The 113873-nt window shown below is 59.8% G+C and carries 101 protein-coding genes and 1 tRNA gene (2 of these 102 cut by a window edge); 64 read left to right on the top strand and 38 right to left on the bottom strand.

Annotated features, from left to right (window positions below; all coding sequences use genetic code 11):
• From ACOYXE_RS21750 to ACOYXE_RS21730, 5 genes are all read left to right on the top strand, one after another.
• Positions 1-684, top strand: the 3' portion of a protein-coding gene (locus tag ACOYXE_RS21750) for a LysR family transcriptional regulator (protein WP_025113444.1). It extends 234 nt beyond the left edge of the window; the window shows 684 of its 918 coding nt (coding positions 235-918); its start codon lies off the left edge, out of view; the stop codon is at positions 682-684.
• Positions 685-875: 191 nt separating this feature from the next.
• Entirely contained in the window at positions 876-2414 is a 1539-nt protein-coding gene (locus ACOYXE_RS21745; protein WP_160054620.1) for an MFS transporter, read from the top strand.
• Positions 2415-2440: 26 nt separating this feature from the next.
• On the top strand, positions 2441-3511 hold the full coding sequence (locus tag ACOYXE_RS21740; RefSeq protein ID WP_160054622.1) for an HlyD family secretion protein: 1071 nt from the start codon (positions 2441-2443) through the stop codon (positions 3509-3511).
• Entirely contained in the window at positions 3508-5115 is a 1608-nt protein-coding gene (locus tag ACOYXE_RS21735; RefSeq protein ID WP_460926593.1) for an efflux transporter outer membrane subunit, read from the top strand. Before ACOYXE_RS21740 ends, ACOYXE_RS21735 begins: the two co-directional genes overlap by 4 nt.
• Before the next feature lie 55 nt (positions 5116-5170).
• Entirely contained in the window at positions 5171-6751 is a 1581-nt protein-coding gene (locus tag ACOYXE_RS21730) for a glycosyltransferase family 39 protein (RefSeq protein WP_405122551.1), read from the top strand.
• Between the two features lie 5 nt (positions 6752-6756).
• Here ACOYXE_RS21730 and ACOYXE_RS21725 read toward each other — a convergent pair whose 3' ends face one another.
• Positions 6757-7515 (bottom strand): slipin family protein, encoded by a 759-nt coding sequence (locus ACOYXE_RS21725; protein ID WP_007917711.1) that lies wholly within the window; start codon positions 7513-7515, stop codon positions 6757-6759.
• A 2-nt stretch (positions 7516-7517) separates the two neighbouring features.
• The gene (locus ACOYXE_RS21720; protein ID WP_174244424.1) at positions 7518-8048 is read right to left on the bottom strand and encodes an NfeD family protein; all 531 of its coding nucleotides are present in this window, start codon (positions 8046-8048) and stop codon (positions 7518-7520) included.
• Positions 8049-8222: 174 nt separating this feature from the next.
• On the opposite strand from ACOYXE_RS21720, the gene ACOYXE_RS21715 reads away from it, so the two are divergent.
• From ACOYXE_RS21715 to pgaD, 15 genes are all read left to right on the top strand, one after another.
• Positions 8223-8684, top strand: coding sequence for an aminoacyl-tRNA deacylase (locus ACOYXE_RS21715; protein WP_064389062.1), 462 nt, complete (start codon positions 8223-8225; stop codon positions 8682-8684).
• Between the two features lie 128 nt (positions 8685-8812).
• Complete coding sequence (locus tag ACOYXE_RS21710; RefSeq protein ID WP_160054628.1) at positions 8813-9058, top strand: DUF2789 domain-containing protein; 246 nt, start codon at positions 8813-8815, stop codon at positions 9056-9058.
• 94 nt (positions 9059-9152) lie between these two features.
• On the top strand, positions 9153-9398 hold the full coding sequence (locus ACOYXE_RS21705; protein ID WP_095122322.1) for a type II toxin-antitoxin system Phd/YefM family antitoxin: 246 nt from the start codon (positions 9153-9155) through the stop codon (positions 9396-9398).
• Positions 9388-9669: a type II toxin-antitoxin system RelE family toxin gene (locus ACOYXE_RS21700; RefSeq protein WP_095122320.1), complete on the top strand. Its 282-nt coding sequence runs from the start codon at positions 9388-9390 to the stop codon at positions 9667-9669. The genes ACOYXE_RS21705 and ACOYXE_RS21700 overlap by 11 nt, the downstream gene beginning before the upstream one ends.
• A 142-nt stretch (positions 9670-9811) precedes the next feature.
• A complete protein-coding gene (locus ACOYXE_RS21695) occupies positions 9812-10240 on the top strand; it encodes a MarR family winged helix-turn-helix transcriptional regulator (protein WP_038367319.1) in 429 nt (142 codons plus the stop codon).
• Positions 10237-12300: an FUSC family protein gene (locus tag ACOYXE_RS21690; protein WP_460926589.1), complete on the top strand. Its 2064-nt coding sequence runs from the start codon at positions 10237-10239 to the stop codon at positions 12298-12300. The genes ACOYXE_RS21695 and ACOYXE_RS21690 overlap by 4 nt, the downstream gene beginning before the upstream one ends.
• Complete coding sequence (locus ACOYXE_RS21685; protein ID WP_007917703.1) at positions 12297-12506, top strand: DUF1656 domain-containing protein; 210 nt, start codon at positions 12297-12299, stop codon at positions 12504-12506. The genes ACOYXE_RS21690 and ACOYXE_RS21685 overlap by 4 nt, the downstream gene beginning before the upstream one ends.
• Entirely contained in the window at positions 12503-13405 is a 903-nt protein-coding gene (locus ACOYXE_RS21680; RefSeq protein WP_160054632.1) for an efflux RND transporter periplasmic adaptor subunit, read from the top strand. The genes ACOYXE_RS21685 and ACOYXE_RS21680 overlap by 4 nt, the downstream gene beginning before the upstream one ends.
• Positions 13402-14844: an efflux transporter outer membrane subunit gene (locus tag ACOYXE_RS21675; RefSeq protein ID WP_460926588.1), complete on the top strand. Its 1443-nt coding sequence runs from the start codon at positions 13402-13404 to the stop codon at positions 14842-14844. Before ACOYXE_RS21680 ends, ACOYXE_RS21675 begins: the two co-directional genes overlap by 4 nt.
• A gap of 93 nt (positions 14845-14937) precedes the next feature.
• Complete coding sequence (locus tag ACOYXE_RS21670) at positions 14938-15573, top strand: NADH:ubiquinone oxidoreductase subunit N (protein WP_160054636.1); 636 nt, start codon at positions 14938-14940, stop codon at positions 15571-15573.
• A gap of 292 nt (positions 15574-15865) precedes the next feature.
• Positions 15866-17371 carry a YdgA family protein gene (locus ACOYXE_RS21665; protein ID WP_160054638.1) on the top strand — a complete coding sequence of 502 codons (1506 nt, stop codon included), beginning with the start codon at positions 15866-15868 and terminating at the stop codon, positions 17369-17371.
• A 250-nt stretch (positions 17372-17621) separates the two neighbouring features.
• Entirely contained in the window at positions 17622-20102 is a 2481-nt protein-coding gene (gene pgaA, locus ACOYXE_RS21660) for a poly-beta-1,6 N-acetyl-D-glucosamine export porin PgaA (protein WP_460926586.1), read from the top strand.
• Between the two features lie 12 nt (positions 20103-20114).
• The gene (gene pgaB / locus ACOYXE_RS21655) at positions 20115-22112 is read left to right on the top strand and encodes a poly-beta-1,6-N-acetyl-D-glucosamine N-deacetylase PgaB (protein ID WP_460926585.1); all 1998 of its coding nucleotides are present in this window, start codon (positions 20115-20117) and stop codon (positions 22110-22112) included.
• A 1-nt stretch (position 22113) separates the two neighbouring features.
• Positions 22114-23469: a poly-beta-1,6-N-acetyl-D-glucosamine synthase gene (gene pgaC, locus ACOYXE_RS21650; RefSeq protein WP_460926584.1), complete on the top strand. Its 1356-nt coding sequence runs from the start codon at positions 22114-22116 to the stop codon at positions 23467-23469.
• A complete protein-coding gene (gene pgaD / locus ACOYXE_RS21645) occupies positions 23466-23999 on the top strand; it encodes a poly-beta-1,6-N-acetyl-D-glucosamine biosynthesis protein PgaD (protein WP_460926583.1) in 534 nt (177 codons plus the stop codon). Before pgaC ends, pgaD begins: the two co-directional genes overlap by 4 nt.
• A gap of 97 nt (positions 24000-24096) precedes the next feature.
• Here the strand turns inward: pgaD and ACOYXE_RS21640 are convergent, their stop codons facing one another.
• Positions 24097-25620, bottom strand: coding sequence for an FAD-dependent oxidoreductase (locus tag ACOYXE_RS21640; protein ID WP_460926582.1), 1524 nt, complete (start codon positions 25618-25620; stop codon positions 24097-24099).
• 139 nt (positions 25621-25759) lie between these two features.
• Between ACOYXE_RS21640 and ACOYXE_RS21635 the strand changes: the two genes are divergently transcribed.
• The 5 genes from ACOYXE_RS21635 to ACOYXE_RS21615 all read left to right on the top strand — a co-directional run bounded on the left by ACOYXE_RS21635 (position 25760) and on the right by ACOYXE_RS21615 (position 29582).
• The gene (locus ACOYXE_RS21635) at positions 25760-26320 is read left to right on the top strand and encodes a YbhB/YbcL family Raf kinase inhibitor-like protein (protein ID WP_460926581.1); all 561 of its coding nucleotides are present in this window, start codon (positions 25760-25762) and stop codon (positions 26318-26320) included.
• 87 nt (positions 26321-26407) lie between these two features.
• A complete protein-coding gene (locus ACOYXE_RS21630; RefSeq protein ID WP_460926580.1) occupies positions 26408-28087 on the top strand; it encodes a vWA domain-containing protein in 1680 nt (559 codons plus the stop codon).
• Between the two features lie 30 nt (positions 28088-28117).
• Positions 28118-28699, top strand: a complete 582-nt coding sequence (locus ACOYXE_RS21625; protein WP_174244488.1) for an RNA polymerase sigma factor — start codon at positions 28118-28120, stop codon at positions 28697-28699.
• The gene (locus ACOYXE_RS21620) at positions 28696-29292 is read left to right on the top strand and encodes a hypothetical protein (protein ID WP_460926579.1); all 597 of its coding nucleotides are present in this window, start codon (positions 28696-28698) and stop codon (positions 29290-29292) included. The genes ACOYXE_RS21625 and ACOYXE_RS21620 overlap by 4 nt, the downstream gene beginning before the upstream one ends.
• A 20-nt stretch (positions 29293-29312) precedes the next feature.
• A complete protein-coding gene (locus ACOYXE_RS21615) occupies positions 29313-29582 on the top strand; it encodes a hypothetical protein (protein ID WP_405122542.1) in 270 nt (89 codons plus the stop codon).
• Between the two features lie 77 nt (positions 29583-29659).
• Here ACOYXE_RS21615 and ACOYXE_RS21610 read toward each other — a convergent pair.
• Positions 29660-29736, bottom strand: a tRNA-Arg gene (locus tag ACOYXE_RS21610).
• A 442-nt stretch (positions 29737-30178) separates the two neighbouring features.
• Between ACOYXE_RS21610 and gabD the strand changes: the two genes are divergently transcribed.
• The 3 genes from gabD to ACOYXE_RS21595 all read left to right on the top strand — a co-directional run bounded on the left by gabD (position 30179) and on the right by ACOYXE_RS21595 (position 34432).
• Positions 30179-31621 carry an NADP-dependent succinate-semialdehyde dehydrogenase gene (gene gabD / locus ACOYXE_RS21605; RefSeq protein WP_160054658.1) on the top strand — a complete coding sequence of 481 codons (1443 nt, stop codon included), beginning with the start codon at positions 30179-30181 and terminating at the stop codon, positions 31619-31621.
• A 185-nt stretch (positions 31622-31806) separates the two neighbouring features.
• Complete coding sequence (gene gabT / locus ACOYXE_RS21600; protein WP_007917687.1) at positions 31807-33084, top strand: 4-aminobutyrate--2-oxoglutarate transaminase; 1278 nt, start codon at positions 31807-31809, stop codon at positions 33082-33084.
• Positions 33085-33220: 136 nt separating this feature from the next.
• A complete protein-coding gene (locus ACOYXE_RS21595) occupies positions 33221-34432 on the top strand; it encodes an HDOD domain-containing protein (RefSeq protein WP_405122541.1) in 1212 nt (403 codons plus the stop codon).
• Positions 34433-34568: 136 nt separating this feature from the next.
• On the opposite strand, the gene ACOYXE_RS21590 is transcribed toward ACOYXE_RS21595, so the two are convergent.
• Both ACOYXE_RS21590 and desA read right to left on the bottom strand, forming a co-directional pair.
• Entirely contained in the window at positions 34569-35558 is a 990-nt protein-coding gene (locus ACOYXE_RS21590; RefSeq protein WP_160054662.1) for a GGDEF domain-containing protein, read from the bottom strand.
• A gap of 143 nt (positions 35559-35701) precedes the next feature.
• Positions 35702-36886 (bottom strand): delta-9 fatty acid desaturase DesA, encoded by a 1185-nt coding sequence (gene desA, locus ACOYXE_RS21585; RefSeq protein WP_405122540.1) that lies wholly within the window; start codon positions 36884-36886, stop codon positions 35702-35704.
• A 146-nt stretch (positions 36887-37032) separates the two neighbouring features.
• Between desA and dibA the strand changes: the two genes are divergently transcribed.
• The 6 genes from dibA (at position 37033) to ACOYXE_RS21555 (ending at position 43418) form a co-directional block, all read left to right on the top strand.
• On the top strand, positions 37033-38952 hold the full coding sequence (dibA, locus tag ACOYXE_RS21580; protein WP_460926577.1) for a phosphodiesterase DibA: 1920 nt from the start codon (positions 37033-37035) through the stop codon (positions 38950-38952).
• Between the two features lie 238 nt (positions 38953-39190).
• Complete coding sequence (gene oscA, locus ACOYXE_RS21575; RefSeq protein ID WP_007917682.1) at positions 39191-39373, top strand: sulfur starvation response protein OscA; 183 nt, start codon at positions 39191-39193, stop codon at positions 39371-39373.
• A 161-nt stretch (positions 39374-39534) separates the two neighbouring features.
• Positions 39535-40548, top strand: coding sequence for a sulfate ABC transporter substrate-binding protein (locus ACOYXE_RS21570; RefSeq protein ID WP_007917681.1), 1014 nt, complete (start codon positions 39535-39537; stop codon positions 40546-40548).
• Between the two features lie 173 nt (positions 40549-40721).
• Positions 40722-41540, top strand: a complete 819-nt coding sequence (gene cysT / locus ACOYXE_RS21565) for a sulfate ABC transporter permease subunit CysT (protein WP_008080019.1) — start codon at positions 40722-40724, stop codon at positions 41538-41540.
• A gap of 12 nt (positions 41541-41552) precedes the next feature.
• On the top strand, positions 41553-42425 hold the full coding sequence (gene cysW, locus ACOYXE_RS21560; protein WP_038367233.1) for a sulfate ABC transporter permease subunit CysW: 873 nt from the start codon (positions 41553-41555) through the stop codon (positions 42423-42425).
• A gap of 3 nt (positions 42426-42428) precedes the next feature.
• On the top strand, positions 42429-43418 hold the full coding sequence (locus ACOYXE_RS21555) for a sulfate/molybdate ABC transporter ATP-binding protein (protein ID WP_003220514.1): 990 nt from the start codon (positions 42429-42431) through the stop codon (positions 43416-43418).
• Between the two features lie 114 nt (positions 43419-43532).
• On the opposite strand, the gene ACOYXE_RS21550 is transcribed toward ACOYXE_RS21555, so the two are convergent.
• Positions 43533-44060: an Mpo1 family 2-hydroxy fatty acid dioxygenase gene (locus ACOYXE_RS21550; RefSeq protein ID WP_160054668.1), complete on the bottom strand. Its 528-nt coding sequence runs from the start codon at positions 44058-44060 to the stop codon at positions 43533-43535.
• 84 nt (positions 44061-44144) lie between these two features.
• Here ACOYXE_RS21550 and ACOYXE_RS21545 point away from each other — a divergent pair, with 84 nt between their 5' ends.
• Entirely contained in the window at positions 44145-44822 is a 678-nt protein-coding gene (locus tag ACOYXE_RS21545) for a Crp/Fnr family transcriptional regulator (RefSeq protein WP_405122538.1), read from the top strand.
• 127 nt (positions 44823-44949) lie between these two features.
• On the opposite strand, the gene uraH is transcribed toward ACOYXE_RS21545, so the two are convergent.
• A complete protein-coding gene (gene uraH / locus ACOYXE_RS21540; RefSeq protein ID WP_460926576.1) occupies positions 44950-45360 on the bottom strand; it encodes a hydroxyisourate hydrolase in 411 nt (136 codons plus the stop codon).
• Positions 45361-45372: 12 nt separating this feature from the next.
• On the bottom strand, positions 45373-45858 hold the full coding sequence (locus ACOYXE_RS21535) for a GlcG/HbpS family heme-binding protein (RefSeq protein ID WP_460926575.1): 486 nt from the start codon (positions 45856-45858) through the stop codon (positions 45373-45375).
• A 135-nt stretch (positions 45859-45993) separates the two neighbouring features.
• Here ACOYXE_RS21535 and ACOYXE_RS21530 point away from each other — a divergent pair, with 135 nt between their 5' ends.
• The 4 genes from ACOYXE_RS21530 (at position 45994) to ACOYXE_RS21515 (ending at position 49627) form a co-directional block, all read left to right on the top strand.
• On the top strand, positions 45994-46674 hold the full coding sequence (locus tag ACOYXE_RS21530) for a heavy metal response regulator transcription factor (RefSeq protein WP_016987597.1): 681 nt from the start codon (positions 45994-45996) through the stop codon (positions 46672-46674).
• Positions 46664-48052 carry a heavy metal sensor histidine kinase gene (locus tag ACOYXE_RS21525; RefSeq protein ID WP_460926574.1) on the top strand — a complete coding sequence of 463 codons (1389 nt, stop codon included), beginning with the start codon at positions 46664-46666 and terminating at the stop codon, positions 48050-48052. Before ACOYXE_RS21530 ends, ACOYXE_RS21525 begins: the two co-directional genes overlap by 11 nt.
• Before the next feature lie 110 nt (positions 48053-48162).
• Positions 48163-48411, top strand: coding sequence for a helix-turn-helix domain-containing protein (locus ACOYXE_RS21520; protein WP_160054676.1), 249 nt, complete (start codon positions 48163-48165; stop codon positions 48409-48411).
• Complete coding sequence (locus tag ACOYXE_RS21515) at positions 48404-49627, top strand: type II toxin-antitoxin system HipA family toxin (protein WP_160054678.1); 1224 nt, start codon at positions 48404-48406, stop codon at positions 49625-49627. The genes ACOYXE_RS21520 and ACOYXE_RS21515 overlap by 8 nt, the downstream gene beginning before the upstream one ends.
• Positions 49628-49630: 3 nt before the next feature.
• On the opposite strand, the gene ACOYXE_RS21510 is transcribed toward ACOYXE_RS21515, so the two are convergent.
• Positions 49631-50635 carry an AraC family transcriptional regulator gene (locus tag ACOYXE_RS21510; protein ID WP_405122535.1) on the bottom strand — a complete coding sequence of 335 codons (1005 nt, stop codon included), beginning with the start codon at positions 50633-50635 and terminating at the stop codon, positions 49631-49633.
• 100 nt (positions 50636-50735) lie between these two features.
• Between ACOYXE_RS21510 and ACOYXE_RS21505 the strand changes: the two genes are divergently transcribed.
• Positions 50736-51806, top strand: coding sequence for a fatty acid desaturase (locus ACOYXE_RS21505; RefSeq protein WP_460926572.1), 1071 nt, complete (start codon positions 50736-50738; stop codon positions 51804-51806).
• A gap of 199 nt (positions 51807-52005) precedes the next feature.
• Here ACOYXE_RS21505 and ACOYXE_RS21500 read toward each other — a convergent pair whose 3' ends face one another.
• The 3 genes from ACOYXE_RS21500 to ACOYXE_RS21490 are packed head-to-tail and all read right to left on the bottom strand — an operon-like array spanning position 52006 to position 56041.
• Positions 52006-53616 carry an arylsulfatase gene (locus ACOYXE_RS21500; RefSeq protein WP_160054684.1) on the bottom strand — a complete coding sequence of 537 codons (1611 nt, stop codon included), beginning with the start codon at positions 53614-53616 and terminating at the stop codon, positions 52006-52008.
• A gap of 14 nt (positions 53617-53630) precedes the next feature.
• Positions 53631-54446 (bottom strand): ABC transporter ATP-binding protein, encoded by an 816-nt coding sequence (locus tag ACOYXE_RS21495; RefSeq protein ID WP_160054686.1) that lies wholly within the window; start codon positions 54444-54446, stop codon positions 53631-53633.
• On the bottom strand, positions 54443-56041 hold the full coding sequence (locus ACOYXE_RS21490; RefSeq protein WP_160054688.1) for an ABC transporter permease: 1599 nt from the start codon (positions 56039-56041) through the stop codon (positions 54443-54445). The genes ACOYXE_RS21495 and ACOYXE_RS21490 overlap by 4 nt, the downstream gene beginning before the upstream one ends.
• A gap of 396 nt (positions 56042-56437) precedes the next feature.
• Between ACOYXE_RS21490 and ACOYXE_RS21485 the strand changes: the two genes are divergently transcribed.
• Positions 56438-57466, top strand: a complete 1029-nt coding sequence (locus tag ACOYXE_RS21485; protein WP_460926571.1) for an ABC transporter substrate-binding protein — start codon at positions 56438-56440, stop codon at positions 57464-57466.
• A gap of 80 nt (positions 57467-57546) precedes the next feature.
• On the opposite strand, the gene ACOYXE_RS21480 is transcribed toward ACOYXE_RS21485, so the two are convergent.
• The gene (locus ACOYXE_RS21480) at positions 57547-58467 is read right to left on the bottom strand and encodes a LysR family transcriptional regulator (protein ID WP_093440454.1); all 921 of its coding nucleotides are present in this window, start codon (positions 58465-58467) and stop codon (positions 57547-57549) included.
• A gap of 181 nt (positions 58468-58648) precedes the next feature.
• On the opposite strand from ACOYXE_RS21480, the gene ACOYXE_RS21475 reads away from it, so the two are divergent.
• Positions 58649-59557 carry a TauD/TfdA dioxygenase family protein gene (locus ACOYXE_RS21475; RefSeq protein WP_095122264.1) on the top strand — a complete coding sequence of 303 codons (909 nt, stop codon included), beginning with the start codon at positions 58649-58651 and terminating at the stop codon, positions 59555-59557.
• Positions 59558-59755: 198 nt separating this feature from the next.
• Here ACOYXE_RS21475 and ACOYXE_RS21470 read toward each other — a convergent pair whose 3' ends face one another.
• Both ACOYXE_RS21470 and ACOYXE_RS21465 read right to left on the bottom strand, forming a co-directional pair.
• Positions 59756-61372, bottom strand: coding sequence for an alkaline phosphatase family protein (locus tag ACOYXE_RS21470; protein WP_460926570.1), 1617 nt, complete (start codon positions 61370-61372; stop codon positions 59756-59758).
• Between the two features lie 123 nt (positions 61373-61495).
• Positions 61496-62440, bottom strand: a complete 945-nt coding sequence (locus ACOYXE_RS21465) for a LysR family transcriptional regulator (RefSeq protein WP_160054694.1) — start codon at positions 62438-62440, stop codon at positions 61496-61498.
• A 165-nt stretch (positions 62441-62605) separates the two neighbouring features.
• Between ACOYXE_RS21465 and ACOYXE_RS21460 the strand changes: the two genes are divergently transcribed.
• The 13 genes from ACOYXE_RS21460 (at position 62606) to ACOYXE_RS21400 (ending at position 76010) form a co-directional block, all read left to right on the top strand.
• On the top strand, positions 62606-64966 hold the full coding sequence (locus ACOYXE_RS21460) for a TonB-dependent receptor (RefSeq protein WP_460926569.1): 2361 nt from the start codon (positions 62606-62608) through the stop codon (positions 64964-64966).
• A 23-nt stretch (positions 64967-64989) separates the two neighbouring features.
• The gene (locus tag ACOYXE_RS21455) at positions 64990-66333 is read left to right on the top strand and encodes an aryl-sulfate sulfotransferase (protein ID WP_460926568.1); all 1344 of its coding nucleotides are present in this window, start codon (positions 64990-64992) and stop codon (positions 66331-66333) included.
• Positions 66334-66522: 189 nt separating this feature from the next.
• A complete protein-coding gene (locus ACOYXE_RS21450; protein WP_160054700.1) occupies positions 66523-66849 on the top strand; it encodes a hypothetical protein in 327 nt (108 codons plus the stop codon).
• A gap of 379 nt (positions 66850-67228) precedes the next feature.
• A complete protein-coding gene (locus ACOYXE_RS21445) occupies positions 67229-68038 on the top strand; it encodes an energy transducer TonB (RefSeq protein ID WP_160054702.1) in 810 nt (269 codons plus the stop codon).
• A gap of 45 nt (positions 68039-68083) precedes the next feature.
• Positions 68084-68809 (top strand): MotA/TolQ/ExbB proton channel family protein, encoded by a 726-nt coding sequence (locus ACOYXE_RS21440; protein ID WP_460926567.1) that lies wholly within the window; start codon positions 68084-68086, stop codon positions 68807-68809.
• A 1-nt stretch (position 68810) separates the two neighbouring features.
• On the top strand, positions 68811-69212 hold the full coding sequence (locus ACOYXE_RS21435) for an ExbD/TolR family protein (RefSeq protein WP_003220570.1): 402 nt from the start codon (positions 68811-68813) through the stop codon (positions 69210-69212).
• Between the two features lie 382 nt (positions 69213-69594).
• Entirely contained in the window at positions 69595-70176 is a 582-nt protein-coding gene (locus tag ACOYXE_RS21430) for an alpha/beta hydrolase (RefSeq protein WP_095047070.1), read from the top strand.
• Between the two features lie 53 nt (positions 70177-70229).
• The gene (locus ACOYXE_RS21425; protein WP_405122527.1) at positions 70230-71162 is read left to right on the top strand and encodes a sigma 54-interacting transcriptional regulator; all 933 of its coding nucleotides are present in this window, start codon (positions 70230-70232) and stop codon (positions 71160-71162) included.
• A gap of 166 nt (positions 71163-71328) precedes the next feature.
• Complete coding sequence (locus ACOYXE_RS21420; protein ID WP_160054708.1) at positions 71329-72126, top strand: MetQ/NlpA family ABC transporter substrate-binding protein; 798 nt, start codon at positions 71329-71331, stop codon at positions 72124-72126.
• A 930-nt stretch (positions 72127-73056) separates the two neighbouring features.
• A complete protein-coding gene (locus ACOYXE_RS21415) occupies positions 73057-73722 on the top strand; it encodes an amino acid ABC transporter permease (protein ID WP_122597731.1) in 666 nt (221 codons plus the stop codon).
• Entirely contained in the window at positions 73703-74362 is a 660-nt protein-coding gene (locus tag ACOYXE_RS21410; RefSeq protein ID WP_160054710.1) for an amino acid ABC transporter permease, read from the top strand. The genes ACOYXE_RS21415 and ACOYXE_RS21410 overlap by 20 nt, the downstream gene beginning before the upstream one ends.
• Positions 74359-75141 carry an amino acid ABC transporter ATP-binding protein gene (locus tag ACOYXE_RS21405; RefSeq protein ID WP_077570160.1) on the top strand — a complete coding sequence of 261 codons (783 nt, stop codon included), beginning with the start codon at positions 74359-74361 and terminating at the stop codon, positions 75139-75141. Before ACOYXE_RS21410 ends, ACOYXE_RS21405 begins: the two co-directional genes overlap by 4 nt.
• Positions 75138-76010, top strand: a complete 873-nt coding sequence (locus ACOYXE_RS21400) for a transporter substrate-binding domain-containing protein (RefSeq protein ID WP_460926566.1) — start codon at positions 75138-75140, stop codon at positions 76008-76010. Before ACOYXE_RS21405 ends, ACOYXE_RS21400 begins: the two co-directional genes overlap by 4 nt.
• 262 nt (positions 76011-76272) lie before the next feature.
• Here the strand turns inward: ACOYXE_RS21400 and ACOYXE_RS21395 are convergent, their stop codons facing one another.
• The gene (locus ACOYXE_RS21395) at positions 76273-77469 is read right to left on the bottom strand and encodes an AAA family ATPase (RefSeq protein WP_160054712.1); all 1197 of its coding nucleotides are present in this window, start codon (positions 77467-77469) and stop codon (positions 76273-76275) included.
• Between the two features lie 201 nt (positions 77470-77670).
• On the opposite strand from ACOYXE_RS21395, the gene ACOYXE_RS21390 reads away from it, so the two are divergent.
• From ACOYXE_RS21390 to ACOYXE_RS21375, 4 genes are all read left to right on the top strand, one after another.
• Positions 77671-78774, top strand: coding sequence for an efflux RND transporter periplasmic adaptor subunit (locus ACOYXE_RS21390; protein WP_460926565.1), 1104 nt, complete (start codon positions 77671-77673; stop codon positions 78772-78774).
• Positions 78771-79835: an efflux RND transporter periplasmic adaptor subunit gene (locus ACOYXE_RS21385; RefSeq protein ID WP_093440529.1), complete on the top strand. Its 1065-nt coding sequence runs from the start codon at positions 78771-78773 to the stop codon at positions 79833-79835. Before ACOYXE_RS21390 ends, ACOYXE_RS21385 begins: the two co-directional genes overlap by 4 nt.
• A complete protein-coding gene (locus tag ACOYXE_RS21380) occupies positions 79832-82897 on the top strand; it encodes an efflux RND transporter permease subunit (RefSeq protein ID WP_460926564.1) in 3066 nt (1021 codons plus the stop codon). Before ACOYXE_RS21385 ends, ACOYXE_RS21380 begins: the two co-directional genes overlap by 4 nt.
• A gap of 90 nt (positions 82898-82987) precedes the next feature.
• Positions 82988-85240 carry a glycoside hydrolase gene (locus ACOYXE_RS21375; RefSeq protein WP_460926563.1) on the top strand — a complete coding sequence of 751 codons (2253 nt, stop codon included), beginning with the start codon at positions 82988-82990 and terminating at the stop codon, positions 85238-85240.
• A gap of 1 nt (position 85241) precedes the next feature.
• On the opposite strand, the gene ACOYXE_RS21370 is transcribed toward ACOYXE_RS21375, so the two are convergent.
• From ACOYXE_RS21370 to ACOYXE_RS21315, 12 genes are all read right to left on the bottom strand, one after another.
• Positions 85242-85868: a class I SAM-dependent methyltransferase gene (locus ACOYXE_RS21370; protein ID WP_460926562.1), complete on the bottom strand. Its 627-nt coding sequence runs from the start codon at positions 85866-85868 to the stop codon at positions 85242-85244.
• Positions 85869-86036: 168 nt separating this feature from the next.
• Entirely contained in the window at positions 86037-86681 is a 645-nt protein-coding gene (locus ACOYXE_RS21365; RefSeq protein ID WP_034151854.1) for a methionine ABC transporter permease, read from the bottom strand.
• Positions 86671-87792 (bottom strand): methionine ABC transporter ATP-binding protein, encoded by a 1122-nt coding sequence (locus tag ACOYXE_RS21360; RefSeq protein WP_460926561.1) that lies wholly within the window; start codon positions 87790-87792, stop codon positions 86671-86673. Before ACOYXE_RS21360 ends, ACOYXE_RS21365 begins: the two co-directional genes overlap by 11 nt.
• A 2-nt stretch (positions 87793-87794) precedes the next feature.
• On the bottom strand, positions 87795-88604 hold the full coding sequence (locus ACOYXE_RS21355; RefSeq protein ID WP_160054728.1) for a MetQ/NlpA family ABC transporter substrate-binding protein: 810 nt from the start codon (positions 88602-88604) through the stop codon (positions 87795-87797).
• Between the two features lie 118 nt (positions 88605-88722).
• The gene (locus tag ACOYXE_RS21350; RefSeq protein ID WP_405122520.1) at positions 88723-90081 is read right to left on the bottom strand and encodes an LLM class flavin-dependent oxidoreductase; all 1359 of its coding nucleotides are present in this window, start codon (positions 90079-90081) and stop codon (positions 88723-88725) included.
• Positions 90081-91274: an SfnB family sulfur acquisition oxidoreductase gene (locus ACOYXE_RS21345; RefSeq protein ID WP_460926560.1), complete on the bottom strand. Its 1194-nt coding sequence runs from the start codon at positions 91272-91274 to the stop codon at positions 90081-90083. The genes ACOYXE_RS21350 and ACOYXE_RS21345 overlap by 1 nt, the downstream gene beginning before the upstream one ends.
• A gap of 25 nt (positions 91275-91299) precedes the next feature.
• The gene (locus tag ACOYXE_RS21340) at positions 91300-92541 is read right to left on the bottom strand and encodes an SfnB family sulfur acquisition oxidoreductase (RefSeq protein WP_160054733.1); all 1242 of its coding nucleotides are present in this window, start codon (positions 92539-92541) and stop codon (positions 91300-91302) included.
• Positions 92542-92809: 268 nt separating this feature from the next.
• Positions 92810-93574: a hypothetical protein gene (locus tag ACOYXE_RS21335; protein WP_160054735.1), complete on the bottom strand. Its 765-nt coding sequence runs from the start codon at positions 93572-93574 to the stop codon at positions 92810-92812.
• Positions 93575-94047: 473 nt separating this feature from the next.
• Positions 94048-94797, bottom strand: a complete 750-nt coding sequence (tcyN, locus tag ACOYXE_RS21330) for an L-cystine ABC transporter ATP-binding protein TcyN (RefSeq protein WP_077570187.1) — start codon at positions 94795-94797, stop codon at positions 94048-94050.
• 2 nt (positions 94798-94799) lie between these two features.
• Complete coding sequence (gene tcyL, locus ACOYXE_RS21325; protein ID WP_008083614.1) at positions 94800-95516, bottom strand: cystine ABC transporter permease; 717 nt, start codon at positions 95514-95516, stop codon at positions 94800-94802.
• The gene (gene tcyJ / locus ACOYXE_RS21320; protein WP_077570189.1) at positions 95516-96316 is read right to left on the bottom strand and encodes a cystine ABC transporter substrate-binding protein; all 801 of its coding nucleotides are present in this window, start codon (positions 96314-96316) and stop codon (positions 95516-95518) included. Before tcyJ ends, tcyL begins: the two co-directional genes overlap by 1 nt.
• 282 nt (positions 96317-96598) lie before the next feature.
• Entirely contained in the window at positions 96599-97591 is a 993-nt protein-coding gene (locus tag ACOYXE_RS21315; protein WP_160054737.1) for a D-cysteine desulfhydrase, read from the bottom strand.
• Between the two features lie 190 nt (positions 97592-97781).
• Here ACOYXE_RS21315 and epsC point away from each other — a divergent pair, with 190 nt between their 5' ends.
• Both epsC and betT read left to right on the top strand, forming a co-directional pair.
• A complete protein-coding gene (epsC, locus tag ACOYXE_RS21310) occupies positions 97782-98708 on the top strand; it encodes a serine O-acetyltransferase EpsC (RefSeq protein WP_160054739.1) in 927 nt (308 codons plus the stop codon).
• Between the two features lie 367 nt (positions 98709-99075).
• Positions 99076-101037: a choline transporter BetT gene (gene betT, locus ACOYXE_RS21305; protein ID WP_171057266.1), complete on the top strand. Its 1962-nt coding sequence runs from the start codon at positions 99076-99078 to the stop codon at positions 101035-101037.
• A gap of 23 nt (positions 101038-101060) precedes the next feature.
• On the opposite strand, the gene ACOYXE_RS21300 is transcribed toward betT, so the two are convergent.
• Complete coding sequence (locus tag ACOYXE_RS21300; protein ID WP_160054741.1) at positions 101061-101321, bottom strand: hypothetical protein; 261 nt, start codon at positions 101319-101321, stop codon at positions 101061-101063.
• Between the two features lie 189 nt (positions 101322-101510).
• The gene (locus ACOYXE_RS21295) at positions 101511-102548 is read right to left on the bottom strand and encodes a LacI family DNA-binding transcriptional regulator (RefSeq protein WP_160054743.1); all 1038 of its coding nucleotides are present in this window, start codon (positions 102546-102548) and stop codon (positions 101511-101513) included.
• A gap of 205 nt (positions 102549-102753) precedes the next feature.
• Between ACOYXE_RS21295 and ACOYXE_RS21290 the strand changes: the two genes are divergently transcribed.
• The 3 genes from ACOYXE_RS21290 (at position 102754) to mgrA (ending at position 107448) form a co-directional block, all read left to right on the top strand.
• Positions 102754-104979 carry a TonB-dependent receptor gene (locus ACOYXE_RS21290; protein ID WP_460926559.1) on the top strand — a complete coding sequence of 742 codons (2226 nt, stop codon included), beginning with the start codon at positions 102754-102756 and terminating at the stop codon, positions 104977-104979.
• A gap of 1 nt (position 104980) precedes the next feature.
• The gene (locus ACOYXE_RS21285) at positions 104981-106300 is read left to right on the top strand and encodes an LLM class flavin-dependent oxidoreductase (protein ID WP_460926558.1); all 1320 of its coding nucleotides are present in this window, start codon (positions 104981-104983) and stop codon (positions 106298-106300) included.
• Positions 106301-106410: 110 nt separating this feature from the next.
• The gene (gene mgrA, locus ACOYXE_RS21280; RefSeq protein WP_460926557.1) at positions 106411-107448 is read left to right on the top strand and encodes an L-glyceraldehyde 3-phosphate reductase; all 1038 of its coding nucleotides are present in this window, start codon (positions 106411-106413) and stop codon (positions 107446-107448) included.
• Positions 107449-107674: 226 nt separating this feature from the next.
• On the opposite strand, the gene tauD is transcribed toward mgrA, so the two are convergent.
• From tauD to ACOYXE_RS21245, 7 genes are all read right to left on the bottom strand, one after another.
• Positions 107675-108517 (bottom strand): taurine dioxygenase, encoded by an 843-nt coding sequence (gene tauD, locus ACOYXE_RS21275; RefSeq protein ID WP_460926555.1) that lies wholly within the window; start codon positions 108515-108517, stop codon positions 107675-107677.
• A 142-nt stretch (positions 108518-108659) separates the two neighbouring features.
• Entirely contained in the window at positions 108660-109499 is an 840-nt protein-coding gene (gene tauC / locus ACOYXE_RS21270) for a taurine ABC transporter permease TauC (RefSeq protein ID WP_102899603.1), read from the bottom strand.
• Positions 109496-110290: a taurine ABC transporter ATP-binding subunit gene (gene tauB, locus ACOYXE_RS21265; RefSeq protein WP_007917917.1), complete on the bottom strand. Its 795-nt coding sequence runs from the start codon at positions 110288-110290 to the stop codon at positions 109496-109498. The genes tauC and tauB overlap by 4 nt, the downstream gene beginning before the upstream one ends.
• A gap of 16 nt (positions 110291-110306) precedes the next feature.
• Positions 110307-111284 carry a taurine ABC transporter substrate-binding protein gene (gene tauA, locus ACOYXE_RS21260; RefSeq protein ID WP_122594035.1) on the bottom strand — a complete coding sequence of 326 codons (978 nt, stop codon included), beginning with the start codon at positions 111282-111284 and terminating at the stop codon, positions 110307-110309.
• A gap of 327 nt (positions 111285-111611) precedes the next feature.
• Positions 111612-113195, bottom strand: coding sequence for a glutamate--cysteine ligase (gshA, locus tag ACOYXE_RS21255; RefSeq protein WP_405122513.1), 1584 nt, complete (start codon positions 113193-113195; stop codon positions 111612-111614).
• A 269-nt stretch (positions 113196-113464) separates the two neighbouring features.
• A complete protein-coding gene (locus ACOYXE_RS21250) occupies positions 113465-113848 on the bottom strand; it encodes a PaaI family thioesterase (RefSeq protein ID WP_160054749.1) in 384 nt (127 codons plus the stop codon).
• A protein-coding gene (locus ACOYXE_RS21245; RefSeq protein WP_460926554.1) for a Tex family protein crosses the window boundary here: on the bottom strand, positions 113848-113873 show its end. Its footprint extends 2299 nt past the window's final position; 26 of the gene's 2325 nt are visible here — the last part of the coding sequence; the start codon falls outside the window, past its right edge — the gene reads right to left on this strand; it ends in the stop codon at positions 113848-113850. Before ACOYXE_RS21245 ends, ACOYXE_RS21250 begins: the two co-directional genes overlap by 1 nt.

Raw genomic sequence — 113873 nt, 5'->3', positions numbered from 1 at the left:
GCGCTGTTGTTCCGTTCCGCCGACACCGTAGAGTTGGGCACACTGCGCCGGCGCTTCAGCATTCGCGCCAATGACTTCTTCATCGGTGTCTATGGCGGCAAGCTGTTTGACACCCTCGATCAACTCGCGCCGCACTGCGAACTGCGCTTCGTCCCAGAGGGCGACGGCGATGATGAAGCCCTGCGTGAAGGGCGCATCGATCTGAGCGTCAGCAACACCCGGCCCGTCACCCCTGAAGTCAAAGTGCAAAACCTGTTTTCTACACACTTTGTCGGATTGGTGCGCGAAGATCATCCATTGCTCGACGGCGAAATCACCGCCGAGCGCTACGCCGGGTTTTCCCATATCAGCATGTCGCGACGCGGCATCGCGCGCGGCCCGATCGATACGGCGCTGAATGCGCTAGGCCTGGAGCGGCGCGTGGCGGTGATCGCGCCGAGTTTCCATGCGGCGATGTTTGCGCTGCCGGATTCCGACCTGATCTTGCCGGTGCCCAAAGAGGCGTTGCTCAGCGTGCGTCGCCTGGGTTTGAAGCTGCGCTCATTCGACCTGCCGATCCCGTTGCCGACGCTGATGCTGACCCAGGCCTGGCACCCGCGTTTCGACAAGGATCCCGCGCACCGCTGGCTGCGCGAAACCCTCAAGGCCTGTTGCGACGAAACGTGGCTGGCTGCCCAGCCTTGAAGATCAAAAGATCGCAGCCTTCGGCAGCTCTTACACTGGAATGCATATCCCTATAGGAGCTGCCGAAGGCTGCGATCTTTTGCTTTTAACAATTGCGTCTGACGCACTTATAAGCTGCCAATAAGTCAATTTTCGTCATTGCCAAGCCCGACTAAGATGCTCCGGTATTTTTCCCTCCGGAGTGAGTATTCATGACATCCCTGACGGCGGCAGCGCCCATCGCTGCGGCCAGCCCGGCGAAGGCGGCGACGCCACCGGTGTTCGGGGCGCGGATCATCATTGGCCTGGTCGGCGTGCTGCTGGCGGTGCTGGTGTCGGGCCTCAACGAGATGGTCACCAAGGTGGCCCTGGCCGACATCCGCGGCGCGCTGCACATCGGTTACGACGAAGGCACTTGGCTGGTGGCTAGTTACACCGCCACCTCAGTCGCGGCCATGGCCTTCGCACCGTGGTGTTCGGTGACCTTCTCGCTACGCCGCTTCACCCTCTGCGCGATCGGTCTGTTCACTCTGCTCGGCGTGCTGTGCCCGTTCGCACCCAATTACGAAAGTCTGCTGCTGATGCGCATCCTGCAAGGTCTGGCCGGCGGCGCATTGCCGCCGATGTTGATGACCGTCGCCCTGCGCTTTTTGCCAGCGAACATCAAACTCTATGGCCTGGCCGGCTACGCACTGACGGCGACATTCGGCCCCGGCCTCGGCACGCCGCTGGCCGGATTGTGGACCGAATACGTCGGCTGGCAGTGGACGTTCTGGCAAATCATCGTGCCTTGCCTGATCGCCATGGCGATGGTCGCGTGGGGCATTCCGCAGGACCCGCTGCGTTTGGAACGCCTCAAATCGTTCAACTGGAAAGGTCTGCTGCTGGGCTTTCCGGCGATCTGCATGTTGGTGATCGGTTTGCTGCAAGGCAATCGACTGGACTGGTTCGAGTCGAGCCTGATCTGTGGATTGCTCGGTGCCGGCTCGCTGCTGTTGGTGGCGTTTCTGATCAACGAATGGTCGCAGCCGATTCCGTTTTTCAAATTGCAGATGCTCGGTATCCGCAACCTTTCGTTCGCACTGATGACCCTGGCCGGCGTTTTGGTGGTGTTGTTGGCGGTAGTGCTGATTCCGTCGAGTTATCTGGCGCAGGTGCAGGGTTATCGTCCGGTGCAGACCGCGCCGATCATGCTGATCGCCGCGCTGCCGCAGTTGATCGCGCTGCCACTGGTGGCGGCGCTATGCAACCTGCGTTGGGTCGATTGCCGCTGGGTGCTCGGCATCGGTCTGAGCATGTTGGCACTGTCCTGTCTGGGTGGATCGCAGCTGACCTCGCAGTGGATTCGCGACGACTTCTACGTCCTGCAATGGCTGCAGATTTTCGGTCAGCCGATGGCGGTGCTGCCGCTGTTGATGCTTTCGACCGGCAGCATCACACCGCTGGACGGTCCCTTCGCATCGGCATGGTTCAACACCGTGAAAGGCCTGTCGGCCGTGGTCGCCACCGGGGTGATCGAGGCACTGACCACGTCGCGTCTGCATTTCCATTCGAGCATGTTGGTCGACAGCCTCGGCAATTCGCCGCTGGCCGATCGCAGCGATCCGGGCCTCGCCCATCGCCTGCACGAACAAGCCGTGGTGCTGACTTCTTCCGATCTCTACGTGTGCATGGCCGGCGTCGCGGTGGCGCTGATCCTGCTGATTTTCTGGCTGCCGACGCGGATCTATCCGCCGCGCGCGCCGACCTGATCGCTGTACTGAAACAGAAGGTTTTTATGACGACTCAAGCAAAGCAAAAACTCGCGGTGGCCATCGCCGCCGCACTGGCGGTCGGCGTGCTGGTTTACCTGGCGCTGCCCGGCGTGTTTGGCAAACGTACCCAGCAAAACACCAATGACGCTTTTGTCTCCGCCGACTACACGCTCGTTGTGCCGCGCGTGGCCGGGTTTATCAAGGAAGTCTTGGTGGAGGACAACCAGCAAGTGAAGGCCGGACAGTTGCTGGCGCTGATCGATGATCGCGATCTGCGCGCTTCAGCTGAGGCAGCGGACGCGCAAACCCTGGTGGCACGAGCGCAGTTGCAGAATGCCAAAGCGACGCTGGAACGCCAGACTTCGGTGATCGCCCAGGCGCAGGCCTCGGTGGTGTCGGCCAAGGCGGAAATGGCTTTCGCTCAGCAGGAGTTGAATCGCTACAACCACTTGGCGGGCGTTGGCGCCGGCACGGTGCAAAACGCGCAACAGGCGCGCACGCGCATCGATCAGGCCACTGCGCATCTCGACACCGCCACGGCGAAACTGGCGGCAGAGCGCAAGCAGGTCGACATTCTCACGGCTCAGCGGGATGCCGCCGAAGGCAGTCTGAAACACGCGCAAGCGGCGTTGGAAATCGCCAGTTTCGAACTCTCCTACACGCGTATCACGGCGCCGCAGGACGGCATGATCGGCGAGCGTGCGGTGCGCGTAGGTGCGTATGTGACGCCGGGCAGCAAACTGCTGGCGGTGGTGCCGTTGCAGCAGGCGTATGTAGTGGCGAATTTTCAGGAGACGCAACTGACCGATGTGCAGCCGGGGCAGGAGGTGCAGGTGCGTGTCGACAGCCTTGGCGGCGAAGCGTTGAGCGGTCGGGTCGAGAGTATTGCCCCGGCGACGGGCGTGACCTTTGCGGCGGTGAAACCGGATAACGCCACGGGCAACTTCACCAAGGTGGTGCAGCGGATTCCGGTGAAGATCATGCTGGAACCGGGTCAGCCATTGGCCGAGCGCTTGCGCGTGGGGATGTCGGTGGAGGCGAGTATTGATACCGCCAGCTCGGCGACGTTGGTGCGTGAGGTGACTCAGCGATGAGCCATGTTGATCGAACCGACGCCTTCGCGAGCAGGCTCGCTCCCACAGGGGCTGCGCATTCCAGAATGTGGGAGCGAGCCTGCTCGCGAAGAGGCCAGTGGCAGCAAATCACTCTGAGTGCCTTGCTCACAATGAGTCTCACCGCCTGCACCGTAGGCCCAGACTTCCAGAAGCCCGAAGCCCCACAAATCGCCGACTGGGCCAAACCCGCCAAGTCCGCCCCCAGCCAAGCCGTCAGCGAACCCCTCAACGAACGCTGGTGGGAAGTCTTCCACGACGCGCAACTCTCTGCACTCACTCAACGTGCGGTGAAGAGCAACCTCGACCTGCAACTGGCCAGCAGCCGCCTGCAACAAAGCCGCGCCGCTCGCCAGGTGATCACCGCTGACCGTTATCCTAGCACCGCCGCCACGGGCAGTTACGCGCGCAAGCGCAACAGCGGCGAAGGCCTGAACGATCCGTCCGGACACAACGGCGATTCCGCGTTCAACCTTTGGGACGCCGGTTTCTCCGCGTCATGGGAACTGGACTTCTGGGGCCGCGTGCGCCGCGAAACCGAAGCGGCCGACGCTAACCTTGAAGTCGCTGAGAACGACCGTCGCGGGGTGCTGTTGGCGGTGCTTGCCGACACCGCACAAAACTACATTCAACTGCGCGGCGTGCAGAACACCCGCGCCGTCACCGAGCAGAACCTCGATGTCGCGCGGCACAGCCTGAAACTCTCGCAACTGCGTCTGGCCGACGGCGTGGCGACCGATCTCGACGTCGCCGAAGCCGCCGCGCAAGTCGCGGCCATCGAATCGCGCTTGCCGGCGCTGGAACAACGTCAATCGCAGTTGATCAACGCGATAAGCCTGCTGATGGGCGAACCGCCACAGGCATTGGCCAAGGAGTTATCCACAGACGCCGCCGTGCCGCAGTCGCCGCTGCAAGTCGCCATCGGCCTGCCGTCGCAACTGGCCGAACGCCGCCCGGACATCCGCCAGGCCGAAGCGCGTCTGCACGCCGCCACTGCCAACATCGGCGTGGTCAAGGGCGATTTCTATCCGCGCATCACCTTGTCCGGCAACCTCGGCTCGCAAGCCATGCAACTCAGCGACTTTGGCTCGTGGGGCTCACGCGCGTTCGGCATCGGCCCGCAATTCAGCCTGCCGTTGTTCGACGGCGGACGTCTGCGTGGCGTGCTGCAATTGCGTGAAGCGCAGCAGCAGGAAGCGGCCATCGCCTACCAGCAGACGGTGTTGCGCGCCTGGCATGAAATCGACGATCAGTTGACCGCTTACAACGCCAGTCAGCGCCGCCGCGACAGCCTCGCCGAAGCCGTACGTCAGAATCAGATCGCCCTGCGTACTGCGCAACAGCAATACGTCGAAGGCGTGGTTGATTTCGTCAACGTCCTTACCGTGCAAAGTGCGTTGCTGGCGACGCAGGAGCAGTGGGTGGAAAGCTCCACTGGCGTGTCGCTGGCGATGGTCGGGTTGTACAAGGCATTGGGCGGCGGTTGGCAATCGGTGTATCCAGAGGCGAAAGTCGCCGTCGGGTTGCCGGGTGTCGTGAAAGCGCCAACCGGCATCGACGGTTCCGCCGTGGCTGACCTAAAGTGATGGGCAGGTTGGCGCGTCATACTCTCGTGGCGCTGCGGCGCGGCAAGAGGAAGCGATGGCGGTCAACAGAGTCACGCCAATGGGCGACACGCAAGATCCGTTTGCCGTGCCCGGTTCCTGGTTCGGCAGCCTGCGTTGGGTGCGCTGGGTAAAAAATCACTGGCTGTGGCCAATTCTCGCGCTGGCCGCGTTCGTGCGTTTTTATGATCTGACAGCGGCAGCGATCTGGGGCGATGAAGGTTCCAGTCTGCTGCTGGCGCGCTACTCACTGAGTGAAATCTGGCAGCACGCGGCATTCGATGTGCATCCGCCGCTGTATTTCATGCTGCTGCATGGCTGGGTCGAATTGTTCGGGGACGGCATTCTCGCGGTCCGCGCTCTCAGTGCGCTGGCCGGCATTACGGCGGTCGGGCTGGGCGTGTGGCTGGTGGATCGCCTGGCCACTCGCCGCGCCGCGTTCATCGCCGGATTGTTACTCGCACTGCTACCGACGGCGGTGCGCTACAGCCAGGAAGTGCGCATGTACGCGCTGCTCGGTGCGCTGCTGATTGCCGCAAGCCTGGCGCTGGTCTACTGGATCCGGCGCCCGCAACGCCAGCGCTATCTGGTGTATTACCTGCTGCTGATGAGCGCCGCGCTCTACACCCACTATTTCGCCGTGCTCGCGGCGCTGTGTCACTGGCTTTATCTGATCGCGATCCGCGTACAGCGCGGTTACCGGTTCCGGCATATCCAGCGCGGGAACTGGTGGCTGGCGAACCTGGCCATTGTCGTGCTGTATCTGCCCTGGTTACCCAAACTGCTCGACTTGATGCAGCACATGCAACAACTCGAAGTCGGCGGTGATGTCGGCTGGGAGCCAGCGGTGACGTTGGGGTCGTTGCCGTCGATGATCTGGTCATGGCTGATTCAGGACGATGGTGAGAGTCTGCCGCTGCTGGTCTTTGGCGCGCTGCCGTTGGCACTGCTGGTGCTGGCAGTTGTGGCCGTCATGCGCGATCGCAGTGTGTCGCGCGGCAGCATTCTGCTGGCGCTGTACACCGGTCTGCCGCTGTTGCTGGTGTTCGCGGTGTCGTTCATCACGCCGGTATTCATTGAGCGATATCTGACGGCATTTGCCCTCGGTTTACCGATGCTCGCGGCGTTGGCCATTGATCGTTTGTATAGCCGCGTTCGCATGCTTGCACTGGCGGTGCTGGTAGCGCTGGTCGGCGTGGAACTGGTCGGTGTGAGCAACAACGCCACGGTCGACACTCATGATCAACTCGACACGGTCGTGAAGTACGTCAACCAGCATTTCCTTCCCGGTGACCGCATCGTCACCAGCGACATGCTCTGGTATCTGAGCTACGTCTACTACGATCGCACCGGGGCGCAGGTGCGCCTCTTCACTCCACCGAACGCCGATGGCCAGTCGACGCGGCCAAATGAGTACGGGTTCGGCACGCTGGTAACGAGTGATGTCTATCTGAACAGCCTGACCGAGCTGCCCGCCGGAGGCCGGGTCTGGCTGGTCGGAACCGTCGACGAGCCACAAGAGTTCTCACCGCGACCCGCAACCTGGCGGGCCAGCGCTGAAGTCCATGCGGGCGGGATGCAAGCACGCTTGTTCGTGACCGAACCTGCGGGTGAATAGGCGGGTCATGACTTGCCGGACAAATCCGCCATGCCCTTGAGCAACTCGATCGGCAACGGGAAGACAATCGTCGAACTCTTGTCCCCGGCAATCGAACTCAAGGTTTGCATATAGCGCAACTGCATTGCCCCAGGCTGGCGACCGAGCATTTCCGCTGCCTGCATGAGTTTTTCCGAGGCTTGCAGTTCGCCTTCGGCGTGAATCACCTTGGCCCGACGTTCGCGCTCGGCTTCCGCCTGTTTGGCGATGGCGCGGACCATCGATTCGTTGAGATCGACATGCTTGATCTCGACGTTGGCAACCTTGATCCCCCAGGCGTCGGTCTGCGCATCGAGTACTTGCTGAATGTCGATGTTCAACTGCTCGCGTTCAGCCAGCAGTTCATCCAGTTCGTGTTTGCCGAGCACTGCACGCAAGGTGGTTTGTGCCAGTTGGCTGGTGGCCGACAGATAATCTTCAACCTGAATAATCGCCTTCTGCGGATCGAGCACGCGGAAATACAGCACAGCGTTGACCTTCACCGACACGTTGTCGCGGGTGATCACATCTTGCGGCGGCACATCGAGAACCACCGTGCGCAGGTCGACCCGAACCATTTGCTGGACCACCGGAATCAGCAGGATCAGGCCGGGACCTTTGACTTGCCAGAAGCGGCCAAGCTGAAACACCACGCCGCGCTCGTATTCACGCAAGATGCGAAACGTCGAACCGGCCAAGGCAATGACCAGTAACAGCAGCGCAACAAAACCGATTTGCAGACCCATGATCACTCTCCGAGCGGCGCCGCTTCAGTCGCGGCCACTTGCAGCAACAGTCCCTTGCGCCCGACCACGCGCACCGATTGCCCGGTTTGCAGCGGGGTGGCGCTGAGCACTTGCCAGCGTTCACCTTGCAGTTGCACCCAGCCGTTGCGCGCATCGCCCGGTTGCACCGTGGTGATCGCGGTCACGCTGCCGAGCAGGCCGGCGTCACCACTGACGGCGTGGCGCGGGCGGGTTTTCAGGGCGCGGATCAGCAGCGCGAGCAACAGCAGGGCACTGATAAGACCAAGGCCGATCATCATCGGCGCCGGCAATTCGGCGTTGCTCAGAATCAGCGCGCCGATGACGAACATGATGATTCCGGCCAAGCCGATCACCCCGTAATTGGGCAGCGCCGCTTCGGCGATCAGAAAGACGATGCCCAAGGTAATCAGCCACAAACCGGCCGGACTCATCGGTGGCAACGGGGGGTCGGCGGCGAGGGCTGAGCCACTGATCAGCAGGAGCAAGGCAAACGCACAACATCGGCTGTTCACGTGACCCTCCGCGAGCATCATGTCTGGTTCTTACAGTCTAGTTGAGGGTTGCAGTGGTTGAATTTTGATCAGTGTGAGGATGTGTCCAGTGAGCGGATTTCCCTGCATCGACGGCCCGCCGAACTAGACTCAAAAGCACGGCAACCACCGTTCAGCGCAACACCGAGGTGCATCATGCGTATGGCAAGAAAGGTGCAGAGCAGCCTGAACCGGGCGCACTGCGAATACGACATCGTCGCTCACCGTCACTCGTCCAGCAGCCTGGAAACCGCACGGGTCGCCGGGGTGCCCGCCGAGCGGGTGGCCAAATCGATCATCCTTGACGACCACCACGGTCACTACCTGATGGCCGTGCTGCCGGCCAGCCGTCACCTTGACCTGAGCAAAGTGCGCCTCAGTGGCGAATGGCAACTGACCCGCGAAAGCAATCTGGCGCACATCTTCGACGACTGCGAACGCGGCGCGGTGCCGCCGCTGGGCGACTCCTATGGCCTGGACATGGTTATCGACCCGTTGCTGACGCGGCAGAAGGATATTTATCTGGAGGCGGGCAACCACAACTACCTGCTGCACATGAGCATGCCCGAGTTTCTGAAAATGGTGCCGCATGCCGAGGTGCGGGAGTTGAGTGATTAGGCTTTGTGGCGCCGGCACTGACGCCTTCGCGAGCAGGCTCGCTCCCACAGGTTGATCACATTCCCCTGTGGGAGCGAGCCTGCTCGCGAATAATCTTCCAAACAGCCCATTTTTGAAGGAGTTGATCAATGGAAAGCCCAACGCACAGCTTGCCATCCCTGTTCAAACAACTCGGCCTTCCGGACGATCCGGTCAACATCGACAAATTCATCACCACCCATTCCCCGCTCAAACCCAACCTTCATTTGGCTGATGCGTTTTTCTGGACGAAGAGCCAAGCGGAGTTTTTGCGTGACGAGATTCTGGATGACGCCGACTGGGCGGAGGTAGTGGATCGGTTGGATGTGTTGTTGCGAAAGGGACGGGAAGGCTGACTGGACGCCCACCTCTTGTCATTCAATTGAGTGGAACGGTTGTTGAGGATCAAAAAATAGACCAAAATCACGACCTCAATTGAGGTCCTTTATTATGCAAAGCGTTCTGGCCGATATGGCTGTCAGTGTCTCAGAATTAAAGAAAAACCCTTCCGCAGTGCTGAGCGGTGCACATGGCGGCGCCGTGGCCGTTCTTAACCACAATCGCGTCATGGGCTATATGGTGCCAGCGGATGTGTACGAAGCAATGATGGAGCGACTCGATGATCTGGAGCTTGCTGAAATCGTTCGCGCCCGCAGCCATGAGACGCCAATTTCGGTAAGCCTGGATGACCTATAAGCTCGAATTTTTGCCATCCGCTCACAAAGAGTGGAACAAGTTGGGTCATACACTACGAGAACAATTCAAAAAGAAGCTGGGCGAGAGGTTGAAGCTGCCAAGGGTTTCTGCTGATGCTCTACACGGGATGCCGAACTGCTACAAAATCAAACTCAAGGCTTCCGGCTATCGCTTGGTTTATCAGGTGATCGATGAGCGCGTTGTTGTTTCGGTTGTCGCAGTCGGTAAGCGCGAGCGCAGCAGTGTTTACGAGAATGCAAAAAAGCGCTGAATAAGCTCTCAGCGCCAATTCCTACAGGCAAGCAGGCAATTTGTTTCAAAACTTGACTGAAATTCCCCTCCAATGCGATATTGATAGTTAGCAAACTAACAGTGTGCATTTCCCCGTGCCCGATTCCCTCGACGCTCTCCAAATGAACATCAGCAGTGCCATGGTGGTGGCCGCCAGGCATTGGCGGAAGATCTGCCAGACCACGCTGGTCAACTATGGAATCTCCGAAGCCTGCGCCGTGCCGCTATTGATGATCGGCCGCTTGGGCGAGGGCGTGCGCCAGGTTCAGGTGGCGCAGGCGGCCGGGATGGAGAGTCCGTCGCTGGTGCGTCTGCTCGATCAGTTGTGTCATTCCGGCTACGTCTGCCGCACCGAAGATGCCCAGGATCGCCGCGCCAAATGTCTGAGCCTGACCGACACCGGGCGTGAACTGGTGCAAGCGGTGGAGATCGAACTGGTGCGCTTGCGTCACGAGGTGCTCGAAGGCATCGAGCAAAGCGATCTGGAAGCTACGCTTCGGGTACTCAGAGCTTTTGAGGCGGCCAACCCGCCATGGGTGGTTAATTCTTGAACGGTTTTTTCTCCGGCATTCCGCCGGCCCGTGACTGGTTCTACGGGGTGCGGACTTTTGCAGCGTCGATGATCGCGCTGTACATCGCCTTGCTCATGCAAATGCCGCGTCCGTATTGGGCGATGGCCACGGTGTATATCGTCTCCAGCCCGTTTCTCGGGCCGACCAGTTCCAAGGCGCTGTACCGTGCCATCGGTACCTTTCTCGGTGCCGCTGCGGCGGTTTTTTTCGTGCCGATGTTCGTGCAGAGTCCGTTTGTGCTGGTGGTCGTCATTGCGCTGTGGACGGGCATTTTGTTGTTCCTGTCTCTGCAACTGCGCACGGCCAACAACTACGCATTGATGCTCGCCGGTTACACCCTGCCGCTGATTGCCTTGCCGGTTGTGGATAACCCGCTGGCAGTGTGGGACGTAGCAGAGGCGCGCACCGAAGAGATTTTCCTCGGCATCGCCGTTGCCGCCGTGGTCGGCGCGATGTTCTGGCCGCGTCGTCTGGCGCCCGTATTCAATGACGCGGTGAGCAAGTGGTTCGCCGACGCAACGACCTATAGCCTGAAATTCCTCAGTCGCGATGTGCAGCCCGAAGAAGTCACCGCACTGCGCATGGCCATGGTTGCCAACTTCAACAGCCTCGAATTGATGATCGGCCAGTTGCCCCACGAAGGCGCACTACCGCAAACCGTGCGCAACACCAAAGAACTGCGCGGGCGAATGATTCATCTATTACCGGTGATCGATGCGCTGGAAGATTCGCTCTATGCCCTCGAACGGCGCACGCCGGAACTGGTGGAAAAGTTCGAACCGCTGCTGGCCGCAACCCGCGAATGGCTCGCTCATCAGGACGCCGATCTCGAGCGCTGGCAAGCCCTGAAAGATCAGCTCGAAGCCCTGCAACCGAGTGCCGAAGCACTGCAAGACCGCAAACAACTGCTGTTCTCCAACTCGATTTATCGCCTCGGCGAATTCATCGATTTATGGCAGGACTGCCGCAGTCTGCAGGACGCGATTCTCTGCGAGCGCCAGGACAGCTGGCGCGCGGTCTACCGTCACTGGCGCCTCGGTCGTCTGACGCCGTTCATTGATCGTGGGCTGATGCTCTACTCGGCGGCCTCGACCGTTGTGGCGATCATCACCGCCTCGGTGCTGTGGATTCTGCTCGGCTGGCCGGACGGCGGCAGTGCGGTGATTCTCGCCGCGGTGGCCTGTAGCTTCTTCGCCTCGATGGACGACCCGGCACCGCAGATTTACCGGTTCTTTTTCTGGACCGGCATGTCGGTGCTGTTCGCCAGCCTTTATCTGTTTTTGATTCTGCCCAACCTGCATGACTTCCCGATGCTGGTGCTGGCGTTTTCCGTGCCGTTCATCTGCGTCGGCACCCTTACCGTGCAGCCGCGGTTCTTCCTCGGCATGCTGCTGACGCTGGTTAACACCTCCTCGTTCATCAGTATTCAGGGGGCTTACGACGCGGACTTTTTTGCCTTCGTGAACTCCAACCTGGCGGGTCCGTTAGGGCTGTTGTTCGCGTTTATCTGGACGCTGGTGGCGCGTCCGTTCGGCGCCGAACTGGCGGCCAAACGCCTGACCCGCTTCAGCTGGAAAGACATCGTCCACATGACCGAGCCGGCCAACCTCGCCGAGCACCGGAAACTGGGCGTGCAGTTGCTCGATCGACTGATGCAGCACCTGCCGCGTCTGGCCCTCACCGGCCAGGACACCGGCATCGCCATGCGCGAAGTGCGCGTCGGCCTCAACCTGCTCGATTTGCTCGCCTACACCCCTCGGGTGAGCGGCGCGCCGAACGCGCTGTTGCAGCAAGTGGTCAGTGAAGTCGGCGAGTATTTCCGCGCCTGCCTCAAGGCTGGCGAACGCTTGCCGGCGCCGGCCCCGTTGCTGATGACCCTGGATCGTACCCGCCGCGCGCTCAATGGCCACGGCGACGATGAAACCCGTCTGAACCTTTTGCACGCCTTGAGCGGTTTGCGTCTGGCGCTGTTGCCCGGCGTCGAATTCGTCTCCAGTGCCGACTCCGAAGAACCGCTGCCCGATGGAGCGCCCCTATGATCGGTGATCTGGACATCAGCGGCATTTTCCTGCCGACCCTGCTGGTGTTGATGGGCATCACTTATGTGCTGTTTTTGCTGGTGCATGCCGTGCTTACGCGCGTGCACTTTTACCGTCTGGTCTGGCACCGGGCATTGTTCAACGTGGCCCTCTACGCGGTACTGCTGTACGGCGTGGACTCACTCAGTCGATACCTGATGACATGAAAAAACCGTTTTTGACCATCGGTCGCGTGGTACTGACCCTGCTGATCGTGACTTTTGCCGTTGTCCTCGTCTGGCGCATGGTGATGTATTACATGTTTGCGCCATGGACCCGCGACGGCCACATTCGCGCTGACATCATCCAGATCGCCCCGGACGTGTCCGGGTTGATCCAGCAGGTGGAAGTGAAAGACAACCAGTTGATCAAGCGCGGCCAAGTGCTGTTCAGCATCGACCAGGACCGTTTCAAACTGGCCCTGCGTCAGGCCAAAGCGGCTGTCGCCGATCGCGAAGAAACCCTCGCTCAGGCCCAGCGTGAGGCCAAGCGTAATCGTGGCCTCGGTAACCTCGTGCCGGCCGAGCAACTGGAAGAAAGCCAGTCGAAGGTCGCTCGCGCGCAATCGGCACTGGCCGAAGCCATGGTCACCGTGGACAGCGCTCAGCTCAACCTCGACCGCTCGGTAATCCGCAGCCCGGTCGACGGTTACGTCAACGACCGCGCGCCGCGTCCGCAGGAATTCGTCACCGCCGGGCGTCCGGTGTTGTCGGTGGTCGACAGCAATTCGTTCCACATCGACGGCTATTTCGAAGAGACCAAGCTCGACGGCATTCATGTCGGCCAGTCGGTGGACATCCGTGTGATCGGTGACCGCGCCAAACTGCGTGGGCATGTCGAAAGCATCGTTGCCGGTATCGAAGACCGCGACCGCAGCAGCGGCAGCAACTTGCTGCCGAACGTTAACCCGGCATTCAGCTGGGTGCGGCTGGCGCAGCGGATTCCGGTGCGGATTGCCTTTGATGATGTGCCGGCAGATTTCCGCATGATTGCCGGTCGCACTGCTACGGTCTCGATCATTGAAGACTCAAAGGTCGACGATAAAAAGCAGGAGCCCGGGCAATGAGCAGGGCGCTGATGATCGCCGGGTTGGGCGTGATGCTCTCGGCCTGTCAGATGGTCGGGCCGGACTATCAGGTGCCTGAGGATGCGGCGGTTGAGCGCAAGGATTTTCAGGGCGAACTGGCGGTCGCCGGCAAACCGGTAGTCTCGGCGCCGGTGCCGGCGGATTGGTGGCGTCTTTATAAGGATGCGCGGCTGGATCAACTGGTGCAGCAGGCCATGGCTTCCAACACCGATCTGCGCGTCGCGGCGGCGAACCTGCAACGGGCGCGGGCTCAGGTCGATGAGGCCGAAGCAGCGGGTGGCTGGAGCGCAGGTGTGAAGATGGGCGCGCAGCGTTTGCAAGAGTCTGGTCAGGCATTCTTGCTGCCGGAAAAAGTCCCGGTCGATAACGTCGGCGACATCGGCATCAGCGCTTCTTATCAGTTCGATCTGTGGGGCACCTTGCAGCGTGGCATCGAAGGCGCCAAGGCCAATGCCGACGCGACCCAGGCCGCGGCAGACACGGCGCGGATCACCTTGGTGGCAGACGTCGTGCGCGCCTACACCCAAGTCTGCGCGGCCAATGAAGAACGTGAAATCGCCGAGCATTCCCTCGACCTGCAATCGCAAAGCACCACGCTGATCCAGCGTCTGCGCGACGCCGGTCGCGGTGACGAAACCCAGGTCACTCGCTCGCAAACCCAGTTCAAATCCTTGCGCGCCGAACTGCCCCGCTATGAAGCCGCGCGTCAGGCAGGGCTGTTCCGTCTGTCGATGCTGTTGGCGAAACCGGTCGATCAATTGCCGGCCGGTACCGCTACCTGCGCAGAACTGCCGAAAATCGCCCAACTGGTGCCAGTCGGCGATGGCGCTGCGCTGCTCAAACGTCGCCCGGACATTCGCCAGGCCGAACGTCGTCTGGCCGCTTCGACCGCCGGGATCGGCGTCGCCACTGGCGAGTTGTATCCGGACATCAGTATCGGCGCGACCATCGGCACTGTTGGTCTCATCGATGACTTGGGTGATCCGTCGACCAACCGCTGGGGCTTTGGCCCGTCGCTGAGCTGGAAGGTGCCGACCAACGGCGCCCGCGCGCGAATCCGCGAGGCAGAAGCGGCGACCCAAGGCGCCTTGGCGCACTTCGACGGCGTGGTGCTCAACGCCATTCGCGAAACCCAGACCGGCCTGGCCCAGTACAGCGCATTGCTGCAACGCCGCGACGCACTGGCCGATGCCGAGGAGTCGGCGAAACTGGCCGCCGACCAGACCCACCGCTTCTTCCAGGTCGGCCGCGAGTCATTCCTCGCTGATCTGCAAGCAACGCGCACCTACACCGATGTCACCGCGCAACTGGCCGCCGCCAACACCCAGGTTGCGATGAGCCAGATCGATTTGTTCCTCGCCTTGGGCGGCGGCTGGGAAAGCGGACGAACGCACGCTCCAAGCCCCAGCAAACCCTGAGGCCGTTGCTATGCTTTGAAGTGTTGAAGGGACGCCCCGTGCAAAGCGCCCCTTCAGCGCACATTGCTAGCGCTGGTCTAGGGGAAACCAATAATGAAAAACCCTTACGCTCTCGGCTTCTGGTGCGCCCTCGCAGCGCTGGTGCTGCTCTCGGCCACCTATTTCTACGGCATCATGCTGGCCCACCAGATCGACAAGGCCATGGTTTTCCTCGACAGCGCCGTCGCGCTGATTGCGGTCATGGCTATCGTCGTCGTGGCGTGGGCGTCGCTCCAGGTGCAGCGGGTCAAGAAACGGCAGCTTGAACAGGGCAAGACCCTGGTGCTGATCTGGGATACCAAAGTCGCCCTGCGCCGGGTCGAAACCGTGTTCGACCGGTATTTCTGGGGCAGTTACTGGCAGCCGGGCCGGACATTCGCCGAAGTCATGGGCGAACTCACCGGCACGCCGCTGGAAAAAAGTCTCGAAGCGCTGAAAAAGCAGTGTCTGGAACTCGACAAGCAGATTGATGGCGAGGGCTGGCACTGGCTCAACAATGCCCGGGAATTGTCCGATGTCGCTACAGCCATGGCCCGCGAGCGTTATCAACTTGATTTCTGCGATCCGCGCGCCGACGTCTCGGGCGGAGCGGTGATTGATCGGGACTTTGAAGTGCTGGTGTACACCTGGACCGCGCGGCTGAAAAGCTTTGATCATCAGCTGGATGAGATCGAGGTTCAGTATTCCTGATTCCCGCCGAATCGACCGGCCTCATCGCGAGCAGGCTCACTCCTACATTTGGAATGCGTTCCCCTGTAGGCCTTCGCCTGCTCGCGATGGCGACTTAAAAAACACCGAAACTCTCGCAGCCCGCCCACTGTCCACTCTCCCCATAGACACTCTTTAACCTTTAAACATTGGGCCAGCTCCCGCGCCCGGTGCTAATCTCCACCGCTGAACTCAGCACAGTCGAGCCGCGACCCGGTCACGGGTTCAGGGAAGACGACCACACTCACAGCCACGGAAATCGATCAGGTCATTCATGAATAAATCAGCAGGCGTGCTCCTCGGAATTGTTGTTGCCATCGGCGCGATCAGCGCAGGCGGGGCCTGGTACACCGGGACCAAGATCGAAGGCGTACTCAACAACGCCGTCAGCAATGCCAACCAAGAGCTGCAAACCGCCATGGCCGGCTCCAACGGTACCGCGTCGCTGGAACTGGTGTCGCTGGAGCGCCACACCTTCACCAGCACCGCGCACTACCGCCTCAAAGGCGAAGGCGAGATGTTCGGTGATGCGCCGGTCGAACTGCTGTTCGTAGACCACATCGAACATGGCCCGCTGCCGTTCTCGCGTCTGGTTTCGCTGAAATGGCTGCCGGTCATGGCCACCAGCAACTACGAGCTGGAAAAGAATCCGGCCACCGAGAAGTGGTTCGCTGCGACCAAGGGCGCCGCGCCGCTCAAAGGCGTGACCAGCATCGGCTACGACGAATCCACCACCAGCACCCTCGATCTGCTGCCGTTCGAAACCGCACTGGATGAACAATCGAGTCTGAAGTTTTCCGGCCTGACCATGAACATCTCCGCTAACGCCAAAGCGCAGAAGGTCAAGGCGGACGGCTACATGGACAACCTGAAACTGGTCACCGTCGCTGAAGATCAGGCGCCGGTGCAGGTCGAACTCAACGGTCTGACCCTGGCCAGCAACCTCGCCAAGAGCAGCTACGGCTACTACACCGGGGAAAACACCCTGGTGCTGACCAACAGCAAAACCACTTTCGGCACCAAGCAGTCGGTGCTCGGTGTGAAGAACTTCGAAATGAAGAACCTCACCGAAGAAAACGGCAGCAATGCCTCGGGTCGTGCTGACTACAAGGTTGGCGAAGTCAGCCTCAACGACAAGAAAGTCGGCTCGGCGAACATGGCCATGAGCCTGAAAAATCTCGACATTCCGTCGACCATGTCGCTGATGCAGATTTACCAGACCAAACTGCAGCCTTATGAAAAAGCCGCCGCCGAAGCTGCAGCCCAGGGCTTGCCTGCGCCAGAGCTGAATCTGACCGAAGCGGAAAATGCGCAAGTCAAAGCCGACCTGCAAAAACTGCTGGCTGCCGGCCCACAGTTTGCGTTGGAAAACCTCTCGTTCAACACCGCCAACGGCGAGAGCAAGGCCAATCTGGTGATCGACCTGACCAAGCCGCAATCGATGGATTTGCCGCCGGATCAACTGGGCAAACAACTGATCGCATTGCTGGACCTGAATATCCAGGTGTCCAAGCCGATGCTGGTCGATCTGCTCAGCGTGCAGGCACAACTGGATGGTCAGACCGATGCCAAAGCCATCGTCGATCAATCCAAGGAAGCTGCCGACATGTTTGCGGGCATGGCGGTCGGTTCGCAGTTGGCCGTCGTCGACGGCAGCAACGTCGTGACCAAGCTGCATTACGCCGCCAATCAGGTCGAATTCAACGGCCAGAAGATGACCGTCGAGCAGTTCGTCGGCTTCCTGATGAGCAAGTTCGCCGGCGTCACGCAAGTGCAGTAATCCTGCGTTCTTGATAGCAACGCCCGGCCTCTGTATCGCACAGACGCCGGGCGTTTTGCTGTCTGGCGTTCGGATTTTCGGCTGAACCACCAGCACGATTCTGAACAATTATTGTGTTCTGGATATTGCTCTGCGCTTGCGTGCAAAACTGCCTGACTAAGCTTGGCCGTTGCATGTGCATTGGCGGCCACCGTTACGAAAGGGCAAGGAGGGCATTGCGACCCGGCTGGCCATGTAAGGATGCTGACGAATGCCGCGTATTGATGTTCCTGTATTGCATCGTGGTTTACGCCCTTTGTTTCGAGTCGCGCTGTGCAGCCAATTGCTCTGGCCGGCGCTGGCGTTTGCCGACACACCCTACGATCAGATGGTGCGCGACGCCCGTGCCGGGCAAACCACGCCTGCGCTGACGGTTTTGCGCCAGGTGCCACTTGGGCAGTCGACCACCGGGCAGATCAGCGATCACCTGCAAATCGCCAGTTGGGCTGGCCTCGATGCCGAAGTGGTGCAGGTCTATGAAACCCAGGGCCGCGACCGTGTCCTGCCGGTTCAGGCGCTGACCGCCACCGCCCGCGCTTATCGCAACCTCAAACGTTGGGATCAGGCCACTCAGGTCTACAACAAGGCTTTGGCGTTGGAGCCGGATAATGCCGACCTGCAATTGGGCCTGGCTTTGACTCAGGCGGATGCCGGCAAACCCGACGAAGCGGTGACCCGCGCCAAAGCGTTGGTGGTGGCCAAGCCTGATGATCCTTCCCGTCGTCTGGCGCTGGGCTACGCGTTGACCCGCGCCAGCAAACAGTACGATGCCCTGTTCGAATACGATCAAGCATTCAAGCGCGCCGGCAGCAAACCGGAAGTCGCTCGCGAATACGTGGTTGCTCTGCAAAAGGCGCGTCTGCCGGAGCCGGCGCTGCGTCTGGCCAATCAGCGTCCGGGCCTGATTGATCCGGTAACCCTGCGTCGCCTCGAAGGCGATCTGGCTGCCGAGCGCGTGCGTCTCGCCGAACTCGCCACCCGCAGTGAAAAAGAACGCTACGTCATCGCCGACCGCGCGCTGGCCGACTACGACAAACTGCTCGCCACCTGGACATCGGACGCGACCGCTCACGACGACGTGATTCGCTGGCGCATCGACCGCATGGGCGCGCTCAAGGCCCGGGCGCGCACCGCCGACGTCATCACTGAATACCAAAAGCTGCAAGCCGAAGGCGTGAAGATTCCGACCTACGCACTGCGTTGGGTAGCGGCGTCGTATCTGGATCAGCGTCAGCCAGAAATCGCTACCGACCTCTATCGCCAAGTGCTGGCGGCGCCGGATGCCGATGTCGGCGACCGACTCGTAGACACCACTGCGCTGTACTACTCGCTGCTGGAAAGCGACCGCGCTGATGAGGCGCGCAAAGTCGCCGAGGACGCCGCCAAGTCCCAGCGTCCGCGTGTTGAACTCAAGGGCTTGCCGATCGGCAACCCCAATGATGAATGGATGGACGCCCAGCAACTGGCCGCGCAGGCCGGCACTTACAGCGCTGACTTGCCCCATGGCGAGGAGCGCTTGCAGACGCTGGTCGATCAGGCGCCGGGTAACGTCGGTTTGCGTCTGGCTCAGGCCGATCTGTACCTGGCCCGTAACTGGCCGCGCCGCGCAGAAATGCAGCTCAAGGAAACCGAGAGCATGGTGCCGCGCGCCATGGGCCTGGAAATTGGCCAGGCCCACACCGCGATGGAATTACAGGAATGGCGGCAAATGGATGCGCTGACCGACGACGTCGTCGCCCGCTATCCGGATAACCGCCAGGTACAGCGTCTGGCCCGTGAGCGCGAAGTGCATGACATGTCCGAGCTGCGCGTCGAGGCCTACGGCGGCAAGGCCAACGGTGGCGGCAGCGGCGATGCTGGCGCCGTCAGCGGCAGCCGCGATTTCGGCATCCAGACCACCCTGTACAGCCCGCCGATCAATGAAGATTGGCGCGTGTTCGCCGGCGCCGGGTATGCCACCGGTGACTTCGCCGAAGGCACCGGGCACCACCGCTTTCAGCGTGTTGGCCTGCAGCGGCGCACCCGCGACATGACCCTCGAAGCGGAAGTGTCCAATCACGATTACGGTTTCGGCGACAAACAAGGCGCGCGTCTGGCGATCGCTCGCGACATCAATGACCACTGGCAGTACGGCGGCAGCCTCGAATACCTGTCGGCCGAGACACCATTGCGCGCGCTCAACAGCGACATCAAAGCCAATGGCGGCAGCGGTTTCATTCGCTGGCGCGCCAACGAAAGCCGCGAGTGGCGTCTGTCGGTAAGCCCGTCGCACTTCAGCGACGGCAACAACCGCGTCGAAGCCTTGCTCACCGGCCGCGAGGGCGTCTACAGCGCGCCGAACGTGCAGGTCGATGCAGGACTGGAAGTCGGCACCAGCCACAACTCCAAGTCCGATGACGTGCCGTACTTCAACCCCAAATCCGACTTCAGCGTGATGCCGCTGGTCAACGTCAATCACGTGCTCTACCACCGCTACGAAACGGCCTGGAGCCAACAATTCCAGGCCGGTGCGGGAACGTACAGCCAGCGTGAGCACGGCACCGGCGGCATGGCCCTGCTCGGTTACGGTCAGCGTTATGCCTGGAACGACGTGTTCGAGGTGGGCGGTTTGTTCAGTGTGATCAATCGGCCTTACGACGGTGATCGGGAGACCGATCTGCGTCTGCTCGTCGACCTCACTTTCCGCTTCTAGAAGAGTTTGAAGATGCCTTTGATTTCGCGTTTCATCCTTCTGCTGGGAGCGCTGCTGATCAGCGCCTGCGCCCAGCAAGCTCCGGCCTTCGCGCCGCCGTCCGAGCGTCCGCTGGCGGCCAGCGAAAAACCGTGGCCGAAAAATCACGTGCTCGGCATTGCCTATCACGACGTCGAAGACCTCGATCCTGATCAGGCCGTGGTGGCGGTGCGCACCGAGCGCATGATCGAACAGCTCGCGTGGCTGCGCGAGAATGGCTACAAACCAGTGACGGTCGACCAGATCATGGCCGCACGCAAGGGCGGCCCGGAGCTACCGGCGAAAGCGATCCTGCTCAGCTTCGACGACGGTTATTCGAGTTTCTACACTCGCGTGTTACCGGTGCTTCGCGCCTACAACTGGCATGCGTTGCTGGCACCGGTCGGTAGTTGGATCGACACGCCGCTCAATCAACCGGTGGATTTCGCCGGTGCTCCGCGTGCGCGTTCCGACTTTCTGACCTGGGATCAGATTCGCGAAATCTCACACTCCGGGCTGGTGGAAATCGCTGCTCACACCGACGCCAATCACAAAGGGATTCTGGCCAACCCGCAGGGCAATATGCAGCCGGCGGCGGCGACCCGGCGCTACGATCCAGTGACCAAACGCTATGAATCCGAGGACGATTTCCAGGCGCGGATTCGCACCGACGTGAATAACATCTCGGAAAAAATCCGTAAGGTCACCGGTAAAAAACCACGCGTCTGGGTCTGGCCGTATGGCGCGGCGGACGGCACATCGCTGACCGTGGTCGGCGAGGAGGGCTACGAAATGGCCCTGACCCTCGAAGACGGTCTCGACGCCCTCGACAACCTGATGAGCAGCCCGCGCTTTCTTGTCGCTTCGGATCCTGACGGCGAGCGTTTCGCCAACAGTATCGTCGACGTGCAGTCGGATTTCGTCATGCGCGTTGTGCATGTTGATCTGGACAACGTTTATGACCCGGATCCGGCGCAGCAGGACATCAACCTCGGAAAGCTGGTGCAGCGCATCGCTGACTTGGGCGCCAACACGGTGTTCCTGCAAGCCTTCGCCGATCCAAAGGGCGATGGCCTGGTGCATTCGCTGTACTTCCCCAACCGTCACTTACCGGTGCGTGCGGACATTTTTAACCGCGTCGCCTGGCAACTACGTACCCGCGCTAACGTGAAGGTCTTCGCGTGGATGCCGGTGCTGAGTTTTGGTCTTGACTCGAAACTGCCGCGCGTGACCCATTGGGACCCGAAAACCGGCATCACCTCGGTGGATCCGGATCAGTACCAACGCTTGTCGCCGTTCGATCCTGAAGTGCGACGGATCATCGGTGAAATCTACGAAGACGTCGCGCGCCTGACCTCGGTCAACGGCATTCTTTACCACGACGACGCGGTACTGTCGGATTTCGAAGATGCCGGTCCTGAAGCCTTGAAAGCCTACGCTGCCCACGGTTTGCCGGGTTCGATTGCCGCATTGCGCGACGATCCGGCAGCGATGCAGCGCTGGACGCGTTTCAAGAGCAAATACCTCATCGACTTTACCAACGAGCTGACCGCCAAAGTCCGTGCGATTCGCGGCCCGCAGGTGCTGACCGCGCGCAATATCTTCGCCGAGCCGATGCTCAACCCCGAGAGCGAAGCTTGGTACGCACAGAACCTCGATGACTTCCTCGTGACCTACGACTGGACGGCGCCGATGGCCATGCCGCTGATGGAAAAACAGACCCAGGCAGAGTCCGGTCCGTGGCTGGAAGCGCTGGTGGCCACGGTCAAAAAGCGCCCAGGGGCGCTGGATCGCACGGTGTTCGAATTGCAAGCGCGGGACTGGACGAAAAAGGATCAGGCCGACATCGACGGTGCGCATCTGGCGGACTGGATGGGCCGCCTCAAGCGTCAGGGTGCGACCAGTTTCGGTTACTACCCGGACAACTTCCTCGACAACCTGCCGGACCTGAAAACCGTAAGGCCTGCACTCTCCAACAAATGGAATCCATAACATGCTGGATAGACTGTTAGCCCTGCTTGTTCTGGCGCTCGTTCTCGGCGTGCCGCTGGGCCTGATCTTCCTGGTCACCGGGCAGTTCCTGATGGACTTCGTGTTCTTCTACCCGTTGTTCATGTCCGGGTTGTGGATCGCCGGCGGCCTGTATTTCTGGCTGCACTGGGAGCGCCACTGGCCATGGAAAGACGACACGCTGCCGCCACCGCTGGAAGGCGAGCCGCTGATCTCGATCCTGATCCCTTGCTATAACGAAGGTGACAACGCCGCCGACACCATCCATGCAGCACTGGCCCAGCATTATCCGAACATCGAAGTTATCGCGATCAACGACGGCTCCAAGGACAACACCGCCGAAGTGCTGGATGCGCTGGCCAAGGAAGATCCGCGTCTGCGCGTGCTGCATCTGGCGGAAAACCAGGGCAAAGCCGTTGCTCTGAGGATGGGCGCCATCGCGGCACGCAGTGAGTATCTGGTGTGCATCGACGGTGATGCGCTGCTGGCGCCGAACACCGCAGCCTATCTGGTCGCACCGATGCTGGATAACGCACGCCTGGGGGCGGTGACCGGCAACCCGCGGATTCGCACGCGCTCGACGCTGGTCGGGCGGGTGCAGGTCGGTGAGTTCTCGTCGATCATCGGGCTCATTAAGCGTACGCAACGGGTGTTCGGGCGGATTTTCACCGTCTCCGGCGTGATCGTCGCGTTCCGCCGTACCGCGCTGAACCGCGTCGGTTACTGGAGCCCGGACATGATCACCGAAGACATCGATATCAGTTGGAAGCTGCAACTCGATCACTGGAGCATCTTCTACGAGCCGCGCGCGCTGTGCTGGATTCTGATGCCGGAAACCCTCGGCGGGCTATGGAAGCAACGACTGCGCTGGGCGCAGGGCGGTGCCGAAGTGCTGTTCAAAAACATCCGTGGCATCTGGCAGTACCGTCATCGTTACCTGTGGCCGCTGCTCTTTGAATACTGCCTGTCGACCGGGTGGGCATTCACCTTCCTGTTGTCGGTGATTTTCTGGGCCGTCGGCAAGTTTGTGGTCATGCCGGAAGCCATCGCGGTGGATCACTTGATGCCGCCGGCGTTTACCGGGTTGCTGCTGGCCTTCGTCTGCCTGGTGCAGTTCGCGGTCAGCATCGTCATCGACCGGCGCTATGAGCCGGGATTGGGTCGCACAATGTTCTGGGTGGTCTGGTATCCGTTGGTGTTCTGGCTTATCAGCCTGCTGACCACGTTGGTCAGCTTCCCCAAAGTGCTGTTCGGCCAACATCAGAAACGTGCGCGTTGGGTCAGTCCTGATCGGGGCATAAAACCGATCGGCGACGACGAAGAGGAGGTCATCAAATGAAAATCATCCGGACTCGCCAGCGGCCTTTTCTGGTAGTGATCGATGTCATCCTCACCGTGGTGGCCTGGGTTGGCCTGCTGTTTCTGCTGATCCGTGGCTTGTGGCCGCTGGTCGAAACTCACGCGGGCGGCCCGCTGATCGATAAATCGGCGTTCGACGCGCTGGGTACCCTGCAGATTTATCTGTGGATTGCCTTGGTCAACGCGGTGATTCTGATCGGTTGGGCGCGTTATCAGCAGCGCAAAAGTCGCAGTTTCGCCCAGCGTCGGTTGCCGTCGCCGGTGATTGACGATGAAGGGCTGAGCAAGAGTTTCAAACTCTGCGATGACCGCTTTCAGAAACTGCGCACGCCCGGGGTGATGACCATTCACAACGATCAGGAAGGCGACATCAGCCATGTGGTGACACATTTCTGGCCGGTTCAGCCGCAGGAGTTGCCGCCGCCACTGGCACCGCTGGAGCACCCGCGGGTGATCTTTCTGCATGCTGAAGATGATGACAATCGCGAACCGGTAAACCGGCTTACCTGAGTGGCAAAGTCCCTGTAGGAGCTGCCGAAGGCTGCGATCTCTTGACGTTGAAGATCAAAAGATCGCAGCCTTCGGCAGCTCCTGCACAGGGTTTGTGTCAGTCGCGAGCCAGCGCCCAGGCCTCTTCCATCAGCAGCGGTTGTTTCATATGCTCGGCGAGCATCGCCATGGCGCGTTCTTTTTCGCAGGCGACTGCAGCGACCAGCACACCGTTTCTACCGAACAGACCGATAAAGGGCGGATTTTCCGGTTCGCCAAGAAACTCCACCTCATCCCAGTGCTCCGCGTGGCCAAGGTAGTCGTAATTCTTGCCGAAATGCCAGGTCCAGAAGAACGGCACGTCGAGGTAATGTTCGTCGCCACCGAGCATATTGGTAGCGGCGATACGCGCGTGTTGTTGAGCCAGGCGCCAGTGCTCTATGCGTTGTGGCTGGCCGTTCAACGGGAACGTGGCGATGTCGCCAATGGCCCACAGATTTTCGCTCACACGCATACCGTCATCGACGCGCAATGACTGATCCTTTTCCCTCGGCAGTGACGCGAAAGCTTCGGTGGCCGGGTGCACACCGATCCCGACCAGTACCAGATCCGCAGAAAGCCGCAGGCCATTGTCCAGCAGAACCGCCTCGACCTTGTCGTCGCCAATGATCTCGGTGGCTTCGTGTTCGGTAATGAATTTCACGCCGTTTTCTTCGTGCAACGTGCGGATGGCTTTGCCCACGGCCTCGCCGAATTGCGCGGCGAAAGGAATCGCGTGCCGAGCCAGCACCGTAACGTCGAGGCCGTATTGGCGCAGAGCCGAGGCGCACTCGAGAGCGATGAAACTGTCGCCGATGATCACCGCGCGTTGCTCGGGCTTGGCGGCGTTCATTATTTGGTCTGCCTGGGCTTTTGAGCGCAGGACGAAGACCTGCGGCAGGTCGGCGCCGGGCAATTCCAGCGTATTCGGCTCGCCACCGGTAGCCAGCACCGCCGCGTCATAGCGCAGGATCCGGTCATCGCTCAGGTGCAAAACCTTGCTTGAGGCGTCGAGCGAGGTGATTTCGTTTTCCAGTCGCTCAATACGCTGCTCTTTATAAAAAGCCTCATCTCGCAGAGGAGGGGTTTCCTCGGGGGGCATTTCTCCAGCGAGGACAAATTTGCTCAGCACCGTGCGGTCGTAACCGGCATCTGCCTCGCGATCAATCATCACGATCCGGCCACCAAAGCCCTTTTCCCGCAGCGCCGCCGCACACGCGGTGCCTGCCGCCCCGGCGCCGACAATCACGAACGTGCGTGCATCATCCGCCGGCGGCGTGTGCGGATTCGCTAAAGGCTGATCATCGACCCACACCTCATCACCACGTAGTTCCAGTGGATAACGTTTGAGGCTGTCGAGTGCGGGAGGCTCACACAGCGCGCCATCTTCTGCCCGAAAAGCAGCCTTGTGCCAGGGGCAAATCAGCCGTCCGTGACACACTGCGCCGTCAGCCAAGGGCGCGCCGGCATGCGGGCATTCGCCCTGAAAGGCACGCAACTGATCGCCTGCGCGCAGCAGCACAATCTTGCAGTCGCCGATTTCAACCTGCAGGCCACGGTCTTCAGGGACATCGGCAATACGGGCGACACGGTGCAGGGACATGGTCGGCTTCCTCGCGGGCATTTCTCTTGTGAGTTTGTGCATCGGTGCGAGGTTCAGCCATTTGCCACTGCCACGGCACGAACGGTACAGCTATAGTTTGCAGGCCGACGACGGCCCCACTGCACAAGGTGCTCCCGGAATGACCCGATTGACCTCTCTCAACCCCTGGCTGGCGGCTCTCGCCGTCACCCTTTGCGTGCAGTTTCCGGCGCAGGCCCAGGAGCGTTTCACCCTGAGCATTCCGGGTGTTTCCGATAACCGCCTGTTCACCTCGGCCGCGGCCAGCGATGCGGCCGGCTGCGGTGGCAAGAACCAGTCGCCGGCCCTGAGCTGGAACGCAGGTCCTGCCGGTACCCAAAGTTATGCGATCGTCATGCATGACCCGGACGGCCAGAAAGGCCTGGGCGTCGATCACTGGATTCACTACGGCATCAAGTCCACTACACGGCAGATTGCAGCTGGCGTCGGTGCCAAGTCCGCGTTCGAAGGTGTCGGTGGCACCAACAGCAAGGGCAACACCCACTACATGGGGCCGTGCCCGCCAGTGGGCGACAGCGCGCACCACTACGTCATCCAGATCTACGCGCTGGATCTGGCGCCGGACGCCTTGCCGGCCGGTCTGACCCGCGCCGAGCTGATGGAAAAAATCAAAGGCCACGTACTGCGTAACAGCAGTGCGGTGCGGCGTTATCACCGCTGAAAAATTTTTTAGCGGCGTTTAACCCGAACTGAAAGGGCTGCCCGTCTCAGTGGATGAATGATCAATTTCATCCCGAGGTCAGCCCCCATGTCTCATCCTCTCTTGCGTCCTGTTGCGGTTGCTGTGTTACTGGCGCTTGCCGGTTGCGGTGCTTCGTCCACACCCGATTCCGCTGCTGTGCCAGCGCCGGCGCAGCCCGAAGTTCTAGTACAGCAGGAAGCGGTCATGGCCGGTGGGGCGATGGCCAAGCGCATGGCTCATCCTGCGCCAATCGCCAGTTTCGCAGCGATGCCAAGCGCAGACAGTTATCCACAGCGCTACCGTGACGAGCCGCGCGAGCAATATCAAAAACTGGCCGATAACCCGATCCATAGCGTCGTCGAAACCCCGGTTTCAACGTTCAGCGCTGACGTTGACACCGGCGCTTATGCCAACGTCCGCCGCTTGCTCAATCAAGGCCGACTGCCACCGGAAGGCACGGTGAGGCTGGAGGAAATGGTCAATTACTTCCCTTATGACTACGCGCTGCCCGGCGACGGATCGCCGTTTGGCGTGACTACTGAACTGGCCACCTCACCGTGGAACCCGCACACCCGCCTGCTGCGCATCGGCATCAAGGCGTCCGACCGGGCGGTGGCGGAAATCGCCCCGGCCAATCTGGTGTTTCTGGTCGATGTGTCCGGCTCGATGGATCGCCGCGAGGGCTTGCCGATGGTCAAAAGCACGCTGAAATTGCTGGTCGATCAATTGCGCGATCAGGATCGCGTGTCACTGGTGGTGTATGCCGGCGAATCCAGAGTGGTGCTTGAACCGACTTCCGGGCGCGAGAAAGCGAAAATTCGTACAGCCATTGAGCAATTGACTGCCGGCGGTTCGACCGCTGGTGCCTCCGGTATCGAACTGGCCTACCAAATGGCGCAGCAGGCCTTCATCCCAAAAGGTATCAACCGCATCCTCCTGGCCACCGATGGTGACTTCAACGTCGGCGTCAGCGACTTCGACAGCCTCAAGCAAATGGCTGCGGATAAACGCAAAACCGGAATTTCGCTGACAACCCTGGGTTTCGGTGTGGATAACTACAATGAACACTTGATGGAACAACTGGCCGACGCCGGCGACGGTAACTACGCCTACATCGACAATCTGCGCGAGGCGCGCAAAGTGTTGGTGGAACAGGTGAGTTCGACCCTCGCCGTGGTGGCGAAAAACGTCAAACTGCAGGTGGAGTTCAACCCGGCGCAGGTCAGCGAATATCGCCTGCTTGGCTATGAAAACCGCGCGTTGAAGCGTGAGGATTTCAGCAATGACAAAGTCGATGCCGGCGAAATCGGCGCAGGACACACGGTGACCGCGCTGTACGAAATTGTTCCGGCGGGCGAGCAGGGCTGGCTGGAGCCGCTGCGTTACGGCAAGTCGGAGCCGGTTGTTTCCTCGAAGAACGGAGAATTGGCGATGCTGCGTGTGCGTTATCAACAGCCTGAAGGTGGGAAAAGTCTGCTGATCGAGCGGCCGATAGCCAATCAGACCGCGCCGGCTAGCGAGGATCTGCGTTTTGCTGCTGCCGTTGCCGCGTTTTCCCAGCAGCTCAAGGATGGCCGTTACACCGGCGACTTCAGCCTGAAAGACACGGAGACACTGGCCCGTGGCGCTCGTGGTGATGATCGCTTCGGTTTGCGCAATGAGTTCGTGCAACTGGTCGAACTGGCGCAGAGCTTGCGCAACTCAACCGCATCGAACGCGTTGGCCACTGAACAACGGATTGAATAAGTGAGTCGTCTGAAAGGCTTCATCAGTCAGCTGTTTGCCTCGGCAGACAGCTCAACCGCCAGCAGCGATGAATCGCTGCTGGCGCGTTATCGCGAGGGCGACGGCGCCGCGTTCGAGATCTTGTACGCGCGCCATCGCCAAGGCCTGTACCGGTTTCTGCTCGGCTTGAGCGGCAAACCGGAACTGGCCGACGAAGTATTTCAGGAAACCTGGCTGAGCCTGATTCGCAGCGCCAGTCAGCCACAAGGCCGGGCGACATTTCGTACGTGGCTGTTCCAGATCGCGCGCAATCGCCTGATCGATTACTGGCGCAAGCATGGCGCCCAGCAACCGCTGCACGACAGTTATGATGAACAAGCGCATGCCGTCAGCGATGAGGCGAACGATCCCGAACAACTGCTCAGCCTGAGCCGCGACAACCAGCGTCTGGAAAGCGCCCTGCAAACCCTGCCCGCCGACCAGCGCGAAGTGTTCCTGCTGCGTACCCACGGCGACCTCGACCTGGCACAAATCGCCAGCCTCACCGAAGCATCGCTGGAAACCGTCAAAAGCCGCTTGCGCTACGCCCAGCAAAAACTGCGTCGGCTGCTGGCCGAGGAGGTACTGACATGACTGACGCCCGCCAGACACCCGAAGATCCGCTGATCAAACATGTGCGCGAACAGCACAACGCCGAACCACCAGCGCACCTCGATGCGTTCATCCTCAACGCCGCGCAGCGTCAAACCCCTGCGCCGACACCAAGCCTGTGGAAACGCTGGCTCGACGTCTGCCGCAAACCGCGCTGGCAAGTCGCATTCGCCAGCCTCGTCGGCGTGGCATTGATGCTGTCGCTTGTCCAGCGTGCTCCTGAGCCGCTGCGTCAGTACGACTCCATTCCTGCCCCCGAGCTAGCAGTGCCCATGACCGACACGGACTCAGCGCAACTGCACCGATTGTCCGCCCCGGCCGGCGCCCTGCCAGCCCCTGTGCCGATGATGGAAATGGCCGCGCCGATGCAAGATCAAGCCATCAGCGCCGATGAAACCAAACTCAGCAAACGCGCCACCGCCCCGGCCAACGGCCTCGACGCACAACTGCGCGAAGTCCTGCGCCTGCGCGAATCCGGCCAATCGCAAGCCGCCGACAGCCTGTTCAACAACCTGCACAAACGCTACCCGAACGCCGATCTCGACGCCCGACTCGAACAGTTGCAGAAAAAATGACCGCCTGATCCCCCAGCCATTTGGCATTACCCCGCAAAAACGCGCACTATCGGGGCATTGCCGATGCGCTGGAGGACAACGTGGCAGCAAAAATTGACCGCATCGCCCAACTGCTCAACTGCCCGGAGAAGGGCGAAGAGATGCGGCGCGCGATTACCGAGACGCGTAAGGAATTTCTGCTTAACCAGTCGGAAGAGGATGTCGTTGATGAAGGCGACGTCTTTGAGGAGGTTGAGGAGGAAGAAGACGACGATGATGATTACGACGAGTTTGACTGGACGACGGAGTAACGTCGTTCCGGTCCCTTTGCGTCACCCACAAAAAAGCCCCGGACCATCACAGTCCGGGGCTTTCTCGTTTAAATCAATGGTGCACCAGGCGGGATTCGAACCCACGACCCCTGCCTTCGGAGGGCAGTACTCTATCCAGCTGAGCTACTGGTGCAGCGGGCGACATCATACCTAGGTCGGCTCGGGGCGTCCATGCTGGGTTTCGGCACGGATTGTCAGTGCGCGTGTCGGCGCAAATCGCTGCATTCCATAAAGCTGTAACGTCCTGCAAAACCCTCGCTTGGCGCTTTCTCGGGACTGTTCTATGGTTTTGTTGCGGCTGAGGCTTTTGGCGCGTTGATCTGAAAAATTCCACAAACACGCCGTTTTTGTTCTTTTTTTCGAACGACCTATTGTCCTTTAACCCCTTTGATCCTACGATCCGTTTGAGATTTCAAACGCTCGTTGACCGGGCGTTGAAGCGCCAGTGTTTCGAATCGTGCACTGTCGATGCGCCACACCCGGTCACTGATTTCCCTGACGGCAGCCTTGCGAGGCGCCTTTCTACAATCATAATTTGCTCCGCGCAGGCCGCGGTGCTGTTAAGGAAAGCCGACATGCAGCTTAAAGACACCCTGTTGTTCCGCCAGCAAGCCTTCATTGATGGCGCTTGGGTCGATGCGGACAACGGTCAGACGATCAAGGTCAACAACCCGGCCACCGGCGAAATCCTCGGTACCGTGCCAAAAATGGGCGCCGCCGAAACCCGCCGTGCCATTGAAGCCGCTGATAAAGCGCTGCCGGCCTGGCGTGCACTGACCGCCAAAGAGCGTGCCGGCAAGCTGCGTCGCTGGTTCGAACTGATGATCGAGCACCAGGACGACCTCGCGCGCCTGATGACCCTCGAGCAGGGCAAGCCGCTGGCCGAAGCCAAGGGCGAAATCGTTTACGCCGCTTCGTTCATCGAGTGGTTCGCCGAGGAGGCCAAGCGCATCTACGGTGATGTGATTCCGGGCCACCAGCCAGACAAGCGCTTGATCGTGATCAAGCAGCCAATCGGCGTGACCGCTGCGATCACCCCGTGGAACTTCCCGGCCGCGATGATCACCCGTAAAGCCGGCCCGGCACTGGCCGCCGGTTGCACCATGGTGCTCAAGCCTGCTTCGCAAACTCCGTTTTCCGCTTTCGCCCTGGCCGAACTGGCTCAGCGCGCGGGCATTCCTGCGGGCGTGTTCAGTGTCGTTTCCGGCAGCGCCGGCGACATCGGCAGCGAGCTGACCAGCAACCCGATCGTGCGCAAACTGTCCTTCACCGGTTCGACCGAAATCGGTCGTCAGCTGATGTCGGAATGCGCCAAGGACATCAAGAAAGTCTCGCTGGAACTGGGCGGCAACGCGCCGTTCATCGTGTTCGACGACGCGGACCTGGATAAGGCCGTCGAAGGCGCGATCATTTCCAAATACCGCAACAACGGCCAGACCTGCGTCTGCGCCAACCGTCTGTACATTCAGGATTCGGTCTACGACGCGTTCGCCGAGAAGCTGAAAGTGGCCGTGGCCAAACTGAAGATCGGCAACGGTCTGGAAGACGGCACCACCACTGGCCCGCTGATCGACGAAAAAGCCGTGGCCAAAGTGCAAGAACACATCGCTGACGCTGTAGCCAAAGGCGCCACCGTGCTGGCTGGTGGCAAGGCGATGGAAGGCAACTTCTTCGAGCCGACCATCCTCACCAACGTGCCGAAAAATGCCGCCGTGGCCAAGGAAGAAACCTTCGGTCCACTGGCGCCGCTGTTCCGCTTCAAAGACGAGGCCGAAGTGATCGCGATGTCCAACGACACCGAGTTCGGTCTGGCTTCGTACTTCTACGCTCGTGACCTCGGTCGTGTGTTCCGTGTCGCTGAAGCGCTGGAATACGGCATGGTCGGCGTCAACACCGGGCTGATCTCCAACGAAGTCGCGCCGTTCGGCGGCATCAAGGCCTCGGGCTTGGGCCGTGAAGGCTCCAAGTACGGCATCGAAGATTACCTGGAAATCAAATACCTCTGCCTGGGCATCTAAGCTCGGACAAGGATCGCTGCAAACGCAAAGGGCACGAGAGCGCTGTCCCTTTGCGTGGTTTCAAACCGGAATTTTCTCTGCGGCCAGGAACGCCGTGGCAGTCGATCATCGCATGCTGCCACCGTCGATTTCTCCCGCTTAATCCTTGAACCACGCCGCCCGATGAGCGGCGAATGAGGACTGTAATGAGCAAGACTAACGCTGAACTGATGGCCCGTCGTACCGCAGCTGTTCCACGTGGTGTTGGCCAGATTCACCCGATCTTCGCTGAATCGGCAAAAAACGCTACCGTGACTGACGTTGAAGGTCGTGAGTTCATCGACTTCGCCGGCGGCATCGCTGTACTGAACACCGGCCACGTGCACCCGAAAATCATCGCGGCCGTGACCGAACAGCTGAACAAGCTGACCCACACCTGCTTCCAGGTACTGGCTTACGAGCCGTACGTTGAGCTGTGCGAAAAGATCAACGCGAAGGTCCCAGGTGATTTCGCCAAGAAAACCCTGCTGGTCACCACCGGTTCCGAGGCCGTGGAAAACGCCGTGAAAATCGCCCGTGCCGCCACTGGCCGTGCTGGCGTGATCGCCTTCACCGGCGCCTACCACGGTCGCACCATGATGACTTTGGGTCTGACCGGTAAAGTCGTGCCTTACTCGGCTGGCATGGGCCTGATGCCAGGCGGCATCTTCCGCGCGCTGTACCCGAACGAACTGCACGGCGTGAGCATCGACGATTCGATCGCTTCCATCGAACGCATCTTCAAGAACGACGCCGAGCCAAAAGACATCGCCGCAATCATCATCGAGCCTGTGCAGGGTGAAGGTGGTTTCTACGTTGCGCCGAAAGAGTTCATGAAGCGCCTGCGCGCGCTGTGCGACCAGCACGGCATCCTGCTGATCGCTGACGAAGTACAAACCGGCGCTGGCCGTACCGGTACGTTCTTCGCCATGGAACAGATGGGCGTTGCTGCTGATCTGACCACCTTCGCCAAATCCATCGCTGGCGGCTTCCCGCTCGCCGGTGTTTGCGGCAAGGCCGAATACATGGACGCCATTGCGCCAGGCGGCCTGGGCGGCACCTACGCCGGTAGCCCGATCGCTTGCGCCGCTGCTCTGGCAGTGATGGAAGTGTTCGAAGAAGAGCAACTGCTGGACCGCTGCAAGGCTGTCGGCGAACGTCTGGTCACTGGCCTGAAAGCTATCCAGGCCAAGTATCCGGTGATTGGCGAAGTCCGAGCCCTGGGCGCGATGATCGCGGTCGAGCTCTTCGAAAACGGTGACAGCCACAAGCCAAACGCTGCAGCAGTAGCGTCGGTTGTGGCCAAGGCGCGCGACAAGGGCCTGATCCTGCTGTCCTGCGGCACCTACGGCAACGTTCTGCGCGTCCTCGTACCGCTGACCTCGCCGGACGAGCAACTGGATAAAGGCCTGGCGATCATCGAAGAGTGCTTCTCCGAGCTCTGATCACCCCGTGTGACCTGATCGACAAAAACCCGCTTCGGCGGGTTTTTTTACGCCCCTTGAAACACATCGAGCGCTTTAGCGCTGTATCGAATGGCCAGCATTGGCTAAGGTTCAGGCATTGCAAGGGAGAGCGCGCATGACTGCCGTTGATTTACCCGCCGTACCGCGAGTGCTGATTGCCGAGGCTGATCCGTGGTCTCGCGACTTGCTCAAACAAGTGTTGCTGAACGTGCGTTGCGATGCACGGCTGGATCTGTGTGCCGATGGCCAGCAAGCCATGTCGATGCTCAGCGAAATTCCGTATGACCTCGCCATCGTCGATTGGGAACTGCCCGGCGTCGATGGTTTGAATGTGCTGCGCAGCGTGCGTCAGCGCAAGCGCAATCCACCGCTGCCGTTCATTCTGATGAGCAACCGCAACGACAGCGCCAGTGTGCGCGAAGCGATTCCGTTGGCGCCGACGGCGTATCTGACCAAACCACTGAACATGGAAAACCTGACTGAGCGTTTACAAGGCTTGTTGCTGAATGCCGGTGAAGAGGTGTTCTGTGAGGTGCCGGCATTGGCGCCGGGCATGACCTTGGCAGTATTTCTTGAGCGCCGCCGCGAGCAAGCCGACGGCGCACCGTTGATGACCGATGTGCAGGTGGCGGTGAAGCGCAGCCTCAATCCCAATGGCCTCGATCTGAAGTTGCTGGAAGATGAGATCAAAACCGATCCACAGATCACGGCGGTGTTGATCGCTGCGGCCAACAGCGCGGCGCAGCACCACGGCGCGCCGGTGCAAACACTGGCGCAAGCCCTGCATCGCTTGGGCACCGGACAGAGCATGAACCTGATTCTGGGGTTGGCACTCAAACGCAGCGCCAGACTCAGTGATCCGTGCCTGGCGGATTACGCCGAACGTTACTGGGGGTTGTCGCTGCACACCGCTGAATACGCCCGCACGCTGGCGCGCTTGCTCGATCTCGATCAGGAGCGCTGTTACTGCGCGGGCATGCTGCATCGCTTGGGTGATCTGGCGTTGCTGCGTTGTCTGCAGGAATGGCAGCAGGCCGGTGGTGAGCTGGATGAGCTGGAGGAAGTCGGCGAGGCGCTGGCGGAATTTGGCGCGGCATATGGTTCGGCCCTGCGTACTCGCTGGCGATTGCCGCTGGAGCTGCGTGAGCTGATTGCCTCGGTCTACCAGCTCGGTGGCGGCGTGTATTCCCGCGAGGCGCTGGTGATGAACATGTCGGCGCAGATGGCCCGCTTGACCGAGCATGAGGGCGTGGAGGAGTTGGCGAAGAGCCGCACGGCGCGGTTGCTCAAGATCGGGCTGCCGGAGTTGATGCGGATGCGCAAATAACCTGACTTACACAATTCCAATGTAGGAGTGAGCCTGCTCGCGATAGCGGTGTGTCAGTCAATTCTGTGTGTCCGACACACCGCTATCGCGAGCAGGCTCACTCCTACAATGGATCTCTGTGTAGCTGAGATACGGGTCAGGCAGAAATGATGCGGTTCTTGCCCTGCCGTTTGGCCTCATACATGGCCGCATCCGCACGGGCGAACAGGCTGTCGAGGCTTTCGTCTTCCCCGGTAAGGCTGGTCAGCCCCTGGCTGACTGTGATGCCGTACGTCTGGCCGTCATGGCTGAAGCTCAACCGCTGAATTTCCTGCTGCAGTCGCTCGGCCACTTGCATGGCCATGTCCGGTGCGCACCCTGGAAACACCGCCGCAAACTCTTCCCCGCCAATCCGCCCGAACAGATCACCGCGACGTAACGAGCCACGCCCGCACTCGGCAATCCGCTGCAACACGTTGTCGCCTTCGGGATGGCCGTAACTGTCGTTGATCACTTTGAAGTCATCGATATCGAGCAGCAAAAACGCCATGGGCGAACCCTGCGCACGCGCCTCTTCGAACTCGCGGTTGGCGCACTCGAAGAAGTGACGGCGGTTGCTGCTTTGCGTCAGCACGTCGGTGGTCGCCAAGCGATGCAGCTCGGTTTCCATCTGCTTCTTGTCAGTGATGTCCTCGGCGATGCCGACGATGATCACCGGTTGCCCCGGCTCGTCCTGACGGTTGATGAAGCACTTATCGCTGAGCCAGCGCACCTGGCCGTCGGCGGCGATGATGCGGTATTCGCGATCTTCTACCGCACCTTTGTGCAGGACTTCGGTGAGGCTGCGTTCGGCGTATTCCAGATCGTCGGGGTAGATGCTGTCACGCCATTGGTTGTAGTCGGCGAGCAGCAGGCCGGCGGAGCGACCGAAAATCCGTTCGTAGGCGGGGCTGACGTACAGCACCTGACGGGTTTCCCAGTTGAAAGCCCAGAGCACGGCGTTGACGCTGACCAGCAATGAGCTAAACAGCTGCTCGCGTTCGCTTAGCCGAGCGACCTCGCCTTGGGCATGCATCAACGCCATCAGGGTTTGCGCGGCCTCGGGCCACTGCGGTAAGGATGAGTCTTTTTGGTTGTTATTGACCATCGGCACAGATCTCAAAGGACGTGCCGCAATTCGACAACGGCCACAGTACAGCCCGCCGGGATGGCGAAGTGTCTTTGAGATAGGCGATTTTTAGCGAAGTTCCGAAGGGTGCCCCCGGGAGCCGGGTGCACCGATCAACGGTCTCAGACTGCTGCAGGACGCAGCGAGTAGGTTTTCAACTGGTCAGCGAACTCGCGCAGGGACTGGATGCCACTGGCTTCCGCCTCGTGAATCCACTCTTTGATGGCCGCGAGCATGTCGTGGCCATTTGCGCTGGTCTTGACCCAGATCTGCTGCAGGGCCAGGCGTTTTTCGTAAATTACCTTCAACGCCTGACTGTGCTCGAGCATTGTTTGGATGCGCACGTGGTGACGATCTTCCAGCAGGCTGGTTTCCCGCGACAGCAGACGCTTGGCGCGGTGGAACTGGTGGCGCACCGAATGATCGACCTTGGCCAGTTCTTGCTTGACCAGCGGACCGATCACCAATTTGCGGTACTGGGCCATGATCTGGAAACGGTTGTTGAGGATGGCCATGGCGGTGTCCATGTCCAGATTGCCCTTGCCTTCAACACGGTGAGCGATCGGCGCTACACGCTGAACCTTGGCCAGACGCAGGAAGCTGAAGACTTTGATCCACGCCCAGCCGAGGTCGAACTCCCACTTCTTCACCGACAGCTTGGCCGAGTTAGGGTAGGTGTGATGGTTGTTATGCAGTTCTTCGCCGCCGATCAGGATGCCCCACGGCACCAGATTGGTCGCCGCGTCGCGGCATTCGAAGTTGCGGTAACCGACAGCATGGCCCAGACCGTTGATGACGCCGGCAGCCCACACCGGGATCCACATCATCTGGATCGCCCAGATGGTGATGCCGATGGTGCCGAACAGCAGCAGGTCGATAACGCCCATGATTGCCACGCCCAGCAGCGGGTAGCGGCTGTAGACGTTGCGTTCGATCCAGTCTTCGGGGCAGTTCTTGCCGTAGATGCGCAGGGTTTCCGGGTTCTGCGCTTCGGCGCGGTACAGCTCGGCGCCGGTGCGCAGTACCGTCGACAAACCCTTGATGACCGGGCTGTGCGGGTCGTCTTCGGTTTCGCACTTGGCGTGGTGTTTACGGTGGATGGCGGTCCACTCGCGGGTGTTCTGCGCCGTGGTCAGCCACAGCCAGAAACGGAAAAAGTGCTTCAGACCGGCATTCAGCTCCAGCGAGCGATGGGCCGAGTAGCGGTGCAGATAGACCGTGACGGCAACAATCGTCACGTGGGTCATCAGCAGGGTGACTGCGACCAGAGACCAGGCCGACAAGCCAAGAAAACCTTCGTACCACATAGGCTATAGGGCCCTCGATAAAGATAAAAACAGCCGTTGCATTATCACCAAGCACACAGATAAAACCAGTCGCCCTTTCAGATAAGAGTCGCTGGATGTTTCTTGACCTATAATTCCAACCTTTTTGTAGGGACATGGACAGCCGAATGCCTGCCACTTACCGCGATGCATTGCGTGCAGCGCTGCTCTATCTCGTGCTTGCCGCTGTCTGGCTGCAAGGTACTGATCATTTATTAAACAATTTCTTCGATAACTCCGTCGATCTTGCCCGATGGCAACTGATCAACGGTTATCTGTTTGCAGCCTTCAGCGCAGGGCTGATTTTCCTGGCGCGAGCGCGTTTGTGCACGTTTCTCGGGATCGGTGCACGGTTGCGCGAGCGCCATGTCGATCGCGAACGCCTGCGTCAGGCCGCGGCGGTATTCGATTGCACCCGCGAGGGCGTGTTGGTGACCAACCATCATGGCCGGATCGTGCACGTCAATCGCGCGTTCATCGAGATTACCGGTTATCAGCGTGAAGAAGTCATTGGGCAGCAGCCGAGCCTGTTCAAATCCGGCCATCATCCGCCAGGGTTCTATCAGTCGATGTTCGCCACCCTTGAGTCGCAGGGCGAATGGAGCGGCGAGATCTGGAACCGGCGAAAAAGCGGCGAGATTTATCCACAGTGGCAGACCATCCGGATCATTCACGATGATCAGGGCCGGCTCAGCCATTACGTCGCGGTGTTTTCCGACATCAGCGCGATCAAGGATTCCGAGCATGAACTCAAACACCTCGCACACCACGATCCGCTGACCGATCTGCCCAATCGTCTGCTGTTCAGCGATCGCGCCGAGCAGGCGCTGGCCTCGGCGCAAAACCACAAGCGCGGCTGTGCATTGCTGATGCTCGATCTCGATCACTTCAAGATGATCAACGACAGCCTCGGCCATAACGTCGGCGATCGCTTGCTCAAGGCCGTGGCGGCGCGTTTGCAAGCGCTGTTCGGCCCCGGGATTACCCTGGCGCGGCTCGGCGGCGATGAGTTCGCGGTACTGGCGGAAAGTTGTCCACAGCCGGTGCAGGCGGCGGCGCTGGCGCAACGCATTCTCGATGCGCTGAAGGAGCCGTTCTGTATTGATGGCAATCAGTTGTTCATCAACGCCAGCCTCGGCATCAGTCTGTTCCCCAGCGATGCGCTAAGCGCCGAGCAACTGTTGCGCAATGCCGATGCGGCGTTGTTCAAGGCCAAAAGTAGCGGTCGCAACGGTTATGCCTTGTATACCGAAGAACTTACCGCCCACGCCCAGCAACGGGTGGAGATCGCATTCGAGCTGCGCCGGGCGCTGGAGCAGCAGGAGCTGCGGGTTTACTACCAACCCGTGCATGACTTGAAAACCAGTCGCCTGATTGGCGTCGAAGCGTTGGTGCGCTGGCAGCATCCGGTGCGTGGTCTGGTGTCGCCGGCGGAGTTCATTCCGATCGCTGAACGCACCGGGTTGATCGCCGAAATCGACGCTTGGGTCATGCAGCAGGCGTGTCGGCAGATGTGTGAGTGGCAGCAGGCCGGGATCGTGCTGTCTTTTGTCGCGGTAAATGTGTCTTCGCGCCTGTTTGCCCGGCGTGAGTTGTATCAGCAGGTGGCGCAGGTGCTGCACGACACCGGGCTGGATCCGGCGTTTCTGGAGCTGGAAGTCACTGAAAGCGCGGTGATGGATGATCCGGAAGTGGCGCTGGAGCAGATGCACCGTTTGCGCGAGTTGGGTATCCGCCTGGCCATCGATGATTTCGGCACGGGCTATTCGTCGCTGTTAAGGCTCAAGCGTTTGCCGGTGCAGAAACTGAAGATCGATCAGGGTTTCGTTGCCGGGTTGCCGTGGGATGAAGATGACGCGGCGATTGTCCGGGTGATTATCGCGTTGGCCCGGAGCATGGGCATGCAGGTGCATGCCGAGGGTATTGAACAGGTTGAGCAGGCGGCGTTTCTGTTGGGACAGGAATGTGACCTGGGGCAGGGGTACTGGTTTGGGCGGCCGAGTCCGGCAAAGGAGATTGATTGGGCGAGAACTCCGGTGATTGGTTAAAAGATCAAAAGATCGCAGCCTGCGGCAGCTCCTACACCGATCCCTGTAGGAGCTGCCGAAGGCTGCGATCTTTTGCTTCAACAGGCTGCAAGCCCTTGCCCCGCCACATAATGGTTTCTAGTTATATAAACATTCTTAAATAGTCTTTTTAAGAATATCCGCGCCTCTCTTATATTGCTCCTACGCCGAACGCAGTGCCGCCCACTGCCAGGCAAATCCCATTCAAAGGAGCAGCACCATGAGCGCATCCCTTCGCAGCGTTGACGGTCAGGACGAAAGCACCATCTTGCGTGAAATCCAGAGCGCCCTGCGCGATCTGCGTTTCGGCGCGGTGGAGATCACTGTGCACAACGCGCAAGTCGTGCAGATCGAACGCAAAGAGAAATTCCGTTTGCAGCAGCCGGGCAAACAACCGGGCTGAGTTGAAGATCAAAAGATCGCAGCCTGCGGCAGCTCCTACAGGGGGCTGTGTGTAGGAGCTGCCGAAGGTTCGGGCCGCGATCGGACGATCTTTAGCCGGCACATCCGATTCCAGATATTCATAAGAAAAAGCCACCACCAAGAATTCCAGGAGCTTTCACCATGTCGTCGATTCGCCGTTACGCTTTGGCCGCCCTGGCCAGTGCTGTGTTTGCCGGTTCCGCCGTTGCCAAGGATTACGAACTGCTCAACGTGTCGTATGACCCGACGCGCGAGCTGTATCAGGATTACAACGCTGAATTCATCAAGTTCTGGCAGAAAGACCACGCTGGCGACACCGTTAAAATCCAACAATCCCACGGTGGTTCGGGCAAGCAGGGCCGTGCGGTGATCGACGGTCTGCGCGCTGACGTCGTGACCCTGGCGCTGGCCGGCGACATCGACGAAATCGCCAAACTCGGCAAGACCCTGCCCGCCGACTGGCAGAAGCGTCTGCCGGAAGCGAGCACGCCGTACACCTCGACCATCGTCTTCCTGGTGCGCAAGGGCAACCCGAAAGGCATCAAGGACTGGGGCGATCTGGTCAAGAACGACGTCTCGGTGATCACCCCGAACCCGAAAACCTCCGGCGGCGCCCGCTGGAACTTCCTCGCCGCGTGGGCCTATGGCCTGAAAGCCAACGGCGGTGACGAAGCCAAAGCCAAAGAATATGTGCAGACCCTGTTCAAGCACGTGCCAGTGCTGGATACCGGTGCACGCGGTTCGACCATTACCTTCGTCAACAACGGTCAGGGTGATGTGTTACTGGCTTGGGAAAACGAAGCGTTCCTGGCACTGAAAGAAGATGGCGGCGCCGACAAGTTCGACATTGTCGTGCCTTCGCTGTCGATCCTCGCCGAGCCGCCAGTGGCGGTGGTCGACAAGAACGCCGAGAAGAAGGGCAACGAGCAGATCGCCGAAGCCTATCTGAAGCACTTGTACAGCCCGGCCGGTCAGGAGATCGCCGCGAAGAACTTCTACCGTCCGCGTGACAAGGACGTGGCCGCGAAGTACGCCCAGCAGTTCCCGAAACTGGACCTGGTGACCATCGACAAGGACTTCGGCGGCTGGAAAACCGCGCAACCTAAATTCTTCAACGACGGTGGCGTGTTCGACCAGATTTATCAGGCGCAGTAATCTGACTTCAGCCACACATCAAGCCTGAAGCCAGGCGCGGAAAATGTGGGAGCGAGCTTGCTCGCGAAAGCGGAGTGTCAGACGACGTAGAGTTGGCTGATACTCCCTCTTCGCGAGCAAGCTCGCTCCCACATTGGTGCGTTCAGCGGAATGCTTTTTAACCAAGGACTTTTATGTCGCGTCGTATCTCCCCCGTCATACCCGGCTTCGGGCTGACGCTGGGCTACACCTTGGTGTACCTCAGCCTGATTGTGCTTATCCCGCTGGCGGCGATGTTCGTCCACGCCGCCCAACTCACCTGGGATCAGTTCTGGGCGATCATCTCCGCACCGCGGGTGCTTGCGGCCTTGAAGCTGAGCTTCGGCACCGCGCTGTGCGCTGCGATCATCAACGGCATCATCGGCACGTTGCTGGCCTGGGTGCTGGTGCGCTACACCTTCCCGGGGCGCAAGGTGATCGACGCGATGATCGATCTGCCGTTCGCCCTGCCGACAGCGGTGGCCGGTATCGCGCTGACCGCGCTGTATGCGCCGGCTGGTCTGGTCGGCCAATTCGCCGCTGACCTCGGTTTCAAAATCGCCTACACCCCGCTCGGTATCACTCTGGCGCTGACCTTCGTCACCCTGCCGTTCGTGGTGCGCACGGTACAGCCGGTGCTGGCCGACATTCCCCGTGAAGTCGAAGAAGCTGCCGCGTGCCTCGGCGCGAAACCCTTGCAGGTGTTCCGCCACATCCTCGTACCTGCGCTGCTGCCAGCCTGGCTCACCGGTTTTGCCCTGGCGTTCGCGCGTGGCGTCGGCGAGTACGGTTCGGTGATTTTCATCGCCGGCAACATGCCGATGAAAACCGAAATCCTGCCGCTGCTGATCATGGTCAAACTCGACCAATACGATTACACCGGCGCTACCGCCATCGGCGTGCTGATGCTGGTGGTTTCCTTCGTCCTGTTGCTGCTGATCAACTTGCTGCAGCGGCGCATCGAAACCCCATAAGGAGGCGCGAACATGTCCCAATCGTCTATTGCGGCCGCCTCTTCGGCCAACGCTGCACGCCGTGGCAGTGCCACTTCGCGCAGAATCCTGATCGGCCTTGGCTGGCTGGTCTTTTTCCTGTTTCTGCTGCTGCCGTTGTTCATCGTGGTATCGCAGGGTTTGAAAAATGGCCTCGGTGCGTTCTTCACCGCGATCTTTGAACCGGATGCACTGTCGGCACTGAAACTCACCGTGTTCGCCGTGTTGATTTCTGTGCCGTTGAACCTGGTGTTCGGCGTCAGCGCCGCGTGGTGCGTGAGCAAGTACTCGTTCCGCGGCAAGAGCATGCTGGTGACCCTGATTGACTTGCCGTTCTCGGTATCGCCGGTGATCGCCGGTCTGGTCTACGTGCTGATGTTTGGCGCGCAGGGCCTGTTCGGGCCTTGGCTGCAGGATCACGACATCCAGATCGTCTTCGCCTTGCCGGGCATCGTGCTGGCGACGATCTTCGTCACCGTGCCGTTCGTGGCTCGTGAACTGATCCCGCTGATGCAGGAACAAGGCACGCAGGAAGAGGAAGCCGCGCGTTTGCTCGGCGCCAATGGCTGGCAGATGTTCTGGCACGTCACCGTCCCCAACATCAAATGGGGCCTGATCTATGGCGTGGTGCTGTGTACCGCGCGGGCCATGGGTGAATTCGGTGCGGTGTCGGTGGTGTCCGGGCACATTCGCGGGGTGACCAACACCTTGCCGTTGCACGTCGAGATCCTCTACAACGAATACAACCACGTGGCCGCGTTCGCTGTGGCGAGCCTGTTGCTGATCCTGGCGCTCTTCATCCTGCTGCTCAAGCAGTGGAGCGAAAACCGTATCAACCGCCTGCGCGCCAGCGCCGCGGAGGAATAATTCATGTCGATCGAAGTGCGTAACGTCAGCAAGAATTTCAATGCCTTCAAGGCGCTGGACAACATCAGCCTGGACATCCACAGCGGTGAGTTGGTGGCGCTGCTCGGCCCGTCGGGCTGCGGCAAGACCACCCTGCTGCGGATCATCGCCGGTCTGGAAACCCCGGATCAGGGCAACATCGTCTTCCACGGCGAAGACGTCTCCGGCCACGATGTGCGTGATCGCAACGTCGGTTTTGTGTTCCAGCATTACGCGTTGTTCCGCCACATGACCGTTTTCGATAACGTCGCCTTTGGCCTGCGCATGAAACCGAAAAACCAGCGCCCGAGCGAAAGCCAGATCGCGACCAAGGTTCATGAGTTGCTGAACATGGTGCAGCTGGATTGGCTGTCGGATCGTTATCCGGAGCAGTTGTCCGGTGGCCAGCGTCAGCGGATTGCTTTGGCCCGTGCCTTGGCGGTCGAACCGAAAGTACTGCTGCTGGATGAGCCGTTCGGCGCGCTTGATGCCAAGGTGCGTAAAGAACTGCGCCGCTGGCTGGCGCGGTTGCACGAAGACATCAATCTGACCTCGGTGTTCGTGACCCACGACCAGGAAGAGGCGATGGAAGTCGCCGACCGTATCGTGGTGATGAACAAGGGCGTGATCGAACAGATTGGCTCACCGGGCGACGTCTACGAAAACCCGGCCAGCGATTTCGTTTATCACTTCCTCGGCGATTCGAACCGCTTGCTGCTGAGCGACGACAATCACGTGCTGTTCCGCCCGCATGAGGTGTCGTTGTCCAAACACGAACTGGAAGATCACCATGCTGCTGAGGTGCGTGACATTCGGCCGTTGGGCGCGACTACGCGAGTGACGTTGAAGGTTGAGGGGCAGACGGATCTGATCGAGGCCGAAGTGGTGAAAGACCATGACAGCCTGATCGGCTTGGCCAAGGGTGAAACCCTGTTCTTCAAGCCGAAGGTCTGGCAGAAAGTCGCCAGCCTCTAAAGTCAAAAGATCGCAGCCTGCAGCAGCTCCTACAGGGGTTTCGGTTGGTCACACATTTTGTGATCGACCAAACCCACTTTAGGAGCTGCCGCAGGCTGCGATCTTTTAAGCGGCCTAAGCCGCCGCTTTGCGATTTGGATTAACTCGTACCACCCCCGCCCGCGCCTCGATCTGCTCTTTCAATTCATGCCGCATGCCCAGCATGAACGCCAACTCGGCCACGACAAACAACGGCCCGACAATCAGTCCGCTGACATCATCGACAAACGCCGGTTTTCGCCCTTCATAGTGATGCCCGACAAACTGGATCACCCAGCCGACCACAAACATCGCCAGACCACTGCTCAGCCAGACCAGGGTGCTCTGCTGCGCCAGCACATGCCCGGCCCAGACTGACAGCCCCATCAGCAGCGTCATCAGCACCCCGAACTTCACCTCCAGACGCAGATAAAACCACGCCGAGGCCAGCGCCACGACAACGGCTGGAGATATCCACAACCCGCCCAGCGACCATTCTGGCCGCGACAACAAAACCGCCACCGCCACCACAATCAGCGGAATGCCGATAAAGTGGCTGGCGATGTTGCGCGGATCACGGTGGTAGGCAGCGTATTGACTGAGATGGTCGACGAGGCTTTTCATTGTTGTTCCTCCGGTAGGGTTGATCGCATCATCCCTCGGGATCAGGGTTCGCTCTGTCAGGCAGGCGACAATCCAGGAGTGTTTATGCAAATGCGTTCGCGATTGATGACCGGGCAGTGGTTCAGTCATCTGCCGGCGTCCTTTCAGGATAGTCTGCTGGCGGCGGCCCGGGAGAGGCGGCTGACGGCGGGTCAGCGCCTGTTTCAGCGCGGCGATGCGCCGTGCGGCTTGTATGCGGTGCTCGACGGCGCGGTGCGCATCGGTGCTGTCAGCGAGCAGGGCAAGGAGGCTTTATTGAGCCTGGTCGAGGCGCCGCACTGGTTCGGCGAAATCTGCCTGTTCGATGGCCAGCCGCGTACGCATGACGCCTATGCCGTCGGGCCGTGCACCTTGCTCAACATTCCTCAGGCGACGCTGTTGAAGTTGCTTGATGAAAATCCAGTGTACTGGCGGCATCTGGCGCTGCTGATGAGCCACAAACTACGCCTGACCTTCATCAACCTCGAACAACTGAGCCTGCTGCCGGCCCCGGCGCGTCTGGCGCATCGCTTGCTGATGATTGCCGAAGGCTACGGCGAACTCGACGCGCCACGCCGGGTGCTGCAACTGCCGCAGGAACAGCTGGCGTCGATGCTGTCGCTGTCTCGGCAGACCACCAACCAGATTCTCAAGGATTTGCAGGGACAGGGGATTATCGGGCTGGGGTATGGCGAGATCGAAATCCTCGACGCCGCGCGATTGCGCGCCCTGGCCACGATCTAACGGGCACCCGAGATCCCCTGTGGGAGCGAGCCTGCTCGCGAAAGCGGTGGGTCATTCAACTGAGATTTCGACTGAACCGACGCCTTCGCGAGCAGGCTCGCTCCCACATTTTTGATCTGTGCTGGTTTTACGAACCGCGATAGGTCGAAAAACCGTACGGGCTGAGCAGCAGCGGGATGTGGTAGTGCTGATCGGTCTGCTTCACTTCAAAAATCACCGGAATCTCCGGGAAGAAGGTGTCGTGCTTGATCTTCTTGAAGTACTCGCCGGTCTTGAACACTACGCGGTATTCACCCGCTTCAAAAGGCTGTTTGGCCGGGAACAGCTCGGCGATCCGCCCCTGTTCATTGGTGGTGCCTTGGGCCAACGGCTGCCAGTTCTGGCCAACGTGTTTCTCCAGCGTCACGTCGATGCCCGGCGCCGGCAGGCCATTTTCCAGATTGAGCACGTGCACGCTCAACGGATTACCGGCGGCGAGTGCAAGGCTTGAAAACGCGCTCAGGCCGAGCGCGGCGAGGGTCATGCGCATAGTCGTCATGGATGAGTCTCCTTATTGGGAACGGGTAGTGGCCAGACCGGTTTTCCCGGCCGCCTTGATCGCACAGTTTTCGTCTTGCTCACCGCCACCGGAACCGGCCACGCCCATCGCGCCCACCAGTTCAGTGCCGAGGAACAGCGGGATCCCGCCGCCGAGCAGCAGCAACTCGTCGAGGGTGTTGAGGTTGGCGGTTTCCGGGTTGCTGCGAGCGCGTTCGGCGAACAGCCGGGTGGCGGTTTTGGTCGACAGCGCGGTGTAAGCCTTGCGCTGGCTGGCAGCGGTGTTGTGCGAGCCGACGCCATCGCCGCGCAGGGTCACCAGCAGATTGCCGCCGCGATCGAGTACCGACACCGTGCCGGTGCAGTTGGCCATTGCCGTGTCGGCGAGCAGCTGTGCAGTTTTCAGGTCGAGGTCGGCGTGACGTGGCAGTTCAGGGCTGGCGACAGCCGCGCCACTGAGGCCGATCATCAGGCTTGCAACGAAGTATTTGATGGTCATGGACAGGCTCCAAAAGCTGAGGTCGCCACCTTAATCGCCGGTCTTCGTCAGAACCCCGTCAGTCTGATTACAAGTTTGTAATGGGCAACGCCGCCGAAGGCGCCTAGCCTGTGTGCCTATCAATCGAGGTGTGCCATGCGTTTGCTGGTCGTAGAAGATGAAGCCAAAACCGCGAATTTCCTCGCCAAAGGCCTGGGCGAGTCGGGTTTTGCCGTGGACGTGGCGCTCAATGGTCTCGATGGTCGTTACTTTATCGAGCAGCAGGAATATGACCTGATCATCCTCGACGTGATGCTCCCCGGCCTCAACGGCTGGCAATTGCTGCAACTGATCCGTCAGCGCGGTGCCACGCCGGTATTGTTCCTGACCGCCAAGGACGCCATCGAAGACCGCGTGCGCGGGCTCGAACTGGGCGCCGACGATTACTTGCTCAAACCCTTCGCCTTCGCCGAACTGCTCGCACGGGTGCGCACGTTGCTACGACGCGGGCCGATGCGCGAAGCCGAGTCGTACACCATCGCCGACCTGGAAATCGACGTACTGCGCCGTCGCGTCAGTCGCGGTGGCCAGCGCATTGCGCTGACCAACAAGGAGTTCGCCCTGCTGCAATTGCTCGCCAGTCGCCAGGGCGAAGTGCTGTCGCGCACGCTGATTGCCTCGCAGGTGTGGAACCTGAATTTCGACAGCGACACCAACATGGTCGAAGTGGCGGTGCGTCGTTTGCGCGCGAAAGTCGATGATCCTTACATGCCGAAACTGATCCACACCGTGCGCGGCGTCGGTTATCAGCTGGAAGCTCCTGACGATGCGCTCTAGGTCGATCGCCTGGCGTTTGGCGCTGGCGTTCGCATTGGTTTGCGCTTTGGTGCTGAGCGCGATTGGCGTGTTTCTCTACCGCTCGCTGGCCTCGGAAATCGCCTTCCGCGACGACCTCGCGTTGCTCGGACGACTGGAGCAGGTGCGCGCCTTGCTCGCCGACAGCGACAGCCTCGACGCCCTGCAGGCGCGGCCGCGGCTGTATCAGAACATGCTCGGTAACCTCGACAGCCTGCTGCTGGTGCGCCGCGCCGACGGTTCCAGCGTGATCGCCATCAATCCCCGTCAACGCGTTCTCCCGGCGCTCAATGCAATCCCGCGCGAGCAAGCGCCGCAGCACCGTGACGTGCTGACGTGGCAAGCGCCGGACGGTGCTGCGGTGGCGCTGCTATCCGGTGCAGCGCAGGGGCCGAACGGCGAACCGCTGACCGTCATCGCCGGCAAGGTACTGAGCGAGCGCGAGCAGATGCTCGCCAGTTACCGTTTGCGCTTGTATCTGGCAGTCGGCCTCGGTGCGTTGCTCGCCTTTGCCCTAGGCTTGCTGTTGCTACGCCGGGGCTTGCGACCGTTACGGCAGTTGAGCGCAGCCGTGCGCGGCATCGATCTGCGCAGCCTCGATCAACGTTTACCTGCCGCTGGCACACCCACGGAACTGCTTGAACCGGTACAGGCACTCAACGGCATGCTGGCACGACTGGACGACAGCGTGCAGCGCCTGTCGCAGTTCTCCGCCGACCTCGCCCACGAGATTCGTACGCCGCTGCACACGCTGTTGGCGAGCAACGGCCAGGCGCTGAATCATCCGCGCAGTACCGAGGAGTATCAGGAAGTCTTGGCCTCGAACATGGAAGAGTTCGAGCGACTCAAACGCATGGCGGAGAACCTGATGTTCCTCGCTCGTGCGGAGCAGGCAGAACGTGCGCTCAATCTGCAATTGCTGGATCTGCACAGCGTTGGCGGCGAACTGTGTGATTACTTTGAAGCCTTGGCCGATGACCGCGATCTGCGGCTGGACAATCAACTGCATGGCGAACTGCTTGCCGATCAGCAATTGCTGCAACGGGCGCTCGGGAATTTATTGGCGAATGCCGTGCGCCACGCTGACTCCGGAACCGTGATCAGCTTGCGCCGCCGCGACGAGTCAGGTTGGTGCTGGTTGCAGGTGCACAACCACGGGCCGGCGATTGCACCCGAGCATCTGGGTAAACTGTTCGACCGTTTCTACCGCGTCGATCCTTCACGGGCAGAGCCGGGGGATTCGGGTGGGTTGGGGTTGGCGATTGTCCAGTCGATCATGCAACTGCATGGGGGACAGGTGCGGGTGAGCAGTGATGCTGATGGCACCATTTTTGAGCTGGGTTTTGGTGTGAACAGGTGATTACTACTTGCTCACTCGGAATTAGGCTAATCTTGCTCACTGACTGCATCAAATGCGATGCAAATTAAGCAAATATCTGAATTTGCACCGTATTTGATGCAGGAAATAACATGGAACAGCTTGGTGAATTGATCAAAGCCCTGCGCAAGGCGAACAAAATGACTCAGCAGGCACTGGCTCAGCAATACGGAATGAGCCGCGCGACGATTTCGGGGATCGAAAACAACACTATTTCGGAAATCGGCGTGCGTAAAGTCGAAGCGATCCTCAACGGATTTGGCTATGAGCTGACGGCGGTTCCACGTCAGTCTCGTCGACCGACACTCGATACGCTGCAAAAGGTTAACTTCCATGACTGAGTCGTCGGATCGATTAAACGTCTGTGTCGGCGGGCAAGCGGTAGGGACGTTGGCGCGCGGGCAAGATCGAGTCGACAGCGTCTTCAATTACCGCGAGGAAGCCAGTGCTGAAAATGCCGTGTCGCTGACAATGCCGTCCCGCCTGGAAAGTTATGGTTGGCAGCATGGTATCCATCCGGTTTTCGAGATGAATCTGCCGGAAGGTGCGCTACGTGATGAGCTGGTTCGGCGCTTCAGTAAGGCGGTTCGCGGCTTCGATGATTTTGCGTTGCTGGCTATTGTCGGCCCCTATCAGCTCGGTCGGTTATCCATTGCCAGCGCATCGATGACGGATCGGCCGCCCGAAACGTCTCTGGCCGATCTGCTGGTGCACGATGGTGCACAAGACCTGTTCGAGGAACTGTTGCAAACCTATGGTCAGTATTCCGGTGTGTCCGGTGTGCAACCCAAAGTGCTGGTGCGTGACAGCGCGGCCGCGATTGATCGCCTGACTCATCGCGGGTCCACTCACCTGGTTAAAGCTTTTCGCGCCGATGAATATCCGCATTTGGCGACCAACGAATACTTTTGCATGCGTGCTGCGCAACACAGCGGGCTTGAGGTTCCGCAGTTTGAACTGAGCGAACATGGCAAGTTTCTGGTAATCGAGCGCTTTGACTTGAGCCCTACGGGCTACCTCGGTTTCGAGGACTTCTGCGTACTCAATGGTTGGTCATCGAAAGCCAAATACGACGGCTCTTACGAAGGTGCGGCCCGGCAGATCAAAGCGTTTGTTTCACCTGCATTGCTCAATCAGGCGCTGGAAGCATTTTTCAAAATAGTGGCTTTGTCCGCAGGCCTGAAAAACGGCGACGCGCATCTAAAAAATTTTGGCGTGCTTTACGAAAACTGCGGCGAGGAATCAGTAATCAGGCTCGCCCCCGCATACGACATTATCACCACCTCGGTCTACATAAAGAACGACAGTATGGCGTTGCTGTTGGGTGGTTCGAAGGCTTGGCCAAAGCACAAAATGCTGGTGCGCTTCGGTCGAACTGCCTGCAATCTGACCGAAGCGCGTTGCAATGAATTACTGCAGCAAGTCGCTAATGGCATGCAGGTAACGATGGGCGAACTGGCCGGGTACAGCGCAGGTCATCCAGCGTTCGCTGAGATGGGTGCTGCGATGATCGAACAATGGTTGTCTGGTATGGCGCGCAGCCTGATTAAAAGCTGACAATCAGCGCAACCCATCACGAAACTGCCCCGGCGTCAGCCCCGTCCAGCGCTTGAACGCGCGGCTGAAGCTGCTGGTGTCGGCAAACCCGAGCAAATAACTCACCTCACTCAACGAGCACTGCGGATCGCGCAGGTGCAGCAGCGCCAGATTCTCCCGGCTCTCGTTGAGCAACGTATCAAAGCGACAACCTTCATCCGCCAGATGCCGTTGCAGGCTGCGCAAACTCAGGTGCAAGGCTTGGGCAATGCGTTCAGCACTCGGCTCACCTTCCGGCAGTTGTTCTTCAATGGCATCGCGCACCTTGCGCTCCCAGGTCAGCGGTTTGAGCTGGGCCATGGTGCGTTTGAGCACGGCTTCGTTGTGTTCGGCGAGTTCCGGGTTGGCGTCGTCGAGGTGGCTGTCAAAGTCGGCAAGGGCGAACTCCAGGCGATCCTCCGCACAACCAAAATGCACCGGAGCGCGGAAGACTTTGTGCCATTGAAGCGCATCGCTCGGTTCCGGGCGGCGCAGATAAACCGCTAGCGGCGCGTAATCGCGACCAAGACGATTGCGGCAGGTGCGCACGTAGATCGCGGTAAACGCATCGATGGCTTCGAAGGCGGGTGCCGGGTTGCCTGACGGAATTTTCAGACGAAATTGATAGCAGTCGTCGCCACGACTCAGCTCCAGTTCCAGCGCATCGCTGACCACCGGGTGATAGCGCACGATGCGCTCGAACACCTCGCGCAAACTGCCGCTGGCGACCAGCGCATAACCGAGGGCATGGAACGTGGTCGGGCTGACGAAGCGCGACACGCGCAGACCAATCGCCGGATCGCCACTGACCTGCACGGCAATTTCCCAAAGGCGTGTGGTGCCGGACAATGGATAGCGCGCGTTGGGGTCGTCCATCAAATTCGGGTCGAGCCCGGCCTGCTGGCACAAGGCTATGCTGTCCAGTCCCAACGCATCGAGTTGCTTGCGCAAGGCACGGGTCCAGCTGGCGAGGGAGGTCGGTTCCTTCATGCTGATTGGCGCTTCCGGTCAACAGGTTGGCGTTTTCGGCTACCGCAATTGAAGCCTTGGCTAGGCACGATGCGAACATCATAAACCCGAGGATGGAAGCATGGACGGTACTTCTGCAAGTCCCCAGCGACACAATGCGGCCCAGCGATCAGCGCATATTCGCCAAGTGGTGCTGGCCAAAGGCGTCGAACTGCGCGAGCGCTACCCGATTCTCCAGCATCAGGATGCGCTTGGGGCGGGGATTCTGGCCTTTGCCCTGATCGGGATGATCGGCTCGGCGGCGCTGTACATCACCGGCCATATGGCGTGGTGGGTGTGCTTGTTGCTCAACGCGTTTTTTGCTTCGTTGACCCATGAGCTGGAACACGACCTGATCCACAGCATGTATTTCCGCAAGCAGCGCGTGCCGCACAACCTGATGATGGGCCTGGTGTGGCTGGCGCGGCCGAGCACGATCAACCCGTGGATCCGTCGGCATCTGCACCTTAATCACCACAAGGTCTCCGGCACCGAGACCGACATGGAAGAACGCGCGATCACCAACGGCGAGCCGTGGGGTTTTGCACGTTTGCTGATGGTTGGCGACAACGTCATGTCGGCATTCATCCGCATGCTGCGGGCCAAGACCTGGGCGCACAAGTTCAGCATCATCAAGCGTACGTTGAAGGTCTACGCGCCGCTGGCGCTGGTGCATTGGGGCGCGTGGTATGTGTTTCTCGGCTTTCATGCGGCCAATGGCATCGCCTATTTGCTGGGCTCGCCGATCGAATGGTCAGCGACGATGTTGTCGGTGATGCAGGTGATCGATATTGCCGCCGTGGTGATCATCGGCCCGAACGTATTGCGCACGTTTTGCCTGCACTTCATCAGCTCGAACATGCATTACTACGGCGATGTCGAGTTGGGTAATGTGCTGCAGCAGTGTCAGGTATTGAACCCTTGGTGGTTGTGGCCGTTGCAGGCGTTCTGCTTCAACTTTGGCAGCAGTCACGGGATTCATCATTTTGTTGTGAAGGAACCGTTTTATATTCGCCAAATGACGGTGCCGGTGGCGCATAGGGTGATGCGTGAGATGGGCGTGCGGTTTAATGATTTTGGCACGTTTGGGCGAGCGAACCGGTTTGTTCGTCGGGATGAAATCGCGGTGTCTGGGGAGGCGGTGGAGGCCTGACGAGCTGCCCTCACCCTAGCCCTCTCCCGGAGGGAGAGGGGACCGATTGGGGGATATTGGGGAAGTACGCCGACCTGAATGTTCCTCATTGAATCCATAATCGACCCGATTTTTCAGGTCGATGTATAGCGAAAGACACCTCGGTCGGCCCCCTCTCCCTCTGGGAGAGGGCTGGGGTGAGGGGCTTTTGATCTCGCCCTTAATCCGGCTGAAATGGCGACTCACTCAAAATCACCCCAGTCTCCTCGACATACTGCTGCCAATGCCCGATCAACGCGCTGAGCTTCTCCGGCCGACTCACCGCCAGATCATGAATTTCCCCCGGATCACTACTCAAATCATACAGCTGCCAGGTCGCCGGCCCGACCGGCCCAGGAATCCACACCGCTTTCCACGACCCCTGCCGAATCGCCCGGCGCCCGAACAATTCCCAACCCGTCACCGTGTGCTCGTCATGCACCTGCGCAGTCTCGCCAGACAAGAACCCCAGCCACGATTTGCCGCGCAACGGCGCCACCGGTTTGCCGTGCCAGAGCTTGCCCGGATGACGCACGCCAGCCAGATCGAGAATCGTCGGGGTGATGTCCATCACCGTGCCGAAACCATGGCTGATCTGCCCTTTGATCGCCAGATGCGGATAGTGCAGCAGCGCGGGCACGCGAATCCCACCCTCAGTGGTAAATGCCTTGAACAGCCGCGATGGCGCGGTCGCCACCTGCGCCCAGTTCGGCCCGTACCAGACGTAGGAATTGGCCCGGCCAATGTTGTCGAGGCTGTTGTCGTAATGCTGGCTGAGATAGGTCACCAGTTCCGGGCCGAATTTCGGGAACGCTTCCAGCAGCGCGCCTTCGGCACCGTTATCGGACATGAACAGGATGAAGGTGTTGTCGAGCTGCCCCTGCTGGCGCAGATAGTCGATGACCCGGCCAATGTTCCAGTCCATGCGCTCGACCATCGCCGCGTAGACTTCCATGGCCCGCGCGGAAATCTGTTTTTGTTCCTCGCTCAACGCGTCCCACTGCTGGGTTAACTGAATCAGCGGGTGCGGCTCTACGTCCGGTTCAATCAGACCGAGGGCTTTGAGTTTTTCCAGACGCTCCAGACGCAGCACTTCGGGGCCAGCGTCATAGCGGCCACGGTATTTCTCGACGATCTCGGCGGGCGCCTGCAACGGCCAGTGCGGCGCGGAGAACGGCAAGTAGGCGAAGAACGGCCGGGTCTGGTCACGTTCCTTGAGGTACTGCAGCAATTTGTCGCCGAATGCATCGGAGGAATAGAAGTCCTTCGGCAGTTCGTCGAGAAACGTGTCGTCCTCGATGTACAGCGCCGGCGTGGATTTCAGCAGGCCGGGCGTTTGCTCATCGTAGGTCGGCTCGAAACCATAGTGGTTGGCCGCGCCCGGCAGCAGCGAAAACGAGCGCTCGAAACCTCGTGCGTGCGGCGCCAGTTCAGCCTTCAAACCCAAGTGCCATTTGCCGCTCATCAAGGTTTGATAACCGGCCTCGCGCAGCAGCTCGGGCAGGGCGACGACGCGGTCATTGAGATAGCCCTCGTAACCCGGTTTGCCGATCAGATCCGGGGTCAGCGTTTCGGCCATGGTGCCAATGCCGGCGATGTGGTGATCGGTGCCGGTGAGCAACATCGAGCGGGTTGGCGAGCAGGTTGGCGCGGTATGAAAATCAGTCAGACGCAGACCGTTGTTGGCCAAGGCATCGAGGTGCGGCGTGGCGATTTCGCCGCCGAACGCGCCGATGTCGGAGAAGCCGAGATCGTCGGCCAGAATCACCAGAAAATTGGGACGTTGCGGCATCGCAAAACTCCTGTTCAGCAGGCAATGAACGTCAGCGGCAGATCGCGGATCTGCACCGGTACGCTCGGTTGGTAATGGTCGTCACTGGTCAGTTCGTGCAGCAGTTCTTCACGCAACTGATGGAAGTCGAAACTGCTGCGCTGGCGCGGGTGCGGCAGGGCGATGTCGACCACTTGCTTGATCCGCCCCGGACGCGGCTCCATCACCACGACGCGGTCGGCGAGGAAGATCGCTTCTTCGACGTCATGGGTGACGAGAATCGTGGTGATTTTTGCGCGGTCGCGGATCGCCAACAGCTCGTCCTGCATCTGCTGGCGAGTCAGCGCATCGAGCGCGCCGAACGGTTCGTCGAGCAGGAGAATTCTAGGACTGGCAACCAGGCCGCGAGCAATCGCCACACGCTGGGCCATGCCGCCGGAGAGCTGGTGCGGATAGGCGCGGGTGAAGTCGCGCAGGCCGACCAGCTCGATGAAGTCGTTGACCCGCTGTTGCTTCTGCGCAGCGTTCAGTGGCTCGTTGACCAGACCCAGACCGATGTTGTCAGCGACGGTCAACCACGGAAACAAACGGTGCTCCTGAAAGACGATGCCGCGCTCGCCGCCGATGCCGCTGACGGCTTTGCCATCCACCGTGATCTGCCCGCGAAACTGCGTATCAAGACCCACCAGCAAACGCAGCAAGGTAGATTTGCCGCAACCGCTGGAACCGACAATGGCGACGAATTCGCCCTCGGCGATGTCCAGATTGAATTCGCGAATCGCCTCCAGTTCGAAACCGTCGACATCGAAGGATTTGCCTACATGGGTGAAGCTGACAATCGGTGCGTTCATGCGTGTCTCCAGCGGGTCGCGCGAATTTCCAGGCGTTGGCCAATGAGGTTGAGCAGGGCGCCGGTGAGGCCGACGAAAAGCATGCCGGCCATGATCAAGTCCATGCGTAGCAACTGTTGGGCGCCGATCATCTGGCTGCCGATGCCGCCGTTGGACGGCATGAAATATTCAGCACCGATGGTGCCGAGCCAGGCGTAGATCAGGCTCAGGCGCAGACCGGCGAAAATCCCCGGCGCGGCGCCCGGCAGCACCAGCCGACGCAGGCGTTGGCCGAGCCTCAGACGCAACACTCGGGCGGCTTCGTTGAGTTGTGGCGAGAGGTTGGCGACGCTGCGCTGCGTGGCGATAAACAGCGGAAAGAAGGCGGCGAGGGCGACGAACACCCACTTGGCCAGTTCGCCGAGACCGAACCACGCGGTGAGCAGCGGCACCCAGGCGAAGATGGCGATCTGGCGTAGGGCGGCGAGGGTCGGGCCGAGCAGGCGTTCACTGATGTTCGACAAACCCAGCAGCAGGCCCAAGGCAAATCCGAGGCCGCCGCCAAGCAGCAGACCACCGAGTGTACGACCAAGACTGAGGGCCATACCGCTGATCAACGTGCCGTCGAGCAGACCATCCCATGCCGTGCTTAAAACGGCCAGCGGGCTGACCAGAATGTTGGCGTCGACCCACTGCAGTTCGTTCGCCAGTTGCCACAACGCCAGCAAGCTCAGCGGCAGCAGCCATGGCTGCAGACGCTGCCAGCCTTCATAGCGCGGGCCGCGGCGAATTTCAGCGGTGGCCGGATGCGGCCAGTGCACCAGTTTCTTGTCCAGCAGACCGATGCCGCGATCCATCGCCACACCGATCAATCCGATGACCACGATGCACACGAACACGATGTCGAGCATGAACAACTGCCGCGCCCAGACCATCAGGTAACCGATGCCTTCACTGGAGGCCAACAGTTCGACCGCCAGCAACGAAGTCCATCCGGCGGCCAGCGCCAGACGTACGCCAGCCATGAACGCGGGGAGGGTGGCGGGCAGCACCAGGCGACGGATCAGCAGGTGTGGCGGCAAGCGTAAAACAGCGGCAGCTTCGCGCAGTTTTGGTTGTGCATCTCTTACGCCGACCAGTGTGTGCAGGGTTACCGGAACCACGATGGCTTTGATCAGCACCACCAGTTTCAGCACTTCGCCGATGCCGAAAAACACCATGAACAAGGGAATCCACGCCAGCGTCGGTATTTGTGAAAGTCCGGCGAAGGTCGGGAAGATCAAGCGTTCAAGGCGACGACTGAATCCCAGTGCTGCGCCGAGCAATGCACCCGCAGAAACCCCCGCGAGCAGTCCCCAGAACAAACGCTGCAGACTGATCCACAAGTGGCCCCATAACTCGCCCTGCGATAACTCGACAGCGCTGTTCCACACCAGTGACGGCGCAGGCAGGATCTGTTCGCTCATCCATTCGTTGCGGGCGGCCAGCCACCACAGGGCGAACAGGCTGAGGGGCAACAGCCACGGCAACAGGCGTTGGTTCAGGCTTGGCCAGGTACGGCGGCTTTTCAGCGGCGGCGCGGGCAGTGGGAGACTGAGCAAGGATGGGCGGGCCATGGATGACCTCCGTTGTCGGGTTGGCTCAAGATCAAGATCAAAAGATCGCAGCCTTCGGCAGCTCCTACGGGGGAATGCGTCCTTGAATTGACCCCTGTAGGAGCTGCCGAAGGCTGCGATCTCTAGCGGTATTAACTAAGATCAAATGGTTATAAATAATTTTTAATAAGTTATTTTTAGAGATAAGCAGCGCCATTTAAGGCTTCCAGCCCACACGCATCCAATGCATTCGAAGAATATTTTCGATGCTGTTAATGCATACGCCGCTGCAAGCCCCGTTATTGCTTGCTTAGCGTTAAAAGCTATAAAAATGTGCGTTTATAGTATTTAAGCGAAGGTGTTCATTCGGCCTACTTTCGACTCCTCAACGCCCGTCGTGATCAAGGAGCTGCACCCATGAACTTTCCCTTCAAACGTGTTTTCAGTCTGTTTGCCGTTCCTGCTCTGGCGGGCCTGTTGGCGTTCACCGCGCATGCCGACGAACTCAAGGAAATCAGAATCGCCGTGCCTGACCTGAGTGCCGGCACCCAGCACAGCGGCGGTGGCGTGGTTGATGTGCTGCGCGATCAGCAGATCTTCGAAAAGGCCTTCGCTGATCAGGGCATCAAGATTCAGTGGAGTTTCTTCAAAGGTGCGGGGCCGGTGATCAACGAGGCATTTGCCAATGGTCAGGTTGATCTGGCGTATCTGGGCGATCTGGCGGCAATCATCGGCAAGTCCAATGGCCTCGATACGCGGTTGCTCAGCGCCAGTGCCCGTGGGGTTAAGCAGTATCTGGGCGTCGTGCCGGGGTCGGGGATCAAGACGCTCCAGGATCTCAAAGGCAAGCGTGTGGCGATTTTCCGCGGTACCGCGACGCAGTTGTCGTTTGATGCGGCGCTGGCCAGTCAGGGCTTGAGTGAGAAGGATCTGAAGGTCATCAATCTGGACTTCAACGCAGCGGTCGCGGCGTTGGCAGCCAAGCAGATCGATGCGTCCTGGGGCAGTTCCGGGTTGACCGCATTGCAGGCCAAAGGGCTGGCCGAGTTGCCGCTGAACACCAAGGATCTCGGTGGCGCAGGCAGCGTGCAGTCGGTATTGGTCGGCACGGGCAAGTTTGTCGACGCGCACCCGGAGGTCGTGGCCAAGCTGCTCAAAGCCCAACAGCAAGCTGTTGAGTGGTTGACGCAGGACAGCAACAAGGCGGCTTACGTGCAATTGGTCTCAGGATTGGCGAGTTATCCGCCGGTGATTCTGACGCAGGATCTGCAGGATCAGAAATTGAGCGAAGTGTTCCCGTCGACACTGGATCCGGTGTTCCTCGGCAGCTTGCAGGACAAAGTTGATCTGGCGGCGCAGCAGAAGCTGATTCGCAAGCCGTTCAAGGTCAATGACTGGGTGGCGCCTGAGCTGGCAGCGGGCCAAGCTCTGAATCCTAGCGCCTGATCCGGCGCCATCGCGAGCAGGCTCACTCCTACATTTGGAATGCGTTCCCCTGTAGGAGTGAGCCTGCTCGCGATAGCGTCCTAAACGGCGACGCTGATCTCCTGCCGATCCACCGCCACCAACGTCTCAATCATCGCCCGCGCCGCCGGCGACAAACGAAACCCAGTGCGACTGACAATCCCGCAACGCGCATTCATGCTCTCCAGGTTCTGCGGCAGATTGCGCCAGTGCAGCAACACCAGCGAACCCTTGGCAATGTCCTCGACAAACGCCTCTTCCGTGCCCACGCCAATCGCATTCGATTGCAGCACCACTTTCACCAGCGCCGGAAAGTGCTCGGTCTCGATGGTCGGGGAAAAATCGATGCGGCCGCTGAGGTTCGCCAACAATTTGCGAATGCCCGGCGGGATCAGCGTGGTCGCCAACGGGTAGTCGAACATGTCGTTGGTCGACAGGCTTTCCTTGGCCAGCAACGGATGCCCCGGCCGGCAGAAAAACACCCCGCGTTTGGGTGTCAGTGCCTGGGTCTGGAAGTTCGGATCGGACTCGAAATGACGGATGTCGGCGATGAAGAATTCGATCTCTTCACGGCTCAGCGCGCGGCTGAGCTTTTCCCAGTTATCCACCTGAAAACAGGTGCGCACTTTCGGGTGCGCATTGATGAATTGCGCCACCGCGTCCGGGACCAGTTTCACCGCCGGCGCCGGGCCGCAACCGAAGTGCACTTCGCCGGCATCGAGCTTGGTCATCTGCGTCACTTCGGCGCTGAGCAGCGCGGCGCCTTGCACCAGGCTCAGGGCGTGTTGCAGCACCACTTGGCCTTCGGGCGTGGGGCGCAAATCCTTGTTGCCGCGATCCACCAGCACGCAGCCGAACTCTTGCTCAAGCCCCTGAATGCTGCGGCTGAACGCCGGTTGAGTGATGCCCATCGCGTCCGCCGCACGGACAAAACTGCGGTGTTCGTTGAGGGCGATGAAGTAACGCAACTGGCGAAGATCCATATGCTTTTCCGGCATCCTAAAAATAGCTCGAAGGCATTTGCGACGAGGGTTATTAGAGGTTTTAAATGCAAGCTCTTATTCCGTCAACGAAGCATGTGAATATCTATTAGATGTAAATGGAATATAGATAGAGCGTTGTTTCGCTGCCGTTCAACCGTAAGCAGTCGATGAGGGTCTACCCATGAGCAATGCCGCACTCGCAGTAAAACCCGCTGTCCATGCGCTGGAAATTCATCCGGTGGCCGGTCGTATCGGCGCCGAGATTCGTGGCGTGCATTTGTCCGGTGAGCTGGACACCGCCACGATTGAAGCGATTCAACAGGCACTGGTTCAGTACAAAGTCGTATTCTTCCGTGAGCAGACTCAGCTCGACGATCAGCGTCAGGAAGCCTTTGCTCATTTGCTCGGCGAGCCTGTCGCTCACCCGACCGTGCCGTCGCGTGAAGGCACGCGTTATCTGCTCGAACTGGACGGCGCTGAAGGCCAGCGCGCCAACTCCTGGCACACCGACGTGACCTTCGTTGACGCCTACCCGAAAGCGTCGATCCTGCGTTCGGTGGTAGCTCCGGCATTCGGTGGCGATACCCTGTGGGCCAACACCGCCACCGCGTACAACGGCTTGCCGACCGAGCTGCGTGAGCTGGCCGATAAACTGGTCGCCGTGCACAGCAACGAATACGACTATGCCAGCGCCAAGCCGGACGTCTCCGCGGAGAAGCTGGAGCGCTATCGCAAGGTCTTCACCTCCACCGTTTACGAGACCGAGCACCCGGTGGTGCGCGTACACCCCATCAGCGGCGAGAAGAGCTTGCTGCTGGGGCATTTCGTCAAACGCATCAAGGGTTATTCGCAGGCGGATTCGGCGCATTTGTTCGGGCTGTTGCAGAGCCATGTGATTCGTCAGGAAAACACCGTGCGCTGGCGCTGGCAGGCCGGTGATGTGGCGATCTGGGATAACCGCTCGACGCAGCACTATGCGATTGATGATTACGGGACTCAGGATCGGGTGGTGCGTCGGGTGACGCTCAAGGGGGAAGTGCCGGTGGGCGCGAATGGGCAGCGTAGTCAGACCATCAAAGGTCGTGACTGAAGATCAACATCCCCTCACCCCAGCCCTCTCCCAGAGGGAGAGGGAGCCGACCGAGTTGTCTCCCGTTATGCATAGGCCTGAAAGATCTTTATCGATTATGGATTCGGTGAAGCACGATCAGGTTGGTGTACCTCTGAAATATCCCCCATTCAGTCCCCTCTCCCTCTGGGAGAGGGTTAGGGTGAGGGGCTCTTAAAGCTACCAAACACCAATCTGAACAACCTTCTCGGTCTCCGGCTCTCCATAACGAAACCGCTGCCCACGCCAATCAATCTCCTGATGACTGATGGTGGTGCGCCGCTTCAACCCGCGCACCCACTCAAACAAATACGCCGCATGTTCCTCGCGCACCGCCGCGAATTCCGGATCATCGCCCAAGTCGCGCAACTCCTGCGGGTCATTCAACAGGTCAAACAACTGCGGTCGAAAACCGTCGTACGCCAGGTATTTCCAGCGCTCGCTACGCACCATGGTCATGCGGCAACGATCAATCGGCTGGCCCAAACGCTCCCGCGCCGGCGCCTGGAAGGCGTAGTCGTATTCACTGATCGCATAGCGGCGCCAGTCCGGGTTTTCACCGTGCAGTAGCGGGATCAACGAATGCCCTTCAAGCCGATGCTCTGCCCCCGGCAATCCCAGCGCTTGAAGAAACGTCGGTAGCGCGTCGATGGTTTCCGCCAGTCGATCATCCACCGTTCCGCGCGTGACATCCGCCGCCGCCCGAGGATCGCGCACGATCAACGGCACCCCCACCGCCTGCTCCAGCAAAAACTCCTTCTCACCGAGCCAGTGATCGCCCAGAAAGTCGCCGTGATCGCTGGTGAACACGATCAATGTGTCATCCCAGCGACCGTTGCTCTGTAAAAAATCGAACAGCCGTCCGAGTTGATCATCCACCTGCTTGATCAGACCCATGTACGTAGGGATTACAGTCAGTCGTACTGAATCGCGGGAAAAGTTGAGGCTTTCCTCATGCTGGCGAAAGGCAGTGTATACGGGGTGTTTGCTGGCTTCGGAGGGCGTCGCGCGGACCGCTTCGAGAATCGATTTCGTACTGTACAAGGCGTGGTACGGCGCTGGTACGATGTAGGGCCAGTGCGGTTTGATATAGGAAAGGTGTAAACACCACGATTTCTCGCCTTGCTCGGTGATGAAGTCGATGGCTCGATTTGTAGTGTAGACAGTCTCGGAGTGTTGCTCGGGAATTCGTGCTGGCAAATTCGCATGACGCATTTGCCAGCCGCTGAGGATTTCACCGTTCTCGCCTTCGGCGGCGTTGGCCCAGTCGTGCCAGGGGTTTTTGCCGTCGAAGCCGTGTTCACGCAGGTAATGGTTATAGGGTGCGGATTCGCGCTTGTCGTCGAACAGCGGATCGTCGGGATAGATGCCGTCGTGGCGCATGTAGGGTTCAAAGCCGACTTCGTTGAGGATTTCGGCTTGTTCGCTATCGGGATTGATCGCCAGGCGTTGCAAGGCATCGATATTCGCCGTCGCGTGGGTCTTGCCGACCAAGGCGGTACGGATGCCGTGGGGGCGCAGGTAGTCGCCGATAGTCAGTTCTTCCAGCGGCAACGGCACGGCGTTCCACGCCACTTGATGGCTGCTGACATAGCGTCCGGTGTAGGCCGACATCCGCGACGGCCCGCAGATCGTGCCTTGGGTGTAGGCGCGGCTGAAACGCACACCGGCCGCAGCGAGTCGATCGATGTTGGGTGTGTGCAGGTGCGGGTGGCCGTAGCAGGACAGGTAATCGCGGCGCAGTTGATCGCACATGATGTACAGCACGTTGCGCACGGGGTTTGGCGGGGTGGGCATGGGGTTCACCGGTCAATGGGACAGGCGAGGTATTTCGCTAGGCGTGAGGGTGTTCGGCAAGTGCATTTGGGGAATGGGTTTTATGCAGGCAGTGCATCGGTGCCTGCTCGCGATAACGGTAGATCAGACAGCGAGTCCGTCCAGCGAACAGACTTCCTCATCCACCGCATCAATCGCCTTGATCTGCTCAATCATCGCCTCGGCCAACGGCGATAACCGATACCCCGCCCGGCTGACAATCCCATAACGCGTATACAGCTCCTCAAGATCATCGGCCAACCCTTCAATCCGCAAACACACCAATTCACCCTTGGCCTGGTGCAGCGCATCGGAATACGCACCGACAATCCCGATCGCATCCGAGCGCAGCACCACACTGAGCAGACTCGAGCTGTTTTCACATTCGACATTCGGGGTGAAATCCGGCCGCCCACTAAGGTCAACGATGACCTTGCGCAAGTTTGGCGGCCGAATACTCACCGCCAGCGGATAGCTCATCAATTGCTCTGCGCTGACCTTATCGAAAGCCGCCAGCGGATGCCCTGCGCGGCAACAGAAATGCCATTTACGCGGCCGCAACCGGTGCGTCAGATAATCCGGATCCGCCTCGAAGTAGCGTGTATCGGCGACAAAGAATTCGAATTCCTCGCTCATCAGTCGCTTGCTCAGGCTCTGCCAGTCATCGACCTGAAACTGCACCCGCGCTTTCGGATAGCGCCCGATGAAGCTGCCAATCGCCCGAGGAATCAAACCCGCTGCCGGCGCTGGCCCACAACCGAAGCGCAATTCCCCCGCCTCCAGCCCGTTGAACTGGCTGATCTCGTTGGCCATTTGCTGCGCGCCACTGACCAGTCGCCGCGCATGTTCGAGCAGGACCTGGCCCTGTTTGGTCGGCGGTAATTCCTTGCGTCCGCGATCAACCAACTGACAGCCAACGCTGTGTTCCAGCGCCTGAATGCTGCGGCTGAACGCCGACTGCGACAGGTTCACCGCCTGCGCGCCGGCGACGAAGCTGCGTTGTTCAGCCAGGGCGATGAAGTGACGAAGTTGGCGCAAGTCGATATGCATTTTTCACATAAAAAATATCCGGGAAATGCATTGGATATGCATTAGGTCGACTCCTTATAAAGGCAATCTCTTATGCAGTAAATATCTGTAAATACATAAATAAATAACTTAAAAGAATATGCAGCGCTGAAGATGTCTGTGTGTTTTTTGACCAGGAGCCGCGCCATGAGTCCGTTGAACCTTGCGTCACCCTTAACGCCACGACGGCTCAAACGCCTGCCTCTGGCCCTGTTGCTGGCAGGGAGCGCGAGCTGGACTCACGGTTACGCCGCCGATTCTGAAACCCCGGCACCAGTGCCGGCCGGCAAGCCTGCCGCCAACAGTTCGCAACTCGAAACCGTGACCGTCACCACCCGCCGCCGCGAGGAAAGTTCGCAGGACGTCCCGACGCCAATGAGTGTGGTCAGCGGGCAGAATCTGGAGACGCAGCGGGTCTACCGGATTCAGGATTTGCAGCAATTGGTGCCCAGCGTCAACGTCGCCTACATGCACGCACGCCAGTCCAGCGTGTCGATCCGCGGCCTTGGCAACAACCCTGCGAGCGATGGTCTTGAAGGCAGCGTTGGTCTGTACATCGACAACGTCTACCTGGGTCGTCCGGGGATGGCGGTGTTTGATTTGATGGACATCGAACAGCTCGAAGTCTTGCGTGGGCCGCAGGGCACGCTGTTCGGCAAAAACACCACCGCCGGGGTGATCAACATCAGTACCCGTGCTCCGACGTTCACCCCTGAGCGCAGCATCGAAACTTCGGTCGGCGAGGACGGTTATTTCCAGACCAAGGGCACTATTTCCGGCCCGCTCAACGATCAACTGGCCGGACGATTTTCGGCGTACCGCACTCGCAGCGACGGTGACATCAAAAACGAATACGACGGCCATGATCTCAACGGCGGCTCGCGCGAGGGCTTCCGCGCGCAACTGCTGTTCAAGCCCAACGAAGATTTCAACCTGCGCTGGATCGGCGACTACAACGAAGAGGACTCCAGCGCCGGCACCCGCGTGCTGTACAACACTGGGCCGACCATCAACGGCGTCAACCTGTACCAATCGCGCGCCAACGCGGCCGGCGCAACCCTGGTTAACGGTTCGCACCGCAAGGTCAATCTGGACAACGACCAACATGTCACCGTGCATCAGGGCGGCACCTCGGTGGAGGCCAACTGGACGCTGCCGAGCGATTTCACGCTGACCTCGATCAGTTCCTATCGCTTCTGGAATTTCACCCCGCGCAACGACGACGGCCTCAACGTGCCGGCGAGTTACAACGCCGGGGTGTCGGTGGAAGACAAACAGTATTCGCAGGAATTTCGCCTGGCCTCGCCCAAGGGTGAGTTCTTCGATTACGTGGTCGGCGCCTACTACTTCGGTTCGGATCTGGACAATAAATCCTTCGCTTATTACGGCCCACAAGCCGATATCTGGAACGGCACCGCGCGCGGTGCGCTGGCCAACGTCACCAGTGTTGGTAACGGCCATATCAAGACCGACAGCTTTGCGCTGTTCGCCCAAGGCACCTGGCACCTCAGCGAGCGACTGGATTTCACCGCCGGGGTGCGTGGCACTTATGAAGAAAAATCCGCTTGGGTCACGAGGGATGCGCCGATTGGTGGCGCTGCTGTAACAGGCGCGGCGGCCACCGCACGGCGTGGTCGTACCGGCGCTTACGATTCCGGCGACTTGAATCAGTACAGCTCCAGTCCCTCCGGGCTGCTCAATCTCAGCTATCGCATCACCGATGATGTTCTGGGCTACGCCACGTTGTCCCACGGCGAGAAATCCGGCGGGGTTAACCTCGCCGTCGGTTCTGCGCCGGTGGCCGGCGCCGATTCGCTACTGATCGGCACCGAACGCGCGAACAACGCCGAAGTCGGCTTTAAGAGCACGCTGTGGGATCACCGTCTGCAACTCAATGCCAACGTGTTCTGGACCCAGGTCAACGCTTACCAGACCAACGCCTACGACGCGGAAAATCGCGTGCAGTACCTGACCAACGCCGGTTCCGTGCGTTCGCGCGGCGTCGAGTTCGAAAGTACGGTGATCCCGTTGCGCGGTCTGACCCTGAACATCAACGGCTCCTACAACGACGTCAGCTATCTCTCGTACAAAGATGCCCCGTGCCCGCCGGAAGTCAGCCAGGCGCCGGGCGCTCCAGCGTCTTGCGACCTTAGCGGCCATCAAGTGGTCGGCGCCTCGAAATGGATCGGCAACGCCAACGGCGAATACAAATGGAATCTGGATAACGGCTTCGAACCTTACGTCACCGCCAGCTATGCGTTCCGCTCCAAAGCCGTCGGTACGGTCGAGGATTCCGACTACGGCCAGATCCCGAGTTACGCCGTGGTCAACTTCTCCACCGGCCTGCGCGGTGACTTCAATCAGGGCCAGTGGGACGTGTCGCTGTGGCTGAAAAACGCTTTCGACAAAACCTACTACACGACCCTGTGGACGGGCGGCAACGGCGGCTATGAAGGCCTGCTCGGTACACCGCGCACGCTGGGCGTCACCGGTCGCTACGACTTCTGATTCGTCACTCAAGGAGCTGCATCATGTTGCGTATCAAAACGGCTTTGCCGGTGTTGCTGTCCGGCGCAGTGCTCAGCGCCGGTGCCTTCGCCGCACCGAGTGTTTACCCGACGGGCGTCACTCGTTACGACCCGAACAAGGCGTTCAACCAGTACGTGATTTTCAGCGGCGCCGACAAGCAGACGCACCTGATCGACATGAACGGCAACGAGGTGAAAACCTGGCCACAGGCAGGTTTCCCGTCAGCGATCATCGACCCGAAACTGGTCGGCGGAGAGCGTGGGCATGTGTTGCTGCAACTGAGTGACAAGGATCCCGGCAAGCTCGGTTCGGCCGGCAATGGTCTGGGCAATCAGAGCGTCGGTGAGCTGGATTGGCACGGCAAAGTCGTCTGGCAGTGGGGTGACAAGGCCCCCGGTGGCGCGGCGCAACAGCACCATGATCAGCGCCGTTTGAGCAATGGCAACACCGTGGTGCTGGCGAACAAGGTGCACAAGGTCAAAGGCTTCAAAGTGCCCGAGGTGATCGACGATGCGATCTATGAAGTCAGTCCCGAAGGCGCGGTGAAATGGCAGTGGCTGGCCTCGGAGCATCTCAATGAATTCGGTTTCACCGCCGAGCAGTTGAAGCTGGTGCGTGCCAGTGAAAATCCGGATTACCTGCACATCAACAACCTCAGTCTGGTCGGGCCGAACAAGTGGTTCGATGCCGGTGACAAGCGCTTCAATCCAGACAACCTGCTGATTGATTCACGCAACGCCAACTTCATCGCGATCATTGATAAAAACAGCGGCAAAGTGGTTTGGCGTCTTGGCCCGAATCTGCCGCTGATCAACCCGAAAACCGCGCAGAAACTGCCGCGCCCGGTGGATCAGTTTGTCGGTCAGCATGATGCACACATAATCCCGGCCGGATTGCCTGGAGCCGGTAACTTGCTGGTGTTCGATAACCAGGGATCGGCGGGTTATCCGAACGTCACCCTTGGGCTGATTTCCGGTTCGCGAGTATTGGAAATCGATCCGCTGAAAAACGAGATTGTCTGGCAGTACAGCGCGGCGAATTCGAAGCAACCGGGTTGGGCGTTTTACAGCTCGTTTATCAGCAGCGCGCGGCGTTTGCCCAATGGCAACACGTTGATCGACGAAGGCATGAACGGGCGATTTTTCCAGGTGACAACCAGCGGTGAAAACGTCTGGGAGTACGTCAGCCCCTATCTCGGCAAGGCGCCGGGCAGCGACGCGATCAGCAACTGGGTGTATCGGGCGCTGCCTGTGAGTTATGACTGGGTGCCAACGGGCACACCACGCTCCGAGACGGCGGTTAATGCCCCGGTTGTCGGTGTGCAGCAAACCAATGCCAGTCGTTAGTTGAAATGGAATTAGTGCTCGAACGAACGGCGATAAGTTATGACCGGGTTGAACAGTGCATATTGCAATTTAGTTAGTAGCTCGCGTGGACAATAATTGAATGTCCAACCATCCTGACTGTCGTGAGTTTCCAGGAGGAAACTTGCTCTCATCGGAAGACACTTATCCAACGATAAAGGAAATCTCGTTATGTCGAGCATTAATGGCAATTATGTAAACGATAACGCTGGCGCCAAACTGACGATTACCGATGGCAACGATTCCAACGGCACCTTCAGCGGAAAATTCAGCCAGAATGGCGTGAATTACGACATCGCTTACGGTCACTACCATTTTCAAAACAGCACCGGGCAGCCTACGATCATCACGTTCGCGGCGTTGAATGAAGGCACAGGCTATCAGTCCTGGACACTGTTCTCGCCGGATCACAATTACTCGAAAGTTCGTGCGGTTGGTTCGCGCACCAACTTTGACGGTGATGTTGTTGGCCTGGCAGGGGAGTTCCTCAAGCAATAACAGTTGATTAAACAAAAAGGCCGGTGCGCGAAAGTGCCCGGCCTTTTTGCTGTTTCTGGAAAATAATAATCAACTATCTACTTCGTATTAGTCGTCCTGCAAAACCGGGTCAGGCGAATTTGATGCGTTGCATGAATACTTTCAATGCCTGAAAAGCATGCGCTTTTTCACGCATCGCTGCAGCCCGCGTGGCGCGTGGCGTTGGCAGAATTGATCAATTTGTATATTCCATAATGACCTATGCATAACGTTAAAGATTACTTTCGGAGATAAGCGTCAAGCCCAATGATTCACCCATCGATTCGCCGTGGGGGATTCAACAAAACGGTTGATCGGCAGTTTTTGTAGAGAACGCAAAAAGACCGCAGGGAGTGAATCAATGGGCAATGTCCAGACCGCCGCCAGCGCAGAGGAATTGCTGTGGCGTCAGACGCCGGGTGGCGAATTGGTCGATCTCGGCCGGCCGCATCGTGTGCCGTTGGGGCAGTTGCGTTTGCAGCGTGCGCCCAAAGGCATTCTGAGTCGGCGCGAAACAATTCTGCTTGGCGTGCTCGCGCTGGTGGTGCATGGCGCGGTGATCTACTGGATCAGCCAGAAACCGACGCCAGTGCTGCCAATCGTGCCGCCGGAAATTCCGCCGATGACCATCGAGTTCTCGCGCCCGGCACCGCCAGCGCCACCGGTTGTCGAGCCGCCGCCACCTGCGCCTGTGGTTGAGCCACCGCCGCCGGTGGAGGACGAACTGGCGGTAAAACCGCCGCCGCCAAAACCCGTTCCGAAACCCAAACCGGTGGTTAAACAGGCACCCAAACCAGCACCGAAAGCGGTCGAGCAACCACCGACGCCGCCACAACCGGCAGCCCCGGTTGCAGCCCCTGCGCCACCTGCTCCACCCGCGCCGGCACCGGTAACCCCGGCCTCAGCGAATGCTGCATACCTGAAAAACCCGGCACCGGAATACCCGTCGCTGGCCCAGCGTCGCGGTTGGGAAGGCACGGTGTTGCTGCGCGTACATGTGCTTGCCAGCGGTAAACCGGGCGAGATCCAGATAGCCAAAAGCAGTGGCCGGCAACAGCTCGACGACGCGGCGCTGAACGCCGTGAAGCGTTGGAGTTTCGTTCCGGCCAAGCAAGGTGATGTGGCCCAGGACGGCTGGGTCAGCGTGCCCATCGATTTCAAGATTCATTAAACCGAAACCAAATTCGCGCGAAACGTTTACACGAGGGAATACATCATGACGTTACTGGCATCTCCACTGGAATCCATCGAAAGCGCGGTGATCTGGCTGCTGGTGGTTTTTTCCGTCGCCACTTGGGGGCTGGCATTGCTCAAGGCTTGGCAGTTCGGGCGTCTGAAGGCGCAGGATCGGCGTTTTCATAAGCGTTTCTGGGCGGCGTCGAGTCTCGATTCAGCCGCTGAATTGAGCGAGACCCAACCCGGCGCAGCCGCGCGAGTAGCACAGGCCGGTTACGCGGCGATTCAGGTGGGCGAGACGCCACAGGCCAATGATTTGAGCCAGGCGATCAACCATCAGGATCGCCTCGAGCGCGCATTGCGTCAGCAGATCGTTCGCGAACGCCGTTCGCTGGAAACGGGCCTGGCGGTGGTCGCGAGTATTGGCAGTACGTCGCCGTTCATTGGTTTGTTCGGCACGGTGTGGGGAATCATGGAAGCGTTGAAAGGCATCAGCGCCGCAGGTTCGGCGAGCCTGGAAACGGTCGCCGGGCCGATTGGTGCAGCATTGGTCGCCACGGGTGTGGGGATCGCCGTCGCGGTGCCGGCGGTGCTGGTTTACAACTACTTTTTGCGTCGGTTGAAACTGACGGCGGCGGATCTGGATGACTTCGCCCACGACTTCTACAGCCTGGCGCAGAAGAGTGCGTTCCGCGTGTTGATCCACCCGACGGCGCACAAGGTCGCAACGCCGGGCAACGCAGCAAAAGTGAAGGAGGCGTCCTGATATGGCCTTCTCCACGCAAGACAGTGATGAGGTACTCAGCGAGATCAACGTAACGCCGCTGGTGGATGTGATGCTGGTGCTGCTGGTGGTGTTTATCGTCACCGCACCGCTGCTGACCAACGCTATCCCGATCAACCTGCCGAAGACCGAAGCGGTGGCGCCGGTCGAGCAGAAGGATCCGCTGGTGGTGAGCATCGATGGTGCCGGCAAACTGTTTATCAACAAGGATGAGATTCAGCCGGACTTGCTGGAATTCAACCTCAAGTCAGCCAAGGCCAAGGACCCGGAAGTGCGCGTGCAATTGCAGGCCGATGACGGGGTGAACTACGGCGAAGTGGCGCGGGCGATGGCTTCGATTGAACGGGCGGGGATTACCAAGTTGTCGGTGATTACTGCGCGGTGACAGATTCAACGTTTTTCCGGGGCCGTCTCCTTGGCAGGGTGCGGCCCTTTTTTTATTTCTGGCATTAGAAGCAAAGCCCTCACCCTAGCCCTCCCGAAACGTCGGACCGCCCAGAGGGAGAGGGGACTGACCGCGTTGTTTGGCCGCTATACGCCGATCTGAAATATCCAGTCGAACTCCAAATCTGAAAACCGCATAGATCGGCTCCCTTTCCCCCTCGCCCCCTTGGGGGAGAGGGCTGGGGTGAGGGGGAAAGGATCTAAAGTCATACACAATACTCATATTCAATTCAGATCTTAATAAATAGCTTCTTATTCCTTAACGAATATAAATCCCCTCCCTATACTCGTCCAGGAACAGACACGACGCAGGAGAGCTCCCCATGCGCAACGAATCAATCCGCTACCTGATTGTGCCGGGCTGGCAAGGATCGCCAGAAGATCATTGGCAAAGCCACTGGCAGAACAGCCTGCCGAACAGCGCGCGGGTCGAGCAGGCCGATTGGCTGACGCCGCGTCGTGAAGACTGGGTGGCGGCACTGGCCGAGGCGATTGCCGCTGACAGCACGCCTGTCATTCTTATCGCCCACAGCCTCGGCTGCATCACCGTTGCCCATTGGGCAGCCACTGCGCCGCTGCAATATCTGCGTCAGGTGCGTGGCGCCTTGTTGGTCGCGCCGGCAGATGTCGAGCGTCCGGCGTGTGCACCGGCGCTGCGCAATTTCGCACCGATTCCGACTGATCTGCTGCCGTTTCCGAGCCAGGTCGTCAGCTCCGACAACGACGCCGCCGTGAGTGCGCCGCGCGCACTGGAGCTGGCGCGCAACTGGGGTGCCGAGGCGGGAATTCTCGCCGGTGCCGGACACATCAACGTCAAGTCCGGGCATCAGCGTTGGGAGCAGGGTTTTGCTTATCTCTATCGCCTGCAAAACCGTATGGAACACCACGCCCGCCGCCGCGCCTGACCTTTTTTCTTTCAACGCCCCCGTCTGCCGGCGGTTTTGGGCGGGAGCCTGCCATGAGTTTCGAAACCTTCGGTCAGCCGTTGCTGACCTTTCCCGATGCGGAAAAAAGCCCCCTGAGCATTCGCGCCAAGGCGCTGGTGTTCGTCGATCCGCGCTCGCGTCAACTGCGTGAGGAGCTCGAGCAACTGGCGCCGCGCTCGACTTCGGTATTGATCCGTGGCGAGACCGGTACGGGTAAAGAACTGCTCGCCCGGCACATCCATCGCGCCAGTGACCGCAGCGGTCTGTTCGTTTCGGTCAATTGCGGGGCGATCAGCCCGACCTACGCTGATGCCGAGCTGTTCGGCTACGCTGCCGGCAGTTACAGCGGCTCGGCCAGCAGCCGTGCAGGCTGGTTCGGTTCGGCCAACGGCGGTACCTTGTATCTGGATGAAATCGGCGACTTGCCGTTGCCAATCCAGATCAAATTGCTTGCCGCGTTGGAGAACCACGAAGTCACCCGTGTCGGTGCGCATCAACCGAGTCCTGTGGATGTGCGCCTGGTCGCGGCGACCAGTATCGATCTGGCGCAAGCAGTGGACGCCGGGAAATTCCACGAGCGGCTTTATCACTACCTCAGCGAAGGGCAACTGGAACTGCCCGCCTTGCGCGCACGCATCGGCGACATTCTTTCGCTGGCCGAGTACTTCCTTGGCATCTATAGCCAGCGCCTCGACCTGCCCGTGCCGCTGATCAGCGAAGCCGCGCAGCACGTGCTCGAACAACACAGCTGGCCGGGTAACACTCGAGAGCTGGAAAACGTCATTCATTTTGCCTTGCTGGTGAGTGCTGGCGACGAGATTCTGCCGGAGCACCTGAATCTGCCCGAGGTGTCTGGCCCGCAGCTTCAGATCGAGCGGCTGGTTGCACAAATCAACATCGGCGGCAGCGTCGATGAGCGTAAGGCATTGAAAGATTTGCTGATTCGGTTAAGCGATGGTTTGTAAACGGTTTGTTCAACATGAACAAAATGGAATATGAAGCTGAATAAACGTTATTGTCCGGGAATAAAAAATCACGGTATTGTCCGACCCACGCCAGCGATATCACTTCACTGGCACACGTATTAATGCCGTCGTCGATGACGACCGTGATTTTCGATAAGGACACTGCATGAAAAAGGTTCTGTTGTTTACCGCATTGGCGGCTGCTCTGACTGCTTCCCTGGCCAATGCCGGCGAGAAACTGGTGGTTGCTGCGACCCCGGTGCCGCACGCTGAAATCCTTGAGCTGATCAAACCGACCCTGGCCAAAGAAGGCGTGGATCTGGAAATCAAAGTGTTTACCGACTACGTTCAGCCGAACGTACAGGTCGGTGAGAAGCGTCTGGACGCCAACTACTTCCAGACCCTGCCGTACCTGAACAGCTTCAACCTGGGCAAATACAAGGACGACAAGTCCAAGTACCTGGTGACTGTGCAGGGCGTACACGTTGAACCGTTCGGTGGTTACTCGAGCAAGTACAAGACCCTGGCTGAACTGCCGGACGGCGCGACCATCGCCATCCCGAACGAAGGCAGCAACAGCGGCCGTGCGCTGATCCTGCTGCAGAAAGCTGGCCTGATCGAGCTGAAAGACCCGAAAAACGCGCTGGCAACGCCAAAAGACATCGCCAAGAACCCGCACAACTTCAAGTTCAAGGAACTGGAGTCGGCCCTGCTGCCACGCGTTCTGAAAGAAGTTGATCTGGACATGATCAACACCAACTACGCGCTGGAAGCCAAACTGAATCCGCAGAAAGATGCGCTGGTGATTGAAGGCGCTGACTCGCCGTACGTGAACTTCCTGGTGGCCCGTGAGGACAACAAGAACAGCGACGCGATCCAGAAACTGGCCAAAGCCCTGACCAGCCCGGAAGTCAAAGCGTTCATCGAGAAGAAGTACAACGGCGCGGTACTGCCGGCGTTCTGATCTGACGCTTGAACCACCCCCTTCAAGGTGTGAAAACGCCGATGGCCAGTGATGGGCATCGGCGTTTTTGTGTGTGCGTTGAAAAGCCCCTCACCCTAGCCCTCTCCCAGAGGGAGAGGGGACTGATTGGGGGATGCTGTAGAAGTACGCCGACGTGAAAGATCTCTGCCGAATCCATAATCGACTCGATCTTTCAGGTCGATGTAAAACGCCAGACACCACGGTCGGCTCCCTCTCCCTCCGGGAGAGGGCTGGGGTGAGGGGACTGATTGGGGGATGCTGTAGAGGTACGCCGATGTGAAAGATCTCTGCCGAATCCTTAATCGACTCGATTTTTCAGGTCGATGTAAAACGCCAGATACCGCGGTCGGCCCCCTCGCCCTCCGGGAGAGGGCTGGGGTGAGGGGACTGATCGGGGGATGCTGTAGAAGTACGCCGACGTGAAAGATCTCTGCCGAATCCATAATCGACTCGGTCTTTCAGGTCGATGTATGACGCAAGACACCTCGGTTAGCTCCCTCTCCCTCCGGGAGAGGGCTGGGGTGAGGGGTTTTTGACTTACGCTGCAGCCTTCAACGCCCGCCTCAACGCCACCAACAATTTCACAATCTCTTGCGGATCCAGTCGCTGCGGCACTTTTACGTCCATGTTCTCTTCCTTGTTATGAGTTTGGCCGGGGGAGTCTGGCCAAAAGCTGTTCGTCCTTGGAGGGCTTTCGTGAAAAAAAGATCCGTCCTACAGCGCAAAGGAAAATAGCCTTCTTATTCCTTCCCGGCAAACCCACAAGATAGTTTTTTGGGTGATATCAATATGCTTTAACGGTATTTAAATTCTTGTTTTTATACCTATAAAGTCGGTGCTTGCCGGACAGCCATCCGCTGTCCTTGGACTGCACCACCGTCGCTTACCGAGCGGCGTCCAGGACGTTTCATGACCTTCGATTACGCATTTATCCTCAGCACCCTGCCGGCGTTTCTCAAAGCCGTGGGCGTGACGCTGCAGGTCGGATTTATCGCTATCGGTACTTCGTTGCTGGTGGCGCTGCTTAACGCGACCATTCTGGTGTTCCGCACGCCGTACCTGCAAAAACTGGTGGGCCTGTATGTGGAACTGGCGCGCAACACGCCGCTGCTGATCCAGCTGTTTTTCGTCTACTTCGCCTTGCCGGCCGTGGGGATCCAGGTGTCCGGTTTCACCGCCGCGATCATCACCATGACCTTCCTCGGCGGCGCCTACCTCACCGAAGTGCTGCGTGCCGGCGTCGATGCGGTGCCGCTGGCGCAACTGGAATCAGGGCGCTCTATCGGTCTGTCCCACGGCCAATTGCTGCGCTATGTGATCCTGCCGCAAGCGGGGATCCTCAGCCTGCCGTCGTTGTTCGCCAATTTCATTTTCCTGCTCAAGGAAACCACTGTGGTCTCGGCGGTGGCGGTGCCGGAAATTCTCTACACGACCAAGAGCTACATCGCGCTCTATTACAAAACCTACGAAATGCTCGCCGTGCTGACGCTGATCTGCGTGCTGCTGTTCTTGCCGCTGTCGCTGTTGCTCAGCCGTTTGGAAAGGAGGCTCCAGCATGGCCAGTTCGGGTCTTGAGTTGCTTTGGGTGTCGTTGCCGCAACTGGCCAAAGGCGCCGGACAAACCTTGTCGATCTCTTTTCTGGGCATTGCCATCAGCACTGTCGGCGGCGTGCTCTACGGCGTATTGCGCACGCTCAATATCACGTGGCTGAACGCGATTCTGAGGGTGTATCTGGAGCTGTTCCGGGCGATCCCGGTGCTGGTCTGGTTGTATCTGTTGTTCTTCGGTTTGCCGATTTTCTTCGGCCTGAGCATTCCCAGCTTCTGGTGCGCGGTGCTGGTGCTATCGCTGTGGGGCGCCAGCGAGGTCGGCGAAGTGGCGCGCGGAGCCCTGCATTCGTTACCACGCGGCCAGCGTGAAGCGGGGCTGTCGATTGGTTTGAACGCCGCGCAACTCTACGGTTACGTGTTGCTGCCACAAGCGCTGAAACGCATGACGCCGCCGACCATCAACGTCTACACGCGGATCATCAAGACCAGCTCGCTGGCGGTGCTCATCGGTGTGGTCGATGTGATCAAGGTCGGCCAACAGATCATCGAGCGCACTTACGAATCGGTGCTGATCTACGGCGCACTGTTTCTGTTTTTCTTTTTGATCTGCTACCCGCTGTCGGCCGCCTCGCGCGTGCTGGAGCGGCGCTGGACGCAAGCATGAGCGCATTGATCGAGTTTCACGGTTTCAACAAATTCTACGGCGAGCAGCAGGTGCTCAACGGCATCGACCTGCAGGTGCAGAGCGGCGAAGTGATCGTCATCCTCGGCCCCAGCGGTTGCGGCAAAAGCACCTTGTTGCGTTGCCTCAATGGCCTGGAAGAGGCCCACAGCGGCAGCCTGAAGTTTCTCGGCCGTGAGCTGCTGGACAAGGCCACCGACTGGCGCGAGATCCGTCAGCAGATCGGTATGGTGTTCCAGAGTTATCACCTGTTCCCGCACATGAGTGTGCTCGACAACCTGCTGCTCGGCCCGCTCAAGGTGCAGAAGCGCCAGCGCCGTGAAGCCCAGCAACAAGCCGAAGCGCTGCTTGAGCGCGTGGGACTTTTGGACAAGCGCGATGCTTTCCCGCGTCAGCTCTCCGGCGGCCAGCAGCAACGCATCGCCATCGTCCGCTCGTTGTGCATGAACCCGCGCGTGATGCTCTTCGACGAGGTCACCGCCGCCCTCGACCCGGAGATGGTCAAAGAAGTTTTGCAGGTCATTCAGGGCCTCGCTCGCGAAGGCATGACCCTGTTGATCGTCACGCATGAAATGGCCTTCGCCCGCGCGGTGGCCGACCGCATCGTGTTCATGGATGCCGGGCGCATCCTTGAACAGAACCCGCCCGAGATTTTCTTTACGAACCCGCAAACCGCACGCGCGCAGCAGTTTCTGGAGAAGTTCTCCTTCGTGGCAACACTGCCGAAAACGAATCCGACAAAGGAACTGGAACTGTTATGAAAACTGCCGCTTTTTTACTGCCCCTGCTCAGCCTCGCCTTGCTTGCCGGTTGCAGCAAGACCGAAGAACCGCCGAAGCCGAAAGTCGCCAGCGAAAGCACCGCGCCGGCCGGTTATCTGGACAAGATCAAGGCCCGCGACAAGTTGATTGTCGGCGTGTTCACCGACAAGCCACCGTTCGGTTTTGTCGATGAAGCTGGGCGCTACGTCGGCTTTGATACTGATATCGGCCGGCGTTTCGCCAAGGATCTGCTCGGTGATGAAAACAAGGTCGAGTTCGTTGCCGTTGAGCCGGCGAGCCGTATTCCGTTCCTGCAAAGCGACAAGGTCGACCTGATCCTCGCCAACATGACTGTGACGCCGGAGCGCAAGGAAGCGGTGGAATTCACCAACCCGAACCTCAAGGTTGCGGTGCAGGCGTTGGTGCCGCAAAGCAGCTCGGTGAAAAACCTTGATGACCTGGCGACCCGCACCACCATCGTTACTACCGGCACGACTGCTGATATCTGGCTGACCAAGAATCATCCGGACTGGAAACTGCTGAAGTTCGAGAAAAACTCCGAATCGCTGCAAGCTTTGGCCAACGGTCGTGGTGATGCTTATGCACAGGACAACCTGGTGCTGTTCAGCTGGACCAAGCAGAACCCGGGCTATCGCGTGCTCGATGAAAAGCTCGGTGCTGAAGCGCCGATTGCGCCGGCGGTGAAGAAGGGCAATATCGAGTTGCGTGACTGGGTGAATACTGAGCTGGCCAAGCTGGGTGAGGAGAAGTATCTGCTCAAGCTGTACGACCAATATGTGCGTAAAGAGCTGAGTGATGACACCAAGCCTGAGAGTGTGATTGTCGAGGGCGGCAAGTGGCAGGGGTGATTGCCTGTTGAATCGGTGGTGAGGCCTGCCCCTCACCCCAGCCCTCTCCCGAAGGAGAGGGAGCCGACCGAGGTGTCTTGCATCAGACATCGACCTGCGGAACCGAGTCGATTATGGATTCACAGATGCATTTCGCGTCGGCGTCACTTCGACTTTGGATTCACAGATGCATTTTCACGTCGGCGTCACTCTTGAGCATCCCCCAATCAGTCCCCTCTCCCTCTGGGAGAGGGTTAGGGTGAGGGGCTTTTGCCTGAATCACTCAATCCGGCCAGTTCCACGCCGGCTCATCCAGCACCCGCTGGCCGACAATCCCGGTCTGCCCCAGGGTTTTCTCCAGCACAATGCAATTGCACTCGGGATCTTCCTGCAACGCCGAAATCAACCGCCGTGCATGGGACACCACCCACACCTGACACTGCTCCGACGCACGAATGATCAACCGCGCCAACGCCGGCAGCAGATCCGGGTGCAGGCTGGTTTCCGGTTCGTTCAGCACCATCAGCGACGGCGGCCTCGGCGTCAGCAGCGCCGCGACCAACAATAGATAGCGCAACGTCCCGTCCGACAGCTCCGCCGCCGACAATGGCCGCAGCAAACCTTCCTGATAAAACTCGATGGCAAAACGTCCACCGGCCTGCGCTTCGATATGCACCCGCGCGCCAGGAAATGCATCGATAATCGCCGCCCGCATCGCGTCGCCATCACCAATCTCGATGATGGTCTGCAACGCCGCCGCCAGATCCCGCCCATCGTGATGCAGCACTGGCGTGCGCGTACCCAGTTGCGGTTGGCGCACCGGCGCATCGGCATCGCTGCGAAAGTGATCATAAAAGCGCCAGCGACGAATGAACTCGCGCATCTGAAACACTTCCGGCGAGCTGCGCAGGCTGCCAACCTGATCGAACAGGCTGTCAAAGTTCGGCGTGTGTTGTGCCAGCACATCCCATTTGCGCTCGGCGCGTGCGCGGATCATCGGGCCGTCACGATCCACCAGCAGGCTGGCGGGGCGGTAAAGCGCGCCGGCCCAGATGCATTCGCGCTTGATCTGCGGGTCGAGGCTGAAGCGCGAGGGAATTGGCCGGGAATGTTCGGGTAGCATGAAATGCCCGTTGGAATCGGGCAGCCCGAGGCTGATCGAATAACTGAAGTCTTCTCCGGCAAACCCCAGGCGCAGCCGCTTCACACCCTGACGCACCGTCGACTGAATGGGCACTTCGCCGTTGCGCATGCGCCGGCTGATGGTTTCCGGCCCGGCCCAGAAGGTCGACTCCAGCCCACCCTCACGGGCCAGCGCATTGACTACGCCACCCTGAGCGGTTTCCGCCAGCAGACGCAAGGCCCGGTAGAGGTTGGACTTGCCGCTACCGTTGGGGCCGGTGATCAGGTTGAGCCGGCCGAGCGGGATCACCAGTTTGTTGATCGAACGGTAATTGGCCACTGCCAGAGTGTTGAGCATGGAATTCCTTCTCTTGAGACGCTTATTGTAGGAGCTGCCGCAGGCTGCGATCTTTTGATGTTGTTTTTAAAAGATCAAAAGATCGCAGCCTGCGGCAGCTCCTACAGGAAAACATGGGGGACGAACGGGCGAACGTTGAACCCTGTTCTAAGCTCACAGTCGTATCGTCACTTGCACGTTCGTACACAGGAAGGAGTCTGCATGGCGAGTCCCGGTTTGAAAACAGCGGTCATGCTGAGTCTGTTCACTTTGCTGACCGCATGCGGCGAGAAAAAAGCTCCTGAGGAATACCTGCCCAGGGTCTTCGTACAGGAAGTGAAACCCACGGATTACGCGGCTGCGGTGACATTGACCGGTGACGTGCAGGCGCGCGTGCAGACTGAACTGTCGTTCCGCGTCGGCGGCAAGATCATTCAGCGCATGGTCGATGTCGGTGACCGGGTTACGGCCAAACAGGTGCTGGCCAAACTCGACCCCAAGGATTTGCAGACTAACGTCGATTCCGCCCAGGCCCAGGTCGTCGCCGAACAAGCGCGGGTCAAACAGAGCGCCGCGGCGTTCGTGCGCCAGCAAAAACTCCTGCCCAAGGGCTACACCAGCCAGAGCGAGTACGATTCCGCCCAAGCCGCGTTGCGCAGCAGCCAAAGCGCCTTGAGCGCGGCGCAGGCGCAATTGGCCAACGCCAAGGACCAGCTTAGCTACACCGCGCTGATTGCCGATGCCCCGGGCGTGATCACCGAGCGTCAGGCCGAAGTCGGCCAAGTGGTGCAGGCCACCGCGCCGATTTTCAGTCTGGCCCGCGACGGCGACCGTGACGCGGTGTTCAACGTCTACGAATCGCTGCTGGCCGAGCGTCCTGCGGATCCCTCGATCGTCGTCAGTCTGCTCGATAACCCTGCCATCAAAACCACCGGCACGGTGCGTGAAATCACCCCGGCGGTGTCAGCGCAGTCCGGCACGGTGCAAGTCAAAGTCAGCCTCGACAGCCTGCCCCAAGGGATGCAGTTGGGCTCGGTGGTCAGCGCCACCGCCAAGGGCAGCGGCAAGTCAGCAGTCGAATTGCCATGGTCGGCGCTGACGAAAAACATCAGTGATCCGGCGGTGTGGATGGTCGACGATAAAGGTGAAGCGCAGTTGCACAACGTGACCGTCGGCCGCTACCTGATCGGCAAGGTCATCATCAGCGAAGGCCTCAAGGGCGGGGAGAAAGTCATTGTCGCCGGTGGGCAGTTGCTGCATCCCGGCATGAAAGTCGAAATCGCTGAAAACACCTACAAGGATCTGCAACCGGGAGCACAGCCATGAAGCGTCTGGGGCTGTTGTCCGTGGGTGTGTTGCTGGCGGCCTGCTCAAAAAGCGAGCCACCTCCGGAGCCGGTACGTCCGGTGTTATCGGTCAAGGTTCAGGCATTGAGCGAGGAAAGCCTGGGGCGTTTCGCCGGCAGCATCCAGGCGCGTTATGAAAGCAACACCGGTTTCCGCGTCGGTGGCCGCATCGCCAGCCGCAACGTCGATGTCGGAACCGAAGTGCAAAAGGGCACGCTGCTCGCCACCCTCGATCCGTCTGATCAGCAGAATCAATTGCGTTCGGCCCAGGGCGACCTGGCCAGGGTTCAGGCGCAACTGATCAATGCCCAGGCCAATGCCCGCCGTCAGCAGGCGCTGTTCGATCGTGGCGTAGGGGCGCAGGCACAACTGGACATCGCCACCACAGACTTGAAAACCACCCAGGCCTCGCTGGACCAGGCACGGGCGGCGGTCAATCAAAGCAAGGACCAGCTCGGCTATACCGAACTGCGTTCCGACCATAAAGCCGTGGTCACCGCGTGGAACGCCGAAGCTGGGCAAGTGGTGACGGCGGGCCAGCAGGTCGTGACTCTGGCGCAACCGGACATCAAGGAAGCGGTGATCGATCTGCCCGACACCCTGGTCGATCAGATTCCTTCCGACGTGGTGTTTCTGGTGGCCGGGCAACTCGACCCGAGCATCAACACCACGGCAACCCTTCGCGAGATCGAACCGCAGGCGCAAAGCGCCACGCGTACTCGTCGGGCACGCCTGACGCTGGCCGAGACACCGGACGGTTTCCGCCTCGGCACGGCGATCAGCGTGACCCTCAGTTCGGCGATCAAACCGCGCATCGAATTGCCGGCTACCGCTTTGCAGGAGGTCGACGGCAAACCACGGATCTGGGTCATCGACACCCAGAGCAAAACCGTCAGCCCCCGCGACGTCAGCGTGATCAGCCGCACCGACAGCAGCGTAGTGCTCGCGGGCGGCGTGAAGAACGGCGAGCGCGTGGTCAGCGCCGGCGTCAACAGCCTCAAACCCGGACAATCGGTAAAACTTGACGAGGACAGTCAATGAAAGGCTCTTTCAACCTCTCCGAATGGGCCCTCAAGCATCAGTCATTCGTCTGGTACCTGATGTTCGTCGCGTTGCTGATGGGCGTGTTCTCGTACTTCAATCTGGGCCGCGAAGAAGACCCGTCGTTCACCATCAAAACCATGGTGATCCAGACCAAATGGCCGGGCGCGACCCAGGAAGAAACCCTCGCGCAGGTCACCGACCGCATCGAGAAAAAACTCGAAGAGCTCGACTCCCTCGACTACGTGAAAAGTTACACGCGCCCCGGCGAATCGACGGTGTACGTGTACCTGCGCGACACCACCAGTGCCAAGGACATCCCGGAAATCTGGTACCAGGTGCGCAAGAAGATCGACGACATTCGCGGGCAGTTCCCCCAAGGTATTCAAGGGCCCGGGTTCAACGACGAGTTCGGTGATGTGTTCGGCTCGGTCTACGCCTTCACCGCCGACGGCCTGACCATGCGCCAGTTGCGCGATTACGTAGAACAGGCGCGGGCCGAGATCCGCAATGTGCCGGGGCTGGGCAAGATCGAAATGATCGGCCAGCAGGACGAAGTGATTTATCTGAACTTCTCTATCCGCAAACTGGCGGCGTTGGGTATCGATCAGCGTCAGGTTGTGCAGAGCCTGCAATCGCAGAACGCCGTGACCCCGGCCGGTGTGATCGAGGCCGGGCCTGAGCGGATTTCCGTGCGCACTTCCGGGCAGTTCGCCTCGGAAAAGGATCTGGCCGAGGTCAATCTCAAGCTCAACGACCGTTTCTATCGTTTGGCTGACATCGCCGACATCACTCGCGGCTACACCGATCCGGCTACTCCGGAGTTCCGCTTTGACGGCAAACCGGCCATCGGTCTGGCGATTGCCATGCAGAAGGGCGGCAACGTTCAGGAGTTCGGCAAGGCGTTGCACCAGCGCATCGATGAACTGACCGCAGACTTGCCGGTTGGCGTGGGTGTGCACACCGTGTCCGATCAGGCGGTGGTGGTGGAAGAAGCGGTCGGTGGCTTTACCAGTGCCCTGTTCGAGGCGGTGATCATCGTGCTGGTGGTCAGCTTCATCAGCCTCGGCGTGCGCGCCGGCCTGGTGGTGGCGTGCTCGATTCCGCTGGTGCTGGCGATGGTGTTTGTGTTCATGGAATACAGTGGCATCACCATGCAGCGGATTTCTCTCGGCGCACTGATCATCGCCCTCGGCCTGTTGGTGGACGACGCGATGATCACCGTGGAGATGATGGTCACGCGCCTGGAAATGGGCGAGACCCGCGAGCAGGCCGCGACGTTCGCCTACACCTCGACGGCGTTCCCGATGCTCACCGGTACGCTGGTGACCGTCGCGGGTTTTGTGCCCATCGGCCTCAATGCCAGCTCCGCCGGTGAGTACACCTTCACCCTGTTCGCGGTGATTGCAGTGGCGATGCTGGTTTCGTGGGTGGTGGCGGTGTTCTTCGCTCCGGTGATCGGCGTGCACATTCTCAGCGCCAACGTGAAACCCCATGAGGCCGAGCCGGGCCGCGTCGGGCGTGCGTTCAATGGCGGTCTGTTGTGGGCGATGCGCAATCGCTGGTGGGCGATCGGTATCACCGTGCTGCTGTTTGCCCTGTCGATTTTTTGCATGCGCTTTGTGCAGAACCAGTTCTTCCCGGCATCGGACCGCCCGGAAATTCTCGTCGATCTCAACCTGCCACAAAACGCCTCCATCGACGAAACACGCAAGGCCGTCGACAAGCTGGAAGAAACCCTCAAAGGCGACCCGGACATCGTGCGCTGGAGTACCTACATCGGTCAGGGCGCGATCCGTTTCTACCTGCCGCTCGACCAGCAATTGCAAAACCCGTACTACGCACAACTGGTGATCGTCAGCAAAGACTTCGAGGCCCGTGAGGCATTGAGTCAGCGTCTGCGCGAGCGCTTGCACAAGGACTTCGTCGGCATCGGCAGTTACGTCCAGGCGCTGGAAATGGGCCCGCCGGTGGGGCGGCCGATCCAGTACCGGGTCAGTGGCAAGGACATCGATCAAGTGCGCAAGCACGCCATCGATCTGGCCACCGAACTGGACAAGAACCCGCACATCGGCGAGATCATTTACGACTGGAACGAGCCGGGCAAAGTCCTGCGCATCGACATCGCCCAGGACAAGGCACGGCAGCTCGGGCTGTCCTCCGAAGACGTGGCGAACCTGATGAACAGTATTGTCAGTGGCGCGCCTCTGACCCAGGTCAACGACGACATCTACCTGATCAACGTGGTCGGCCGGGCGGTGAATTCGGAGCGCGGTACGCCGGAAACCCTGCAGAATCTGCAGATCGTTACGCCCAACGGCACATCGATTCCGTTACTGGCGTTCGCCACTGTGCGCTATGAGCTGGAACAGCCGCTGGTGTGGCGTCGCGACCGCTTGCCGACCATCACCATCAAGGCTTCGGTGCGCGACGAGATCCAGCCGACCGATCTGGTGAAACTGCTCAAGCCGTCGATTGATGCCTTCGCTGACAAACTGCCAGTGGGCTACAAAGTCGCCACCGGCGGTACGGTCGAGGAAAGCGGCAAGGCGCAGGGGCCGATTGCCAAGGTCTTGCCGTTGATGCTGTTTTTGATGGCGACGTTCCTGATGATCCAGTTGCACAGCGTGCAGAAGATGTTCCTCGTCGCGAGTGTCGCGCCGCTGGGACTGATCGGCGTCGTACTGGCGTTGGTGCCGACCGGTACGCCGATGGGCTTCGTGGCGATCCTGGGGATTCTGGCGCTGATCGGCATCATTATCCGCAACTCGGTGATTCTGGTGACGCAGATCGATGAGTTCGAGAAGAAGGGCTATGCGCCGTGGGATGCAGTGGTGGAGGCGACCGAGCATCGGCGTCGGCCGATCCTGCTGACCGCCGCTGCGGCAAGCATGGGCATGATCCCGATTGCTCGCGAAGTGTTCTGGGGGCCGATGGCGTACGCGATGATTGGCGGGATTGTGGTCGCGACGTTGCTGACGCTGTTGTTCCTGCCGGCGCTGTATGTGGCCTGGTACAAGATTCGCGAGCCGAAGAAGGACGCTTCGTCATCGACCCACTGAGGGAGCTTGTTACACCTTTGGGAACGGTCTGACTTACAACCGTGATGCATTGCGTTACCGTCCTTCCTCCATGTGGAGGAGGGACGCCTGATGTCGACGGTCACTTGCTGGCTGCGCCAACTGCTGTTAATGGCCGGCTTGTGCCTGTCGCCCGCATCGCTGGCTGAAACGCTGCTGCAAAACCCGCTGTGGCGCGTACAGCTCGACCCCGCAACCCTCGCTGTGCGAGCTACTCCGGCCAACGGCGCGACTGTGCAGGCCTCGACGGGTGTCGCCGCGCACAGGGTCAGCAACCTGGTGCAACGCGACAATCGCGTCGAATGGCAATGGGACGATGGCGCCTGGTCACTCAGCGTTGATCTCGATCAACGCGACCTGAGCTTCTCGATCACCGCAGGCGCCGCGTCTGAACTTGAGTTCTTGCGCCAGCCCGGCAATGCCATGGGCAAGGGCCTGATCTGGCCCTTGGCCGAGGGGCATTATGTGCCGCGCGGCGATCCGGTGTGGCAGACGTTTCTGGTGAGTCAAGGGGTGCTCAATGCCACTCAGGATATGAGTCTGCCGATCTGGGGTGTCGAGCATGAGGGATTCAGTCTCAACTGGTTGCTGACCAACCCCTACAACAAGCAACTGCTGTTCAGCGCTGAGGGCGATACGCTCGCGTTGTCGGTGCGGCATCAATTCACCTCACTCAAGCCGTCGACAGCGCTGACGTTCAGCCTGTTTCTGGGTGACGCCGAGCCGCTGGCCGGTGCCAAGCGCTATCGACAATGGTTGATCGACACCGGTCGTCACGAAAGCCTGAGCCGCAAGCTTGAGAAAACACCGGCGTCGCGAAAGCTGTTGGGCGCCAGTCATGTCTACCTGTGGGGTAACGATCTGCTGGGGCAAAAGGATGTGCGGAACTGGCCGGCGTTGCTTGGCAAGTTGCGCGGCCAGAGCCAGCTTGCCGGTGCTTTGCGAGGCGCGATGGAGCGTGAGGCCTTGCAGCTGCTCGCCCACCAAACGGTGCTCAATCGTTATCAGCAAGGTGTGCTGCTGCGCAGCCTCAATCGGGCGCTGAACACTCAGGCGCGCAAAACCTGGCAAGCCCGCGCGGTGCCGGACATGCAGGCACTGGTCAACGGCTACGCCGCTCTGCGCGGGCAATTGTCCCGCGAATTCGCCGGTGCCGTCACAGCCAATCCCGAGCAATGGGGCAACACCTTGTCGCTGGATACCATTGAGCAATTGCAAAACGCCGGGCTGTCGCGCTTGTGGCTGGGTCTTGGCGAGGGATGGGAGGGCGGGCTCTGGCATCCCGAGGCGGTTCGAGCAGGCGTGCAGGCCGGTTATCTGCTTGCGCCGTATGATTCTTACGAGACGGCGCTGAGTCGGGATGAGAATCCGGACTGGACCACCGCGCATCTAGGTGACACGGCTTACCGCGAGTGCGCCATCGTGCTGGAAAATCGCACGATGAAAAGCGGCTTTCAGCAATCGGGTCATTACACCGACCCGCGTTGCGTGCGCCCTCTACTGGAGAAACGAGTCAAAGCGGTCAGCGCCGCCGCCGGTTTCAACAGCTGGTTTCTCGATGCCTACGCCACAGGCATGTTGTTCGACAGCTACCGCGCGGACGCCCCCATGACGCAGGCGCAGAATGCCGTGGGCAACGTCGCGGCGTCGCGCTGGATCAACGAAACGCTGCAATTGCCCAGCGGCTCCGAGGATGGCAATGCGACAACGGCTCAAGGCGTGCTGTTCGCCCATGGCATGCAGACACCGGTGATCGGTTGGGGCGATGCCGACATGAGTAAAAAACCGGATTCCGAATACTTTGTCGGCAAGTGGTTTCCGCCGGAGCAACCGGCCCTGTTCTTCAAATCCGTGCCAATAAAGGAACCGTTGCGGCGCATTCACTTTGATCCGGCCAGCCGTGTGCCGCTTTATCAAGCGGTGTTCCACGGTTCGCTCATCACCACTCATCACTGGTTGTTCGACAGCCTTAAACCGAGCAACACAAGGGTGGAGAACGAACTGACGCAATTGCTCTACAACGTGCCGCCGCTGTACCACCTGAGTGCGGCAACGCTGGCGCAGCGACTGCCGCTGATGGCCCGTCAGGACGCATTCTTCCGTCCGCTGCATGAGCGCCTGGCGACGCAGGCGCTGACTGGTTTCCAATGGCTGAGCGAAGATCGGCAGGTGCAGCAGACTTCATTTGAAGACGGCACTCGGCTGCTGGCCAACTTCGATCCAGCCCAGCGTGAAGTGGACGGCCAGACCTTGCCCGGCGAGAGCATCACTGTGCTGCTGCCGGAAGGTACCGTCAGCCACTACCGGGGGCAGGCAACTCTCTGACTCAGCCTTTGCGCCAGACGCTGGCCAACCACGGCTGCTGCTCGCGCGGCAGGCCGGCGGGACGGAAGTAGTGTTCCAGTTCGACGAATCCGGCGCGGGCAAGCAGCCCGCGCCAAGCCTCAAGATCGTGATACGAGCCATAGCGAGGCCCGTTCCAGCCCTCACGATTATCCCCACGCGGATTGGAGCTGAACAACACGCCACCTGGTTTCAACGCACCGTGCAATTGCTTCAATACCCGTGGCAATTCCTGCAACGGCACGTGAAAAAGCACCGCATTGGCAAAGATCCCGTCGAAGCGTTCAGCCGGCAGATCGAGCTTCAGAAAGTCCTGTTGCAGCACCTCGCAACCACTGTCCTCACGGGCCATTCGCGCGAACTCTTGGGAACCGTCCAGCCCGACGGCGATGTGACCCATACGCGTAAACGTCTGCAAATCCCGCCCCGGTCCGCAGCCGAAATCCAGAACCGTGAACGGCACCGTGCCTTGAATATGCCGCAGCAACGCATCGATGTTCTGGCTGACATCGTGGTCGCGGGTACCTTCACGGAAGTCTTCGGCCACCGAGTTGTAGTGGCCGAGGGTGGTGGCGGTGATCTGTTCGAGATCGGTGGGGGTCTGCTTCATGGTGGGGATACGCGGGCAATTGGGGTTTGCCGAATATACGCCATGAAGCGGGGCTGCTGCGCAACCCATCGCTAGCAGGCTCACTCCTACATTTGAAATGCGTTCCCCTGTAGGAGTGAGCCTGCTCGCGATAGCGGTTGTGAAGTTGCTACATGAGCCCGGCCCGGCTCAGCGCTTGTTCAATCCCCGCGCCAACCGATCCCCACCCAACTGAATCACCGCCACCAACGCCACCAGCAACACAATCACCGTCAGCATGATCTGGCTGTCAAAGCGTTGATACCCATAGCGGTAGGCGATATCCCCCAACCCGCCAGCGCCAATCGCCCCGGCCATCGCGGAAGAGTTGATCATCGTCACCAATGTGATAGTGAACCCGCCGACAATCCCCGGCAGCGCCTCCGGCAACAGCACATGCCAGACAATGTGCCAACGCCGGCAACCCATCGCCTGCGCGGCTTCGATCAAGCCATGATCAACCTCGCGCAGACTCACTTCGGCAATCCGCGCAAAGAACGGAGTTGCCGCAATCGTCAGTGGCACAACGGCGGCCCACACGCCGTAGGTGGTGCCGACAATCAACCGGGTAAACGGAATCAGCGCGACCATCAGAATCAGAAACGGGATCGAGCGGAACAGGTTAACGAACGCGCCCAGAGCACGGTTGAGTACCGGCGCTTCATAGATCCCGCCCTTGTCGCTGGTGACCAGAATCACCGCCATGGGAATCCCCACCAGCAACGCGATCAGCGAGGACACGCCGACCATCAGGAACGTGTCGATAAAACCCTGCAACAAGCGATCAAACCACATAACCCACTACCTCCACTCGCTGCGCCCACGGTGCGGCGCGCTCGCGCAATTGTTCGGCGCTGAGCGCTGAGCCGCTGACGGCCAATAACAGTTGCCCCAATGCATGACCCTGAATCCGTTCTACGCCGCCCTGCAGCAACTTAACCCGGCCACCTAGTGCCGCGAACAGTGCCGCCAGATCCGGCTCATCACTGGCGCTGCCGGTGAACTGCAAGCGCAGCACCACAGCGGCGTCGGAGGATGGCGGCTGCGCGTGCAAGCGGCTCTGCAATTCCTCCGGCAACGCGTGTTGCAGCGGTGCAAGCAAGGTTTGGCTGACCTCGTGCTGCGGATTGCCGAACACTTCCCAGACCGGGCCTTGTTCGACAACCTGTCCGTGTTCAAGCACGACAACGCGGTCGCAGATTTCGCGGATCACTGCCATCTCATGAGTAATCAGAACGATGGTCAGGCCCAGGCGTTGGTTGATCTCGCGCAGCAGGCCGAGGATCGACTGGGTGGTCTCTGGATCGAGCGCCGAAGTGGCTTCGTCGCAGAGCAAGATATCCGGGTCATGCACCAACGCGCGGGCGATGCCGACACGCTGTTTCTGCCCGCCGGAAAGCTGCGCCGGATAAGCCTTGTGCTTTTCTTGCAGGCCAACCAGTTCGAGCAGTTCGCGCACCTTTTTCTCGCGTTGTTCTTTCGGCACACCCGCGACTTTCAGTGGCAGTTCGACGTTCTGCCAAACGGTCTTGGTCGACATCAGATTGAAGTGCTGGAAGATCATGCCGATGCGCCTGCGTAGCGCTACCAGACGGTCTTCATCGAACTCGCCGATGTCGACCTGATCGATCAGCACTCGCCCCGAGGTCGGTTGTTCCAGACGATTGATCGTACGGATCAGCGATGACTTGCCAGCGCCGCTGCGGCCGATGATGCCGAACACTTCGCCGCGCTGAATCGCCAGATCGATGCCTTGCAGCGCCGCGACCGGGCCTTGACGGCCGTTGTAGGTTTTACCCAAGCCGATGAAACGTACGTGGGCGCGATTCAACTCGGGGTGCAGCTCGGTTTTTTCAGCATTGTGTTGCTCTGGAATCTCCAGTCGCCGTTGGATCGCGGCCGTCATGCTCAGCTTTCCCAACCGGCTTGATACAGCTTGCCGTGGGCTTTATCCAGCGCCGCACGAACGACCGGCGAATGCTGGTAAATGTCGACGAATTTGATCAGGCGCGGATCGGTTTTGCTCTTCGGCTGGATGACGAACTGAATCACGTATTCCTTGTGGTCGAGACCGTCGAACAGCAGTGCCGAACCGGCATCGAAGGTCTTCGCCAGACGAATGTAGGCAGGGTAACCCTGGACCAGATCAGCGTCGTCGTAGGCGCGCACCAGTTGCACTGCTTCGACCTGGAGGATTTTGATTTTCTTCGGATTTGCGACGATATCGTCTTCTGTAGCCTTGTAGCCGACGCCCGGTTTCAGCGTGATCAAACCGGCCTTGGCCAGCAGTTGCAGACCGCGACCGCTGTTGATCGGATCATTGGCGATGGCGACGCTGGCGCCTTCTGGCAGCTGATCGAAGCTTTTGTATTTTTTCGAGTAGAGGCCGACGTTGTTGATGATCCCCGGGGCGAATGGCACCAGATCAAAACCCGACGCGGCTTTGGCGTTCTCCAGGAACGGGATGTGCTGGAAGTAGTTCACGTCGATGTCGCCGGCGGCGAGGCTGACGTTCGGTGCGATCCAGTCAGTGAATTCCACCAGTTCGACTTTCAGACCCTGTTTGGAGGCCTCTTCGACGGCGGCTTCCAGCGGGATGGCGAAGGCGGCGGTGGTGCCGATTTTCAGGGGGGCGTCGGCGGCGAAAACGGCCGAGCTGAACAGGCCGAGGGCCAGGGCCAGTGCTTTGACTGGGTGGGACAGGCGTTTTTTGGTCATGTGAGTTTTCCAGTCAGTGCATAAATTTGTGGTGTATTGGATGGCCTCATCGCGAGCAGGCTCGCTCCCACAGGGGAAATGCATTCCAAATGTGGGAGCGAGCCTGCTCGCGAAGCTTTTAGCGGCGAAATGCGGAACCCGTATGTTGCTCAGGTAGCTGCGCTTCACCTTGAAACAGCTTCTCGCGCAAGCTGCCACTGTCGTACGCAGTCTTGTACGACCCGCGCCGCTGCAGCTCCGGAATCACCAGCTCAATAAAATCGACATAGCTCTCCGGCGTAACAATCCGCGTCAGGTTGAAGCCATCAAGGCCGGTCTCGGCGATCCATGACTCCAGCTCATCCGCTACTTGTTCAGGCGAACCGACCACGGTGATGTAACGTCCACCGAGGGCGTGCTGTTCAAGCAGCTTGCGCCGGGTCCAGTCGTTGTTCTGCAGGTTCTTGGTAGCCGACTGAATGGCGTTGCTCTTCACGTACTGGATCGGTTCGTCGATTTCGTACAGGGAAAAGTCGATGCCGGTGGAGGCGGAAAAATGCGCCACGCCGGCCTCGGCGCTGGCGTAGCTCAGGTATTCGGCGTGCTTGGCCCATGCGGCCTCTTCGGTCGCGCCGACTATGACGTTGAGGCCCATGAACACCTTGATGTCCTCGGGGTTGCGTCCCGCTTCGACGGCACTGGCGCGCACCTTGTCGACCTGAACTCTGGTCGACGGTTTATTCTGGCCGCTGATGAATACACACTCGGCGTGACGCCCGGCGAAGAGCAAGCCGCGATCGGAACTGCCGGCCTGAAACAGCACCGGCGTGCGTTGTGGCGAAGGTTCACAAAGGTGATAACCCTCGACCTGATAAAACTCGCCCTTGTGCTCGACCTTGTGCACTTTTTCCGGGTTAGCGTAGATCCGCTGCTCGCGGTCGTTGAGTACGGCGCCGTTTTCCCAACTGCCTTCCCAAAGTTTGTAGAGCACTTCCAGGTACTCGTCGGCCTGGTCATAGCGGCGGTCATGTTCCACCTGTTCGCTGAGGCCCATGGCTTTGGCGGCGCTATCGAGATAACCGGTGACGATGTTCCAGCCCACGCGACCACGGCTCAGATGATCGAGCGTGGACATGCGCCGGGCGAACAGATACGGCGGTTCGTAGGTGAGGTTGGCGGTCAGGCCGAACCCCAGATTTTTGGTCACGGCAGCCATGGCTGAAACCAGCAACAACGGGTCGTTGACCGGCAACTGGATCGACTCTTTCAGCGGGACGTCGACCGAGTTCTGATAGACGTCATACACACCGACGATGTCGGCAATGAACAAGCCGTCGAACAGCCCGCGCTCAAGCAATTGCGCCAGTTCGGTCCAGTATTCGAGGGTGTTGTAGCGCGTTGAGGTGTCGCGCGGATGCGTCCACAAGCCGTGGTTGATGTGGCCGATGCAGTTCATGTTGAACGCATTGAGCAGGATCTTCTTTTTCGCCGCGCTCATCAGATCGTCCCTCGCAACGGAGGGTTTTCGTCATTGAGGTAGTAGTTGCCCACCGCGTGATATTTCCAGCGCACCGGGTCGTGCAAGGTGTGCACGCGGGCGTTGCGCCAATGACGGTCGAGGCCGTGCTCGATCAGCGTGGCCTGGCTGCCGGCCAGTTCGAACAATGTGCTGCCAGCGGTGAGGGAAATTTCAGTGCTGATCGCGCGGGCTTCGGCGACGGCAATCGATGCGGCGGCGACAGTTTCTGCATTGGTCTCGGCTTGTGCGGCGTCGAGGAATTCGCCGGCACGTTCGAGCAAGGCTTCGGTGGCGTGTAAGCGAATGCTCAAGTGGCCGAAGCTCTTCAACGTCAGCGGGTCTTCGGTGGCTTTGTCGTTGCCGGAATCGATCCACGGGCGCGTCTTGCTGCGTACGAAGTGCAGGGCGTCTTCGTGAGCGGCGCGGGCGATGCCGGTGTCGATGGCGGCGTGAAGGATCTGCGCCAGCGGGCCGACGGTGGTTGGACGTTCAAAGGCGCTTTGAAACGGCAGCACGTCTTCAGCCGCGACGTACACGTCTTCGAACACCACCGAACCGCTGCCGGTGGTGCGTTGACCGAAGCCGCTCCAGTCGTCGATCACGGTCAGGCCTTTGCTGTCGCGGGGGACGAAGGCCAGTTGCTGCACGCCGTTTTCATCAACTACTGAGGTCGGAATGCGCTGCGCGTAAATCGCGCCGGTCGCATAGAACTTGCGACCGTTGATGCGATAGCCGTCACCGTCGCGTTTGAGACTGGTGACGCGGTCGTGAGCGGTTTTTGTGCCCAGTTCAGCCAGGGCATTACCGAAGCGCTGGCCGGCGAGCACTTCACCATACAGCCGTTGTTTTTGCGCATGGCTGCCGTTTACGCGCAGCACTTCCAATGCATAAAAATGGTTCTGCGGAATCTGTCCGAGCGAGCCGTCGGCCTGGGCGATCAGGGCAATGACTTTGGCCAACGTCACGTTGGAAACGCCAGCGCCGCCGTACTCCTTGGGCACGCTGATGCCCCACAGACCGGAGCGGGAAAATACCTCGAGCTCCGGCAGTGGCAAGCGTCGCTCACGGTCGCGCAGGGCGCTGTCGCGTTTGAAGTCTTCGGCCAGGTCGCTGGCGACGATCAGGGCTTGCTCATCGCTGGTGATGACCGCGACGTGATGGGAAAGCGTCATGTTTTTCTCCAGATGTCTGGTCGTCTCAGATCCAGGAATGGCGAGCCGGTAAAGTGCCGTTGAGGCGATAGGCGCCGACCGCGTGATATTTCCAGCGCACCGGGTCATGCAACGTGTGCACGCGGGCGTTGCGCCAGTGCCGGTCGAGATTGAATTCGGCGAGGGTCGCGCGGCTACCGGCCAGTTCGAACAGCTTTTCGCTGGCGAGCAAAGAAATTTCGGTGGTCAGTACTTTCGCTTCGGCCACGGCGATCGAAGCGCGGGCGGCGGATTCGGCAGTGAGCGGTGCAGCGTGCACTTGATCGAGAACTTGCCCGGCCTTGCGCAGCAGCGCTTCGGCGGCGTGCAGTTCGATTTTCAGTTTGCCGATGTCGGCGATCACATAGAGGTCATCGCTGGCGCGATCAACCTTGGCGTCGATCCAAGGCCGCGCGCGGGTTTTGACGAACTCGATGGCGTCATCAATGGCGCCACGGGCGATGCCGGCGTCGATCGCGGCTTGAATCAGTTGCGATACCGCGCCTTGGGTGTTCGGGGTTTCGTTGATCTTCCAGTTGTCGACCACCAGGCTCGACTCTACGCGCACGTTGTTCAGCAGAATCGTACCGCTGGCGGTGGTGCGCTGACCGAACCCTGACCAGTCGTCAACGATGCGCAGCCCCGGCGTGCCGCGGCGGACGAAGGCCAGCACTTGCTTGCCGTCATCGTTGAGCGCTTTGACCGCAACCCAGTGCGCAAACAGCGCGCCGGTGGAGTAAAACTTCTGGCCATTGATCACGTAATCGTCGCCGTCGGCTGTGATCCGCGCTTTCAATTCCAGGGTGTTTTTTGTGCCGCGTTCCGGGCCGGCATTGCCGATCCGCCAGCCTTCCAGAACGCTCTGGAACAGCTGTTTTTTTTGCGCTTCGGTGGCGCTGCCGAGCACCAGATTGATGATGCCGAACTGGTTTTGTGGAATCTGTCCCAGCGCCGGATCAGCGGCGGAAATGATCGCGAACACCTCGGCCAGGGTGACGAATGAAACCTGCGGGCCACCGTATTCGCGCGGGATGGCGATGCTGCCTAAACCACTGCGGGTGAACTGTTCGATTTCCGACCATGGCAGCTTGCGCTGACGATCGCGTTTGGCGGCCTGCACGCGGGCGACTAGCGCCAGCTCATGGGCGGCCTTGATGGCTTGGGCGTCGTTGCGCAAAACCTGCGCGGGCAACAACAACGGGGCGATGTCCAGATCCGACTGGACGTTTGCGTCTGCCAGACTGGACATCAGTGCCGCTCCTTGGCTGCACGCAATGCCCTGGCGATCTGCACTGGGGTGATTGTGTTCCGGACCATACTACCTACCTCACATCTCATGAAAAACGCCGCAAAATTGCGGCGAACGAAAGAATGTCCGGTGGTCCGGTTCATATACCCTAAGCGTGTATAAATATTAAATAAACTAACTTTTAGGAATATGCATAGAAGGGGTGATGATCGGGTTGGTTAAGAATTTTCGGGTAAGGGTGTAGGGGCCCCTTACCCGCTGAAGAGGATCAATCTTTACGTGATTCGGCAGCCATGAGTTCTGGCTTGAAGGGGACTTTCAGATAAGGGTTTGCACAGCCGATCTTCAATGTACGCGGTGGTGCCCAGCGTGAGTTATTGCCCACCCGATCGAGAATGCAATACGTCACATCCAACCGCAGATCCTCACCCGCTTCGACAATCACCGATGGCGGTACCCAGACCTGAATCGGTAACCCGATATCCGCTGGCGTGATCGGCGCCAGATCCATGCGCACATCACCCCAGCGCAAGGTAATGGCGTCGTCCTCGGCCATGTTCAGATACGGTTCGATGGTCAGTGGCACGCCGCGTTTGATCTGGTTCGGGTTCACGCCCTGACGGCGAATGGCGTCGGGGATAGCCACGGGGGCCAACTGCTGGTTTTCGTCGCCGCTGAGCACTGAAGGTTGCCCGCCGGGACAGTCCAGTTTGACCTGCACACGCGTTGTCGCCGATAACGCCGGGCCCTGACCGACCTGCATCACCCGATAGTGAATGCGTGCGGTGCCGTTGGCGATGAAACTCTCGGGCACCCGCAGGCTGACGGCCATGCCGACATCGTCCCCCGTCAGCACCCTGGAGGCGACATAGCATTTGTTCCAGAACAGCTCGATGAGGTCTCCGCTATCCATATCGGGATAGGGCGACACCTCGACCAACAGATGGGCGGCGGCGGTCAGATTAATGCCGGTTTTTTGCGCTGGCGCCAGGGTCGGCGCTGCCAGTTCGGGGGTGTGCGAAGTGCGGGTCATCGATTTCTCTCCTTGAAGCCTTGCAGCGAAGTCCGTTTCTGAAAGAACAAAAGGCGTGAATAAACCGGCAATAAAACTTTGAACTTTTATTCAAGTTGAATACGGAGTTATTAAACTAAGTGATACCGGTTGCTGACTAGATAAGAGTGTGCGGCGTGGGGTGTCAATAGAGGAGGTTAGTTAATCCGTGAATTACGAATTAATCAGAAGTTTCCTACGTTGATGCAGCCAAATGCCTAAGTGCTTAGGAGAAAAGGGCCACGGAACTCAGGGCTTTTTGGCATTTTTCACGTAGATTTATTTGACCGCTGTCGTGCCGGATGGCGCGGGTTTCGGGCGGGCATTATCTGTTGCAGAACTTATATATGCACTGCTTCGGATATATTTTGTCTAGGTCGGACGACGGGTTGGGGTGGAAGTTTTATAAAGGTAACTTCCATCCGTGGAAGTTGCCGGTGACGCCATGAAAGTTCTCAGGCGTGATTCAGAAACTTGCTGAGGAACTGCTGCGTGCGTTGTTCTTTCGGATTGGCAAACAATGCTTTGGCTTCGCCTTGCTCGACGATCACGCCCTTGTCGAAGAACACCACACGGTTGGCCACGTCGCGGGCAAACCCCATTTCGTGGGTGACGATCACCATGGTGCGTTTCTCTTCGGCGAGGCCACGAATGGTCGCCAGCACCTCGCCGACCAGTTCCGGGTCGAGGGCCGAAGTCGGTTCGTCGAAGAGAATCACTTCCGGCTCCATCGCCAGCGCTCTGGCTATCGCCACGCGCTGTTGCTGACCACCGGAGAGACGACGCGGATAAGCGTCTTCCTTACCGGCGAGTCCGACCTTGGCCAGCAGCTTCTTGCCCAGAGCAACCGCCTCTTCGCGCGGTATCTTCTTGACCACGATCGGGCCTTCGATGACGTTCTCAAGCGCCGTGCGATGGGGGAACAGGTTGAAGTTCTGAAAGACGAAGCCAACGTGCTGGCGCAGGTTGCGCACCAGACTCTGCTGCTGATTCAGCGGGCGGCTGGTATCGATTTCGATATCGCCGACCTTGATCCGGCCGCTGGTGGGTTGTTCAAGGAAATTCAGGCAGCGCAGGAACGTCGTTTTCCCCGAACCGCTTGGGCCGATGATCGCGACGACTTCGCCTTCCTTGACCTCCAGGTCGATGCCGTTGAGCACGACCTGACCCTTGAATTGCTTGGTCAGTTTTTCCACGACAATCATCGTCAGGACTCCTGGTCGTGCCGATTGACCCGCTCTTCCAACTTGTTCTGGAAGTGCGAAAGCACCGTGGCCAGAATCCAGTAGATCAGCGCGGCGGCAAGATACATGGTGAAGACTTCGAAAGTCCGGGCGGTAATCAGTTGCGCCTGACGGAACAGCTCCGGCACCTGAATGGTGGCGGCCAGTGCCGTGTCCTTGACCAGCGAAATGAAGCTGTTGCCCAGCGGCGGCAACGCCGTGCGCATTGCTTGCGGCAGGATGGCCCGGCGCAGGGTTTGCGCGCGGGTCATGCCGATACTCGCAGCAGCTTCCCACTGACCACGCTCGATCGAACCGATCGCGGCGCGGAGGATTTCACAGGCGTAAGCGGCCATGTTCAGCGAGAAGCCGATCAGCGCCGCTGGCAGCGGATCCAGTTCGATTCCCAGTTGCGGGAAGCCGTAATAGATCACGAACAGTTGCACCAGCAACGGCGTCCCGCGAAAGAACGACACGTAGACGCGCGCCAGCCAGCTCACTGATTTGAAGCGCGACAAGCGCATCAACGCCAGGCCGAAGCCGAGCAGCAAGCCGAAGAACATCCCGCCGAGGCTGAGGACTACCGTGTAGTACGCGCCCTTGAGCAGAAAGGGCGCGGAGTCCAGCAACAGCGCCGATGTTTCGGCGAGTTGCTGGCTCAACTGCGGGAAGTGCGCTTCGAATTGAAATCCAACTTCCATTATTTAGTGACGTCTGCGTTGAAGTATTTCTCGGACAGCTTCTTCAGAGTGCCGTCTGCACGCAGTTCGTCGATGGCCTTGTTTACGGCAGCCAGTAGTTCCGGCTCACCTTTACGCAGGGCAACACCGGCTTCCTGACGGGAGAAAGCTTCGCCGGCGGCCACGGTTTTCGGGGCTTTCTTGGCGTATTCCAGTGCAGCCAGACGGTCGATCAGAATGGCGTCGGTGCGGCCGTTGTTCAGGTCAGCGAACTTGGTCGGATCATCGTCGTAGGTACGCACGTCGGCACCCGGCACGTTGGCGCGGACCCATTGTTCGTAGTTGGTGCCCAGGCCAACACCGACTTTTTTGCCGGACAGGTCATTGGCGGTCTTGATGTTCAGCGCCGCTTCTTTGCTCTTCAGCACCAGCGCCTGAATCCCGGAAACGGTGTACGGCTCGGAGAAGTCATACTTCTTCTTGCGCTCGTCGGAGATGGTGACCTGGTTGACTACAACGTCCAGACGCTTGGATTCCAGCGCAGCGAGAATGCCGTCCCACTTGGTCGGTTGAATCTTGGCTTTGACGCCGAGTTTTTGCGCCAGCGCTTCAGAGAGTTCAACTTCGAAACCGGACAGTTTGCCGTCGGCATCAACGAAGCTGAACGGTGGGTAAGTGCCTTCCAGGCCGACGTTGATAACGCCTTTGTCCTTGATCTGTTGCAGCTGCTCACCGGCCACTGCCTGGCCGATCAGACCGGCGCTCAGCGCCAGGCCCAGCGAACCCACCAGCAGATTGCGACGTAGTGCGGAAAAATTCATGACAAGCCCCTGTGTTTTCTTATGGAAGACGCTTAAGGAAAGTTGGCAAATTGGTGATTCGTGCGCCTGCGTTATCGTGCCCTAAAGCAGCTTATGCGTCTTGCGCGAAATTCGCCTGCGGCGAGACTATAAGATGTCTGCGTTAGACTTGAAAATACTTAATATTTGAAATGTTATTCTTTATTGGAATATGCATTATCTGTGGAAAAAGATCGCCTTCGGCAGCTCCTACATGTGATCACTTGTAGGAGCTGCCGAAGGCTGCGATCTTTTGATCTTCTGTTACAGGAAATCCTTGTAGGCGAACAACGCTGGCGCCCCACCGGTGTGCAGGAAGATGATCGGGCCTTCATCAAAACGCTGACGACCAATCCCATCAAGCAAACCCGCCATGGCCTTGCCGGTGTACACCGGATCGAGCAACACCGCTTCCTGACTCGCCAGCAACTTCACCGCCGCCAACGTCCCGGCATTCGGCTCGCCATAACGCGGGCCGAAATATTCATCCCACAACTCGACCTTGAAACTGGCCGGCAGCTCAATGTCGAGCAGCTCTGCCGTGCGTTCCGCCAGGCCTTGAACCTTCGGCCGTTGATCCTCCTCACTGCGCGAAACCGTCACGCCGATCACCGGCAATTGTGGCAACACTTCGCTCAACGCCAAGGCCAGACCGCTGTGCGTCCCGGCGCTGCCCGAGGCCAATACCACCGCAGCGAAATCGCGGCCGGTGTCCTTGATTTGCTCAGCCAGTTCCAGGCCGGCGCGTACGTAACCCAGAGCACCGAGCGCATTGGAGCCGCCAATCGGCACGAGATACGGTTTCTTGCCATTGCTGCGCAACCGAACGGCAAGGGCCGCGAGTTGTTCGTCGGCGTTGTCGAGGTTGTCGACCAGTTCGACCTTGGCATCGAACAGATCCAGCAGCAGGCGATTGCCGTTGCCGGTGTAGTTGCTATCGTCGGTGCCGAGCGGATTTTCCAGCAGCGCCACACAACCCAATCCCAGTTTGGCGGCCAGTGCGGCGGTCTGGCGAACGTGGTTCGATTGCAGCGCGCCGGCGGTGATCAGCGTGTCGGCGCCCTGCGCCAAGGCATCGGCGGCGAGGTATTCGAGCTTGCGCAATTTGTTGCCGCCCATGGCCAGCGGCGTCAGGTCATCGCGTTTGATGTACACCTCGCGGCCGAGCCAGGTGGACAGGCGTTCGAGTTTTTCCAGCGGCGTCGGGTGGCCGAGCAGGTCGAGACGGGTAAAGCGGTCCAGCTGTTGTTTGATCATGAGTCCGTACTGGCGGAGGAAGATGAAAGGACTATAGGCACGCGCTTTTACAGGGGCAACCGCCAATCGCTTATAGCCAAATCGAATGAGCCCAGCACTATCGGTTCTTAATTCGCTCTCCTGACCTTGCCGTAAAGTAGTCGCCGTTGACGCGGCCAGACAGTCCGGCCGCCCCTGAGGAGTCTTTACCGTGAGCGAGCGTTCCAGCCATTGGCAATTGCAGACCATCGTCACTCAACTGCGCAGCGCGCGGGATCAGTGGCGGGCACAGAACGGCCGGGCTTCCGGCGAGCAGGGTGGTCGCGAGCTACCGTCGCGGGCGGCGATGGCGGAGATTCTTGAAGCGTTGTGCGGCGCGTTGTTCCCGATGCGTCTGGGGCCGGTGGATCTGCGTGAAGAGAGTGAAGACTTCTACGTCGGCCACACCCTTGATGTTGCACTGAATGCCTTGCTGGCACAGACCCGTCTGGAACTGCGTTACGTCGCCCGTCATAGCGCGCAGGCCGACACCGAAGTCGAGGCCCGCGCGATCCAGATCGTGCAGGATTTCGCCCTCGCATTGCCGGGCCTGCGCACGCTGCTCGATACCGATGTGCTGGCGGCCTATCACGGTGATCCGGCGGCGCGCAGTGTTGATGAAGTGCTGCTGTGCTACCCGGGGATTCTGGCGGTGATTCACCATCGCCTGGCGCATCATTTGTATCGCGCCGGGTTGCCGTTGCTGGCGCGGATCAGTGCGGAAATCGCCCATTCGGCGACCGGTATCGATATCCATCCGGGTGCGCAGATCGGCCGCAGCTTCTTTATCGATCACGGCACGGGTGTGGTGATCGGCGAGACGGCGATCATTGGTGAGCGCGTGCGGATTTATCAGGCGGTGACGTTGGGCGCCAAACGTTTCCCGGCGGATGAGGACGGGCAGTTGCAGAAGGGCCATCCGCGTCATCCGATCGTTGAAGACGATGTGGTGATTTATGCCGGGGCGACGATTCTTGGGCGGATCACCATTGGCAAGGGTTCGACCATTGGCGGCAACGTGTGGCTGACGCGCAGCGTGCCGGCCGGATGCAATCTGACCCAGGCCAATTTGCAGCACGATGACGGCACGCAAAAGTAAGATCCCATGTAGGAGCTGCCGAAGGCTGCGATCTTTTGATCTACAAAAACCACAGCAAAAGATCGCAGCCTTCGGCAGCTACAGGTATGGGCATAAGGCCATGTTGCTGTTGAACGAATTCCTCCAAACCCGCGTCATACACCTCCTTGGGCTACTGTAGGAAAACTACCGTCGAGCCCTGCGATTAGTCCTTACCACCCTATCCATGTTTAACTTGAACGTTCATTCAAGTTAAACCGGTGGTTCGCTGCCCGCTCACAACAGGAGGCTTGCCTTTGCTGAGTCCGATCATTTCAGCCACGTTTCAACCCCGCGAGGTGCACGTTTCATGAGTGCATCGTCTACCCCCGCCAGCGGTCTGGTACGCATGAATCCGCCGGTGTTCTATTTCGCCGCGACGGTCATTCTGCTGTTTGGTCTCGTCGTCATTGCCATGCCTGAACAGGCCGGCGCCTGGCTGCTGGAAGCGCAAAACTGGGCGGCCAATACGGTCGGCTGGTACTACATGCTTGCGATGACCCTGTATCTGGTCTTCGTGGTGGTCACCGCCTTATCCGGCTACGGCAAGATAAAACTCGGTGCCGACCACGACGAGCCCGAATTCAGTTATCTGTCCTGGGCCGGCATGCTGTTCGCCGCCGGGATCAGCATCACGCTGTTCTTTTTCTGCGTCTCTGAACCGCTGACTCATATGCTCCAGCCGCCGCAAGGCGAGGCGGGCACCGCGGATGCGGCGCGTCAGGCAATGCAGATTCTGTTTCTGCACTGGGGCCTGCATGGCTGGGGCGTGTTCGCCTTTGTCGGTATGGCGCTGGCCTATTTCGCTTACCGCCACAACCTGCCGCTGGCCCTGCGCTCGGCGCTGTATCCGCTGATTGGCAAGCGCATCAACGGCCCGATCGGTTACGCGGTGGACGGCTTCGGCATCATTGCCACGGTGTTCGGTCTGGGTGCCGACATGGGCTTTGGGGTGCTGCACCTCAACTCCGGTCTCGACTACCTGTTCGGCATCGCTCACACCCAGTGGATTCAGGTCGGCCTGATCACGCTGATGATGGGCGCGGCAATCATTGTTGCGGTCTCCGGCGTCGATAAAGGCGTGCGGGTAATGTCCGACATCAACATGCTGCTGGCCTGTGCGCTGCTGCTGTTTGTGTTGTTCGCCGGGCCTACCCAGCACCTGCTCAACACCTTGATCCAGAACATCGGCGATTACCTCGGCGCCTTGCCGATGAAGAGTTTCGACCTCTACGCCTACGATAAACCGAGCGATTGGCTCGGCGGCTGGACGGTGTTCTATTGGGCCTGGTGGATCGCATGGTCGCCGTTCGTGGGCCTGTTCATCGCGCGGATTTCCCGTGGCCGCACCATCCGTGAATTCGTCTTCGGCGTGCTGTTGATTCCGCTCGGTTTTACTCTCGCGTGGATGTCGATCTTCGGCAACAGCGCCATCGATCAGGTCCTCAACCACGGCATGAGCGCGCTCGGCATGTCGGCCCTCGACAACCCGTCGATGAGCATTTACCTGCTGCTGGAAACTTATCCATGGAGCAAAACCGTCATCGCCGTGACGGTGTTTATCAGCTTCGTGTTCTTCGTCACCTCTGCCGACTCCGGTACCGTGGTGCTCTCGACCCTGTCGGCCAAGGGTGGTAGCCCGGACGAAGACGGGCCGAAATGGCTGCGGGTGTTCTGGGGGGCGATGACCGCGCTGATCACCAGTGCGCTGCTGTTCTCCGGCAGCATTGACGCGCTGAAATCGGCGGTAGTGCTGACCTCGTTGCCGTTCTCACTGATTCTGCTGCTGATGATGTGGGGCCTGCACAAGGCGTTCTATCTGGAGTCGCAGAAGCAGATCGCGCAGTTGCATTCGCTGGCACCGGTCTCCGGTTCGCGGCGCGGCACGGGCGGATGGCGACAGCGCTTGAGTCAGGCTGTGCATTTCCCGTCGCGGGACGAGGTGTACCGCTTCATGGACACCACGGTGCGCCCGGCGATTGAAGAAGTGACGGCGGTGTTCGTCGAGAAAGGCCTGAACGTGGTCACCCAGCCGGATCCGGCGAATGACAGCGTCAGCCTGGAAATCGGCCACGGTGATGCGCATCCGTTCATCTATCAGGTGCAGATGCGCGGCTACTTCACGCCGTCGTTCGCGCGTGGCGGGATGGGCTCGAAGCAACTCAACAATCGTCGCTACTACCGCGCCGAAGTGCACTTGAGCGAGGGCAGTCAGGACTACGATCTGGTCGGCTATACCAAAGAGCAGATCATCAACGACATCCTCGATCAGTACGAACGGCACATGCAGTTCCTGCATCTGGTGCGTTGATCGGCGGCTGGGCGCCGGGACGTTTACGACTCGGCGCTCAGCACCATGAACAACACCATCGCCGCCATCGGCACGCCGAATACCGCACTGCCAATCGCAATTTCCGAACCTAGCGGCTGGCCCGCATGCACCACTCCCACGGCGCCATTAATCACCGTCAATGCCAGCCACAGGGCGGCGAAGCCGTAGCCCATGGTCTGGCGGCTGAAGCCGATGCGCTCACCGATGTACAGCATCAGAGCGAGCAGGACCAGGCCGAAGAAAATGATGATGGCAGTGTGCATGGCGGGTTCTGTCTGGTGAAGGTGCATTGCCTGAATAATCGCTTTCGCGAGCAGGCTCGCTCCCACAATGGATCTCGGCTGGACATAAATTTTACGTACACAGGAAATCCCTGTGGGAGCGAGCCTGCTCGCGATAGGGCCACCTCGGTGTTCTTTAGAGCATAGCCAATCCAGCCCCCACCATATTCATCAGGTGCTTTCGCGTTCGATGACTTGGCACTGCAGCAGGTTCAGACGTTGCACCTCGTCGCTCGGCAACACGCCAAGACTTTCCAATACGCGCGTTGCAGCGAGCACGCCGATCTCCAGCGCCGGTGGTTTGATCGTACTCAGGCTGGGCAGCAGCATCTCGGCGAACGGGTAGTCGCCGAAGCCAAGAACGGCGCAGTCTTCGGGGATTTTCAAACCCGCGCGTTGCCCGGCAAGCAAGCCGCCGGCGGCGAGGTTGTCGTTGGCGAAGATGATCGCGTCGGGGCGTGGTGAAGCATTCATCAGGGCGTCCATCGCCTGTTTGCCGGCCTCGAATGGTGCGCGATCAGCGTCCGGGGCGTAGACCCAGGGTTCCAGGCTGGATTCTTTTAAAGTCGCTGCGTAACCGTCGCGGCGTTCCAATGCGCTGAAGTCGCCCGCAGCACTGTTCTGCACGAAGGCGATACGTTGATAGCCTTTTTTCAGCAGATATCTGGCGGCTGTCACGCCCACCTCGAAATGCGAAAAGCCAATCTGCATCGGCTCGCGATCCGGCTGGTAATCCCAGGTTTCAATCACCGGAATATCCGCCTCGGCGATCATCTTTTCCGTGCCGGCACTGTGAAAGTGACTGGTCAGCACCAGCGCCGCTGGCGACCAGCCGAGAAACGCCCGCACCGCATTTTCCTCCTGCTCGGTGCTGAAGTAACTCGACGCCAGCAACAGTTGATAACCGTGATGGCTGAGCGTGTCGCTGAAGCCTTGAATGGTATTGGCGAAGATCGGCCCGGAGATGTTCGGGATCACCATGCCGACGATTTTGCCCCGCGCCGAAGCCAGCCCGCCGGCCACCAGATTCGGTACATAGCCCAACTCAGCTACCACCGCCGCAATCCGCTCGCGGCGTTCGGGCGAAACCTGATCGGGCTGATTGAAATAGCGCGACACGGTAATCGCTGAAACCCCGGCCTCACGTGCCACCGCATTCAGGGTCACGCGTCCGGCGCCACGGCGTTTGCGGGGTTTTTCTTCGCTCAAGAGTCGATCCTTCTTAAAAACCAAATCGCATATAAAAGTAATTTTTCAGTATTGGACGCTCTATGTGTGGCTTGCCAATACTGTCGATGGTAGCGCTAACAAAGCGCGCTGTCTGCTACTCGCTCGAGCGAATGCCCAAGACACCGATTCAGGCGCTGTCGTCGCAGAACGGCAGCGGTTAAGGGCTAATTTCGAGCGGGCAAACATGCACAACATTCCTGGGGCAACACACAAACTGGCGCAGTCAATTCGCGCCGCTGGATGGTTATTCACGGGGTTGGCGGTGCTGCCATTGCCCAACGCATTCGCTGCCGAGAGTAGTGATCAGGAGCCGACGCTCAAATCGGTGACCGTCACTGCCACGCGCCGCGAAGAGTCACTGCAAAAAGTGCCGGTCGCGGTGTCGGTGATCGACGGCGAACAGCTTGAACGCGATAACCGCAACGGCGTAGCGAGCATCGTCCAGCAGGTACCGTCGCTGAACTTCCGCACCGGCGCGTCGAACAAGGACACCTCGCTGTTCGTGCGCGGCGTCGGCACGATTTCCACCTCGCCGGGCGTCGAGCCGACCGTGGCCACGGTGATCGATGGCGTGGTCTACGCGCGTCCCGGCCAATCCACTCTCGACTTGCTGGATCTGGAGCGCGTCGAAGTATTGCGCGGCCCGCAAGGCACGCTGTTCGGCAAGAATGCCTCGGCCGGCGTGCTCAACATCACCAGCAAAGCACCGACCGCCGAGACCCACGGTTACATCGACCAGTCGTACTACAGCGGCAACGAAAGCCGCACTCGTTTCGGCATTGGCGGCAGCCTGATTCCGGACACGTTGAAAGGCTCGATCAGCACGCTGTTCGGCACCTACGATGGTAACGTCGACAACCAACACAATGGCCAAGAGGTCAACGGTTACAACCATCGTGGCGTGCGCGGCAAACTCGAATTCACCCCGAATGACGACGTTACCTTCACCCTGATCGCCGACTACATGCAGTCCCATGACGACGGCCCCAACGGTGTGGTCAGCAAGTCGCTGACCCCGGCCTTCGCCAATGCGCTGAGCCCGGTCAATGCGACTAGCCACAATCGCGATATCAACACCGACACCCGCTCACACGTTGAAGACACCAACAAAGGCCTGTCCGGCCAGCTCGACTGGCAACTGGGCGATTACACCCTGACGTCGATCACCGCGTGGCGTGGTTGGGACAATACTCAGTATCAGGATGGCGACCGGCTCGGCACAGTGACCACAGCGTTTCCCGGCACGGCGGACAAGGGCGATCTGGCCTTCGATCAATACTCGCAAGAGCTGCGCCTGGCTTCGCCGAAGGGCGAGTTCCTCGAATACGTTGGCGGCCTGTTCTACATGCACGGCAAGGACGAAGAAACCTATCAGCGCACACTGACAACGACCACGCGCACTGACCGCGGCGTCGCTGATTACAGCACCACCAGCGACAGCTACGCAGCGTTCGGCGAGGCCACCCTGAACTTCACGTCCGACTTTCGCGGTATCGCCGGCTTGCGTTATACCCACGATGATCTCGAATACGATCACCGCCGCGTCTCGACTTCGGCGACCACCGTCAGCGGCATTCAACCGGCGACCAGCAGTTCCGGTTCGGTGGACGAAGACGGCTGGTCCGGCCGCCTCGGCGTGCAGTACGACTTGAGCGATACGGTCACCACTTATCTGACCTACTCGCGCGGCTACAAAGGCCCGGCCTACAACGTGTTCTTCAATATGCAGCCGCGCGACACCGAAGCGCTGAAACCGGAGACCTCCAACACTTGGGAAGCGGGGATCAAGGCGACGAGCTGGAACAATCGCCTGACCACCAACCTAGCGGTTTTCCACAGCGACTACGACAACTATCAGGCGAACTTCTTCGACACCGTCGCCGGCCAGGTTGTGACACGTTTGATCAACGCCGGCAGCGTCAGCACCGAAGGCGTCGAGCTCGACTACGCCTTGCAGGCCACCCAGCAATTGAAGCTGTCCGGCGCACTCGCCTACACCCGCGCACGGATCGACGAGTTCGCCTGCCCGGCGGGCGCGGCGGCGTCGTGCAACGTCAACGGCAAACCGCTGCCGTTCAGCCCGGACTGGAAAAGCTACGTGCGCGCCGACTACACGATCCCGCTGGATAACGGCCTGGATATCGAACTCGGCACCGACTACAGCTGGCAGAGAGAAGTGCAGTACGACATCAGCCAGAACGCCGACACCAAGCAGGGTGCCTACGGCCTGTGGAACGCCAGCGTCGCGCTGGCCGATTACAGCAATGGCTGGCGCGTGGCGCTGCTGGGCAAGAACCTCACCGATAAGTCCTATTCGCCATTGCTCGCCAGCGGCGGCAACTACATTTATCGCGCCGTGCCACGGGATGACGAGCGCTACTTCGGCGTGCAACTGCGCAAGGATTTCTGAGATGAGCAGACAGTTGAAACTCGGCGCATTCCTCATGGCCACCGGGCACCATGTGGCGGCGTGGCGTCATCCGGAGGTGCCGGCCAACGCGGGTCTGGATTTCGCCCATTACAAACGGCTGGCGCAGATTGCCGAGGCGGCGAAGTTCGATACGTTGTTTGTCGCTGACAGCGTCGCCGCGCCGACCCAACAAATCGCCAGTCGCATGGCGCGTTCCGATCACTTTGAGCCGTTGACATTGCTCTCGGCGCTGAGTGCAGTGACCGAGCACATCGGCCTGATCGCAACGGCGACTACCAGTTACAACGAGCCGTATCACGTGGCGCGCAAATTCGCTTCGCTCGATCACCTGTCGGGTGGCCGCGCGGGGTGGAATCTGGTGACCTCGGACAATGCTTCCGAGGCGCTGAATTTCGGTCGTGATGAACACATTGGTCATGCCGAACGCTATAGCCGCGCTCGCGAATTTCATCAGGTAGTCACCGGGCTTTGGGATAGTTGGGAGGACGATGCCTTCATTCGCGACAAGGCCAGCGGAGCGTATTACGATCCTGCGAAGCTGCATGTGCTGGATCACGTCGGCGAACACTTCCGGGTCAAAGGCCCGCTGAACGTTGCGCGCTCGCCGCAGGGGCAACCGGTAATTGTCCAGGCCGGCTCTTCGGAAACAGGGCGCGAATTGGCGGCGCAGACGGCTGAAGTAGTGTTCACCGCGCAGACTTCGTTGGCCGGTGCTCAGGCGTTCTACGCCGACCTCAAAGGACGTTTGCCCAAGTACGGGCGCAGTGCCGACTCCGTGAAAATCATGCCCGGGGTTTTTGTCGTGGTCGGCCGCACCGAAGCCGAAGCGCTGGAAAAGTGTGAAACGTTTCAGCAATTAGTCGAACCTGAGGTTGGCGTCGCCTTGCTTGGGCGTATGCTGGGCAACTTCGATTTGTCGAAGTACCCGCTGGACGGGCCGTTACCGGAGTTGCCGCTAACCGAAAGCGGTCAGCAGAGCCGGCAGAAACTGCTGACTGAATTGGCAGGCCGGGAAAACCTGAGCCTTGCGCAATTGGGTCGCAAGATTGCGGGTGGACGTGGGCATTACAGCCTGGTCGGTACGCCGGAGCAGATCGCTGATCGCTTGCAGGAATGGTTCGAACAGGGCGCGGCGGACGGGTTCAACGTGCTGGTACCGCACCTGCCGGGTGGGCTCGAAGACTTCGCCACTGGCGTGGTCCCGGAACTGCAACGGCGTGGGTTGTTCAGAACGGAGTATGAGGGCCGGACGTTGCGCGAGAACCTTGGCCTGGCCCGACCCGGCAATCGATTTGTGTAACACCCTTCGCGAGTAAGCTCGCTCCCACAGGGAAATGCATTCCAAAGGTGGGAGCGAGCTTGCTCGCGAAGCAGTCGACACCCATTTCAAGACAGACAAGAGAGGATTCGATGACTTACACCGCTGCCGAAAACCGCTACGACTCCATTCCTTACCGCCGCGTCGGGCGCAGCGGTCTGGTGCTGCCGGCGCTGTCGCTGGGCTTGTGGCACAACTTTGGCGACAGCACACCGATCGACACCCAGCGCGCCTTGCTGCGCACCGCGTTCGATCTGGGCATCAACCACTTCGACCTGGCCAACAACTATGGCCCGCCGTACGGCAGCGCCGAGATCAATTTCGGCCGCCTGCTGCGTGAAGACTTCAAGCAGTATCGCGATGAACTGATCATCTCCAGCAAGGCCGGTTGGGACATGTGGCCAGGCCCTTACGGTCAGGGCGGCGGCTCGCGCAAATACGTGCTGGCCAGCCTCGACCAGAGCCTGCAACGCCTGGGTCTGGACTATGTGGATATCTTCTATTCGCACCGCTTCGACCCGGATACCCCGCTGGAAGAGACCGCCAGCGCCCTCGCCACTGCGGTGCAGCAGGGTAAGGCGTTGTACATCGGGATCTCGTCGTATTCCGGGGTGAAAACCCGCGAGATCGCTGCGCTGTTGAAAGAGTGGAAAGTGCCGCTGCTGATTCATCAACCGGCGTACAACCTGCTTAATCGTTGGGTGGAAAAAGATCTGCTGGATACCACCGATGAACTCGGTACTGGCGTGATTGCTTTCACTCCACTGGCGCAAGGCCTGCTCACCGACAAATACCTCAACGGCGTGCCGGCGGATGCGCGGGTCAATCGTCCGGGCGGCGGTTCGTTGCAGGCTTCGCATCTGTCCGAGGCCAACATCGCTCATGTGCGGGCGTTGAATGAAATTGCCAAGCGTCGTGGTCAGAGTCTGGCGCAACTGGCACTGGCGTGGACGTTGCGGGATTCACGGGTGACCTCGGCGCTGATTGGTGCGAGCCGGCCGGAGCAGATTATCGAGAACGTCGGGGCGTTGAAGAATTTGAGCTTCAGTGCTGAGGAGCTGGCGGAGATTGACCGGTTTGCCCAAGAGGGCGGGATCAATCTTTGGGAGAAGCCTTCGACGGCGGAGTGATGACGATTGGGTTGGATCAGCAAGATCCAACCCCCTCACCCCAGCCCTCCCGAAACGTCGGACCGCCCCCAGGGGGGCGAGGGAGAAAGGGAGCCGATCTTCATGCCTTTCAAAGCTTGAGTTCAACCCGATATTTCAGGTCGATGTAGCTTGTACAAACACCTCGGTCAGTCCCCTCTCCCTCCGGGAGAGGGTTAGGGTGAGGGGCTTTTGCCTTTAAAAGGACTCAGCGAAAAAACGGCACATCCCCCAACACCGTCGCCCGCTGCATCACCCGCCGCGCCGGGCGGTAGTCATCCACCGCGTAATGCTGCGTCACGCGGTTGTCCCAGAACGCAATATCGTCCTGCTGCCAGCGCCAGCGAATGGTGAACTCCGGTCGCGTCGCGTGGGCGAACAGAAACTTCAGAATCGCCTCACTCTCGGTTTCCGGCAGCTCATTGATCTTCGAGGTGAAGCCTTCATTGACGAACAACGAGCGCCGCCCGCTGACCGGATGCGTACGAATCACCGGGTGCGACAGCGGTGGATTCTTGCGTCGTGCTTCTTCCCACTGCGCCAGTGCTTCTGGCGTGTTGCCGTAGCGTTCCAGCGGAAACGAGCGAGTGAAATCGTGAGTCGCGGTCAGGCCTTCAAGCAAACCTTTCAGCGGCGCCGATAGCGCTTCATACGCGGCAATGCCGCTGGCCCACAACGTGTCGCCACCGAACTCCGGCAGCAACTTGGCGCTGAGCACCGCGCCCATCGCCGGCGTCGGCAGGAAGGTCACGTCGGTGTGCCAGATCGCGTTGTCGCGCACGTCGGTGACGGCGGTGTCGAGGATCAGCACTTCCGGTTGTTCCGGTACGTTCGGGTAGATCGGATGAATGTGCAGGTCACCAAAGTACGCAGCGAAACGAGCCTGTTGCGGCGGCTCGATTGGCTGATTGCGGAAGAATAAAACCTGATATTTGAGCAGTGCCTGCTCGATCGCGTCGCGGTGTTCCAGGCTCAGCGGCTGGCTGATGTCGACGCCGCTGATCTGCGCGCCGAGGGCCGAGCTTAATGGGGTGATGTTCAGGCTGCTCATGGTCTTTCTCTTCGAATTCGGGGTTCAAGCTTTTGTAGGTGTGAGCCTGCTCGCGAATGCGGAGTGTCAGGCTAAAGTGCAGTGACTGATCCGACGCTTTCGCGAGCAGGCTCACTCCTACAGGGGATTCACATGAACGTAGTCAGTGGGCCTGGCCGTGCCACGGCACCAGTTTGCGCTGCAGGGCACGCAGGCCCATTTCCATGGCGAAGGCGATCAGGGCGATGACCAGAATCCCCAGCACCACCACGTCGGTGACGAGGAACTGCGCGGCCGACTGCACCATGAAGCCCAAACCGCTGGTGGCAGCAATCAGTTCGGCCGCGACCAGCGTCGACCAGCCAACGCCCAGACCAATGCGCACACCGGTGAGAATGTCCGGCAGAGCGCTCGGCAAAATCACATGGCGAATCAATTGCACGCGAGTCGCGCCCAACGACTGCGCCGCACGCAATTTCGCTGGATCAACCGTGCGCACACCGGTGGCGGTAGCAATCGCAATCGGCGCGAAAATCGCCAGGTAGATCAGCAGCACTTTCGACAATTCGCCGATGCCGCACCAGATCACGATCAGTGGCAAATAGGCCAGCGGTGGGATAGGGCGGTAGAACTCGATCAGCGGATCGAGCACGCCACGGGCAATGCGGTTGGCACCGATGGCGATGCCCACCGGCACGGCGGTTAGAATCGCGAAACCCAGACCCAGACCGATACGACTCAGGCTGGCGCCAAGGTGCTGCCACAAGGTCGAATCCATGTAACCGGTGGTCGCCAGCAACCAGCCCTTCTGCAAAACAGCGGACGGTGGCGGCAGAAACAGTGGTTCGATCAAGCCAGTGGCGGTCACTGCCCACCAGATCGCCAACAAGGCAAACAGCGTCAGCAGGCTGATCCAGCGCGTACTGAGGCTACGGCGTACGGGTATCGCCGCCGATGCGCTGACGGGTTTTACCGCCGCCGAGGAAACGTCGTAACTGCTCATGCGCGCTCCTGCCGTTGCCCGGCGCTGCGTTGCGAGAACACTTTGCTCAGCACGTGTTCGCGGGTTTCGATAAAGCGCGGATCGGATTTGATCGCACGTGCTGACTCGCCAGCGGCGTAACGCTGACCGAAATCCAGGTGCAGACGCTCAACGATCTGCCCCGGATTCGGCGCGAGCAGAATCAGGTCAGTGGCGAGGAACACCGCTTCTTCAATGTCGTGGGTAATCAGGAAAACCGGTTTGGCCGTGCGCTGCCAGACTTGCAGCAACAGCTCCTGCATCTGTTCGCGGGTGAACGCGTCGAGGGCGCCGAAAGGCTCGTCCATCAGCAATACACGCGGGTCAGCGGCGAGGGCGCGTGCGAGGCCGACGCGCTGTTTCTGGCCACCGGAGAGTTGCCAGATACGGCGGCTTTCGAAACCGGAAAGATCAACCAGTGCGAGCATTTCGCGGGCGATCTTTTCGCGTTTGTCTTTGGCGACACCGGCCAGTTCCAGACCGAATGCGACGTTGGCCAACACGTCCTGCCAAGGCAGCAACGCGTCGTCCTGGAACACCACGCCACGTTCGGCGCTCGGGCCTTTGACCGGCACGCCGTCGAGGGTGATGCGCCCGGCGCTTGGTTCGACGAAACCGGCAATCAGGTTCAACAGCGAAGTTTTGCCACTGCCGGACGGGCCGAGGGCGACCAGCAATTGCTGAGGCCCCAGGGTCAGAGAAATATCCGCCAGCACCGGTGTCGGGCTGCCCGGGTACTGTGCGCTGATGCGCTCCAGCTGTAGCAAGGCCATCGCAGTTAACTCCCGATCAGTTGGTGATGAATTTGGCGCTGACGTACGGCGCGTAGTCCGGCAGAACGGCTTCGACCTTGCCTTGCTCCTTGAGGAACGCGGCGGTGTCGGTGATGGCTTTGGTTGTCGGCGCGCCGAGGGTGACGACCTGATCAGCGGCCAGCGGGTAGACGTTGCCTTGCAGCAGCAATGGGATGTCGCTGGCCTTGGCGCCAGAGAGTTTCACCAGTTTGTCGACGTTGGATTGGTCGGCGAGCCAGGCTTTCGGGTCTTTGCGGTAATCGGCGTAGGCGTCGAGGGTGACCTTGGCGAACGCGGTGACGATTTCCGGGTGCTTCTCGGCGAAGTCTTTGCGCACGATCCACGCATCGAAGGTCGGTGCACCGAACTTGGCCAGTTCGCCGGAGGTGATCAGCACTTTGCCGTTTTCCTTGGCCACGCCGAGTGCCGGATCCCACACGTAAGTGGCGTCGATGTCACCGCGTTTCCATGCGGCAATGATCGCTGGTGGGGCGAGGTTGAGCACGGTGACTTTCGATGGATCGATGTTCCAGTGCTTCAGCGCCGCCAGCAGGCTGTAGTGACCGGTCGATACGAACGGCACGGCGATTTTCTTGCCGATCAGATCTTGCGGGGTCTTGATGCCGGAACCGTCTCGAGCGACCAATGCTTCGGCGGCGCCGATCTGGGTCGCGATAAGGAATGTTTCGACCGGGACTTTGCGAGTGATCGCCGCGGTCAGCGGGCTCGAACCGAGGTAGCCAATCTGCACATCACCGGAGGCGATGGCGGCAATGATGTCGGCGCCGTTATCGAACTTGCGCCAGGCGATATCGGCTTTGGTGGCTTTTTCGTAAGCGCCGTCAGCCTGGGCGACTTTCGCCGGGTCAACGGTGGTTTGGTAGGCGACGGTGAGGTCGGCGGCCTGAGCCAGAAAACTCGCGGCAGCCAGGGAGGCCACGGCGAGCAGGCGAAGCGGGAAATTCAGTTTCATTGAAGAGCTCCATATCAGGCGACCGAGCGTCGGCGTGAAAGGAGACTAAATGATCTAAGAATCAGTAAATAAATAACTTTTTAGAATGAGCTTATGAGCGGAAAAATCTAAGAGCGGGGGAATTGTGGGGTATTTCGGATTTTTCGTTCGGCGTTAGATTTTTCCCCCTCACCCCAGCCCTCTCCCCAAAGGGGCGAGGGGGAAAGGGGGCCGATCTGTGTGCTTTTCAAGGCCTGAGTTCGGCTGGATATTTCAGGTCGGCGTAAATCTCAAGAGCACCTAAATCAGTCCCCTCTCCCTCTGGGAGAGGGTTAGGGTGAGGGGCTTTTAGTTACTAATCGCCAAAATACTCGCCTGATACGACCCAACAAACACATCGAAATCCCCCACCTCGTTCTGCTCCAGCTCAGCCTGCGCTGCCAGCGACGTACGCGCCAGTTCCTCAAACTTCGCCTGTTCATCCGCCGCCAACGGCTCGCTACGGAAAAACTCGGCATGTGCCTGGCTCTGACGCAGGGAGAACTGCGCAAAGCTTTCCTTGTGCTCGGCCATCGCCGCCAACACCTGCGCGGATGGCGTCAGGGACGGATCGCTGACCTTGGCCAGTTGCGTATCCAGCGCCTTGCTGTGCGCATCGCCGCCATGGCTCTGATCCAGCAACGCCGCCAATGGAGCAATTTGTTCCAGCAGTTCGGCTGCCCAAGCCTTCATCTCGACCGACTCACCGTCACGCTGCAATTGCAGGCCCGGACGGCGACCTTCCTTGACCACGCTGAGGAAGTTCGACGTCGCGTTGCCACACGAAGTGTTGGTCAGCAACGGGCTGTCGTTCAGCGCGCAATACAGCAGGAACGCGTCGAGGAAGCGCGATTCAGTGAGATCGATGCCCATCGGCAGGAACGGGTTGATGTCCAGGCAACGCACTTCAACGTACTGAATGCCACGGGCCACCAACGCCTGAATCGGCCGCTCGCCGGTGTAGGTCACGCGTTTCGGGCGGATGTTGGAGTAGTACTCGTTTTCGATCTGCAGGATGTTGGTGTTGAGCTGCACCCACTCGCCATCCTGGTGCGTGCCGACTTCAACGTACGGCGCGTACGGCGTGGCCACGGCTTTGCGCAGGCTGTCGGTGTAGCTCGCCAGATCGTTGTAGCAAGGCGTCAGACCGGCTTGGGCGTTGCTCTGATAACCGAGGTCGCTCATGCGCAGGCTGGTGGCGTACGGCAGATACAGGGTGTCCGGATCGAGTTGTTCCAGCTGATGCGAACGCCCGCGCAGGAAACCGGCGTCGAGCGCTGGCGAGGCACCGAACAGGTACATCAGCAGCCAGCTGTAGCGACGGAAATTACGGATCAGTGCGATGTAGGAGAACGATTGATAATCGCGGTCAGTGCCGACAAATCCTTCGGTTTCGCGCAGCAGCGGCCAGAGCTTTTCCGGCAGGGAGAAGTTGTAGTGAATCCCGGCGATGCACTGCATGGTCTTGCCATACCGCAGGGCGAGGCCCTTGCGATAGACGTACTTGAGCTGACCGATATTGGAGGTGCCGTAATAGGCAATCGGGATATCTTCCTCGGCCGGCAACGGGCACGGCATCGATGGACTCCACAGGTACTCGTTGCCGAGCTTGCTGTAGGCAAAACGGTGAATCTTGTCCAGGCTCGCCAGGGTATCAGCCGGATCCGGCAGGGCGGGCGTGATGAATTCCAGCAGCGACTCGGAGTAGTCGGTGGTGATTTGTTCGTTGGTCAGCGCGGAACCCAAGGCTTCGGGGTGCGGCGTTTGCGCCAGGCGACCTTCGCTGGTCACGCGCAGGCATTCACGTTCGATACCGTGCAGGCACTGCTCGAGCAGAGAGAGGTTAGCGCGCTCGCCGAGCAGAGCCAGGCGGCGGTTGAGAAGTTCGCTCAATTTGGATTCCTTCACGCGTCAGTCGCCCCAATATGGGGGTGGGCAGGACGGTCTACAAGGGTGAAGTTGAAACTGGCGTTTTCGCCTGGTTTTGTAGCGGCAGGCCATTTGCCGGTCAGTCAGGAACTGCACAATCCCTGTGGGAGCGAGCCTGCTCGCGAAGGCGGTGTGTCAGCCAACATCTGCATTGCTGATACACCCTCTTCGCGAGCAGGCTCGCTCCCACAGGATTCGTTGCGCCGAAATTAACTCAAATTGATGACCACAAGCTACAGGACAGCGAACGTGCCTTGCGCTTTTGCGACCAGTTTGTCGCCCTGCATCACGTCGGCTTCGACCACCAGCGTGCGCCGGCCCGGGTGGATAACCCGCGCCGTGCACATCACCTCGCCATCGGAAACGGCGCGGATATAGTTGATCTTGCACTCGATGGTTGCGCTCTGCTGATCGAAACCGTGGGTGCTGGAACAGGCCAGCCCCATGGCAATGTCGACCAGACTGAACAGCGCACCACCGTGCAATTTGCCGCCGCGATTGCGCAGTTCCGGTTCCAGCACCAGGGCGACTTGCGCCGCCCCGGTTTCCAGGCTGTGCAGGCGGCAGCCCAACAGCTTGAAAAACGCGCTCTCGACGAGCCCGGCTGGAATTTCCATCAGCGTTTCTTCAATTGCTTGGCGT

The sequence above is a fragment of the Pseudomonas sp. MC6 genome (assembly GCF_054790575.1).
Note: the sequence above shows the minus strand (reverse complement) of the source record. Positions and strands in the feature narration are given on the sequence as shown.

What these genes read in the sequence shown, in the direction of transcription:
- ACOYXE_RS21670 (WP_160054636.1), top strand. Translation starts at nt 14,938, where the DNA reads ATGAAAAACCCTTACGCTCTCGGCTTCTGGTGCGCCCTCGCAGCGCTG.
- ACOYXE_RS21700 (WP_095122320.1), top strand. Translation starts at nt 9,388, where the DNA reads ATGACCTATAAGCTCGAATTTTTGCCATCCGCTCACAAAGAGTGGAAC.
- ACOYXE_RS21415 (WP_122597731.1), top strand. Translation starts at nt 73,057, where the DNA reads ATGACCTTCGATTACGCATTTATCCTCAGCACCCTGCCGGCGTTTCTC.
- tauA (WP_122594035.1), bottom strand. Translation starts at nt 111,284, where the DNA reads ATGAAACTGAATTTCCCGCTTCGCCTGCTCGCCGTGGCCTCCCTGGCT.
- ACOYXE_RS21740 (WP_160054622.1), top strand. Translation starts at nt 2,441, where the DNA reads ATGACGACTCAAGCAAAGCAAAAACTCGCGGTGGCCATCGCCGCCGCA.
- ACOYXE_RS21630 (WP_460926580.1), top strand. Translation starts at nt 26,408, where the DNA reads ATGTCTCATCCTCTCTTGCGTCCTGTTGCGGTTGCTGTGTTACTGGCG.
- ACOYXE_RS21455 (WP_460926568.1), top strand. Translation starts at nt 64,990, where the DNA reads ATGTTGCGTATCAAAACGGCTTTGCCGGTGTTGCTGTCCGGCGCAGTG.
- ACOYXE_RS21535 (WP_460926575.1), bottom strand. Translation starts at nt 45,858, where the DNA reads ATGACCATCAAATACTTCGTTGCAAGCCTGATGATCGGCCTCAGTGGC.
- ACOYXE_RS21595 (WP_405122541.1), top strand. Translation starts at nt 33,221, where the DNA reads ATGACTGCCGTTGATTTACCCGCCGTACCGCGAGTGCTGATTGCCGAG.
- ACOYXE_RS21715 (WP_064389062.1), top strand. Translation starts at nt 8,223, where the DNA reads ATGCGTATGGCAAGAAAGGTGCAGAGCAGCCTGAACCGGGCGCACTGC.
- ACOYXE_RS21380 (WP_460926564.1), top strand. Translation starts at nt 79,832, where the DNA reads ATGAAAGGCTCTTTCAACCTCTCCGAATGGGCCCTCAAGCATCAGTCA.
- ACOYXE_RS21340 (WP_160054733.1), bottom strand. Translation starts at nt 92,541, where the DNA reads ATGTCCAGTCTGGCAGACGCAAACGTCCAGTCGGATCTGGACATCGCC.
- tcyJ (WP_077570189.1), bottom strand. Translation starts at nt 96,316, where the DNA reads ATGAATTTTTCCGCACTACGTCGCAATCTGCTGGTGGGTTCGCTGGGC.
- ACOYXE_RS21250 (WP_160054749.1), bottom strand. Translation starts at nt 113,848, where the DNA reads ATGGAAATTCCAGCCGGGCTCGTCGAGAGCGCGTTTTTCAAGCTGTTG.
- mgrA (WP_460926557.1), top strand. Translation starts at nt 106,411, where the DNA reads ATGACTTACACCGCTGCCGAAAACCGCTACGACTCCATTCCTTACCGC.
- pgaD (WP_460926583.1), top strand. Translation starts at nt 23,466, where the DNA reads ATGAAAATCATCCGGACTCGCCAGCGGCCTTTTCTGGTAGTGATCGAT.
- ACOYXE_RS21375 (WP_460926563.1), top strand. Translation starts at nt 82,988, where the DNA reads ATGTCGACGGTCACTTGCTGGCTGCGCCAACTGCTGTTAATGGCCGGC.
- betT (WP_171057266.1), top strand. Translation starts at nt 99,076, where the DNA reads ATGAATCCGCCGGTGTTCTATTTCGCCGCGACGGTCATTCTGCTGTTT.
- ACOYXE_RS21395 (WP_160054712.1), bottom strand. Translation starts at nt 77,469, where the DNA reads ATGCTCAACACTCTGGCAGTGGCCAATTACCGTTCGATCAACAAACTG.
- ACOYXE_RS21445 (WP_160054702.1), top strand. Translation starts at nt 67,229, where the DNA reads ATGGGCAATGTCCAGACCGCCGCCAGCGCAGAGGAATTGCTGTGGCGT.
- tcyL (WP_008083614.1), bottom strand. Translation starts at nt 95,516, where the DNA reads ATGGAAGTTGGATTTCAATTCGAAGCGCACTTCCCGCAGTTGAGCCAG.
- ACOYXE_RS21490 (WP_160054688.1), bottom strand. Translation starts at nt 56,041, where the DNA reads ATGGCCCGCCCATCCTTGCTCAGTCTCCCACTGCCCGCGCCGCCGCTG.
- ACOYXE_RS21410 (WP_160054710.1), top strand. Translation starts at nt 73,703, where the DNA reads ATGGCCAGTTCGGGTCTTGAGTTGCTTTGGGTGTCGTTGCCGCAACTG.
- ACOYXE_RS21570 (WP_007917681.1), top strand. Translation starts at nt 39,535, where the DNA reads ATGTCGTCGATTCGCCGTTACGCTTTGGCCGCCCTGGCCAGTGCTGTG.
- ACOYXE_RS21545 (WP_405122538.1), top strand. Translation starts at nt 44,145, where the DNA reads ATGCAAATGCGTTCGCGATTGATGACCGGGCAGTGGTTCAGTCATCTG.
- gabD (WP_160054658.1), top strand. Translation starts at nt 30,179, where the DNA reads ATGCAGCTTAAAGACACCCTGTTGTTCCGCCAGCAAGCCTTCATTGAT.
- ACOYXE_RS21385 (WP_093440529.1), top strand. Translation starts at nt 78,771, where the DNA reads ATGAAGCGTCTGGGGCTGTTGTCCGTGGGTGTGTTGCTGGCGGCCTGC.
- ACOYXE_RS21675 (WP_460926588.1), top strand. Translation starts at nt 13,402, where the DNA reads ATGAGCAGGGCGCTGATGATCGCCGGGTTGGGCGTGATGCTCTCGGCC.
- ACOYXE_RS21420 (WP_160054708.1), top strand. Translation starts at nt 71,329, where the DNA reads ATGAAAAAGGTTCTGTTGTTTACCGCATTGGCGGCTGCTCTGACTGCT.
- ACOYXE_RS21400 (WP_460926566.1), top strand. Translation starts at nt 75,138, where the DNA reads ATGAAAACTGCCGCTTTTTTACTGCCCCTGCTCAGCCTCGCCTTGCTT.
- ACOYXE_RS21735 (WP_460926593.1), top strand. Translation starts at nt 3,508, where the DNA reads ATGAGCCATGTTGATCGAACCGACGCCTTCGCGAGCAGGCTCGCTCCC.
- ACOYXE_RS21530 (WP_016987597.1), top strand. Translation starts at nt 45,994, where the DNA reads ATGCGTTTGCTGGTCGTAGAAGATGAAGCCAAAACCGCGAATTTCCTC.
- gabT (WP_007917687.1), top strand. Translation starts at nt 31,807, where the DNA reads ATGAGCAAGACTAACGCTGAACTGATGGCCCGTCGTACCGCAGCTGTT.
- ACOYXE_RS21710 (WP_160054628.1), top strand. Translation starts at nt 8,813, where the DNA reads ATGGAAAGCCCAACGCACAGCTTGCCATCCCTGTTCAAACAACTCGGC.
- ACOYXE_RS21425 (WP_405122527.1), top strand. Translation starts at nt 70,230, where the DNA reads ATGAGTTTCGAAACCTTCGGTCAGCCGTTGCTGACCTTTCCCGATGCG.
- ACOYXE_RS21365 (WP_034151854.1), bottom strand. Translation starts at nt 86,681, where the DNA reads ATGTGGTTTGATCGCTTGTTGCAGGGTTTTATCGACACGTTCCTGATG.
- ACOYXE_RS21315 (WP_160054737.1), bottom strand. Translation starts at nt 97,591, where the DNA reads ATGATCAAACAACAGCTGGACCGCTTTACCCGTCTCGACCTGCTCGGC.
- ACOYXE_RS21685 (WP_007917703.1), top strand. Translation starts at nt 12,297, where the DNA reads ATGATCGGTGATCTGGACATCAGCGGCATTTTCCTGCCGACCCTGCTG.
- oscA (WP_007917682.1), top strand. Translation starts at nt 39,191, where the DNA reads ATGAGCGCATCCCTTCGCAGCGTTGACGGTCAGGACGAAAGCACCATC.
- desA (WP_405122540.1), bottom strand. Translation starts at nt 36,886, where the DNA reads ATGTGGTACGAAGGTTTTCTTGGCTTGTCGGCCTGGTCTCTGGTCGCA.
- ACOYXE_RS21350 (WP_405122520.1), bottom strand. Translation starts at nt 90,081, where the DNA reads ATGAGCGCGGCGAAAAAGAAGATCCTGCTCAATGCGTTCAACATGAAC.
- ACOYXE_RS21520 (WP_160054676.1), top strand. Translation starts at nt 48,163, where the DNA reads ATGGAACAGCTTGGTGAATTGATCAAAGCCCTGCGCAAGGCGAACAAA.
- ACOYXE_RS21550 (WP_160054668.1), bottom strand. Translation starts at nt 44,060, where the DNA reads ATGAAAAGCCTCGTCGACCATCTCAGTCAATACGCTGCCTACCACCGT.
- ACOYXE_RS21680 (WP_160054632.1), top strand. Translation starts at nt 12,503, where the DNA reads ATGAAAAAACCGTTTTTGACCATCGGTCGCGTGGTACTGACCCTGCTG.
- ACOYXE_RS21620 (WP_460926579.1), top strand. Translation starts at nt 28,696, where the DNA reads ATGACTGACGCCCGCCAGACACCCGAAGATCCGCTGATCAAACATGTG.
- ACOYXE_RS21355 (WP_160054728.1), bottom strand. Translation starts at nt 88,604, where the DNA reads ATGACCAAAAAACGCCTGTCCCACCCAGTCAAAGCACTGGCCCTGGCC.
- ACOYXE_RS21510 (WP_405122535.1), bottom strand. Translation starts at nt 50,635, where the DNA reads ATGAAGGAACCGACCTCCCTCGCCAGCTGGACCCGTGCCTTGCGCAAG.
- ACOYXE_RS21495 (WP_160054686.1), bottom strand. Translation starts at nt 54,446, where the DNA reads ATGAACGCACCGATTGTCAGCTTCACCCATGTAGGCAAATCCTTCGAT.
- ACOYXE_RS21450 (WP_160054700.1), top strand. Translation starts at nt 66,523, where the DNA reads ATGTCGAGCATTAATGGCAATTATGTAAACGATAACGCTGGCGCCAAA.
- ACOYXE_RS21345 (WP_460926560.1), bottom strand. Translation starts at nt 91,274, where the DNA reads ATGACGCTTTCCCATCACGTCGCGGTCATCACCAGCGATGAGCAAGCC.
- ACOYXE_RS21480 (WP_093440454.1), bottom strand. Translation starts at nt 58,467, where the DNA reads ATGGATCTTCGCCAGTTGCGTTACTTCATCGCCCTCAACGAACACCGC.
- pgaB (WP_460926585.1), top strand. Translation starts at nt 20,115, where the DNA reads ATGCCTTTGATTTCGCGTTTCATCCTTCTGCTGGGAGCGCTGCTGATC.
- tauB (WP_007917917.1), bottom strand. Translation starts at nt 110,290, where the DNA reads ATGGCCTTGCTACAGCTGGAGCGCATCAGCGCACAGTACCCGGGCAGC.
- ACOYXE_RS21370 (WP_460926562.1), bottom strand. Translation starts at nt 85,868, where the DNA reads ATGAAGCAGACCCCCACCGATCTCGAACAGATCACCGCCACCACCCTC.
- ACOYXE_RS21500 (WP_160054684.1), bottom strand. Translation starts at nt 53,616, where the DNA reads ATGCCGCAACGTCCCAATTTTCTGGTGATTCTGGCCGACGATCTCGGC.
- uraH (WP_460926576.1), bottom strand. Translation starts at nt 45,360, where the DNA reads ATGACGACTATGCGCATGACCCTCGCCGCGCTCGGCCTGAGCGCGTTT.
- ACOYXE_RS21730 (WP_405122551.1), top strand. Translation starts at nt 5,171, where the DNA reads ATGGCGGTCAACAGAGTCACGCCAATGGGCGACACGCAAGATCCGTTT.
- ACOYXE_RS21405 (WP_077570160.1), top strand. Translation starts at nt 74,359, where the DNA reads ATGAGCGCATTGATCGAGTTTCACGGTTTCAACAAATTCTACGGCGAG.
- ACOYXE_RS21590 (WP_160054662.1), bottom strand. Translation starts at nt 35,558, where the DNA reads ATGGTCAATAACAACCAAAAAGACTCATCCTTACCGCAGTGGCCCGAG.
- ACOYXE_RS21515 (WP_160054678.1), top strand. Translation starts at nt 48,404, where the DNA reads ATGACTGAGTCGTCGGATCGATTAAACGTCTGTGTCGGCGGGCAAGCG.
- ACOYXE_RS21290 (WP_460926559.1), top strand. Translation starts at nt 102,754, where the DNA reads ATGCACAACATTCCTGGGGCAACACACAAACTGGCGCAGTCAATTCGC.
- ACOYXE_RS21285 (WP_460926558.1), top strand. Translation starts at nt 104,981, where the DNA reads ATGAGCAGACAGTTGAAACTCGGCGCATTCCTCATGGCCACCGGGCAC.
- ACOYXE_RS21705 (WP_095122322.1), top strand. Translation starts at nt 9,153, where the DNA reads ATGCAAAGCGTTCTGGCCGATATGGCTGTCAGTGTCTCAGAATTAAAG.
- ACOYXE_RS21435 (WP_003220570.1), top strand. Translation starts at nt 68,811, where the DNA reads ATGGCCTTCTCCACGCAAGACAGTGATGAGGTACTCAGCGAGATCAAC.
- ACOYXE_RS21300 (WP_160054741.1), bottom strand. Translation starts at nt 101,321, where the DNA reads ATGCACACTGCCATCATCATTTTCTTCGGCCTGGTCCTGCTCGCTCTG.
- cysT (WP_008080019.1), top strand. Translation starts at nt 40,722, where the DNA reads ATGTCGCGTCGTATCTCCCCCGTCATACCCGGCTTCGGGCTGACGCTG.
- tcyN (WP_077570187.1), bottom strand. Translation starts at nt 94,797, where the DNA reads ATGATTGTCGTGGAAAAACTGACCAAGCAATTCAAGGGTCAGGTCGTG.
- ACOYXE_RS21665 (WP_160054638.1), top strand. Translation starts at nt 15,866, where the DNA reads ATGAATAAATCAGCAGGCGTGCTCCTCGGAATTGTTGTTGCCATCGGC.
- tauD (WP_460926555.1), bottom strand. Translation starts at nt 108,517, where the DNA reads ATGAGCAGCCTGAACATCACCCCATTAAGCTCGGCCCTCGGCGCGCAG.
- ACOYXE_RS21725 (WP_007917711.1), bottom strand. Translation starts at nt 7,515, where the DNA reads ATGGGTCTGCAAATCGGTTTTGTTGCGCTGCTGTTACTGGTCATTGCC.
- ACOYXE_RS21475 (WP_095122264.1), top strand. Translation starts at nt 58,649, where the DNA reads ATGAGCAATGCCGCACTCGCAGTAAAACCCGCTGTCCATGCGCTGGAA.
- ACOYXE_RS21430 (WP_095047070.1), top strand. Translation starts at nt 69,595, where the DNA reads ATGCGCAACGAATCAATCCGCTACCTGATTGTGCCGGGCTGGCAAGGA.
- pgaC (WP_460926584.1), top strand. Translation starts at nt 22,114, where the DNA reads ATGCTGGATAGACTGTTAGCCCTGCTTGTTCTGGCGCTCGTTCTCGGC.
- ACOYXE_RS21555 (WP_003220514.1), top strand. Translation starts at nt 42,429, where the DNA reads ATGTCGATCGAAGTGCGTAACGTCAGCAAGAATTTCAATGCCTTCAAG.
- ACOYXE_RS21505 (WP_460926572.1), top strand. Translation starts at nt 50,736, where the DNA reads ATGGACGGTACTTCTGCAAGTCCCCAGCGACACAATGCGGCCCAGCGA.
- dibA (WP_460926577.1), top strand. Translation starts at nt 37,033, where the DNA reads ATGCCTGCCACTTACCGCGATGCATTGCGTGCAGCGCTGCTCTATCTC.
- ACOYXE_RS21640 (WP_460926582.1), bottom strand. Translation starts at nt 25,620, where the DNA reads ATGTCCCTGCACCGTGTCGCCCGTATTGCCGATGTCCCTGAAGACCGT.
- ACOYXE_RS21390 (WP_460926565.1), top strand. Translation starts at nt 77,671, where the DNA reads ATGGCGAGTCCCGGTTTGAAAACAGCGGTCATGCTGAGTCTGTTCACT.
- ACOYXE_RS21440 (WP_460926567.1), top strand. Translation starts at nt 68,084, where the DNA reads ATGACGTTACTGGCATCTCCACTGGAATCCATCGAAAGCGCGGTGATC.
- ACOYXE_RS21635 (WP_460926581.1), top strand. Translation starts at nt 25,760, where the DNA reads ATGACCCGATTGACCTCTCTCAACCCCTGGCTGGCGGCTCTCGCCGTC.
- tauC (WP_102899603.1), bottom strand. Translation starts at nt 109,499, where the DNA reads ATGAGCAGTTACGACGTTTCCTCGGCGGCGGTAAAACCCGTCAGCGCA.
- ACOYXE_RS21485 (WP_460926571.1), top strand. Translation starts at nt 56,438, where the DNA reads ATGAACTTTCCCTTCAAACGTGTTTTCAGTCTGTTTGCCGTTCCTGCT.
- ACOYXE_RS21525 (WP_460926574.1), top strand. Translation starts at nt 46,664, where the DNA reads ATGCGCTCTAGGTCGATCGCCTGGCGTTTGGCGCTGGCGTTCGCATTG.
- ACOYXE_RS21470 (WP_460926570.1), bottom strand. Translation starts at nt 61,372, where the DNA reads ATGCCCACCCCGCCAAACCCCGTGCGCAACGTGCTGTACATCATGTGC.
- ACOYXE_RS21335 (WP_160054735.1), bottom strand. Translation starts at nt 93,574, where the DNA reads ATGACCCGCACTTCGCACACCCCCGAACTGGCAGCGCCGACCCTGGCG.
- ACOYXE_RS21695 (WP_038367319.1), top strand. Translation starts at nt 9,812, where the DNA reads ATGAACATCAGCAGTGCCATGGTGGTGGCCGCCAGGCATTGGCGGAAG.
- cysW (WP_038367233.1), top strand. Translation starts at nt 41,553, where the DNA reads ATGTCCCAATCGTCTATTGCGGCCGCCTCTTCGGCCAACGCTGCACGC.
- ACOYXE_RS21460 (WP_460926569.1), top strand. Translation starts at nt 62,606, where the DNA reads ATGAGTCCGTTGAACCTTGCGTCACCCTTAACGCCACGACGGCTCAAA.
- ACOYXE_RS21745 (WP_160054620.1), top strand. Translation starts at nt 876, where the DNA reads ATGACATCCCTGACGGCGGCAGCGCCCATCGCTGCGGCCAGCCCGGCG.
- ACOYXE_RS21360 (WP_460926561.1), bottom strand. Translation starts at nt 87,792, where the DNA reads ATGACGGCCGCGATCCAACGGCGACTGGAGATTCCAGAGCAACACAAT.
- pgaA (WP_460926586.1), top strand. Translation starts at nt 17,622, where the DNA reads ATGCCGCGTATTGATGTTCCTGTATTGCATCGTGGTTTACGCCCTTTG.
- ACOYXE_RS21465 (WP_160054694.1), bottom strand. Translation starts at nt 62,440, where the DNA reads ATGCATATCGACTTGCGCCAACTTCGTCACTTCATCGCCCTGGCTGAA.